The 113,374-nt window shown below is 66.9% G+C and carries 96 protein-coding genes, 1 tRNA gene, 1 pseudogene and 1 riboswitch (1 of these 99 cut by a window edge); of the genes and pseudogenes, 51 read left to right on the top strand and 47 right to left on the bottom strand.

What is annotated here, in order from left to right; all coding sequences use genetic code 11:
- Nucleotides 1–255 precede the first annotated feature (255 nt).
- The 3 genes from C0R46_RS05570 (at nt 256) to C0R46_RS05580 (ending at nt 3,249) form a co-directional block, all read left to right on the top strand.
- Nucleotides 256–1,938: an AMP-binding protein gene (locus C0R46_RS05570; RefSeq protein ID WP_102958633.1), complete on the top strand. Its 1,683-nt coding sequence runs from the start codon at nt 256–258 to the stop codon at nt 1,936–1,938.
- A gap of 137 nt (nt 1,939–2,075) precedes the next feature.
- A complete protein-coding gene (locus C0R46_RS05575; protein ID WP_102959214.1) occupies nt 2,076–2,675 on the top strand; it encodes a DUF2585 domain-containing protein in 600 nt (199 codons plus the stop codon).
- A 497-nt stretch (nt 2,676–3,172) separates the two neighbouring features.
- Nucleotides 3,173–3,249: transfer RNA gene (locus tag C0R46_RS05580), tRNA-Met, on the top strand.
- Nucleotides 3,250–3,493: 244 nt separating this feature from the next.
- Here C0R46_RS05580 and C0R46_RS05585 read toward each other — a convergent pair.
- From C0R46_RS05585 to C0R46_RS05640, 12 genes are all read right to left on the bottom strand, one after another.
- Nucleotides 3,494–4,483 (bottom strand): alpha/beta hydrolase, encoded by a 990-nt coding sequence (locus tag C0R46_RS05585; RefSeq protein WP_245413441.1) that lies wholly within the window; start codon nt 4,481–4,483, stop codon nt 3,494–3,496.
- Nucleotides 4,484–4,763: 280 nt separating this feature from the next.
- The gene (locus C0R46_RS05590; protein ID WP_102958634.1) at nt 4,764–5,414 is read right to left on the bottom strand and encodes a hypothetical protein; all 651 of its coding nucleotides are present in this window, start codon (nt 5,412–5,414) and stop codon (nt 4,764–4,766) included.
- Nucleotides 5,411–5,779, bottom strand: a complete 369-nt coding sequence (locus C0R46_RS05595) for a hypothetical protein (protein WP_102958635.1) — start codon at nt 5,777–5,779, stop codon at nt 5,411–5,413. Before C0R46_RS05595 ends, C0R46_RS05590 begins: the two co-directional genes overlap by 4 nt.
- Nucleotides 5,776–6,222 (bottom strand): hypothetical protein, encoded by a 447-nt coding sequence (locus C0R46_RS05600; protein ID WP_157944563.1) that lies wholly within the window; start codon nt 6,220–6,222, stop codon nt 5,776–5,778. Before C0R46_RS05600 ends, C0R46_RS05595 begins: the two co-directional genes overlap by 4 nt.
- On the bottom strand, nt 6,215–7,732 hold the full coding sequence (locus tag C0R46_RS05605) for a glycosyltransferase family 2 protein (RefSeq protein WP_102958637.1): 1,518 nt from the start codon (nt 7,730–7,732) through the stop codon (nt 6,215–6,217). The genes C0R46_RS05600 and C0R46_RS05605 overlap by 8 nt, the downstream gene beginning before the upstream one ends.
- Nucleotides 7,729–11,169, bottom strand: coding sequence for a class I SAM-dependent methyltransferase (locus C0R46_RS20925; RefSeq protein ID WP_198598252.1), 3,441 nt, complete (start codon nt 11,167–11,169; stop codon nt 7,729–7,731). The genes C0R46_RS05605 and C0R46_RS20925 overlap by 4 nt, the downstream gene beginning before the upstream one ends.
- A complete protein-coding gene (locus tag C0R46_RS05615; protein ID WP_102958638.1) occupies nt 11,169–18,269 on the bottom strand; it encodes a hypothetical protein in 7,101 nt (2,366 codons plus the stop codon). The genes C0R46_RS20925 and C0R46_RS05615 overlap by 1 nt, the downstream gene beginning before the upstream one ends.
- A gap of 73 nt (nt 18,270–18,342) precedes the next feature.
- Nucleotides 18,343–18,819 (bottom strand): hypothetical protein, encoded by a 477-nt coding sequence (locus C0R46_RS05620; RefSeq protein ID WP_102958639.1) that lies wholly within the window; start codon nt 18,817–18,819, stop codon nt 18,343–18,345.
- A 176-nt stretch (nt 18,820–18,995) separates the two neighbouring features.
- Nucleotides 18,996–19,271 (bottom strand): hypothetical protein, encoded by a 276-nt coding sequence (locus C0R46_RS05625; protein WP_102958640.1) that lies wholly within the window; start codon nt 19,269–19,271, stop codon nt 18,996–18,998.
- Complete coding sequence (locus C0R46_RS05630) at nt 19,268–22,870, bottom strand: hypothetical protein (RefSeq protein ID WP_102958641.1); 3,603 nt, start codon at nt 22,868–22,870, stop codon at nt 19,268–19,270. The genes C0R46_RS05625 and C0R46_RS05630 overlap by 4 nt, the downstream gene beginning before the upstream one ends.
- Before the next feature lie 9 nt (nt 22,871–22,879).
- A complete protein-coding gene (locus C0R46_RS05635; protein ID WP_102958642.1) occupies nt 22,880–23,278 on the bottom strand; it encodes a hypothetical protein in 399 nt (132 codons plus the stop codon).
- Nucleotides 23,279–23,566: 288 nt separating this feature from the next.
- Complete coding sequence (locus tag C0R46_RS05640) at nt 23,567–24,286, bottom strand: GntR family transcriptional regulator (protein ID WP_198598253.1); 720 nt, start codon at nt 24,284–24,286, stop codon at nt 23,567–23,569.
- Between the two features lie 295 nt (nt 24,287–24,581).
- Between C0R46_RS05640 and C0R46_RS05645 the strand changes: the two genes are divergently transcribed.
- Complete coding sequence (locus C0R46_RS05645; RefSeq protein WP_102958644.1) at nt 24,582–25,475, top strand: aldose epimerase family protein; 894 nt, start codon at nt 24,582–24,584, stop codon at nt 25,473–25,475.
- Between the two features lie 189 nt (nt 25,476–25,664).
- On the opposite strand, the gene C0R46_RS05650 is transcribed toward C0R46_RS05645, so the two are convergent.
- From C0R46_RS05650 to exbB, 4 genes are read right to left on the bottom strand one after another with little or no spacing between them, the layout of a single operon-like run.
- Nucleotides 25,665–26,507, bottom strand: a complete 843-nt coding sequence (locus tag C0R46_RS05650) for an ATP-binding cassette domain-containing protein (RefSeq protein WP_102958645.1) — start codon at nt 26,505–26,507, stop codon at nt 25,665–25,667.
- Between the two features lie 6 nt (nt 26,508–26,513).
- Complete coding sequence (locus tag C0R46_RS05655) at nt 26,514–27,575, bottom strand: energy transducer TonB family protein (protein WP_102958646.1); 1,062 nt, start codon at nt 27,573–27,575, stop codon at nt 26,514–26,516.
- Entirely contained in the window at nt 27,572–28,120 is a 549-nt protein-coding gene (exbD, locus tag C0R46_RS05660; RefSeq protein ID WP_102958647.1) for a TonB system transport protein ExbD, read from the bottom strand. Before exbD ends, C0R46_RS05655 begins: the two co-directional genes overlap by 4 nt.
- A 4-nt stretch (nt 28,121–28,124) precedes the next feature.
- A complete protein-coding gene (exbB, locus tag C0R46_RS05665) occupies nt 28,125–28,901 on the bottom strand; it encodes a tonB-system energizer ExbB (RefSeq protein WP_342586493.1) in 777 nt (258 codons plus the stop codon).
- 1,286 nt (nt 28,902–30,187) lie between these two features.
- On the opposite strand from exbB, the gene betC reads away from it, so the two are divergent.
- The 6 genes from betC (at nt 30,188) to C0R46_RS05700 (ending at nt 37,732) form a co-directional block, all read left to right on the top strand.
- Complete coding sequence (betC, locus tag C0R46_RS05675) at nt 30,188–31,702, top strand: choline-sulfatase (protein ID WP_102958650.1); 1,515 nt, start codon at nt 30,188–30,190, stop codon at nt 31,700–31,702.
- A gap of 251 nt (nt 31,703–31,953) precedes the next feature.
- Nucleotides 31,954–33,276, top strand: a complete 1,323-nt coding sequence (gene ugpB / locus C0R46_RS05680; RefSeq protein WP_102958651.1) for a sn-glycerol-3-phosphate ABC transporter substrate-binding protein UgpB — start codon at nt 31,954–31,956, stop codon at nt 33,274–33,276.
- Nucleotides 33,277–33,354: 78 nt separating this feature from the next.
- A complete protein-coding gene (gene ugpA, locus C0R46_RS05685; RefSeq protein WP_102958652.1) occupies nt 33,355–34,239 on the top strand; it encodes a sn-glycerol-3-phosphate ABC transporter permease UgpA in 885 nt (294 codons plus the stop codon).
- Between the two features lie 7 nt (nt 34,240–34,246).
- Nucleotides 34,247–35,095 carry a sn-glycerol-3-phosphate ABC transporter permease UgpE gene (gene ugpE, locus C0R46_RS05690; RefSeq protein ID WP_102958653.1) on the top strand — a complete coding sequence of 283 codons (849 nt, stop codon included), beginning with the start codon at nt 34,247–34,249 and terminating at the stop codon, nt 35,093–35,095.
- Nucleotide 35,096: 1 nt separating this feature from the next.
- The gene (locus C0R46_RS05695) at nt 35,097–36,164 is read left to right on the top strand and encodes a sn-glycerol-3-phosphate import ATP-binding protein UgpC (RefSeq protein WP_102958654.1); all 1,068 of its coding nucleotides are present in this window, start codon (nt 35,097–35,099) and stop codon (nt 36,162–36,164) included.
- Between the two features lie 62 nt (nt 36,165–36,226).
- A riboswitch (glycine riboswitch) is annotated at nt 36,227–36,313 on the top strand.
- 147 nt (nt 36,314–36,460) lie between these two features.
- Nucleotides 36,461–37,732, top strand: a complete 1,272-nt coding sequence (locus C0R46_RS05700) for a D-amino acid dehydrogenase (protein WP_102958655.1) — start codon at nt 36,461–36,463, stop codon at nt 37,730–37,732.
- A gap of 117 nt (nt 37,733–37,849) precedes the next feature.
- Here C0R46_RS05700 and C0R46_RS05705 read toward each other — a convergent pair whose 3' ends face one another.
- Nucleotides 37,850–38,551 carry an NlpC/P60 family protein gene (locus tag C0R46_RS05705; RefSeq protein WP_102958656.1) on the bottom strand — a complete coding sequence of 234 codons (702 nt, stop codon included), beginning with the start codon at nt 38,549–38,551 and terminating at the stop codon, nt 37,850–37,852.
- A 191-nt stretch (nt 38,552–38,742) separates the two neighbouring features.
- On the opposite strand from C0R46_RS05705, the gene otsB reads away from it, so the two are divergent.
- The 5 genes from otsB (at nt 38,743) to C0R46_RS05730 (ending at nt 43,351) form a co-directional block, all read left to right on the top strand.
- Entirely contained in the window at nt 38,743–39,492 is a 750-nt protein-coding gene (gene otsB / locus C0R46_RS05710) for a trehalose-phosphatase (protein ID WP_102958657.1), read from the top strand.
- Nucleotides 39,479–40,954 (top strand): alpha,alpha-trehalose-phosphate synthase (UDP-forming), encoded by a 1,476-nt coding sequence (locus C0R46_RS05715; protein ID WP_102958658.1) that lies wholly within the window; start codon nt 39,479–39,481, stop codon nt 40,952–40,954. Before otsB ends, C0R46_RS05715 begins: the two co-directional genes overlap by 14 nt.
- Before the next feature lie 126 nt (nt 40,955–41,080).
- Entirely contained in the window at nt 41,081–41,728 is a 648-nt protein-coding gene (locus tag C0R46_RS05720; RefSeq protein ID WP_102958659.1) for a 2-dehydro-3-deoxy-phosphogluconate aldolase, read from the top strand.
- Between the two features lie 82 nt (nt 41,729–41,810).
- Nucleotides 41,811–42,674 carry an alpha/beta hydrolase gene (locus C0R46_RS05725; RefSeq protein WP_102958660.1) on the top strand — a complete coding sequence of 288 codons (864 nt, stop codon included), beginning with the start codon at nt 41,811–41,813 and terminating at the stop codon, nt 42,672–42,674.
- Complete coding sequence (locus tag C0R46_RS05730; RefSeq protein ID WP_102958661.1) at nt 42,671–43,351, top strand: GNAT family N-acetyltransferase; 681 nt, start codon at nt 42,671–42,673, stop codon at nt 43,349–43,351. The genes C0R46_RS05725 and C0R46_RS05730 overlap by 4 nt, the downstream gene beginning before the upstream one ends.
- A 119-nt stretch (nt 43,352–43,470) precedes the next feature.
- Here the strand turns inward: C0R46_RS05730 and C0R46_RS05735 are convergent, their stop codons facing one another.
- The 4 genes from C0R46_RS05735 to C0R46_RS05750 form a co-directional block, all read right to left on the bottom strand.
- Nucleotides 43,471–43,920, bottom strand: a complete 450-nt coding sequence (locus tag C0R46_RS05735; RefSeq protein ID WP_102958662.1) for a hypothetical protein — start codon at nt 43,918–43,920, stop codon at nt 43,471–43,473.
- A 106-nt stretch (nt 43,921–44,026) separates the two neighbouring features.
- A complete protein-coding gene (locus C0R46_RS05740) occupies nt 44,027–45,013 on the bottom strand; it encodes a 2-hydroxyacid dehydrogenase (RefSeq protein WP_102958663.1) in 987 nt (328 codons plus the stop codon).
- The gene (locus tag C0R46_RS05745) at nt 45,010–46,062 is read right to left on the bottom strand and encodes a LacI family DNA-binding transcriptional regulator (protein WP_102958664.1); all 1,053 of its coding nucleotides are present in this window, start codon (nt 46,060–46,062) and stop codon (nt 45,010–45,012) included. The genes C0R46_RS05740 and C0R46_RS05745 overlap by 4 nt, the downstream gene beginning before the upstream one ends.
- A 118-nt stretch (nt 46,063–46,180) precedes the next feature.
- The gene (locus C0R46_RS05750; protein ID WP_102958665.1) at nt 46,181–46,663 is read right to left on the bottom strand and encodes a MarR family winged helix-turn-helix transcriptional regulator; all 483 of its coding nucleotides are present in this window, start codon (nt 46,661–46,663) and stop codon (nt 46,181–46,183) included.
- 147 nt (nt 46,664–46,810) lie between these two features.
- Here C0R46_RS05750 and C0R46_RS05755 point away from each other — a divergent pair, with 147 nt between their 5' ends.
- The 3 genes from C0R46_RS05755 to C0R46_RS05765 all read left to right on the top strand — a co-directional run bounded on the left by C0R46_RS05755 (nt 46,811) and on the right by C0R46_RS05765 (nt 49,804).
- The gene (locus C0R46_RS05755; RefSeq protein WP_102958666.1) at nt 46,811–47,602 is read left to right on the top strand and encodes a creatininase family protein; all 792 of its coding nucleotides are present in this window, start codon (nt 46,811–46,813) and stop codon (nt 47,600–47,602) included.
- A gap of 97 nt (nt 47,603–47,699) precedes the next feature.
- Nucleotides 47,700–48,827, top strand: coding sequence for a CobW family GTP-binding protein (locus C0R46_RS05760; RefSeq protein WP_102958667.1), 1,128 nt, complete (start codon nt 47,700–47,702; stop codon nt 48,825–48,827).
- Complete coding sequence (locus C0R46_RS05765; protein ID WP_102958668.1) at nt 48,827–49,804, top strand: WD40 repeat domain-containing protein; 978 nt, start codon at nt 48,827–48,829, stop codon at nt 49,802–49,804. The genes C0R46_RS05760 and C0R46_RS05765 overlap by 1 nt, the downstream gene beginning before the upstream one ends.
- Before the next feature lie 68 nt (nt 49,805–49,872).
- Here C0R46_RS05765 and C0R46_RS05770 read toward each other — a convergent pair whose 3' ends face one another.
- The 4 genes from C0R46_RS05770 to odc2 all read right to left on the bottom strand — a co-directional run bounded on the left by C0R46_RS05770 (nt 49,873) and on the right by odc2 (nt 53,638).
- Nucleotides 49,873–50,706, bottom strand: a complete 834-nt coding sequence (locus C0R46_RS05770; RefSeq protein ID WP_102958669.1) for an inositol monophosphatase family protein — start codon at nt 50,704–50,706, stop codon at nt 49,873–49,875.
- On the bottom strand, nt 50,703–51,662 hold the full coding sequence (locus C0R46_RS05775) for a 1-phosphofructokinase family hexose kinase (protein ID WP_102958670.1): 960 nt from the start codon (nt 51,660–51,662) through the stop codon (nt 50,703–50,705). Before C0R46_RS05775 ends, C0R46_RS05770 begins: the two co-directional genes overlap by 4 nt.
- A 74-nt stretch (nt 51,663–51,736) precedes the next feature.
- Nucleotides 51,737–52,351 carry a GNAT family N-acetyltransferase gene (locus tag C0R46_RS05780; protein ID WP_425349862.1) on the bottom strand — a complete coding sequence of 205 codons (615 nt, stop codon included), beginning with the start codon at nt 52,349–52,351 and terminating at the stop codon, nt 51,737–51,739.
- A 153-nt stretch (nt 52,352–52,504) separates the two neighbouring features.
- Entirely contained in the window at nt 52,505–53,638 is a 1,134-nt protein-coding gene (gene odc2 / locus C0R46_RS05785; RefSeq protein ID WP_102958671.1) for an ornithine/lysine decarboxylase, read from the bottom strand.
- Nucleotides 53,639–54,157: 519 nt separating this feature from the next.
- On the opposite strand from odc2, the gene C0R46_RS05790 reads away from it, so the two are divergent.
- The 6 genes from C0R46_RS05790 (at nt 54,158) to C0R46_RS05815 (ending at nt 60,618) form a co-directional block, all read left to right on the top strand.
- Complete coding sequence (locus tag C0R46_RS05790; RefSeq protein WP_102958672.1) at nt 54,158–55,078, top strand: LysR family transcriptional regulator; 921 nt, start codon at nt 54,158–54,160, stop codon at nt 55,076–55,078.
- Nucleotides 55,079–55,176: 98 nt separating this feature from the next.
- Nucleotides 55,177–55,842 carry a DUF1007 family protein gene (locus C0R46_RS05795; protein ID WP_102958673.1) on the top strand — a complete coding sequence of 222 codons (666 nt, stop codon included), beginning with the start codon at nt 55,177–55,179 and terminating at the stop codon, nt 55,840–55,842.
- Nucleotides 55,839–56,918 carry a nickel/cobalt transporter gene (locus tag C0R46_RS05800; protein ID WP_245413442.1) on the top strand — a complete coding sequence of 360 codons (1,080 nt, stop codon included), beginning with the start codon at nt 55,839–55,841 and terminating at the stop codon, nt 56,916–56,918. Before C0R46_RS05795 ends, C0R46_RS05800 begins: the two co-directional genes overlap by 4 nt.
- A 224-nt stretch (nt 56,919–57,142) precedes the next feature.
- Nucleotides 57,143–58,249, top strand: a complete 1,107-nt coding sequence (locus C0R46_RS05805) for a TRAP transporter substrate-binding protein (protein ID WP_102958675.1) — start codon at nt 57,143–57,145, stop codon at nt 58,247–58,249.
- A gap of 171 nt (nt 58,250–58,420) precedes the next feature.
- Nucleotides 58,421–59,542, top strand: coding sequence for a TRAP transporter substrate-binding protein (locus C0R46_RS05810; RefSeq protein ID WP_102958676.1), 1,122 nt, complete (start codon nt 58,421–58,423; stop codon nt 59,540–59,542).
- Between the two features lie 371 nt (nt 59,543–59,913).
- Nucleotides 59,914–60,618, top strand: a complete 705-nt coding sequence (locus C0R46_RS05815) for a chromosome partitioning protein ParA (RefSeq protein WP_102958677.1) — start codon at nt 59,914–59,916, stop codon at nt 60,616–60,618.
- Nucleotides 60,619–60,771: 153 nt separating this feature from the next.
- Here C0R46_RS05815 and C0R46_RS05820 read toward each other — a convergent pair whose 3' ends face one another.
- From C0R46_RS05820 to C0R46_RS05830, 3 genes are all read right to left on the bottom strand, one after another.
- Complete coding sequence (locus C0R46_RS05820) at nt 60,772–61,443, bottom strand: carbonic anhydrase (protein WP_102958678.1); 672 nt, start codon at nt 61,441–61,443, stop codon at nt 60,772–60,774.
- A gap of 109 nt (nt 61,444–61,552) precedes the next feature.
- Complete coding sequence (locus C0R46_RS05825; RefSeq protein ID WP_102958679.1) at nt 61,553–63,643, bottom strand: TRAP transporter large permease; 2,091 nt, start codon at nt 63,641–63,643, stop codon at nt 61,553–61,555.
- Nucleotides 63,640–64,254 (bottom strand): TRAP transporter small permease subunit, encoded by a 615-nt coding sequence (locus C0R46_RS05830; RefSeq protein WP_102958680.1) that lies wholly within the window; start codon nt 64,252–64,254, stop codon nt 63,640–63,642. Before C0R46_RS05830 ends, C0R46_RS05825 begins: the two co-directional genes overlap by 4 nt.
- 242 nt (nt 64,255–64,496) lie before the next feature.
- On the opposite strand from C0R46_RS05830, the gene C0R46_RS05835 reads away from it, so the two are divergent.
- The 3 genes from C0R46_RS05835 to C0R46_RS05845 all read left to right on the top strand — a co-directional run bounded on the left by C0R46_RS05835 (nt 64,497) and on the right by C0R46_RS05845 (nt 66,085).
- Entirely contained in the window at nt 64,497–65,042 is a 546-nt protein-coding gene (locus tag C0R46_RS05835; RefSeq protein ID WP_102958681.1) for a regulatory protein RecX, read from the top strand.
- Between the two features lie 168 nt (nt 65,043–65,210).
- Nucleotides 65,211–65,774 (top strand): type 1 glutamine amidotransferase domain-containing protein, encoded by a 564-nt coding sequence (locus C0R46_RS05840; protein ID WP_102958682.1) that lies wholly within the window; start codon nt 65,211–65,213, stop codon nt 65,772–65,774.
- A gap of 158 nt (nt 65,775–65,932) precedes the next feature.
- Nucleotides 65,933–66,085 (top strand): aa3-type cytochrome c oxidase subunit IV, encoded by a 153-nt coding sequence (locus C0R46_RS05845; protein ID WP_342586494.1) that lies wholly within the window; start codon nt 65,933–65,935, stop codon nt 66,083–66,085.
- Nucleotides 66,086–66,283: 198 nt separating this feature from the next.
- On the opposite strand, the gene C0R46_RS05850 is transcribed toward C0R46_RS05845, so the two are convergent.
- Nucleotides 66,284–66,799 (bottom strand): DUF992 domain-containing protein, encoded by a 516-nt coding sequence (locus tag C0R46_RS05850; RefSeq protein WP_102958683.1) that lies wholly within the window; start codon nt 66,797–66,799, stop codon nt 66,284–66,286.
- Between the two features lie 331 nt (nt 66,800–67,130).
- Here C0R46_RS05850 and C0R46_RS05855 point away from each other — a divergent pair, with 331 nt between their 5' ends.
- Nucleotides 67,131–67,385 (top strand): DUF1344 domain-containing protein, encoded by a 255-nt coding sequence (locus C0R46_RS05855; protein ID WP_157944564.1) that lies wholly within the window; start codon nt 67,131–67,133, stop codon nt 67,383–67,385.
- Nucleotides 67,386–67,451: 66 nt separating this feature from the next.
- Here the strand turns inward: C0R46_RS05855 and C0R46_RS05860 are convergent, their stop codons facing one another.
- The 3 genes from C0R46_RS05860 to C0R46_RS05870 all read right to left on the bottom strand — a co-directional run bounded on the left by C0R46_RS05860 (nt 67,452) and on the right by C0R46_RS05870 (nt 71,237).
- On the bottom strand, nt 67,452–68,315 hold the full coding sequence (locus C0R46_RS05860; RefSeq protein ID WP_425349863.1) for a tetratricopeptide repeat protein: 864 nt from the start codon (nt 68,313–68,315) through the stop codon (nt 67,452–67,454).
- Between the two features lie 337 nt (nt 68,316–68,652).
- Entirely contained in the window at nt 68,653–69,150 is a 498-nt protein-coding gene (locus tag C0R46_RS05865; protein WP_102958685.1) for a DUF2380 domain-containing protein, read from the bottom strand.
- A 149-nt stretch (nt 69,151–69,299) separates the two neighbouring features.
- Entirely contained in the window at nt 69,300–71,237 is a 1,938-nt protein-coding gene (locus tag C0R46_RS05870; protein ID WP_157944565.1) for an FUSC family protein, read from the bottom strand.
- Between the two features lie 322 nt (nt 71,238–71,559).
- Here C0R46_RS05870 and C0R46_RS05875 point away from each other — a divergent pair, with 322 nt between their 5' ends.
- Genes C0R46_RS05875 through C0R46_RS05895 form a run of 5 tightly spaced genes read left to right on the top strand, consistent with a single transcriptional unit; the run spans nt 71,560 to nt 77,180 of the window.
- A complete protein-coding gene (locus C0R46_RS05875) occupies nt 71,560–72,813 on the top strand; it encodes a sarcosine oxidase subunit beta family protein (protein WP_102958687.1) in 1,254 nt (417 codons plus the stop codon).
- An 8-nt stretch (nt 72,814–72,821) separates the two neighbouring features.
- Complete coding sequence (locus tag C0R46_RS05880; protein ID WP_102958688.1) at nt 72,822–73,178, top strand: cupin domain-containing protein; 357 nt, start codon at nt 72,822–72,824, stop codon at nt 73,176–73,178.
- 9 nt (nt 73,179–73,187) lie between these two features.
- Entirely contained in the window at nt 73,188–73,574 is a 387-nt protein-coding gene (locus tag C0R46_RS05885; protein WP_102958689.1) for a sarcosine oxidase subunit delta, read from the top strand.
- Nucleotides 73,571–76,549 (top strand): sarcosine oxidase subunit alpha family protein, encoded by a 2,979-nt coding sequence (locus C0R46_RS05890; RefSeq protein ID WP_102958690.1) that lies wholly within the window; start codon nt 73,571–73,573, stop codon nt 76,547–76,549. The genes C0R46_RS05885 and C0R46_RS05890 overlap by 4 nt, the downstream gene beginning before the upstream one ends.
- Entirely contained in the window at nt 76,542–77,180 is a 639-nt protein-coding gene (locus tag C0R46_RS05895) for a sarcosine oxidase subunit gamma (protein ID WP_102958691.1), read from the top strand. The genes C0R46_RS05890 and C0R46_RS05895 overlap by 8 nt, the downstream gene beginning before the upstream one ends.
- Before the next feature lie 51 nt (nt 77,181–77,231).
- On the opposite strand, the gene C0R46_RS05900 is transcribed toward C0R46_RS05895, so the two are convergent.
- The 4 genes from C0R46_RS05900 to C0R46_RS05915 form a co-directional block, all read right to left on the bottom strand.
- Nucleotides 77,232–77,843 carry a glutathione S-transferase family protein gene (locus C0R46_RS05900; protein ID WP_102958692.1) on the bottom strand — a complete coding sequence of 204 codons (612 nt, stop codon included), beginning with the start codon at nt 77,841–77,843 and terminating at the stop codon, nt 77,232–77,234.
- Between the two features lie 119 nt (nt 77,844–77,962).
- On the bottom strand, nt 77,963–78,904 hold the full coding sequence (locus tag C0R46_RS05905; RefSeq protein WP_102958693.1) for a cyclase family protein: 942 nt from the start codon (nt 78,902–78,904) through the stop codon (nt 77,963–77,965).
- Nucleotides 78,905–79,095: 191 nt separating this feature from the next.
- Nucleotides 79,096–80,667: an ABC transporter substrate-binding protein gene (locus tag C0R46_RS05910; protein WP_102958694.1), complete on the bottom strand. Its 1,572-nt coding sequence runs from the start codon at nt 80,665–80,667 to the stop codon at nt 79,096–79,098.
- Nucleotides 80,668–80,878: 211 nt separating this feature from the next.
- Nucleotides 80,879–81,241: a hypothetical protein gene (locus C0R46_RS05915; RefSeq protein WP_102958695.1), complete on the bottom strand. Its 363-nt coding sequence runs from the start codon at nt 81,239–81,241 to the stop codon at nt 80,879–80,881.
- 256 nt (nt 81,242–81,497) lie between these two features.
- Between C0R46_RS05915 and C0R46_RS05920 the strand changes: the two genes are divergently transcribed.
- Both C0R46_RS05920 and C0R46_RS05925 read left to right on the top strand, forming a co-directional pair.
- A complete protein-coding gene (locus tag C0R46_RS05920) occupies nt 81,498–82,412 on the top strand; it encodes a class I fructose-bisphosphate aldolase (RefSeq protein WP_102958696.1) in 915 nt (304 codons plus the stop codon).
- Nucleotides 82,413–82,588: 176 nt separating this feature from the next.
- A complete protein-coding gene (locus C0R46_RS05925) occupies nt 82,589–83,017 on the top strand; it encodes a thioredoxin domain-containing protein (RefSeq protein ID WP_245413443.1) in 429 nt (142 codons plus the stop codon).
- A 65-nt stretch (nt 83,018–83,082) separates the two neighbouring features.
- On the opposite strand, the gene C0R46_RS05930 is transcribed toward C0R46_RS05925, so the two are convergent.
- Nucleotides 83,083–83,523, bottom strand: coding sequence for a c-type cytochrome (locus C0R46_RS05930; protein ID WP_102958697.1), 441 nt, complete (start codon nt 83,521–83,523; stop codon nt 83,083–83,085).
- A 584-nt stretch (nt 83,524–84,107) separates the two neighbouring features.
- On the opposite strand from C0R46_RS05930, the gene C0R46_RS05940 reads away from it, so the two are divergent.
- The gene (locus tag C0R46_RS05940) at nt 84,108–84,860 is read left to right on the top strand and encodes an outer membrane protein (RefSeq protein WP_102958699.1); all 753 of its coding nucleotides are present in this window, start codon (nt 84,108–84,110) and stop codon (nt 84,858–84,860) included.
- A gap of 196 nt (nt 84,861–85,056) precedes the next feature.
- On the opposite strand, the gene C0R46_RS05945 is transcribed toward C0R46_RS05940, so the two are convergent.
- On the bottom strand, nt 85,057–86,007 hold the full coding sequence (locus C0R46_RS05945; protein ID WP_102958700.1) for a carbohydrate kinase family protein: 951 nt from the start codon (nt 86,005–86,007) through the stop codon (nt 85,057–85,059).
- 139 nt (nt 86,008–86,146) lie between these two features.
- Nucleotides 86,147–86,890: a DUF3750 domain-containing protein gene (locus tag C0R46_RS05950; protein ID WP_102958701.1), complete on the bottom strand. Its 744-nt coding sequence runs from the start codon at nt 86,888–86,890 to the stop codon at nt 86,147–86,149.
- A 161-nt stretch (nt 86,891–87,051) separates the two neighbouring features.
- Here C0R46_RS05950 and C0R46_RS05955 point away from each other — a divergent pair, with 161 nt between their 5' ends.
- Nucleotides 87,052–88,053 carry an asparaginase gene (locus C0R46_RS05955; protein ID WP_102958702.1) on the top strand — a complete coding sequence of 334 codons (1,002 nt, stop codon included), beginning with the start codon at nt 87,052–87,054 and terminating at the stop codon, nt 88,051–88,053.
- Nucleotides 88,054–88,185: 132 nt separating this feature from the next.
- Here C0R46_RS05955 and C0R46_RS05960 read toward each other — a convergent pair whose 3' ends face one another.
- From C0R46_RS05960 to C0R46_RS05970, 3 genes are all read right to left on the bottom strand, one after another.
- Complete coding sequence (locus C0R46_RS05960) at nt 88,186–88,944, bottom strand: N-acyl amino acid synthase FeeM domain-containing protein (protein WP_102958703.1); 759 nt, start codon at nt 88,942–88,944, stop codon at nt 88,186–88,188.
- A 164-nt stretch (nt 88,945–89,108) separates the two neighbouring features.
- Entirely contained in the window at nt 89,109–91,043 is a 1,935-nt protein-coding gene (locus C0R46_RS05965) for a putative bifunctional diguanylate cyclase/phosphodiesterase (RefSeq protein WP_198598254.1), read from the bottom strand.
- 105 nt (nt 91,044–91,148) lie between these two features.
- Nucleotides 91,149–92,189: a magnesium transporter CorA family protein gene (locus C0R46_RS05970; protein WP_102958705.1), complete on the bottom strand. Its 1,041-nt coding sequence runs from the start codon at nt 92,187–92,189 to the stop codon at nt 91,149–91,151.
- 236 nt (nt 92,190–92,425) lie between these two features.
- On the opposite strand from C0R46_RS05970, the gene pqqA reads away from it, so the two are divergent.
- The 4 genes and pseudogenes from pqqA to pqqE all read left to right on the top strand — a co-directional run bounded on the left by pqqA (nt 92,426) and on the right by pqqE (nt 95,671).
- Complete coding sequence (gene pqqA, locus C0R46_RS21335; protein WP_102959221.1) at nt 92,426–92,503, top strand: pyrroloquinoline quinone precursor peptide PqqA; 78 nt, start codon at nt 92,426–92,428, stop codon at nt 92,501–92,503.
- Between the two features lie 42 nt (nt 92,504–92,545).
- The gene (gene pqqB, locus C0R46_RS05980) at nt 92,546–93,460 is read left to right on the top strand and encodes a pyrroloquinoline quinone biosynthesis protein PqqB (RefSeq protein ID WP_102959222.1); all 915 of its coding nucleotides are present in this window, start codon (nt 92,546–92,548) and stop codon (nt 93,458–93,460) included.
- Nucleotides 93,457–94,472: pseudogene (pqqC, locus tag C0R46_RS05985) on the top strand (pyrroloquinoline-quinone synthase PqqC). Before pqqB ends, pqqC begins: the two are co-directional and overlap by 4 nt.
- Nucleotides 94,473–94,477: 5 nt before the next feature.
- Nucleotides 94,478–95,671 carry a pyrroloquinoline quinone biosynthesis protein PqqE gene (pqqE, locus tag C0R46_RS05995; RefSeq protein ID WP_102958708.1) on the top strand — a complete coding sequence of 398 codons (1,194 nt, stop codon included), beginning with the start codon at nt 94,478–94,480 and terminating at the stop codon, nt 95,669–95,671.
- Between the two features lie 3 nt (nt 95,672–95,674).
- On the opposite strand, the gene C0R46_RS06000 is transcribed toward pqqE, so the two are convergent.
- Complete coding sequence (locus tag C0R46_RS06000; protein WP_102958709.1) at nt 95,675–97,360, bottom strand: sensor histidine kinase; 1,686 nt, start codon at nt 97,358–97,360, stop codon at nt 95,675–95,677.
- A 239-nt stretch (nt 97,361–97,599) separates the two neighbouring features.
- Here C0R46_RS06000 and C0R46_RS06005 point away from each other — a divergent pair, with 239 nt between their 5' ends.
- Nucleotides 97,600–99,294 carry a helicase HerA-like domain-containing protein gene (locus C0R46_RS06005; protein WP_102958710.1) on the top strand — a complete coding sequence of 565 codons (1,695 nt, stop codon included), beginning with the start codon at nt 97,600–97,602 and terminating at the stop codon, nt 99,292–99,294.
- A 65-nt stretch (nt 99,295–99,359) separates the two neighbouring features.
- Here the strand turns inward: C0R46_RS06005 and C0R46_RS06010 are convergent, their stop codons facing one another.
- On the bottom strand, nt 99,360–100,061 hold the full coding sequence (locus C0R46_RS06010) for a L,D-transpeptidase (RefSeq protein WP_102958711.1): 702 nt from the start codon (nt 100,059–100,061) through the stop codon (nt 99,360–99,362).
- Between the two features lie 333 nt (nt 100,062–100,394).
- Between C0R46_RS06010 and C0R46_RS06015 the strand changes: the two genes are divergently transcribed.
- Nucleotides 100,395–101,279 (top strand): branched-chain amino acid aminotransferase, encoded by an 885-nt coding sequence (locus C0R46_RS06015; RefSeq protein ID WP_102958712.1) that lies wholly within the window; start codon nt 100,395–100,397, stop codon nt 101,277–101,279.
- 89 nt (nt 101,280–101,368) lie between these two features.
- Here C0R46_RS06015 and C0R46_RS06020 read toward each other — a convergent pair whose 3' ends face one another.
- Both C0R46_RS06020 and C0R46_RS06025 read right to left on the bottom strand, forming a co-directional pair.
- Complete coding sequence (locus C0R46_RS06020; protein ID WP_102958713.1) at nt 101,369–101,833, bottom strand: HEPN domain-containing protein; 465 nt, start codon at nt 101,831–101,833, stop codon at nt 101,369–101,371.
- Nucleotides 101,808–102,167 (bottom strand): nucleotidyltransferase domain-containing protein, encoded by a 360-nt coding sequence (locus C0R46_RS06025; RefSeq protein WP_198598256.1) that lies wholly within the window; start codon nt 102,165–102,167, stop codon nt 101,808–101,810. Before C0R46_RS06025 ends, C0R46_RS06020 begins: the two co-directional genes overlap by 26 nt.
- Before the next feature lie 310 nt (nt 102,168–102,477).
- Here C0R46_RS06025 and C0R46_RS06030 point away from each other — a divergent pair, with 310 nt between their 5' ends.
- The 4 genes from C0R46_RS06030 (at nt 102,478) to C0R46_RS06045 (ending at nt 106,033) form a co-directional block, all read left to right on the top strand.
- On the top strand, nt 102,478–103,080 hold the full coding sequence (locus C0R46_RS06030) for a superoxide dismutase (RefSeq protein ID WP_102958714.1): 603 nt from the start codon (nt 102,478–102,480) through the stop codon (nt 103,078–103,080).
- 212 nt (nt 103,081–103,292) lie between these two features.
- The gene (locus C0R46_RS06035; protein WP_102958715.1) at nt 103,293–103,751 is read left to right on the top strand and encodes a c-type cytochrome; all 459 of its coding nucleotides are present in this window, start codon (nt 103,293–103,295) and stop codon (nt 103,749–103,751) included.
- Nucleotides 103,752–103,842: 91 nt separating this feature from the next.
- Complete coding sequence (locus tag C0R46_RS06040) at nt 103,843–104,766, top strand: cytochrome c (protein ID WP_102958716.1); 924 nt, start codon at nt 103,843–103,845, stop codon at nt 104,764–104,766.
- Between the two features lie 211 nt (nt 104,767–104,977).
- The gene (locus C0R46_RS06045; protein ID WP_198598257.1) at nt 104,978–106,033 is read left to right on the top strand and encodes an N-acetylmuramoyl-L-alanine amidase; all 1,056 of its coding nucleotides are present in this window, start codon (nt 104,978–104,980) and stop codon (nt 106,031–106,033) included.
- Between the two features lie 117 nt (nt 106,034–106,150).
- On the opposite strand, the gene C0R46_RS06050 is transcribed toward C0R46_RS06045, so the two are convergent.
- Nucleotides 106,151–108,259 carry a S9 family peptidase gene (locus C0R46_RS06050; RefSeq protein ID WP_102959224.1) on the bottom strand — a complete coding sequence of 703 codons (2,109 nt, stop codon included), beginning with the start codon at nt 108,257–108,259 and terminating at the stop codon, nt 106,151–106,153.
- Nucleotides 108,260–108,565: 306 nt separating this feature from the next.
- Here C0R46_RS06050 and C0R46_RS06055 point away from each other — a divergent pair, with 306 nt between their 5' ends.
- The 4 genes in view from C0R46_RS06055 to C0R46_RS06070 are tightly spaced (at most 1 nt apart) and all read left to right on the top strand, a layout consistent with a single transcriptional unit that may run on beyond the window.
- Nucleotides 108,566–110,941: a putative monovalent cation/H+ antiporter subunit A gene (locus C0R46_RS06055; protein WP_425349864.1), complete on the top strand. Its 2,376-nt coding sequence runs from the start codon at nt 108,566–108,568 to the stop codon at nt 110,939–110,941.
- Nucleotides 110,938–111,354, top strand: a complete 417-nt coding sequence (locus C0R46_RS06060) for a Na+/H+ antiporter subunit B (protein ID WP_102958718.1) — start codon at nt 110,938–110,940, stop codon at nt 111,352–111,354. The genes C0R46_RS06055 and C0R46_RS06060 overlap by 4 nt, the downstream gene beginning before the upstream one ends.
- Complete coding sequence (locus C0R46_RS06065) at nt 111,354–111,731, top strand: Na+/H+ antiporter subunit C (RefSeq protein WP_102958719.1); 378 nt, start codon at nt 111,354–111,356, stop codon at nt 111,729–111,731. Before C0R46_RS06060 ends, C0R46_RS06065 begins: the two co-directional genes overlap by 1 nt.
- 1 nt (nt 111,732) lies before the next feature.
- Nucleotides 111,733–113,374, top strand: partial view of a Na+/H+ antiporter subunit D gene (locus tag C0R46_RS06070; RefSeq protein ID WP_102958720.1) — the 5' portion only. 14 nt of this gene lie beyond the right edge of the window; only the first 1,642 of its 1,656 coding nucleotides appear in the window; its start codon is at nt 111,733–111,735; its stop codon lies off the right edge, out of view.

Raw genomic sequence — 113,374 nt, forward strand, 5'->3', positions numbered from 1 at the left:
ACACCGCCCGCCAGCCCTTCGAGTGATCCCGGTGATCATTCGCGCCCATCCGAATGGGCCGGCGGTGACACGGAGGATAGGGCCGGGCGACCAGGGCGGGGATAAGGTTTTCGGCCGCGGCGCAATCGAGAGAACCGCCATATGTGCCAAGCATCGCGTCCAGCAGGATTGACGAGGAGGCGGTCACCCCTCATCCGGCGGCACTGCATTCCGTTTGTCCCTGGCCTCATATAGCGTGGCACCGGGAGGATCTTCATGCAACGACCCTGGCTGCAACATTACCCGGATGGCATTCCCGCCGAGCTTCCGGCGCATTCCTACACCTCGCTCGCCGCTCTGCTCGACGAAGCCTTCGCGCAGCATGCGACGCTGCCGGCCTTCCACTTCCTCGGCTCGACCATGCGCTTTGCCGAGATCGATGCCGCCTCCCGCAGATTCGCGGCCTATCTTCAGTCGCTCGGCCTTGCCAAAGGCGACCGTGTCGCACTGATGATGCCGAACAGTTTCCAGTATCCGGTGGCTGTCGCCGCGGTCGTGCGCGCCGGCCTCGTGGTGGTCAACGTCAACCCGCTCTACACGCCGCGGGAGCTCGAGCATCAGCTGGCCGATTCGGGCGCACGCGTGCTGATCGTCCTGGAGAACATGGCAAAGACCGTCGCGGCCTGTATCGACCGCACGCCGGTCGAGCATGTCGTCGTAACCCGCATGGGCGACATGCTGCCGCCGCTGAAAGGCGCCGTCGTCAATTTCGTGCTGCGCTACGTCAAGAAGCTGGTGCCCGCCTACAGCCTTCCGAAGGCGACCAGCTTCAAGGCGGCGATGAAGATCGGCAAGAGGCGGGTGTTCCAGCCGGTCTCGATCACCCTCGATGACGTGGCGCTGCTGCAATATACCGGCGGCACGACGGGTGTCGCCAAGGGCGCCACGCTGACCCATCGCAATATCGTCGCCAACGTCCTGCAGTCGCAGCTCTGGTACTCGCCGGCGACGCGGCTGATCCCGGCAAACGAGCAGCAGCTGATGGTCTGCGCGCTGCCGCTCTACCACATCTTCGGTTTCACCGTGAACATGATGATGGCGATGCGCGCCGGGAGCTGCAACATCCTGATTCCCAATCCGCGCGACATCCCGGCCGTGCTGAAGGAGCTGGCGAAGCATCGCTTCCACTCCTTCCCGGCGGTCGCGACCCTGTTTGCCGCAATCGCGCGCCATCCGGACGCCGACAAGATCGACTGGTCGTCGCTGAAGCTCTCCGTCGGCGGCGGCATGCCGGTGCAGCCGGCAGTCGCCGAGCTCTGGAAGCGGGTGACCGGCAGCACGATCGTCGAAGGCTACGGCCTGTCGGAGACCTCGCCCTCGGCGAGCTGCAACCCCTGCGCCGGCGAGGGCCGGATCGGAACGATCGGGCTGCCGCTGACCTCGACGGAGCTGCGCATCATCGACGGGTATGGCCGCGACCTCGGCACCGGTGCCGAAGGCGAGATCGCGATCCGCGGGCCGCAGGTCATGCGCGGCTACTGGAACCGCCCCGATGAGACCGCCGCGGCGATGACGGCGGACGGGTTCCTGCGCACCGGCGACATCGGCATCATGGACGCGGACGGCTTCACCCGCATCGTCGACCGCAAGAAGGACATGATCAACGTCTCCGGCTTCAACGTCTATCCCAACGAGATCGAGGCGGTGGTGACGGCGATGCCCGGCATCGTCGACGCGGCCGCCATCGGGGTGCCGAACGCCGAATGCGGCGAGATGGTCAAGCTGTTCGTGGTGGCGAAGGACGCATCCATCACCGCCGACGACGTGAAGGCTTACTGCCGCGAGCGGCTGACCGGCTACAAGCGCCCGCGCGAGATCGAGTTCCGCAAGGAGCTTCCCAAGAGCGCCGTCGGCAAGGTGCTCCGCCGCGAGTTGCGGGAGGGTGCCGACACGGCCTGAGTGCGACAGGTGTTTCCGCGGCCTGCCTTGATGCCTGTCAACGCCGCTTCGTCTGGCGCCGCCACGCCGGGCAGGCTACGAGCCGACCGGACCGGTCCGGCGCGATGCCGGCGCGGAACCAGCCGAAGGGGCGCCTCATGACAGTTTCACCAGCCGCGCCGACACGCTCCTCATCGCGCCGCATCAGTGCGGCGGCTGCGCTGGCCACGCTCGCCATCATTGCGGCGGCGGCCATCATCCTGCTCTCCATGGGCCGCGAGCCCATCTGCAAATGCGGCACGATCAAGCTGTGGCATGGCGTCGTCGTCAGCTCCGAGAACTCGCAGCACTTGAGCGACTGGTACACGCCCTCGCATCTGATCCACGGCTTCCTGTTCTTCGGCGCGCTCTGGCTGGTGCTGCGGCGCTCGTCACTCGGCCTGAGGCTGATTCTCGCGACGATCGTCGAAGTCGCCTGGGAGATCGTCGAGAACAGCGACTTCGTCATCCAGCGCTACCGCGAGACGACGATCTCGCTCGACTATTACGGCGACAGCGTCATCAACTCGGTCAGCGACATCACCATGATGGTGATCGGCTTCCTGTTGGCGTCGCGGCTGCCGGTCTGGCTGACGGTGGCGATCGCCCTGTTCTTCGAAGTTCTCACCGCCGTCCTGATCCGGGATAATCTCACGCTCAACGTCCTGATGCTGCTGTGGCCGCTGCAGGCGGTGCGCGACTGGCAGGGCGGAGCGTGATCGAAGGCGCGTGAGGGGCGGGGTTGCAAGGCGCCGAGGAGGCGCCTGCCGTCATCCTTGTGCCGGATCATCGCGACGGCGTGACAGCGCGGCGATGCAATTGGCAGTGCCGGGGCAGGAGCGGCCGCGGCGCGCAATCCGGTCGAGTGCGAATCAGATTTCAAGACGCTGGGCGAGTATTCTCGATGTCGCGGGCCGCGCCGTGGTCTTAGTCCATACCAAACAGGGCGTTTGGCGTGACGACGGCTGCCGCGCAGCGCCGCGCCTGCCTCGCCGTACAGGCCGCCTGGCTGAGCCGAACTGCCCGCGAAACACGCTATTGCGGCGTATGATGATGCCGCTATGTTGGTTTTCAGCCATGCCTTGCCGGCCGTGACGCACACATCGCGCGCCGCAGGGAAATTCGTTCGGCTTTTCCGCCGCTTCCCTCTTCACATCTCTGTCGCCTTCGACTATATCGACCTCACCAGCGGCGCAGCGAAGCGCTCTGGCGGTGGCGCGGGGTGGAGCAGCCCGGTAGCTCGTCAGGCTCATAACCTGAAGGTCACAGGTTCAAATCCTGTCCCCGCAACCAACCGCCCTTTTCTGGTAAAATCCCCTCGTGAAGTCACTATCGTGATATCCGGCCAAGTGCCTGGCGTCGTTCGCCGGCGTTCGTGTCGAAGGTCATGCTTTGCCGGTCCGCTCGTTCGAAGCGCATCCAGCGCCGGGTTCGGCCCTCTCCGGCGGTCTGCAAGCTTTCCTCGCAGCCAAGCGCGGACAAATCGCTGGACTGGGCTCGAGGAGAGGGGCGTTGCCGGCCCTCTCCTCGGCGCGTGCTACTTGTAGAGCTTCTTGTCCGCCAGCCATTCCTGGATCAGGCCAGCGACCTGATCGCTGTTCTTGTCCATCATGATCATGTGGCTGTTGCCCTTGATCCCCTTCTCCGGAAGGTTGACGACGTCGACCGTGCCGCCGGCGTCGCGGATCGCCTGCGCGAAGTCGGTGCCTCGCTGGCGCATGGTCGGCCAGCGCTTGTCGCCTTCGATATAGTCGCCATAGATCATCAGCACCGGCGTGTTGGCCAGCTTGTCAGGCGCCTGCACCTTGGGAACCGCGGCCGGCTCGACGGCGATCAGCGCCTTCACCAGATCGGGATGCTTCTGCGCCATCTCGAAGCCGAACTCACCAGCCTGGCTGTGCACCATGATCACGCAGGGGCAGACCTTCTCGATCTCGGCGCTGTAGGCGCCGAGCGTCGCCTCGTTGTTGGTCGTCCAGCGCGGGACGTTCTGCTTGAAGAACTGGTCATAGGCCTCGGCCGGGAACTGGCTGCCGGGGAGAAGCTTGCGCTTGGCCGGATCGGCGGAGAAGGAGCCTGCGCCATCGCCGATGCGGAAGCGCTCCCACGGGTTGGCGTTGGTCAGGAAGACCGGCTCGCTCTTGTAGATGTCGGGATATTGCGACCAGCCGGCGCGCCCGCGCTCGACGGCGTCAGAGTTGTAGACGGCCCAGCCGCGATGAAGGAAGTAGTTCAGCCAGCCCTCACGGCCGTCGGGCGTCGTCTCGTAGGTGACGCCGGTCAGACCGCCGCCGTGCCACATCAGCAGGGGATAGGCACCGTGCTGATCCTGCGGGATGAAGTACTGCACGTACATCTGACCCGTCTGGTAGGTGCCGTTCGGGTCGATCTTCGCCGGCACGCCGCCCGGCGTCAGTGCCACCTCTTTCACCGGCTTGCCGCTGATCTCGACCAGCTTTCCGCCGACATGAAAGGAGCCCATCTCCTTCAGCGTGATCGGCTCCGCCGCCTGCGCTGCGGATATCAAGGTGGCTCCACCTAAGCCTGCGGCCAGTCCGGCCGCCACGATCCAATGTCTCAAACGATCCTCCTGAAGTCATCGGCCGCCTCCACGGCCGCCTTGCCGCGTCTGTGTCGCAGCCGCACATCCTTTAGAGAAATGCAAATTTCCGTCCGTTTATTGCGCGTTGTGCATCAGTCGTGCGTCTCACGCCCGATGTTGTGCCGTTGCGTCCGGCAGCAAACGGGCTGCGTCACGACCCGTCTGACGAGGGGGCAGAGCTGCGACGTCGGCCGGCCGATGCGTTTCAATGCGGCTGAGCGGCGAAGTCCGACAGGCATAGGCTATCGAAACGCATCGACCGTTTGCTGTTGCGGGCCGTCACGGCCTGCAGGGTCGAGACTGGCTTGCGGGAGAGGCCGTTGGTCAGGACCTTGCCTTCGCTGAAGCTGCGGAGCCCTGCCGCGTCCTGCATCAGCCGCAGCGATATCCGGCCGCCGAAGGCCGGCAGAACCTCATATTTCAGGATGTCATGGTCGAGATCGATCGTCTCGCCATCGATGCGCATCTGGCACAGCGCGGCCCAGGCCCCGACAAAGGCGAGGCTGCGCGAATTGAAGGCCAAGCCGAGCGGCGAGGCCTTGATGCCGGTGAGATCGCCGGAGTGGCTGGCGGCCATGATATCCGCATCGAGCCGCTGGAAGGCGGGATGATCGCCGTGGAGGTCCGTGTCCGCGTCGATCCAGATGAGATCGCACTGCCGGGCCTTCATCGTCTCGAGGATGATGCCCGGCTTCATCAGCGTGTTGCGCCAGTAGGCGCCGCTATCCGGCCGCTGCAGCATGAGAAGGGGCAAGCCGAGCGCGGCGCAGCGCCTCTCCAGCGCCGCCGCGGCAGGGCCGTAGTAGCTGCCGCCGGTGTGGAAGCTGACGAAGAGCGGACGCCCGGTCGCGGTCACGCGCTGAGGCTGCCGGTGACATACTGGCCGTCGTTCAGCATCACGCACTGTGCCGTGCTCAGCGTGCCGTAGAAGACGTAGAGCTGGGCTGTGATCCATTGGACGTTGCCCGGGATGTCCAGCGGGATCGCCGTCGGTGTGATGACGCCGTCGGGCGTGACGGTCAGCGTGTTCGGGCCGACGGCGAGGATGCCGGGGCCTGGCGGCCCAGCCAGGTTCAGCTGAACCATGCCGATGACGGTCTGCGGCTGCCAGCTAAGGGCCGCGTTGGTGCCGCCGATCCAGATCGAGGGCGAGGCCGCCTCGTTCACCACCACCGTGACGTTGAGGATGTTCGCGTTGAAGAGCGTCACGGCGATCATCATGGTGCGTCCTCCTCATCACTGCCCCTGATGAGGGCCAGGCTGCGGGTGAAGGTGATGCTGGTGGCGGAACCGTCGGGCTTGGCCACGACGAGGCCGTTGAGAAAGGCGGTGATGTAGATCGCCGGCGTCGCCGTGCTGGTGGTGCCGACGGTGGCCGTGACGGAGTCGCCGCTGTCGAAGTCGACCGTGACGGTGAAGGTGCCCCCGGCGGGCAGGGGAAAGCTGCAGCCGCTCATCGGCGATGTGCCGCTTGGCTGCGTGGCGGGAAACAGCGTCATCGGCGAGATCGGCCCGGCCGTCACACTGGTTGGAGCCACTCCGACGCTGGTGATCGTGCTCGCCGTCGCGTTGAAGAGGAGCACCCGTCCGCCGGCGGTTGTGCCGAGGCGGGCGGCTCCGGGCCCGCTCGCAGAGACCGGCGGGGGTAGCGTCGGTTCACCCATCCCAGGGCACCAGAACAGGGGGGCCCGGCGCATGGCGGGCGCCGGGGATGGCGATGAGATGGCGATACTCGTCCTCGGCGCGGTTGCCGGGATCGACCCTGTTGTACCACTCGTATTTGCGCTGCCGCTGCTCGGCCGTGAGATAGCCGTAATGCTTCAGCCGGACGGGTGCTGCGGCGCTCGCCCCGATGATCCCGCGCGGGACATTGCCGCAATGGAGATTGCCGGGGCCCGTGCGCGGAAAGCGCAGGCGGCGCGGGTCCTGTCCCCGCAGGCGGAACAGCGACGGACGGTGGAAGCGGCCGAACAAGCCGTCGATCCGGATCTGCGCCGGGTCGTCCCAGACATAAGCGATCTGCAGCGAATAGACGGCCGGGCCGCGGGGCGCCGACAGCAACGGACGCAGGCGCGCCGGCCCCTGCCGCTCCAGCACCTCGTCGCCGTCGATCCACAGCACCCAGTCGGGCGCCGCCGCCGTGATGGCGGCAAGAAGGTGGTTCTTGTCGCGAGCCTCGTCGAGACCCTCGAAGGGCGAGGGGATGACCGTCACCGCGTCACCGAAGCCCGCCGCGATCGAGATCGTCGCATCGTCGGAATGGTCGTCGAAGAGCAAGACGCGCCGGCAGAGCGGCAGCACGCTTTCGATGACCTCGCCGATATGGGCGGCCTCGTTGCGCACGCGCAGGGCGCAGAGGACATCCGGCTGCGGCATGAGGCGCGGCGCCGGATCGGCTGCACCGCCCGCTTCGACCGGTGCTGTCGGCCGTGCCTGCTTGTCCCGGTAGAGCCGCTGGTTGCGCGCCGTCAGGACGGCGAAGTCGCGCCGCGTCCGGAAGCTGGAGGCCTGGCGGCGGGAATGATCGACGATGCAGGCATCCGAGATGGCGAGGCTGAGGCCTGCGGCACGGATGCGGTCGCAGTAATCGTCGTCCTCGAAGCCGTAGCCGGCGAAGCGCTCGTCGAGCGGGCCGACCGCGTCGAGCGTCTCTCGCGGGAGGTAGACGCAGACGAAGCAGAGCTGACGCGGCTCGGCGCGCAGGCCGCCGCCCGGCAGAGGGCGCTGGCGCGGATTGCCGACATGGCCGCTGACGGCGCTCGCGACGGCGCCGAGCGGTTGTGAGGGGCCGGAGATTTCAGAACGCGCGGCCCGTGCCAGTGCTGCGAACCCGCCGATTGTCTGGAGAAGCGCGTCATCGTTGAGGAGGATGACGTCTCGCGTCGAGGCGGCGATGCCGCGATTGGCGTTGCGCGCGAAGATGAAGGGCTTTGCCCCATCCACCCATCGCACGGCCGGCAGATGCGGCTCCGCGCCGGTTCGTGCGCCGTCGTCGACGACGATGATGTGGGACGGGTCGAGATCCGGTTCGGCGCGCAATACCGCCGCGACGCAGGCGACGAGATTGGCCGGGTCCGCGGAGAGGATGACCACGTCGTAGGGTGCTGCGTTGGCCGATGGTGCGGCATCGCCGGAGAGATCGGCATCCATCGGCCGGAGCGCCAGCTCGCTCATGGCTTCACCGCCTCGAGCGCGATGGTGAGCTTCGGGCCGTCCATCGTCGCGGTCACCGACTCGCGCACGATCCGGAAGGCGGCGCGGATGCCGTAGCTCGCGGCAAAGCGTTCCCGGTACGGATTGCCGGCCTCGTAATAGAGAAAGCTCCGCCGGTGCCAGAAGGAGACATGCGTCGGGTCCTGGAAGGCGCCGGGGCCGTCCGTGGTCGGCACCACGATCTCGGCCCGGCCGCCCGGCCGCAGCACCCGCCACATCTCGTTCATGGTGTGGATCTTGTCCGGAAGGTGCTCGATGATGTCGTGGGCGCGGATCGCCTCGACGCTGCCGTCGTCCCAGGGCCAGGGCTGCGACAGGTCCGCCAAGAAGTCGACATTCGGCAGTTCGACGCGGTCGACATTGAGGAAACCGGGGACTGACGCATCGCTGCAGCCGAGATTGAGCCGCAGCGGCGCGGCTGGGCGTGGTGGTGCGGCGCGGGCATCCAGCGGTTCCGCGCGCGGCGTCCCGATGATATCCGGCTCTGCCGCGCGTGGCGCTGGCGGAGCAACGGGTCTAGGCGGCGTCCCGGCGTCCGGCTGCGGCTCCGGCAGCGTCAGGCTGATGGCGAGAGCCACAACCGCGGCGGGCGTGACCAGACCGGCGGATGTCGCGCCGGATTTGCCGAGACTGGCCTGGGCCGGCAGCACCCGGTCCGGCGCCTCGTCGATCCCGCAGAGAATGACGGCCGGGCCATAGCGCTCCGCCAGCGCGCGGCCCAGCATCTCGGTGCCGGGCGGACAGGCGAGGCGCAGCGTGCCGGGCCAAGGCGCGGCCGGGTGGGTCGGCGCCGGGAAGCGCTGGAGGAAGCGGGTGCGCGCGCCGATCGATCGGACCTCGCGCAGGAGCGCACCATCGGCATTCGCATAGGTGCCGGCAACGGCGTCCTCTCCGGCCACGGCGTCCTCCCCGGCAGCGTCGCGCCTCGGTTTAGCAAGGCGGTAGACGAGCTGCCCGCTCCGGTTGGTGACGGCGGCCCGGCCGAACAGCGTCGCCTTGTGGAAGAAGGCTGAGTCCGCGGCACTGCCGTGGAAGGCGTGCGCCAGGCCGCCGTGACGTTCGACGAAGGCACGCCGCACGAGGCCGATGCCCTCATGCGCACTGTGGCGCGAGAAGACCGTGCGGACCGGCGGACAGGCCGCCGGATCGCCACGGCCCTCGATCACAGCGCGGCTGTCGGCCTCGCCGAGCTGGCGCATGGCGGCCCAGGGCACGAGATAATCGAGCCGCCGTGCCTCCATCTCGGCCATTGCGGCGGCGACGAAGCCAGGTGGCAGCAGGATGTCCGGATCGCACCAGAGGATGACGTCGGTGAGGGCACAGCCGATGCCGACGGTGATCGCCCGGTTGCGACCCGAGACGTCCGCATCGTTCGTCGGCGCAAACACGTGGCGGCCGCCCGCATTCGTCGCGGCGTCCTTCAGCGCCGGCGCGTGCCCACTCTCCGACACCAGCACATCCGCGCAGCCCTGAGCCCGCAACGATGCCACCACGGCTGCAACGGCCTCGGGGTCCGTCGTCGGACTGACAGGGACGACCGCGGTCACGGTGGCTGCTGCGGCAGCAACCGTAGCCTCGGCCTGCAGGTGGTCGGCCGGCCCCACAGCGGCGGGCGTCGCGGCGGGCGTCGCGGGACCGGCTTCCGAGCGCCTCGCACCGCTGTCGAGCGAGCCGCTGTATTCGGGCGGACGTGCCCTGAGAACCTCGTCCGCTCCGCCTCGCCCACTCCGTGCGCCGCGACGCTCGTCGTGCACCGCCATCGCTCGCCTGATCGCCGGCATCCAGAAGGCCGGCCACTGTCGGCCGAAATCCCAATGCTGCTCCATCCAGAGACGGTTCTGCCGGCCATCCTCGGCCAGCGCCTGCGGGCCGCGTTCGATCAGCCCAACAAGCACGTCGTGCAGCGTGTCGAGTCCGGCGGAGACGAAAGGCATCCGCTCGGCGCCGCCGGCGCAGCGCTTCAGCAGTTCCGAAACGCCGGGCAGGCGGCCTATGCCGTTGACGACGACCGCGCCCGCTGCAAGGCCTTCGAGGCTGGTGCGGTGGTAGGAGCCCGTCACGCACTCGTCGATGACGATGTGGGCGCGGCGCTTCATCGCCAGAGATTGCCGATGCGAGACCTGGCCGCTGCGCACGACCTCCAGGCGGATGCCGTGGCTTTCGGCCAGCGCGTCCAGCACCGCCATGGTCGAACGATAGCCCTTGGCGTGCCAGAACAGGCGGTGGCCGGCGGGATAGCTCTCATGCCGGCCGGAGGGCAGGTAGGCAATCGTCACCAGGCCGGCGCCTGGTGCCAGGCCCTCGGCAGTCCCGTCTTCCGCGTCGAGGAGCATCGGGTTCGGCACCGGCGCCCAGCCGGCGAACTCCGGCAGCGTCGCCTGGTACTGGCCGACGACGAGACCGGGGAAGCCTTGCGCGACGAAGCGCCGGTCGACGTTCCAGATGTAGTTGTGCGCCAGGGTAACGACCGGCTTCTCGTCGATCAGCCTGATATGGCGCGGATCGACCTTGCCGTTGTGGACGACGACAACGTCGGCAGCCTCGATGAGATCGGCCGCTTGCCGTGGATCGCGTTCGTATTCGACGTCGCCGTCGAAGACGACACCATTGCCGTAGCCGTTGCGCGCCCAGACGGCGCGGCCCGCATGGCTGGCCTTCTCAGCGATAGCGCGGCCGAGGATCGCCGGCACGCCGGCAATCGGTGTCGTGGCATAGGAGACGATGCGCAGAGACGACGCCGGCCGGCGCGACGCGGCATCGAAGGCCTCCAGCGAGAGCTTCGGAAAGGCGGTGAGGCGGCTGCGCGCGCTCAAGTTGACGATCTCGACGCCGAGCCGGGCACAGGCTTCGCCGAGCCGGCGGTACTCGGCGTCGATCTGCGGCAGTTCGCGGGAGAGCGGATGCGGACCGGTGGCGCCGAAGAAATGATCATTGGCAAAGTCGACGCCGATGAGGCCGATCCTTGCCGCGCCCATGTGGATGGCGAGGCACACGGCCGGATAGGGCGAGTTGCGCGTGTAGTTGAGCGCCGCGGGATTGCCGAATTCGGTGCCGCCGCGCTTGCCGAGCGCGAAGCGCACGACATTGGGATGCCCGATGCCGAGATCGAGCTGTGTGAACACCGCTCTGGCGCGGCTCGCCTCGACGGCAGCGAAGCGGCCGGCCGCGAACTGGTGGCGCGTGTTGATGACGAGGAGGTAGTCCGGGGTGAACTGCCGGCCGACATCGTTGACGCCGATGGTGACGAAACGCTCCGGCTGCCGGAAATCGCGCAAGGAGGCGCCGCAGCCGCAGACGATGATCGTCTCGCCGCGATGGACATCCTTGAAGCCGGCGAGATTGCGCGGCAGCCGTGCAGCCTCGGTCAGCGCTCGATCATCGTGGTGGACAGCGCTCATCACAGTCCACCCCACCACCAGCTGTCCGGCAGGTCTCCCACCGGAATGACGATCGCGTCGAACTGGACGAGCGGCAGTGAATCGCCGTCGACGGTGCCGAAGAGGGTAATCGTCAGCGTCAGAGTCGCCGCACGGGTCGAGCGTGGTTCCGCGCTGAACCAGGTCGCCAGCGTCCGCGCCGTCGCCTCGCCAAGGCCGCCCGGGCTCGTCACGGCAATGCCCTTCACCAGCGTTACCGCCGTTTGCGCCATCAACGGGACGCTGCCGGCCGGCGTCACGGCGTAGCCATAGGTGGCGGACAGGCTGATCGTCGGGGCAAGCCCGCCGCCGACGGACTCGATCGGCGTCAGGATGGCGGCAAGCGTCGCGGCAAGGCTTGCAGCCGGTGTCACCGGTGGCAGCGTGCGCCGATGGACCAGCGGGATGATGGCGGAGGCAAAGCTCACCTCCTGCGTGCGGTAGATGAAGGCATCGCTCGTCGTGAAGTCTTCGACGAGGCCCGCATTGCGCACGATGCGGGCGGCGCTCGTCGCGCTCTGCCGCTCCATGATGTCGAGCGGGCCGAACTCGAAGCTCACCTGCGAGAGGTTGGGCTGGACGGTGAAGAGGTGCGTGACCTCGAACCAGGCATCCGGCGATCCGCCGCCCATCGGGCTACCTGTGGGTGTCCAGACCTGACCGTCGGCGGTGACGATCGTCGGCCAGATGGAGGGCGGCCCGCCGGCGTCGCTGCGGCCCGACAGCGTCACCAGCGTCCCCGTTGTACCGCTCGTGGACGGCTGCTGCGTGAAGCGGAAGTGGTCGACGAAGGGATCGGCGGTGACGGTGCGCAGCATCAGACGCTGCGCATGAAAATCCTCCCAGGCCTCCGCGACTGCCAGTGCGTGCTCCTGGAACGCTTCGATTAGGTCGCCCGGCGTGTCGGGAGAAGTCGCGGCCGGCGAAGCGCTTCGTACTGGGAAGACCGCGGCCGGGATGCTGCCGAGGCTGGCCGATGCGGCTGCGTACCAAAGGCGGAAGGCAGCAAGGGCTTCGAACAAGGATTGAAGCGGATCGCCGCCATCGCGCAGCAGGCGAGCCTTCGGCGTGCCCGGCGCATTGTAGGTGACGTCGAGATAGAGCGTGTCCTGCGCCGCCAGCGAAAGCGCCAGCTCGGCCGTGTAGATCCAGCGCATCGCCGCAGCGATCTCGGCTTCGGCATTGCCGCCGCCGGACGGCGAGGTGAGCGGCGCGGCGGTCGCGGCCTGCAGCGACAGGATCGGCGTCGTCGGCTCGAAGATCAGCGGCACCGGCAGGCTGGCGGCCGGCGTGATCGGCATCTGCAGCGGCGCCGTGCCGGGCAGGGCGAATTTCAGCCAGGCCGAGGGCGTGTAGCCGAGATAGGCCTCGTCCGGCTCGAAGTCGTGTTGGAGGTAGCTGGCGGTGTAGTCGAGCGGCAGCGTCACCTCGCTCTGCATCTGCGCCTGGGCGACGGTGAGCAGCGTCGTCATCCATCCCTCGCCCGCGACGAGGTCGAGATTGCCGGCGGACAAGGAATAGGGGCTGGAGCGTCCAGCGAGAGGCGACGCATCCGCCGAACCGATGCCGCCATAAAGGCGCGGCGCGGTACCCGGACTTGCCGCCGGGGAGCCCCCGGCCGTCGTGACGGAGGCGGGGATCTGGATGATCGTGGTGACGGTGAAGGCGCTGGCGAGCGCCGTCAGCATCGCCTGCTCGAAGCGATCCTGTGCGGCGTCGAGATCGCCGAGGCCGGCCTGTTCGACGAAGAGGGGTGCCAGGCCGAGGCTGATCGCCTTCGCCAGCCGCTGCTTGACCGCGACGAGCTGCTCGAACAGGCCCGTGCCGTTCTGAAGGTCGAGGGTGCCGATGGCGACGGCGAAGGACGGGGCGAGGAACGCATCGAAAGCGGTCAGGAAGTCGCGGGCCCAGCCGTCGAGATCGACATTCGACCAGGTCTGGCCGGCGGCTTCGCCGCTGACCGGCTTGGTGCTGAGCGGCTCCAGCGCGAAAAAGACGAGCTGGCCGCCAAACGCGACAGCGACGCCGCTCTGCGCGCTCCAGCGCAGGCACCAGAGTGGCTGGACGGCGCCGGCTGCTGCCGTTGCGACGCCGGCCCGCTGCGCCAGCTTCAGGCAGCCGCCGGCACCGTCGAAATCCTGAAAGGCGCTTTCGAGCAGCTCGGCGAACGCCATGATGTTGCCGGCCGAACCGGGCGAGGCACCGGCGCCCGTGAGATCCGGATGCACGGCGTAGGTGACCGACGTCGCGGCCGGGATGGTTTCCTGCGCTGCCGGATCGACCAGATCCGAGGGGCGGCTGAAGGCGACGGTGACGGTGAGCGGCACGACCAGCTCGTCGAGCGCGGCGACGGCCGAGAAGGGGACAGGCGCTGTGACCGTCCGCGTCACCGGCTCAACCACCGGCACGTCCGGCGATGCCGGCGGCGAGGACCCCACCGGCGGCAGCGCCGCGTCGATCGCCGCAGTGATGGCCTCTGCCGCTTCGATGATCGCCGCCGCCGCTCCGTCGAGAGGGGCCTCGCCGGCAAGGCTGCAGGTCACCGCGATGGAGAGGTTCGGATCGGTAAGCTGATCGAGGATCAGGCGGTAGCGGTCCGCCGCCGTCTGCCAGGCATCCAGCGCCTTCGCCGGCGGGATGCCGCTGCCGGGCGATCCCGAAGGCGGCACGATCGTGTCCGGATCGAATTGCAGCTCGACGGCCAGCTGCGCTGCCGCACCGTCGCCTTCCACGATGCGATAGCCGACGATCAGCCCCGGCCATTCACCCAGCGACACCAGCGGATCCTGGTAGAGCGGCGTACGGGTCGCCGAATGGGTGTCCGGCAGGGCGTTGCCGTAGATGTCGAGGATGCGCAGCGCCACCGTCAGCGGTGCGTCGACAATGCCGTAGCGGTTGGCGGGGCCGGAGGGGCTACGCAGGAAGCCGGCCGCCGGCACGGACTGGACGTAATGGTCGATCTCGCCGCCGCTCGCGCGCAGCAGCGAGGCCGGCACGGCGTTCTGAACAGGACCGATCGGCAGGCTCCAGTCCGAGCCCTCATAGGCGCCCGTCGCGTCGATCGAATATTGCAGCAGGTGGTAGAGCTCGCCGACCGGCACCGGATCATCGTCGCCGGGCCGGTTCCAGGTGACGGCGAAGGCGAGCGCGCCGGCCGGGGTGGTCGGGGCGTAGACGTCGACCGGCGCGCCCGAGGCGGGATCGCCAATCCCCGCATAGAGCGTGCCGCCCGCGGCGGGATCGCCGGCGACGACCACCGCATTTGCCGCTCGGGGGATCGCCGTCGGCGCCGCCGCGGCCTTCCACTCGATGAGGATGTCGAGCTCGGCCGTCTGACCGCCGGCGACGCCGGCAGAGGCGAAGAGCGCAGCCGGCAGGTCGGAGCCGTCGGCGGCCCGGTAATAAAGGAAGTAGCCGGGCGCGTTGACGACGCTGAGCTCCCAGATCAGCCGCAGGAAGCCCGGCGCGTCTGTCACCGGAGCCATGTCGGTTTCGGTGAAGGCGCTGGCGAGCGCCTGTGCTATGAACAGCCGCCCGGCCTCCGGGACCTGGTTCAGCGTCGACAGGTTGGTCTTCACCAGCAGGGTGTCCGGCGAGAGCGCGACGGAGCGCATGATCGTCTGCGGGCGTGCCGGCGAGGCACTGGTGCCGCCGGGCGAGGTGTCGACCGTAGCCGGGTAGAGCAGCGAGATGCCGGCGCCGGAGAGGTCGCCCAGGAGCGCGGCATGGATGAGGTCGCGCGTCGCCTCGTCGGTGCCGCCGAGCTGGTAGACATGCGGCAGGTAGGATTTCGCCGCCGCATTGGCGCCGGGAGAGCCGACGACCGGCGAGCCGGAGGCCGTGACGCCAACGCTGCCCTGCGCCGGCACCTGCGACAGCGACAGGCGGATCTGCAGCGCGGCCGAAGCCAGGATGGGCGGAGCAGGGGGCGAGGACGCCGCCGCTGCGCCGTTGCCGTCCGGCGGCGCTTGCGTCGACACGCTAATCGACAGGCCGCCGCGTGCCGCCAGCATCGTCTGCAGCGCCTCCGGCAGCGGCAGCAGCGTCGCCGGGCCGTCGGGAGTGTCCCAGCCGAGCTGGCTCTTCAGCGCGATGAAGAGCGGCTGCGCCGTCACCGCCGGCAGCCAGGCCATGTCGAGGACGCCGCTGATGCCGGTGGCGGGCGAGACGGCGCCGGCCCAGGTCGGGGAGGGACTGGGCGGCACGGTCGGGGGCAGCGGGATGCTGGCGGTGGCGCTGTCCCCCGGCGAGCCGTCGAAGGTGATCGGGATGGCCGGCAGGCTGGTATCGGGGTTGACGGACAGCACCGCGGCGGCCGTCGAGCCCGCCGCGGCGGCATATTGCTGGCCGCTGAGGGTGAAGAGCGGCGCCGTCGGCACGCCGGCCATGGTGGCGGGGCTCAAGGTCGCCGGCAGGTCGGCGGGGATCGGCAACTGCAGCCCGCCAAGCAGGAACCGCGATCCGATGCCGGCCGCCGAGGCGTAATCGAATGTATCGAGCAGGGCATCGAGTTCGTCATCGCCGGTCAGCCGGTCGACGAAGCCGGTGACGAGATCGGCGACGCGGAGCGGATCGGCGCCGGCATGATCGGCGGCATCGACCGCCCCCAGCAGCGCGTCCCGGTGCTGCCTCTCGTAGTCGATCGCCGCCTTCAGCAGGGCGTTGGCCGCGTTGCGCGCCTGCATCAGGAAATAGTCGAGGAACAGGAAGGTCGCGACGCTGCGTGCGCCCGGCGAGCCGCCGTCGGCCGTCGACGCGCGTCGGCCGGCGACACTGGGCGGCGCCAGTGCCAGGAGATCCTGGAAGTAGAGGGTCAGCGCCTCTGGATAATCGGCCGGCGCGGGATTGAAGCTGTCGAAGTCGACGATCGTGCCGTCCGGCGCCTTCATGCGCAGGGTGTCGAACATCGGCAGCACCGCGACGGCGCCGCCGTCGCTCCCTGCGGTGGAGTCGATGCCCGTCATGGTGAAGCTGCAGGCGTTGGCGAGGAAATCGCGCAGCTCGGCCTCGAAGGCGGGCCAGTCGCCGAGCGGCGCCGCACCGCCACTGCCGAGCGCCGCGACGATTGTGGCGAAGCGGTCGGACAGCTTGCCGTTCGGCGCGAGGTCGAGCAGCCAGGCCACCATGGCGCGGATCAGCCGTTCGAAGGAGGTGTCGGCGGGCGAGGCCGGTGAGCTTCCGGCCGGGCCGGGGCAGTCGGTGACCAGCGAGGCGATCACCGCAAAGGCCGCCGTGCCGTCCGCGGCGTAGGTCGCTGTTGGCTGCAGCAGGAAGCTCAGCTCGACCAGGGCCGGCGGCTCGCCCACCAGAATCACGGCCGGTGTGCCGCCGCCGAGACCACTCGCCCGCAATGGTACGCCAGGCCGGATCGCGGTCGTTGTGGAGGACCCTGTGCGCAGGCGCGGCCGTTGCAGGCGCGAGCGGGCGGCGGGCCGCCGCGCGATCAGCCGCTCAGCGAGGTCGAGCGCGCCTTGCTGTGCGGGTGTCGGAAGGCCGAAGCCGCCGACGATGGCAAGGCCCGGCGCCAGCGGTCCGGCGATGGACGCCTGCGGGCCACTGCCGATGGTGAACTGGCTCGAGACCGAGGTGTGGAAGCTTAGGTGGATGGTGAAGAACAGCACCTTCACGCTGACGCGCACGCTGACATCGGCATTGACGGCGACCAGCGTCGCATAGCCGGTCTCGAAGGCGACGCCGACATTGGCGGTGAAGCTGATCGTGACGGAGGCGCGGATGACGGTGAAGTCGACCGAACCCTGGATCAGCACGGACAGGCTGGCGGTGGCGGCGAACCAGTAATGATCCGGCGGGGCATAGACCTGACTGCCCGCCTTCCAGGCGAGCAGGCCCTGGAACGTCGCCGACAGGGAGAGGCTGATCGAGGCGCTGAAGATGCTGGCGTTGAACGCATAGCCTGCCGACAGCGAGACGCCCATGCCGAAGGCGAGGATCGGATTGTAGTCGACGCTCGCCTGGGCGCCCGGATTGTCGCCGCTGCGCAGCTTGGCGAAATAGAAGCCGGCGCGGCCGATCAGGATGTCGAAGGAGATGCCGATCGAGTTGTCGCCGAGCGGCCAGCCGACATTGATGCGAAAATCGCCGTTCGTGTAGACCCAGATCTGGAAGCCCGGCAGGATGAGGATGAAGCCTTCCAGCGGGATGCGACGCATCAGCGTCGGCAGCGTCAGGGCGCCGTAGTAGAGGCCGAGATCCGGGCTCAGCTTCTGGTAGAGGATCTCGAAGAGCAGTCCGGTAAAGGGCGTCGGCGAGTTCGCGGCGACGGTGATCTCAAGGCCGTACATGGCCGGATCGTTGAAGAGCACCCGGATGCGGAAGCCCTTCATCTCGACGTCGGCGGCGATGAACCAGCCGCGGTCGGGCTGGTAGAAATTCTGTGCCAGCGTCGTCAGCACGGTGCGAGGATCGTCGCCCTTCAGCTCGCTTTCCAGCTGATCAAAGATCGCCGTCATCGGGTCATTGGCCGAGACCGCGACGGTCGGCCCGACCCGCTGGCCGAGGCCGAGATAGTGGATCTGGAAGGTGCCGCTCGAATCCTGCGCCGGCACGGGGAAGGGATAGGTGACGAGCTGGCTCTTCGGCGCGCCAGGCCCGCCGTCGGGCGTGACGGTCGGCGTCGTGACCTTGGCGCGCAGATCAAGGCCGCCGGCCGCCGCGTCGTAGCCGATATAGAGGGACTGGACGGAGAAGTCCGGCGTGACCGAAACGGTGACGCCGCCGCCAAGATCGATCTCGCCGCCGATCTTTATGGGCTCGAGGAGATCGAGCGCGAGATACACCGACGTCGCGTTCGGGTTCGAGCCGGATGGCCCGAGCCACAGGCTCGGCTGGATCTCGGTATCGGCGCCGGCGATCTTGGCCCAGGCGCCAAGGTCCGGCAGCCCGAAGCCGGCGATATCCTCGATGGCGTTGCTGAGGTCCTGCCAGATGTCTGCAAGGCTGACAGGCTTGCCGGCGGCGACCCTGATCGAGAAAGGGCCGCCGGCGAGCGTCAGGTCGACCGTCGCCTCGAACCCGAAGACGGTGACGCTCGCCTGCAGCACTACATCGATATCGTCTGCCATTCCGCCAGCCCCTGACGCGTCCCTCCAGCCGCAGTCCTTTCAGGGACGTGCGGCCTCGCCTCGCTGCGAGCGTTCAGGGGCTCGTCGTGGTGCCGGGCTTGTTCACGAGCACGCCGATCGAGTTGATCGTCAGGAAGCTCGTCAGCTGCAGGTCGATCGGGAAGGAGACACCCAGCGTGAAGGTGCCGGCCGCGACATTGATGTTGAGGACGGTGATGATCAGGTCGGTGGTCGCGATCTGCTCGATGGCATTCTTGAAGTCACCCAGGAACGCCGGATCGTCCGGGATCTGCTGGATATAGCCATCCAGTTCGGGCCAGCTGAGCGGCAGGCCGAGGTTCGTGTTGAGATAGTTGAGGAAGTTCGCGATCGAGCCGATGTCGACGGGGCTCGACAGCGAGAAAACAAGGTTCTTGATACCATTGCTGATGTCGCCGGTGTTGATCGGGACGGTCTGGCCGTTGAAGTCGATGCTGGCGAGAAACGAGACGCTGGTGCCGCTCGGCGGCGAAGCGGTGGCGGCGTAGGTGGCGACGGGCTGCAGGGCCATGGACGTTCTCCTTCGATGCGCTTCGGGGACTGATGGCTGAGGGGGCAGTCAGAACCGGCGGAACAGGCTGGCGAGGCCGCGGGACCGTGGCGCGTGCCGGTGGGTGCGACGCGGCGGTCCGGTGAGAGGCTGCGTTGGCGGAGCTGGCGATACGCCAGTCGAGGCGAATCGCGGGCTCATCGGCGGCGAACCGGGCGTGCGTTCCGCAACTCGATGCTGATCGCCTCGATGGAGACCGCGATGCCCGGGATCGGCAGGATCCAGCTTTCCGCCAGCGGAATCGTCCAGGGCAGCGGATCGCCCGGCGATGGCAGCGGCTCGCTGACCGTCAGGTCGAAGAGGCCGGCGAGCCTGCTGTAGACGCCGGCGAAGGGCAGTTGCGGCAGGACGATCCCGAAGAGGCCGCCGAGCCAGCTCATCACCGCGTTCACCGTCTCCGCAGGCGAGCTCATGACGCACCCGACGGGCTTGCGCCGGCGCCGACCGCGCCGAGAAACCAGGCGAGATTGTTGTCGTTGCCGGCGGCGGTCTGACCTTGCGCGCCGGCGAAGATGAGGAAGTCGACCACGAGGCCGCTCGGAAAGCTCTTGCCGAGGATGCTGAGCTGCACGTTGTTGAAGAGGACGGCATAGACGGGCGAGCCGTCCTCCAGCTCCACCATCAGAAGGTTGGCGTCGCCGAACACCGTCTTCAGGATGCCCTGCAGCTGGAAGCCGCCATAGCCGGCAAAGACCTGCGGCAGCTGGACGAGCACCGCGGCGGCGTCGGTCTCCGGCACGAGCCGCGAGGCGCCCCAGCCGATCACCAGCTTGGCCATCAGCCCGACCGTCGCGCTGGAGAGAAGCCCGAGCGAGCCGAGCGGCATATCGAATTCGAGTCCGAACTGGGGGGCGACCGTCACATTGGGCGGCGGTGGCGCAGGGCCGGTGACAGGCGAGACGACCGGCTGCGAACCGGCCTGTGACGATGGCTCGAGCTGCAGGACGTGAACCGGCGAAGCGCCGATCGAAACGGCAGTGAAGCCGCCCTGCGGCGCGGCGAGCTTCGACAGCTGCAGCGGCAGGCTGGCGAGCAGACTGTTCGGCCGGATCGCAGCGGCCGAGGGGGCGACGCTGATGGCGGAAAGGTCCCCGCTGACGCTTCGCTTGCCGATGATGCCGCCATCGGGACCGAGGGTGAAGGCGATGTCGACGGCGAGCCCGGAGAAGGCGAGCCCGTTCGTCACGGCGCTTGCGGGCTCAACGCCGAAGGAGAAGAGGTCGAGCTTTGGCGCCTGCTCGAAGGGGGCCGGCGAGAACCAGATCGCGCCATCCAGCGTGAACCGCGCCTTGACGTCGGTCGGTTCTGGACTGCCGGCGACAGGACTTGCGACAGGACCTGATGCGACGGGTACCAGCGCCGCCCGGTCGAAAACCACACGCCGCAGCACACGGGAAGTGCCGTCCGGTACCGGCACATCGTAGACGAAGGCTTCGTCGCTGGTGAAGGTGACCACGGCGATGCCGTCCTGAAGCTGGTAGCGGCCGGCGATGGAGAGGGTGTTCTGCGGCGAGGCCACCGGGCTCGCCGGCCCACCGGTCAGTTGAACAGCGCGCCCGAACAGCGCGTTGACCGTGAGCCCGACGCGCGTCTTCAGATCCTGCAGGATCGAGTTGAAGAACACCGCCGTCAGCAGTTCCAGCTCGTAGGCGAAGGCGTCCGTCGCATCGTATGGCGGTGCCGGCTGGGTGCTCGAGGGATAGGCGATGACGCCGAAGAGCGAGCTGCGGGCGATCGCGGCAGCGCCATCCACCACCTCGACGCGGTTGCCCGAGATGCCGAAATGGTGGGCGCGCAGTGTGCCGTCGATGCCGCCGAGCAGCATTTGCAGGTCGGACGGCATGGCGTTGCCGTCAATGGCGCAGTTGAGCGCGATCAGTCCCGTCCAGCCCGCGTCGTCCAGGATGGCGCGGAAGTTGGCGAAGGGGTCGTCGGCCGGCGGGCTATCGACGCCAAAACTGTTGGCGGATGTGGCCGGATGCGAGCCTGCATCCGCCGTTGCGATGGCGACGGCGATCTGCGCACGCGTGCCGGCGAGGTCGCGAACGAAGACGTCCCTGGCGGCCCAGAGGCCCGACGATGTCGCAAGCTGCCGAAGCGTGTCCTTGGTGTTGTATTTGAAGATCAGGATGGTCGCATTCTCGTCGACCGGCCCAATCGTGCCGACGTCGAGACGAAAGGTGAAGCCGGCAAGGGCGATCTCGTTCGCGAAAGGCCCGAGCGCGCTCGCATCGCTCACCACCAGGAACAGCTCGTCGCGCAGGAGCTCGCCGGCGATCGCCTTCGGCACGATCGACGGCGATCCGGCGCCGGTGAGGCCGAGGATCTGCTGCGGGTTCTCCGGCGAGAGCGCCAAGGCGACGGAAGCCCAGCTGCCGTCATCATTGAGCGTGACGACGAAGCCCTGCTTGGTCTCGGCTGTGGCTGGCTTTGCCGCCGCTGTCGCCCTGAGGGCTCGTGCCGAGGGCAGGAACAGCGGGCCGGGCGAGCCGGCGGTGAGGCTGGCATGGCGGGTGCCTGCCAGCGCACGGGCCTCGAAGGCGGCATAGAGGTCGCCCGCCGGACTGCTGTCAGTGGCGGCAAGACCGCCATAGGGTGCGAGCGGAAACAGGCAGGGCTCGGCAGGCATTGCCAGGAGCGAATCGACCGGTGCGGCATAGTCGCCACTGGCGACCGAGCCGAAATAGACCGAGGCGCTGGGCTGGCCGAAATAGCAACGTCCCCCGGGTGCGACGGGAAAGCTGAACCAGGCCGTCGTGCAGCCGTCGTCGAGCGCGGCGGTGCCGGCTGGATCATCCACCAGGCGGGCGGGAAAGGGCGATTGCAGCGCCACGAGGTCGCCGGGCTCGATCTCCAGATATTCGAGCCCGGTCAGCCCGCACATCCAGCGCGCCGGGCCGGCTGGCGCGGGCGAGCCGGCCGGCTGGTCGATGGCTTCGACCCGGTAGGTGCCGACCGGCGCGAGATAGAGCTGCGTCGCGCCCGGCGAGCTGCCAAGATCCGGCGTTGTGCAGAAGGCAAAACCGGGGGCTGCAAGCGCTGGGCTGCCGGCAAGGCTGCCTGGGAGGCCCAAGCCTTGCACCGGGGCCAGCGTGATGGTGCCGCCGGTGGTCGTCAGAAGGAAACCGGCGCTGAGGGTGGCGGCGGCGGTCTGATACGGGTTCGGCGGCGAGGCGCCGCCGAAGTCGAACGCCATTCCCGTTCGTGCCGCATCGGTCGGAAAGAGCGGGTGCAGCGCAATCAGAAAGCCAGCGACCGTCTGGCCGGGCTGCTGCGGCGCGTAGAAGGGGTAGTCGAGGATGTTCGTGGCGCCGCCGCCTTCCTGAGCGAACCGAATGCTGCAGCCAAAGCCGGCGAGGAGGGTGCCGAAATCGAGGCCGAGCCGGGTCTGGAAGGCGCCTGACGAGGCGCCGCCGAGCGGCAGCGTCACCGCCCAGGCAAAATCGTCTTCCGGGTACCAGGCATACCAGTTCGACGGGGTGCCTGGGGGGAAGAGCTGGATGGTGCCGTTGGTGGCGGTCTTGGTCGTCAGGACGAGGGTGGAACTGGCCGCATCGAAGACGACGGCGGTGCCGGTTGCGATCGTCAGCGACAGCGGCGCCCAGCTGAACGGGTAGGCCCCGGCGCGCCGGTTGATCGGCGTCCGTGGTCCGCCGGCGCTCAGCTGGTAGAGCGGTAAAAAGGCGACGACCGCCGCCGGGTCGGGCTGATCCAGCCAGACAAGCGTGCGCGGGCTGGGCACGCTGGTGCTCAGCGGCGGCAGACTCCTGCGGCTTGCCGCCACGAATGCGGGCGCCGAAGCTGCCGCAACAGGGCAGTTCAGAAACAGGTACCAGCCGGCGAGTGCCGGATCGTCCCAGATCGACTGCAGCGTGATGGTGTCGGAGGGCGAGGCATCGGCCGCGGTCAGATAGTAGGCATAGGCAGGCGAGGCCTCGCCTGCCGCGTCAGAGGCGGGCGCGATCGCATAGAGGCCGGGCACGATCGCCGGCAGGGGTGCGGCCGCGTCCACGCTGCGTCCTCATGCGTCCGGCGACGCGATCTGGTGGCTCGAACCCAGCTTCAGGTTGCCGGTGACATACTCGCCGTTGTTGAGGGCGATCCAGCTGACATCGGAGTAGCTGTTGAAGAAGATGTAGATCTGCAGCGATGACCACTGCATGCTGCCGGGCAGCGACATCACCGTGTTGAACGGTTTCAGACCACCGGTTGGGATGATGTTGAGGTAGTTGTCGCCAGGGGCGATGACGTTCTGTCCCGGTGTCTGGTTGTTCCATGTCGGCCCGCCGGAGGTCGGGGTCTGCGGCGTCCAGTTTGGCCCGGCTGCAGGATTGATGGAAAATTGCTGGCCGCTGTTCACCGACATCTGCACGCCGAGATAGGACGCGTTGAAGATGGTGACGGTGGGGGTGTTGCTCATCGTGATCCTCGCTGGTGGGGACGGTTCGCCTGGTGTGTGGCCGGGTGGTTCACTCAATCTTAGGTTGCATAATCACGCGAGCGATGCAACTGCGTTGGGCGCGCTCGTTCGGGGCTGGCTCGATGGCGGAGACAGGGATCGCGCGGTGCTCGGCGACTTTGCCGGCGGCTGTCGGGCAAACAGACCAAGCGCTCAGGTCAGAGATAAGGGCGCTGCTAAACGTAGCGCATTCCGACGCGCGCGGCTTCGGGTGCCGTTCTGCCAGGGCCGTGCGCGGTTAAGGGTGCTTCAGTGGCGCGGGTCGTTGCGTGGCCGCTGACCGGAGCCTTCGGTCACGCTGCCGGATGGCGCTGCGTCAGGAGCCGCGGCCGGTGCGAAGATCGAGCGGACATGGTTGCGGGAGCGGCCGATATGCTCGACCAGCAGACGGTCGACCGTTTCGGCATCCCGCGCACGCGCGGCCCTGGCGATCTCCAGATGCTGCGCCTCCAGTTCATGGAGCTCCAGCACCTTGAACTGCGCGAGGGCCAGAATGACGAACCGGTCGAACTGGCCGATGATGCGGCTTGCGGTGGCGCCGAGCTGGCTCTGGCCCGATGCACCGCTCAGAGCAATGTGGAAGCGCCGGTTGTAGCCGATGACGTCCCTGATATCGGCATGGGACATGCGCGCGGCCTCAACGACAGCATCGAGCTCAGCGTCGCTCGACCGCTCGACGGCAAGGCGCGCGCCCTCGCGCTCCAGCAGCAGGCGCAACTCGTAGATCTCGTCGGCCTCCCGCGCATCGACATCCTTGACCCGGTAGCCGCGGCGGGAGTGGATCTCGATCAGCCCCTCCGACTCCAGCCGCAACAACGCATCGCGGATCGGCGACTTGCTCACGGCAAAGCGCTGTGCCAGCTCGTTCTCACGAAGATCCTGGCCAGGACGCAGAATGCAGGAGATGATCTCCTCATGGAGCTGACGATAGACTTCGTGCCGCAGCAGTCGTTCTTCCCGCTGGGTCAAAGCGTCATCTACTCCGTCACAGCCTGCCGGCAATCGCATACGGGCCATGCTGCCTGTGGTTGCGATTCCCTCCCGCCCCGACTGTAGCGGCCGTACTCCTCTTGTCCATGCGCAACGTACCTCAACCTTCGTCTAACAGTGAACGGTGCGGCTACCGGATCGAGTGTGAGTGCATGATGCAGAGGACGAGCGCCCGCCGCATGGCGGCTGGAAGCGCCACCGACGCTTGCGATCGAGCGGCATCGGACATGTCGCCTCCAATGCGGGAGCGGCCGATCCACTTCATGGAAGCGGAATGACCGTGGAGCCTGACGAGGCGATCGGCCTGGCTAGCGAAGGCTGGTGCGCATTCGTTTCGGCCAGAGGGGCGGAACTGCGCGCACTCATCGCCCCGGACGGACGGTCCTTCCTCTGGAACGGCGACCCCGCCTGGTGGGACGGGCGGGCGCCGCTGCTGTTTCCGGTGATCGGGCGAAGCGTGAACGACGCCGTGAACGTCGGCGGCACGGCTTACGCGATGCCGCTGCATGGCTTTGCCCGCACAATGCTGTTCGAGCGCGCCGCCGTCTCGCCATCCGCCGCAACCTTTCTCCTGCGCGACAGCGAGGAAACGCGGCGAAGCTTCCCCTTCGCCTTCGAACTGGACGTGACCTACCGGATCGCCCCGGGCGCCCTGGCCCTGGAGGCGGCCATGCGCAACCGCGGCTGCGTGCCGATGCCAGCCTCGCTCGGCTTTCATCCGGGCTTTCCGTGGCCGCTGCCGGGCGGCGAGGGCTTGCCGCACCGGATCAGGATGATCGACGCAGCGCTGGCGCCGGTCCGTATGGGCGTCGATGCGAACGGACTGCTCACGGGTGCGGAACAGCCGTCGCCGTTCCGGTGCGGCCGGCTGCAGCTGGAACCGCAGCTGTTTGCCGAGCGGGCTCTGGTGTTTCCGGGCGGCGTCGGATCCCGGCTGGTCTATGAGACCAGCGATGGCAGCAGCTTCGTCGAGATGATTGTCGACGGCTTCCCGCACCTTGCCATCTGGTCGCGCCCGGATGCGCCTTTCGTCTGCATCGAGCCGTGGCTCGGCCTGCCGGCTTTCGCTGGCGACGACGGCGCTCTGGAAGGGCGGCGCAGTGGCGCGATCATCCCACCGAGCGACAGCGTCCGCTGCGCCTGCACCATCCGCTTCGGGCGAAGGTAAGTCGAGGGAATGCTCCTGGTTGCGCGATAGCCTGAAACGAAAGAGCCGCGCTGACGTGCCCGGTCCGCGCGGCTCAGGTCGCCCCGCCTTTGGGAGCATCAGGGCGACGGGGCTAGAGGTAGCACCGCCGCAGGTGCGGTTCTGTGGGAGATTTGCCCGATCGAAAGGCAGGCGCTGGCTGTCGCGCCGTTACCGCAGATAGGCGATCGGGCTGCCATCGTCGGGATGCGCCATGATCCCCATGCGCACGCCATAGATCGCGTCGAGCCGCTCCGGCGTCATCAGGGCGGCGGCGCTGCCGCGGTCGGCCAGCCTACCGCCCTTCAAGGCGATCAGCTCGTCGCAGAAGCGCGCGGCCATGTTGATGTCGTGCAGCACGACGACGACGCTGACGCCGCGGTCGCGCGCCAGCCGCTGCACCAGCGACAGCACCTCCAGCTGGTGCGCGACATCGAGCGCCGAGATCGGCTCGTCGAGAAGCAGGCAGTCGGCGTTCTGCGCCACCAGCATGGCGATCCAGGCGCGCTGGCGCTCGCCGCCGGACAGAGTGTCGACTTCGCGATCGGCGAAGAGGTCGGTGCCGGTCAGCGCCATCGCGTCCGCCACCGCGCGGCGGTCCTCGTCACCAAAGCGCCCGAGCGCGCCATGCCAGGGATAGCGGCCGAGCGCCACCAGCTCCCGCACCAGCATGCCGGCGGCAGATGGTGGCTGCTGCGGCAGATACGCGACCTTGCGGGCGAAGGCGCGGCTGCTCCACGCGTCGAGCGGCTTGCCGGCAAAGGCGAGGCTGCCGCCGGAGGGAAGCTGCTGGCGGGCCAGCAGCTTGATGAGGGTCGATTTGCCCGAGCCGTTATGCCCGATGAGGCCGGTGACGCGGCCGGCGCCGATCTCCATCGACAGCGGCGCCAGGATCTCGCGGCTGCCTACGGCGAAGCGGGCGCCGTTCAGGGTGAACAGGGCTGAGGTCGGACCGTCGACGGCCGTGCCGTGCCGCAGCGTGGCTCGAGGCTCGCCTTCCAAGATTGCCGACATGGCCGGTCAGCCTCCGAACGCGATGGGAACGCTGATGCTCTTGCTCTCGCCCGGCGCCGGGAAGGGGCTGGCTTGCCGCACGAGCCGCAAAGCGTTGGCATCCAGCTTGGCATTGCCCGAAGAGACTTTGATACTGGCGCTCGTCACGCGGCCATTGGCATCGACGGTGAAGGACAGGACCACGCGCCCGGCGGTGCGACTCCTGATGCGCCGTGCGTAACGCCTGATGTGGGACTGGGCCATACTATCGTAGTTCGTCGGTGCCCGCGCGGCCGCCGTCGAACGCGACGACGCCTTCGAATCGGAGGCCGGCTGCTGCGACGATCGACGCTGCACCTTGCGCGGCGTCTCCTTGGCGGTCTCGGTCTTCTTCTCCGCACGGCGCGTTTCGGTGCGCTGACGCTTCGGCGGCGTTTTCTCGCGCTTCGGCTCCACCTTCTCGACGCGCGGCCGCGGCGGCGGGTTCGGCCGTGCGCGCGGCACGGGCACGTTCAGCACCGCGGCGGCCTCCTCGACCGGCGGGGTGGGCGGCAGCTCGACAGGCACCTCGGGCTCCGGCACCGGGATCACCGGTGGCGGCAGCTGGTCGGGCAGCGGCGGCAGATCGGGCTCGATCTGCTCCACGGGCTCGGGCTCCGGCTCAGGGAGGATCGGCGGCGGCAACTGGTCCGGCAGCGCCGGCAGCACCGGATCGGGCGGCAGCGGTTCGGGTTCCGGCTCCGGCTCGGGAAGCGGCTCCGGTTCCGGCTCGGGCGGGGTTTCGGCGACCTCCTCGGGCGGGGGCGGCTCCTCGGCTGCCGGCGGTTCGGGCGTCGGCGGCTCCTCGGCTGCCGGCTCGGGGGTCGGTTCGGGCGCCGGCGGCGGGGCCTCTTCCGACTCCGTCATGGGCTCAAGCTCGATCATCACCGCTTCGGCGAGCTCGGCTTCCGCGCCGTCCGCCTGCGGGGCGCGCATGACATACCAGGCGGCCCCGGCATGGGCCGCGACGATCAGGAGGCCGGCGATGCCCCAGCGCAGCGCGGTCGCGCGCCGGGAGCCGCCTTCGAGCTGGCGCGGATCGGCGATCATGGCGCTGCGGGTGCACCCGCTCCGGGGGTGGCAGGAGCCGGCGCGGCCGGGGCTGCAGCAGAGGCTGCAGCAGAGGCTGCAGCAGGGGCTGCGGGCGCGCCGGGTACCGCTGCTGCGGATGCCGCACCGGTGTCTTCGAGGCCGACCAGACCGATCTTCAGGTAACCGGCGGCGCGCAGGAGGTTCATCACCGTCATCAGTTCGCGATAGGCGACGGCGCCGTCCGCGCGCAGGAAGATGCGCTGCTCGCGGTCGCCTTCGGTGCGCCCGTCGAGCGCGGTGGCGAGCGCGGCGCGGTCGATCGGGTTGTTGCCGAGCGAGAGGGTCAGGTCCTCCTTGACGGTCAGGAACAGCGGCTCGTCCGGGCGCTGCTGCGGTGCGGCGTTCGAGACGGGCAGGTCGACCGGTACGTCGACGGTCGAGAGGGGCGCGGCCACCATGAAGATGATGAGCAGCACCAGAACGACGTCGATGAAGGGCGTAACGTTGATGTCGGAGACTTCGCCCACGTCGTCGTCGCCGTGATCTTTCAGGCTGATGGCCATGAGACTACTCCGCCGCCGCGCTGGCGAGATAGGCGTCGTGGTCCGCGCGCGCCTCGCCGGTCCGCAGGGCGCGCCTGTCGAGATCGCGCGAGAGGTGGCGCAGCACCTCGGCCGAGGCGTCGGCGAGGACGGCACGGTAGCCGGCGATCGCCCGCGAGAAGACGTTGTAGATGATGACGGCGGGAATAGCCGCGACGAGGCCGATGGCGGTCGCCAGCAGCGCCTCGGCGATGCCGGGCGCGACGACGGCAAGGTTGGTGGTGTTGGCCTGACTGATGCCGATGAAGGCGTTCATGATGCCCCAGACGGTGCCGAAGAGGCCGACAAAGGGCGCCGTCGAGCCGATGGTGGCGAGAAGGCCGGTGCCGCGCGCCATGCGCCGGCCCGCCCGGGCCTCGATGCGCTGCAGGGCGACCTGCGTGCGCTCCTTCACGCCGTCCGACGACAGGCTTGCCGAGCGCTCCACCTCCAGACGCGCGGCGGCGACGAAGGCGGCAACAGGCCCGCGTTTGGGCCAGCGTCCGCCGGAGCTTGCGACCGAATCGAGGCTCTCGGCGCGCTCCAGCCGCCGCACGGCGTTCTTGGCGCGTGTCTTGGCGTAGGCGAGCTCCAGCACCTTGGCGAGCCAGACGGTCCAGGTGACCAGCGAGGCGAAGGCGAGGCCGATCATCACGGATTTCACGATCCAGTCGGCCGCCATGAACATGCCCCATGGGGACAGGTCGTGCGGCAGTGCGGCATTGCGGGTAGGGGCGGTCTCATCGCCGCCCTCGTCCAGCATGATTCCGTCCTGCTGATCCGCCGGCGCGTCAGCCTCGGGCGTATCAGCCGAGCCTTCAGCGGTAGGCGCTGCAGAGGTCGCGTCCGGGCCGTCTGCGGATGTGGCAGACGGCGAGGTCGCCGTCGAAGGGGTCGCCTCGGAAGGAATTGCGGCCGGAGAGTCGGATGCCGGTGTCGAGCTGCCTGTCGCAGTGGCGTTCGGCTCCGATGTAGCCGGTGCTACGGTCTGCGGCGCAGCCGGAGCCGAGGGGGATACGACGCGGGCACCGGTGCCTTCGGAGGCAGCGGATGGCATCGGCGCTGCAGGCGTTGCCGGCTGGACAGCGGGTGCCTGCGCTGGCACTGCCGGCGTGGCTGTGCCGGACGGCTGCTGATCCTGCGGCTGGGTGGGCGTCACGGGCGTTGCTGGCGCCGAGGGAGCCGCAGAGGGAGCTGCCGGCGGGGGCGCCACCTCCTGCGCACGGGCCTGCGGCACGGCAACCAGGGTCGCGATGGCGATCGCGGCCGTCACGCAGGCGCGGCGCCGCAGCTGCGGACGACGGAAAGTGCGGTGAGAGGAAGCGCTCATCGGGTGGTTCTTTCGTGCGGAATGGCATGTCGCGCCGCCGGGCCGACGCTTGGCGCAAGGCCGCAGGCTCGGCTGATAGCGGGCGCCGGCATGTCGATGCTGATGATCGGCGCCGCCGCCGAGAGGCTGCCGTGCTTGGCGAGGCGGGGGTGGCGGCGTGTCATGATCGAGGCTGACCGGTTCCTGGCGGTCGCCAGCCACGCTGGCGGCGAGACGATGCCGAGCGCGGCGGCGTTCAGATGATGGCGCGTTGGAAAACCATAATGCGACGCGAGTCAACATCAATACTGTCGGCTCGAACAGTGACTTAGAATACTTCTAGGTTAGCTGTGGAGGGTTTCAGGCTGCTCGCGTCATATCGGGCCCTCATGCGACCGATCGATAACAAAAATACTGAAGTCATTATTGAGCGGTGTTCCACCTTCGGGATTGTAGAGGTTGTGTTTATCTGGATTATGCTTCTGCAATGATGCGGGGTGCAGTCTGTAACACTGCCGCGGAGAGGGAGTCTCTGCCTGACCTATCCTTCGAAGATATTGTTGAATGGAGTAATCATCTTTCCAGATGCAGTCCTGCATCGTGAGTGGCAGGACGAAATTTCACCGGGCTCGGCCGACGCGACATTCCACGGCGCATCGGCGCCTCTGCCGGTGCGCTTGCCGCGCTACGCCGGGTGGGGCAGATCAACCACCGCCGTTTCAGCCTGGAGAGTCGCAACGATGCGCCGACCAAACATTCTCGTCATCATGGTCGACCAGCTGAACGGGACACTGTTTCCGGACGGGCCGGCCGATTTCCTGCACGCGCCGAACCTGAAGGCTCTGGCAGCGCGCTCCAAGCGCTTCGTCAACAGCTATACGGCGAGCCCGCTCTGTGCGCCGGCGCGCGCAGCGTTCATGTCGGGGCAGCTGCCCGGGCGAACCGGCGTGTACGACAACGCCGCGGAGTTCGCCTCCTCGATCCCGACCTTTGCCCATCATCTGCGCCGCGCCGGCTACCAGACGGCGCTGTCCGGCAAGATGCACTTCGTGGGGCCGGACCAACTGCACGGCTTCGAGGAGCGGCTGACCACGGACGTCTACCCCGCCGACTTCGGCTGGACGCCGGACTATCGCAAGCCCGGCGAGCGGATCGACTGGTGGTACCACAATATGGGCTCGGTCACGGGTGCGGGGGTCGCCGAGATCACCAACCAGCTCGAATATGACGACGAGGTCGCGTACCACGCCTGCCGCAAGCTCTATGATCTCGGCCGCGGCCACGACCAGCGTCCGTTCTGCCTGACGGTGAGCTTCACCCACCCGCACGACCCCTATGTCGCGCGCCGCAAGTACTGGGACCTCTACGAGGAATGCGAGCACCTCGCGCCGCGCGTGCCGCCGATCCCGTTCGACGAGCAGGACCCGCACTCCCAGCGGCTGATGCTGGCGAGCGACGTCGACAAGTTCAGCATCACCGACGAGGACGTCCGGCGCTCGCGCCGCGCCTATTTCGCCAACATTTCCTATGTCGATGCCAAGATCGGCGAGATCCTCGACGTGCTTGCCGCCTGCCGGCTCGCCGAGGACACGGCGATCCTGTTCCTGTCGGACCATGGCGACATGCTGGGCGAGCGCGGCATGTGGTTCAAGATGAGCTTCTTCGAGGGCTCGGCCCGGGTGCCGCTGATGGTCGCGGCGCCGGGCATGAGCCCTGAGCGGGTGGATGCGCCGGTCTCGACCCTCGACGTCCTGCCGACGCTGGCGGAACTCGCCGGCATCGACATCTCCGAGATCGCGCCCTGGACCGACGGGATCTCGCTGACCGAAACCGTTGCGAATGGGCGGCGCCGCGAACCGGTGCCGATGGAGTATGCGGCGGAGGGCTCCTATGCGCCGATGGTCTCGCTGCGCGGCGAGCGCTTCAAGCTGAACCTCTGCGACCTCGATCCGCCGCAGCTCTTCGACCTCGTCGCCGATCCTGACGAGCTGACGAACCTGGCTGGCGATCCGGCCTATGCCGAGCCCGAGACGATGCTTGGCGAGGCAGCCGCGGCGCGGTGGGACCTGACGGCCTATGACGCGGCCGTGCGCGAGAGCCAGGCGCGCCGGCACATCACCTACGAGGCGCTGCGCAACGGTGCCTATTACCCATGGGACTACCAGCCGCTGCAGAAGGCCTCCGAGCGCTACATGCGCAACCACATGGACCTGAACATTCTCGAGGAGGCGCAGCGTTTTCCGCGCGGCGAGTAGGGCTGGCGCCGCGTCAGCCGCGGCCGAGCAAGGCTGCACCTCGGCGCTGAGGCGCTACCCGTCTGCCGGGTGCCTGGTTGCGCGGTTGCACCCACTGCACCCTGTGGGCCGCGCCGATTTCCATGTCGAAACGGCCCCCTGGTCTGTCACCAAACCTTCACCACTCTGTCGCGCAACCGACTTGGCGCGCGCTTAGCAAGCGGGGCGCGCGGCTGCCGCGCTCTGTGCCAACGATGGTGAGGACACCGGCAATGAAAAAGACGTGGCTCTCCGCCGCCATGGCCGCGACCGCTCTGGTCGCTGCGAGCGGCGACGCGTTCGCGGTCACCCAGATCCAGTGGTGGCACTCCATGGGCGGCGCCAACGGCAAGAAGCTCGAAGAGATTGCCGACAAGTTCAATAAGTCGCAGGGCGACTACGAGATCGTCGCCGTCAACAAGGGCGCCTACCCCGAGTCGATGACGGCGGCCATCGCAGCGTTCCGCGCGGGCCAGCAGCCGGACATCCTGCAGGTCTTCGAGGTCGGGACCGGCACCTTCATGGCCGCCAAGCAGGCGATCTATCCGGTGCAGGAGCTGATGAAGGACCAGGGCGAGAGCTTCAACGCCGAGGACTATCTCCCGACCGTCACTGGCTACTACCAGACCGGCGACGGCGAACTGCTGAGCTTTCCGTTCAACTCCTCGACGCCGATCCTCTATTACAACAAGGACGCCTTCAAGAAGGCCGGCCTCGACCCTGAGACGGCGCCGAAGACCTGGGACGAACTGGCGGCCGACGCCAAGAAGATCGTCGACAGCGGTGCGGCGAAGTGCGGCCTGACGAGCACGTGGCCCTCCTGGATGCATGTCGAGAACCTGTCGGCGTGGAACGGCAAGAAGCTCGCCACCCAGCAGAACGGCATGGCCGGCACCGATGCGCAGTTCGTCTTCGCGGACGAAGGTCTCGTCCCCCGCCACTGGGCGAACCTCGTGGAGTGGCAGAAGACCGGTGCGTACCAGTATCGCGGCCGTGGCTCCGATTCGACGCCGAGCTTCACATCCGGCGACTGCGCGATGACGATCGAATCCTCGGCCGGCCGCGCCAACATCCTCAACACCTCCAAGTTCGGTGTCGGCTTCGGCATGATGCCCTATTACGACGACGTGGAGGGCGCGCCGCAGAACTCGATCATCGGCGGCGCCTCGCTGTGGGTGATGCGCGGCAAGCCGGACGACCACTACAAGGGCGTCGCCAAGTTCTTCTCCTTCCTGTCGCAGCCGGAGATCCAGGCCGAGTGGCATCAGTTCACCGGCTACCTGCCGATCACCAAGGCGGCCTATGAGCTGTCGAAGAGCCAGGGCTACTACGAGAAGAACCCAGGCTCTGAGATCGCCATCAAGGAGATCAACCTGAACGCGCCGACCGACTATTCGAAGGGCCTGCGCTTCGGCAATTTCGTGCAGATCCGCCAGATGTTCGAGGAGCAGCTGGAAGCGGCACTCGGTGGCAAGAAGTCGGCCGAGCAGGCGGCGAAGGACGCACAGGACACCGGCAATCAGATGCTGCGCGAGTTCGAGGCGCAGCAGCAGTAAGCCCAGCGCCCACCGCTCCTGCGGCCTCGCGCCTGATCGCGCGGGGCCGTTCCACATCCTCGCGGACAGTCGATCACAATGGCGGAAAAGCGCGTCGTCTTCAGCGGCTGGGGCTTCCCGGCGCTGCTGCTCCTGCCGCAGCTCGCGATCACCTTTATCTTCTTCATATTGCCGGCGGCGCAAGCGGTGCGCCAGTCGTTCTTCCGCGCCGATGCCTTCGGGTTCGGCGAGCGCTTCGTCGGGCTCGCCAACTACACCAGCCTTCTTGCGTCCGCCGACTACCTCCAGTCCTTCGTCACCACCCTGATCTTCTCTCTCGCGGTCACCGTGCTGACGCTGGTAATCTCGCTGGCCTTCGCCGCCGCGGTCGATCGGCTGATCCGCACCTCCGGCCTCTACACCGCGCTGATGATCTGGCCCTATGCGATTGCCCCAGCGATCGCGGGCGTGCTGTGGTGGTTCATGTTCGATCCCTCGATCGGGATCGTGGCCTACTGGCTGCGCGTTGGCGGCCTATCCTGGAACCATCTCCTTGACGGAACGGATGCGCTGATCCTGGTGATCGTCGCCTCCGCATGGCGGCAGGTCTCCTACAACTTCATCTTCTTCCTCGCCGGTCTGCAGTCGATCCCCCGCTCGCTGCACGAGGCGGCGGCCATCGACGGGGCAGGGCCGGTGAAGCGCTTCTTCACGATCGTGCTGCCGCTACTCTCGCCGACGCTGTTCTTCCTGATCGTGATCGACGTCGTCTACGCCTTCTTCGATACGTTCGGCGTCATCGATGCCACCACGGCGGGCGGACCCGGACAGGCCACGACGACGCTCGTCTACAAGGCCTATGCCGACGGTTTCCTCAGCCAGAACTTCGGCTCGTCGGCCGCGCAGTCGGTGATTCTCACACTCGTCGTCGTCGCGCTGACGGTCGTCCAGTTCCGCTTCATCGAGCGGCGCGTGCATTACTGAGGCGGTGATGGTCGAAAATCGTCCCTGGCTAAGCGTGGCGACGCATGTCGTCCTCATCATCGGCCTCGTCATCGTGCTCTTCCCCATCTGGGTCGCCTTCGTGGCCTCGACGCACCCGGCGGACCGGTTCGTGTCCGGCGTCGTTCCGCTGCTGCCCGGCACGCATCTCATCGGCAATTATGCGGCCGTCCTCGGCGAGGGCGCCCGGCAGAACGGTCTGCCGCCGGTCGGCCCGATGCTGGTCAATAGCCTGGTCATGGCGCTCGGCATCGCGCTGGGAAAGATCGCGATCTCGCTGATCTCGGCCTTTGCGATCGTCTACTTCCGGTTTCCGTTCCGAAAGATCGCCTTCTGGATCATCTTCCTGACGCTGATGCTGCCGGTGGAAGTGCGCATCGTGCCGACCTATCAGGTGATCGCCAATCTCGGCATGCTGAACTCCTATGTCGGCCTGACCGTGCCGCTGATCGCCAGCGCGACGGCGACCTTCCTTTACCGCCAGTTCTTCCTGACCATTCCGGACGAACTGGCGGAGGCGGCGCGCATCGACGGCGCGGGACCCTGGAAGTTCCTGAAGGACATCGTCATTCCGCTGTCGCGCACGTCGACCGCCGCGCTGTTCGTGATCCTCTTCATCTATGGCTGGAACCAGTATCTGTGGCCGCTGCTGGTGACCACCGACCCCGACTACTACACCGTCGTCATGGGCATTCAGCGCGCCGCCCGTGCGACGGATCAGGAGCCGTTGTGGAACCTCGTCATGGCGGTCGCCATGCTGGCCCTGCTGCCGCCCGTCATCGTGGTGCTCGCCATGCAGAAGCTGTTCGTGCGCGGCCTCGTCGAGACGGAGAAGTGAGATGGCGGCGATCGAGCTGAGAGACGTCCGTAAGGTGTATCCCGGCGGCGTCGAGGCGGTGAAGGGCGTGTCGCTCGACATCGCCGATGGGGAGTTCCTGGTTCTGGTCGGCCCGTCCGGCTGCGGCAAGTCCACCCTGCTGCGCATGGTGGCGGGGCTCGAGACGATCAGCGCCGGCATGGCGTCGATCGGCGGGCGGGTGGTCAACACGCTGGAGCCGGCTGACCGCGACATCGCCATGGTGTTTCAGAACTACGCGCTCTACCCTCACATGTCGGTGCGCCAGAACCTCCAATACGGTCTGAAGAACCGGAAGATGGAGAAGGCGGAGATCGCCCGCCGCGTCGCCGAGGCGGCGGAGATCCTGCAGATCGCGCCGTTCCTGGACCGCAAGCCCAGGCAGTTGTCCGGCGGGCAGCGTCAGCGCGTCGCGATGGGTCGGGCGATCGTGCGCGAGCCCTCCGCCTTTCTGTTCGACGAGCCGCTGTCGAACCTCGATGCCAAGCTGCGCGTCCAGATGCGCGGCGAGATCCGCCGCCTGCAGCGCACGCTCGGCACCACCAGCCTGTACGTGACGCACGATCAGCTGGAGGCGATGACGCTGGCGGACCGGCTTGTGGTCCTGAATGGCGGACTGGTCGAGCAGGTGGGCACGCCGATGGAGCTCTACGAGCGGCCGGCCAGCGTCTTCGTCGCGAGCTTCATCGGCTCTCCGTCCATGAACCTCATCGGCATCGGGAGCGGTGCCATCGAGGGGCTGACGGGTCTTGGAACAATGCCGGGCGTGCCTGCCGGGCGGCCATTCACGCTTGGCGTGCGGCCGGAGCATCTCGACGTGACCGAGGGCGAATCGACCGCCGGCGAGGTGACCCTCCTGCTGACCGTCACCAATGTGGAGGTCGTCGGTGCCGAGAGCTTCGTCTACGGCCGCCTTGGCGGCACTGGCCCGGACGTCGCCGTGCGCGTGTCCGGCTATAGCCGGCTCGAACCGGGCGTGACGCTGCGGGCGCGGGCGCGGCCAGGGGCGCTGCACGCCTTCGACGCCTCCACGGGGCGTCGCTTGACCTGACGTTTACGATCACGCGCTGCGCAGCTTGCCGCGGCATCAAGCGCCGCATATTATCTTCGGATAAGACGCATGCGGGAGAGACCGGCTTTGCCGGCGCCGAAGGAGCAACCGCCCCGGAAACTCTCAGGCAAAAGGACCGCAGCGTTCAAGCGATTCCGGAGAGTGGCGGCCGGTGGCCACCCGCCGAAGGAGAAAGCGTGACGGGAATTCATCCCGGCTCGTGAAGCTCTCAGGCTCATGACGGAAGGGGCACAAGCGACAGGCCTGCCGCGAGCGGCACGCCGGAAGGATGCTTTGTGACCTCGATTGCCGTCATCGGCGCCGGTATCACCGGCGTGACCACTGCCTATAAACTGCTGCTCCGAGGCTTCGACGTGACGGTCTTCGACCGCCAGTCCTATGCCGGCATGGAAACCTCCTACGCCAATGGCGGCCAGCTCTCGGCCTCCAACGCCGAGGTGTGGAACCACCCGAGCACGTTCCTGAAGGGCATCAAGTGGATGTTCAAGAAGGACGCGCCGCTGCTCGTCCACCCCGCCCCAACCTGGCACAAGCTGTCCTGGATGGCCGAATTCGTTCTCGCGGCGCGGCACTACGAAGAGAACACCATCGCGACGACGCAGCTTGCGATCGCCGCGCGCCGTCACCTCCTGGAGATGGCCGAGACGGAAGGCTTCGACTTCGACGCCGAGCAGCGGGGCATCCTGCATGTCTACGAGACCGAGCATGACTTCGCCCATGCCCGGAAGGTCAACGCGCTGCTCGCTCGCGGCGGTCTCCACCGCGAGACGCTGACGCCGGCCGACATCGCGCGCGTCGAGCCGGCCGTGAAGGGCGACTTCGTCGGCGGCTTCCTGACGCCCTCCGACTTCACCGGCGACATCCACAAATACACCCGCAAGCTCGCCGAGGCCTGCATCCGCCGCGGCGCCAGCTTCCGGCAGGATGCGGATGTGCGCCGTCTCACCAGTCGCGATGGCGGCGTCGATGTCACCTGGCGCGACCTGCAGGGCGACGACGAGAAGCGCGAGGAGCATTTCGACGGCGTCGTCGTCTGCGCCGGCGTCGGCAGCCGGCGCTTTGCCGCTGAACTCGGCGATCGCGTCAATATCTATCCGGTGAAGGGCTATTCGGTGACGATCCAGCTCGAGGACGAGGACAGCCGGGCCGCGGCGCCCTGGGTCAGCCTTCTCGACGACAGGGCCAAGATCGTGACGAGCCGCCTTGGCGCCAACCGCATGCGGATTGCCGGCACGGCGGAGTTTGCGGGCGAGAACCGCGACATCCGGATGGACCGCATCGCGCCGCTGATCCAGTGGTGCCGCATCCGCTTCCCCGGCATGTCGACCGCCGCGTCAAATCCGTGGGCGGGCCTCAGGCCGATGATGCCGAACATGATGCCGCGCGTCGGCCGCGGCGCCCAAGCCGGCGTCTTCTACAACACCGGGCACGGCCATCTCGGCTGGACGCTCAGCGCCGCGACCGCCGACATCGTCGCGGGCGAGGTCGCCGGTGCCTTCACCCGGCCGGCGGTGGCGGGACAAACAATGACGGCTCTTGCTGCCTGACGGGTGCGCCGACAGCTCGTCCAGGCTATTCGGCAGCCAGGCTCGAAGAGCAGAACCGGCGCCGCTCCGATCAAGGGGCGCCGGCGCGATGGCGAGTTCTGGACAGACGTCGAGGCTTCAGGCCTCGTCCGTCGAGAGAGGGTTGGAGTCGGGGGTCAGCTCGACCACCTGCTGCTCGCCATAAACGGCCGTTGTCGGCCATCGCGCATCCAGAAGCCGGGTGCGGCTGATCCGGGTGATGCTGACGGAGTCTGACTGATTGCCGCCGAGCACATAATAGGCGGCGTCGTCCTGGCCCGCATAGAAGCCGACATGCCCCTTGTAGCTTGTCAGGCTCTCGCGCCAGAAGACCAGGATGCATCCCTTCGTCGGCTCGCAGGGCCGACCGAACTTGCGCCAGCTTCGAGCCCCGAGCGGGTTGGCGGGCAACTCCTCCTCCGGCAGGGTGCTGCCGATGCAGTGCGCCACGAAGAGGCCGCACCAGGGAACGTCATCGCCGGAGTAGGCGATGTCGAGATCGCGCGCCCAGTCCATGATCGTCCTGTTGTCGCCGCCGCCGGAAACCTCCTTCAGCCCAAGGAAGCGCCTGGCTTCTTCATACCATGGCAGATCCGGCTGCAGTCCCATGGAGGCCGAGCCGCCACCGAACAGCTTGCTGCGTGTCACCGGACCGACGATGCCATCCACGGCGAGGCCGTGATCGGCCTGGAACTGCTTGATGGCCTGGACTGTCCGGCGCCCGCGAATGCCGTCGAGAGGGCCGGGATCGTAACCGATGTCTGCCAAGCGTTTCTGGATTTCCCGCGTCGTGACGATCATCTCCGCTCTCCCACTTGCCGGAGTTCGAAGAATTGCATTTATATTACGTAAGGTAAACAGACGGGTTTCATCAGCAAACATCCCTCGGAGCCGCTCGGTTACTCAGCGCGAGCGCGGTGGCTGCGCGATCTTGCATGATTATGTTCTCAGGGGTGGAGCCAGCACGTGAACGCGCTATGTAAACGCTCGTCATGAATGCTCCGCCTCCGATCGATCCCGCCAGCCACGCGCTGTTTCTCGACTTCGACGGCACTCTCGCCGAGCTTGTGGATGATCCCGACGCCGTCCACGTGACGGATGGGATGGTTCGCAGTCTTCAGGCGCTGCAAGCCAGGCTTGGCGGCGCGCTCGCTATCGTCAGCGGCCGCACCGTTGCCTCCATCGACGGCTTCCTGTCGCCGGCTGTTTTCGCTGCGGTCGGCGTTCATGGACTGGAGCGGCGTATCACGCCAAGCGACACGGTCCAGCGGCTGGCCGGAGCGGAAGCGCTCGACGATGTGCGCAGAGCATTGAACGCGAGCCTCGGGGCCCAGCCGGGTATCAAGCTCGAGGACAAAGGCACGGCGCTGGTGCTGCATACGCGCACGGCACCGCAGCTTTCGGGCGAGGCGGCACGGCTGATGCAAGCTGCCGCCGGTGCCCGTGCCGATCTCACCATCATGCACGGCAAGGACATCGTCGAGGTGCACCCGGCCGGCATGGACAAGGGCCGGGCCGTTACCGCACTGTTGAGCGAGCCGCCATTTCGCGGCCGTGTGCCCGTCTATGCCGGCGACGACACGACCGACGAGTTTGCGCTCCAGGTCGTGAAGGATGCTGGCGGGGTCGCGGTGAAGGTCGGGCCGGGCGACAGCGTCGCGTCCTTCCGCCTGCCGGATGTCGCGGCCGTGCACGGATGGATCGCGGCGGGTGCAGGGGAGGGCACGCATGCTGACCGGTGAGGACGATAACGAACCCGGCAACGAGCCGGACGCCAAATCGGACGATGCATCATCCAGTAGCGGCGCCGCGCAGCCGGCGCGACTGGTGGTGGTCTCCAACCGTGTCGGGCCGCTGAAGGACGAAGGACGCGCCGGCGGCCTTGCCGTCGGGCTTGCCGATGCGCTGCGCCGACGCGGCGGCCTCTGGTTCGGCTGGAGCGGCGAGACCTCGCCGGAAGGCACGTCGGGACCCGAGAAGACGGAAATCCACGGCCAGACGGCGCTCACCACGATCGACCTCAGCGAGGAGGATCTGGAGGGCTTCTACTACGGCTATGCCAATCGGTCGCTCTGGCCGCTGCTGCATTACCGGCTGGATCTCGCGACCTTCGACCGCCAGTCGGACCGAATCTATCGCTCCGTCAATCAGCGCTTCGCGGCGCGGCTTTCGCCGCTGATCGACGACGGCGACATCGTGTGGGTGCACGACTACCACTTCTTCTATCTCGGCTCCGAGCTGCGGCAATGCGGCTTCAAGGGCCGGCTCGGCTTCTTCCTCCACATCCCGTTCTGTCCGCCGGACATCCTCACGGCGCTGCCGTCGAGCCATGACCTCGTGCGGGCGATGCTCGCCTATGATCTCGTCGGCTTCCAGACCGAGAGCGACCGCAGAAATTTCGTTGCCTTCTGTGTGCAGGAACTGGATGGGGTGGAGGGCGCCGACGGCACGGTCAGCGTCGCTGGCCGCTCTGTCCGGGCGGCTGTCTTCCCGATCGGGATCGACGCGGAGAGCTTCCGCCGCTTTGCCGTCTCGCCGGAGGCCGGCGAGCACGAAGAGATGCTGCGCAACATCGCCCGCGACCGTCTGCAGATCGTCGGCGTCGACCGGATGGACTACTCCAAGGGCCTCGTGCAGCGGCTGCAGGGCTTCGAACGGCTGCTGGAGGACTATCCCGAAAACCGCGGCGCGGTGCAACTCCTGCAGATCGCGCCGCTGTCGCGCGCCGAGCTTGGCCCCTATGTGGATCTCCGCGAAGAGCTAGAGGGTCTGGCCGGACGTCTGAACGGGCGCTTTGCAATGCTCGACTGGACGCCGGTGCAGATCATGACCCGCGGCTTCTCGCGCCGGGCGCTCGCCGGCATCTACCGGGCTGCCCGTGTCTGCATGGTGACGCCGCTGCGCGACGGGATGAATCTCGTCGCCAAGGAATACGTGGCGGCTCAGGATCCGGACGATCCGGGCGTGCTCATACTGTCGCGGTTCGCCGGCGCCCGGGCCGAACTCGGAGACGCCCTGATCGTCAATCCCTATGCCATCGACGACATCGCACGGGCGCTGCAGCGGGCGCTCACGATGCCGCTGGAGGAGCGCCAGCGCCGCTATGAGTCGATGCAGGCGGCGGTGTTCACCGGAACCGCGGCGCGCTGGTGCGACAGCTTCCTGGCCAAGCTGGACGAGAGCGCTCCCCAAGCCGTTGTTTGACGAAGCCGATCTCGCATCCTAGAGCACCGTGCGACCGCCGGTCCCGGACCGGCCGCCGGGCTCGAACCCTGCGGCGCGCCGCCCGGTCGGGGCTTTCCGCCACTCTTCCTCATTCGAGGTGATGCCATGTCGAAGACCCAGAAGATCGAGCCACTCCGCGCGGTGCTGACCGGCCAGCCGGTAATCCCGGTGGTTGCGGTCGACAGTGCCGCCCAGGCCGTGGGTCTTGCCCGGGCGCTTGCGAAGGGCGGCCTTCCTGCGATCGAGATCACGCTGCGCACGCCAGCTGCGCTTGATGCCATCCGCGCCGTGCGGCAGGAGGTGCCGGAGGCGATCTGCGGGGCCGGTACGATCCTTTCGCCGAAGCAGTTCGAGCAGGCAGCCGAGGCGGGCGCCACCTTCATCGTTTCGCCGGGCGCGACGATGGAGATCCTCGACACGGCCGCGCAGTCCGACGTGCCGCTGCTGCCTGGGGCTGCCACCCCCAGCGAGATGATGGCGATGCTGCAGGAAGGCTATCGCCTCCTGAAGTTCTTCCCCGCCGAGCAGGCAGGCGGGGCCGCTTATCTGAAGGCACTGGCGCCGGTCTTCCAGGACCTGAAATTCTGCCCGACCGGCGGCGTTTCGACCGCCAATGTCGCGACTTATCTGGCGCTGCCGAACGTCGTCTGCGTCGGCGGCTCGTGGGTTGCGCCGAAGGCTGCGCTCGATGCCGGCGACTTTGATGAGATCACCCGCCTTGCCGCCGAGGCTGCAAAGCTTTCGCGGCACTGAATTCACGACGCTCCGTCAACTTGTTCGCGTCTGTCCCCGGTTCTAAAGGACAGACGTTTAGTCACCGATTCGGCCTTCCCCCATGCAGATTCGCGCCCTTCTGGTTCTGTGCGGCCTTCTTGCGGCACTGAGTGGCCTTCCCGGCTGTGCCAATGTCCTCAACGCGACGACCAGCCAGGCGGGCTATACGGTCCAGAGCGACCTTCGCTACGGCGAGGGACGGCGGAACGACTACGATCTCTACATCCCCAACAATGCCGGTCCGAAGACGCCGGTGGTGGTGTTCTTCCATGGCGGCGGCTGGGATACGGGCAACAAGGACCAGTATCTCTTCGTCGGTCAGTCTCTGGCGAGTGCGGGCGTTATCGTCGCCGTGCCGAACTACCGGCTTTATCCGAGCGTGAAGTTCCCCGATTTCGTCGAGGACGGCGCCAAGGCAGTCGCAGCGATCACCCGCACGGTGACGAACGGGCAGGCCGGCGTGCCGGCCGGGCGTCATCCGATCTTCCTGATGGGCCATTCGGCCGGCGCTCACATCGCGGCGCTCCTGAACTATGACGAGCGCTACCTGAAGGCGGTCGGCACCTCGAACCGCCGCATCTCTGGCTTTATCGGCCTTGCCGGGCCCTATGACTTCCTGCCGATCACCTATCCGCGCTTCCGCCAGATCTTCCCGGTGCCGCTGTGGGAGCAGAGCCAGCCGATCAACTTCGTCGGTGGCGGCGAGCCGGCGGCGCTGATCATCAATGGCGACGCCGACACCACCGTGGTGCCGCGAAACGCCCAGTCGCTGGCCGATACGGTGAAGCGCAAGGGCGGCCGCGCCGAGCTGAAGATCTATCCGGGCTTCGGCCATCTGAAGGTGCTGAGCGCATTGTCGACGCGGCTATCCGGCGACAGCGACATCCGGGAGACGATCCTCGCCTTCATCCGGCACCACTCGTGAGTGACAGCGACCTCTCCGGCTGGTCGGAGCGTCCGCTGCCCGGTCCTGCGGTGATCGAGGGGCGGACGGTCCGCCTTGAGCCGATCACCGACGAGAGCCGCTTTCGCGAGCTCTACGAGGCCTTCAAGGCGGGCGGCGATACATCCCTTTGGGCTTACCTGCCCTATGGTCCCTTCGACGATTTTTCGAGCTTCGAAAGCTTCGCAAAGCGGACCTACTTCGCTGACGGCTTCGTCTTCCACGCCATCATCCCGCACCGGACGGGCAGGGCTGGCGGCGTCGCGGCGCTGATGCGCACGGACGCGGCCAACGGCGTGACGGAAGTCGGGCACATCTGCTTCTCGCCCGCGCTGAAGGCGAGCACGGAAGCCAGCGAAGCGATCTTCCGCCTGATGGTGCGGGTCTTCGACGAACTCGGCTATCGCCGCTTCGAATGGAAGTGCGACGACGGCAATGCGCCCTCCAAGCGCGCTGCCGAACGCTTCGGCTTCGTGTTCGAGGGCCTGTTCCGCCAGCACATGGTGGTGAGGGGCCGGAACCGCGATACGGCGTGGTACTCGATCATCGACAAGGAATGGCCGGCGCTGAAGGCCGCCTTCGAGGCCTGGCTGGACCCAGCCAACTTCGACGCCGAGGGCCGGCAGATCCGTGCCTTGCGCGAATTGCGCGCGGCTTAGGATAGACGCTCAGAGTTCAACGCTTGAAGGCCGATGGGAGCGGGCGGACCCGCTACCCTTCGGTCGCTCGTCGAATGCTGGCTGGATGCCGACGTGGAGAGGCCGGCGACCCGCCTGCCTCAGCTCTTGGCTGGAACGATGGTGATCAGCGCGGTGGGCGGATAGACCGACTCGTAGAGGACGCCGTCGCCGGGCGCAAAGCGCAGCACCGTGTCGCCGCTGCTATCGGCCATGATCAGCGTGCCGTCGTCCGACGCGCGCCAGTAGGCGATCTTCGACAGCTCCGGCGATCCCGCGCAGTCGGCTCCGATCGGCGCGTAGCGGAAGGTCTTGGCGCTGGCGTCCGGCTTGGCAGCCTTACAGGTCGTGCCGCTGCGCAGATCGATCATGCGGATCGCGTTTGCTTCGGCGGGCGTGGTGGCGGGCTGGACCGAGTTGGTGATGACGGGGTCGACCAGGACCGTGGCTGCCAGCCCATCATTCGCCGGCAGTATCGTGGCGCCCTGCAAATTCGAGACGAGCAGCGTTCCGGCGATGCCGACGGAGAAGGCGATCGTGTCGAATCTCATGACGACTCCTGCGAAGTTTCCTCCGTTATGAAGCCCTTAGTATTAATGAAGGGTTGCGCGAGGCTGGCGTAATCGACGGTTTAGACGGCGACATCCGGGCCGCGGCTCAATCTTGCCGCCGACGCACCAGACCGGCCTTGCGGCTTTCCGGGACCGGCGTCTCCAGGGGCTCGCCGGAAAACCAGCGCTTGAGGTTCGCGATGACGAGGTCGCCCATCGCCTTGCGGGTGTGACGCGAGGCGGAGGCGACATGCGGCAGGAGCACGGCGTTCGGCAGGCCCAGGAGGCGTTCAGGCACCTGTGGCTCGTTCGGGAAGACGTCGAGACCGGCGGCCTGGATGGTGCCACTCTCCAGCGCATCGGCGAGCGCCTCGGTATCGACGATCGAGCCGCGGCCGATATTGACGAGGATGCCGGTCCGCCCGAGCGCAGATAGCACTTCGGCATTCACGGCCTTTTCCGTGCCGGCACCGCCGGGCGCTGCGATGATCAGCGTGTCGACGGTAGCGGCAAGGCCGGTCAGCGTCTCGTGATAGGCATAGGGAACGTCATCGCGGCGGCTGCGATTGTGGTAGGCGATCGTCAGGCCGAAGGCTTCCAGTCGCCTGGCGATGGCGAGACCAATGCGCCCGAGGCCCATGATCCCGACGCTGCGGCCGCGTAAGGTGGCGCCGCTCAAGGGATAAGGTCCTTCGCCGGCCCAGCGCCCCTCGCGCAGGTAGCGCTCGGCGCGCGGCAGCTCGCGCACGGTGTTGAGGAGGAGGCCGACCGCCGTATCAGCCACTTCTTCGGTGAGGACGTCCGGCGTGTGCGTGACGGCAACGCCCTTTTCGGTCGCATGGGCCGTGTCGACGACATCGTAGCCGACACCGAAGTTGGCGATGATCTCCAGCTTCTCCAGCGCGTCGATCATGTCGGCGGTGACGCCGCCCATCTCGGCGATGCCGCGAATGCGCGCGCGGTCTCGCGCGGACAGATCGGACACGTTCCGGGCCGGCGAGCGTACTACGTCGAAGGTGGCCTCGAGCTCTGTCAGCGTATCGGGGTTGAGGCGCCCCGGCACGAGGATCGCGATCGTCTTGAAGTCGGTCATGCCAGGCCCTGGGATTGTTCACGCTGTCGGCTGTTGTGCCAAACGAAGCCGCTGGATTCGCGGATCTTCAGTTCGGGCTTGATGAGGTGCGTTCCGTCCACCGTGTCGTCACCGCGCAGGCGCGCCACGAGCGCATCGGCCGCCCGACGGCCGACCTCGCTCTGGCCGTTGGCGACCGTCGTCAGCGAGGGCATGGAGATCGCCGCCTCGTCGATGTCATCATAGCCCGTCACCGCGATGTCGATGCCGGGGCGCAAGCCAGCGCGGCTGAGGCCGTACATGAAGCCGAGCGCGACGAGATCGGAGAAGCAGACAACGGCGGTCGGGCGCTCGGCCAGATCCAGGAAGCGCAAGGTCGCGTCGAAGCCGGAATGGCGGTCGCGCGGTCCGGCGATCCGCCACTCGGGGCGCCAGGTGAGGCCGGCGCGCTCCAGCGCCTCGCGGTAGCCGGCTTCGCGATCGCGCCCGGTCGAGGTCATCTCGTCGCCACCGATCATGGCGATCCGTTGATGGCCGAGTGAAACGAGATGGTCGACGGCCAGGCTCATGCCCAGCCGGTCGTCGCCGCGGAAGCCGGGCACGCCGACGCCTTCGATGGTGCGCGCGATCAGCGTCACCGGCAGGTCGTTCTCCTCGGCCAGGCGGATGTCGGCGGCCGGCGTTCCGACCGCCGGCGAAAGGATCAGACCATCGGCGCCGAGCTGCAGCATGGTGTCGACAAAGGCCCGCTGCTTGGCGAGGTCGTCATGATGGTTGCAGAGCACGAAGGTATGGCGCTGGCGGTCGAGCTCCTCCTCGATCGAGCGCAGGATCTCCCCGAAGAAGGGATTCATGATGCTCTGCACGCAGACGCCGACAATGCCGGACTTCGACGTGCGCAGGCTCGCGGCGCGGCGATTGTAGATATAGCCCGAGGTCCGCGCCTCCTCCTTAATCCGCTCGCGCGTCGCCTCGGCCACGAGCGGGCTGTCGCGCAGCGCCAGCGACACCGTCGCCGTGGACAGGCCGAGCGCATCCGCGATCGTGGAGAGTTTGACCTTCTGCGCCACCTATGCCCGACCCGCTCCCGTCGATCGCCGCCCGGGCGATCTATGACAAAGACGAGGCGCGGGCGAAAGCCTCCGGTCGATCGCCCCAGTGGCTGGCTGAACGGACTGCAGTTGCGACTCAGTCATCGATCTCGATGACGCTCTCGGCCTCGCTTGCGGGCGCTTCGGTGCGCTCGGCGAGGTTGCGCGTCACCTTCAGAAGCAGCTTCTTCAGCGCCTTGCGCTCCTTGTCGGTGAGGCCGCGCAAGGCGGCACGCTCGGTGCTGCGCTGGGCGTCGCGCACCTGCTGCACCAGGGTGCGGCCGCGTTCGGTCAGGAAGGCATGGCTCTGCCGCGCGTCGGTTGCGGAAGCGCGCTTCTCCAGGAGCTCCTGGGCGGTCAGCCGCGCCACCATCTTGGTGATGGTGGGCGGGCGCACGGACAGGCGCACGGACAGTTCGCGCAGGCTCAAGCCATCCTCCTCGCCCAGTGAAAGCAGGACGGCATCCTGGCCGGGATAGAGGTCGAGCTCGGCCAGGCGCTGCGACAGGGCGGTGCGCCCGGCACGCGCAGCCAAACCCAGCTGCGTCAGCGCTGATCGCTTCTTTTTCTTCCCCGCCATGGCAGTCCGGTCCCTCGCGCCATGGCCGACCAGCCTTCCGCGCGCGCAAGATGACGAAGCGGCACCGCGATGTCCAGCGCAGGCGGCTTTGCCGCGAAGAGGCCGACATGCTTTACGCTGCCGGTGCCATCAACGAAGGATCACGCGATGCGCCGGCGCTACGAAGAGATGACGACGCAGGAACTCGCCCTTGCGGCGGACAGCCTGCCGGATGCCGTGGCAGTCCTCCCCATCGCGGCGATCGAGCAGCACGGGCCACATCTGCCGCTCGGCACCGACGCGATCATCGCCGATCACATGGCCGAGGCGGTGATGGCGCTGCTCCCCGAAGGCGATGCCGTGACCTTCCTGCCGACGCTGCGGATCGGCAAGTCGATCGAGCACTCGTCCTTTCCGGGCACGATCGACTATGGCTGGCAGACCTCGACCAGCGCGCTGATCGACGTCGGCGAGAGCCTGGCGGAAGCCGGCTTCCGGCGCCTCGTCATCGTCAGCGCGCATGGCGGCAACACGCCGGTGATGGACACGGCTGCGCTGGAGCTGCGTCGCATGCGGGCGATGCTGTGCGTCACCGCGTCCTGGCTGCGCTTCGGCTATCCCGCCGGTCGGCTGCCGGAGACGGAGATCGCCACCGGCATCCATGGCGGCGCCGTCGAGACCTCGCTGATGCTGCACTTTCGCCCCGACCTCGTGCGGCAGGAGGCGATCGACGACTTCCCGTCGCTGCAGAGCCGTCTGGCCGAGGAGGCGACGCATCTCAGAGCCCATGGCCGGCTCGGCTTCGGCTGGCTGGCGGAAGACCTCAACCTGTCAGGCGCGGTCGGCAACGCAAGGCTCGCCAGCGCCGCGATCGGCCAAGAGATCGCCGATCATCAGGCGGCGCGCTTCGTCGAGCTTCTGCACGACGTCCTCGCCTTCGACCTGGCGCGGCTGATCTAACTTTACCCGCCATCGGAGGACGGCTCGTCAATCGCAACCCCCGTGCAATCTCGATCGGCCGGGCTTATATCGTGGCCTTCCACGAGGGAGACCTTCCATGTCAGACGCTGCTACGACCGCTGCGAACCCGATCCCGGTTACGGTGCTGACCGGCTATCTCGGCTCCGGCAAGACGACGCTCCTCAACCGCATCCTCTCGGAGGATCACGGCAAGCGCTACGCCGTCATCGTCAACGAGTTCGGCGAGATCGGCATCGACAACGACCTCATCGTCGAATCCGACGAGGAGATCTACGAGATGAACAATGGCTGCGTCTGCTGCACCGTGCGCGGCGATCTCGTCCGCGTGGTAGAGGGGCTGACGCGCCGCAAGGGCCGATTCGACGCCATCATCGTCGAGACCACCGGCCTCGCCGACCCGGTGCCGGTGGCGCAGACCTTCTTCATGGACGACGATGTGCGCTCCAAGACACAGCTCGACGCCGTGGTGGCACTCGTCGACGCTAAGCACCTGCCGCTGCGCCTGAAGGACAGCCGCGAGGCCGAGGACCAGATCGCCTTTGCCGACGTCGTGGTGATCAACAAGGCCGACCTCGTGTCGCCGGAGGAGATCGCCGTCATCGAGGCAACGGTGCGCCGGATCAATCCACACGCCGTGATCCACCGCACCGAACGCGCCAAGGTGCCGCTCGCCAAGGTTCTGGGGCAGGGCGCCTTCGACCTGAAGCGCGTGCTCGACCAGGATCCGGCCTTCCTCGAAGAGGCGGCGCATGCCCATGACGAGCATGTCTGCGGCCCCGACTGCGACCACGATCACCACCATCATGACCACGACCACCATGGCCATGATCACCACGGCCACGACCACCATGGCCATGATCATCACCATGGCGAGGCATCGCCGATCCACGACGTGACAGTGACGTCCGTCTCACTGCGCGGCGGCGAGCTCGACCCGAAGAAGTTCTTCCCCTGGATCCAGGCGCTGACGCAGGAGCAGGGGCCGAACATCCTGCGCCTGAAGGGCATCATCGCCTTCGAGAACGATCCCGAGCGCTATGTCATCCAGGGCGTCCACATGATCATCGAGGGCGACCACCAGCGCGCCTGGCGCGACGACGAGAAGCGCGAAAGCCGGCTCGTCTTCATCGGCCGCGAGCTCGACGCCGACGCGCTGTCGGCCGAGTTCGCTGCCAGCGCTGCCCATCAGCGGGCCGATGCCTGATGCCGTCAGTCGCGGCCTATGACTTCCCGGACTTCGTTGAGACGGCGCTGTTCCTGAAGGGTGAGCCCGTCTTCGCACTGGCGGACGGGACGGCGCGCTTCACGGCCGGCGGCGAGCGAACCGTCGAGCTGCATGCCGGCGGCCTTCTCACGGCGCGGCTCGACCCGTTCTCGGACCGTCTCCTGTCGGGCGGCGAGGACGGCCGCGTGGTGGCGCTGAGTTCAAGCGGCGGGGCAGTCGAGCTCGCCTCCATCGGGCGCAAGTGGGTCGCCTCCGTCGCCGGCGGGCCGAAGGGCGTCGTCGGCTTCGCCTCCGGTCGCACCGCCTATGTCCGTATGAGCGATGGCACGCTGCGCGAGATTCCGCATGGGCGGACCGTCGAGGACATCGCCTTCGCGCCGAAGGGCCTCCGCGCCGCGACGGCCCGCTATGACGGGGCGTCGCTGTTCTTCCCGGCAACGGAAGCGGAGCCGGTCTCGCTGGACTGGAAGGGCGCGCATCTCGCCGTCTTCTTTTCCCCGGACGGGCGCTTCCTCGTCACCGCCATGCAGGAGAACGCCCTGCACGGTTGGCGCATCGAGGACAACAAGCACATGAAGATGACCGGCTATCCCGCCAAGGTGAAGAGCTGGTCCTGGTCCGCAAAGGGCAAGTTCCTGGCGACGGCCGGCGCGCCGGCGGCGATCCTCTGGCCGTTCGGCTCCAAGGACGGGCCGATGGGCAAGCAGCCGCTGGAACTCGGCACGCGCGGCAACACGATGGTCACAGCCGTCGCCTGCCACCCGACCGACGACATGATGGCGATCGGCTATGCCGACGGCATGATCCTCGCCGCACGCTTTGCCGATGGACGCGAGGCGCTGCTGCGCCGCGACGGCCGCGGGCCGGTGCGCAGCATGGGCTGGGATGCCAAGGGCCGCTTCCTCGCCTTCGGGACGGAAGCGGGCGAGGGCGGCGTCGTCGACATCGCCGGCTGAGCCGGCGCGTCGCCATCGCCTAACCGCCGCCTGTCCGGCGGCGGAGGCGGCAGCGACGATCGGGCCGCTCAGCCCTCCTTGGCCAGAGCCCCCACCGCATCGGCATTGCCGATCAGCATCGGCTGCTTCCAGCCATAGGGATCGCCGTCGCCGTTGATGCCGGAAAAGCGCTCGAAGGGCGCCCAGGCTTCGGCCTCGGATCGGCGCGTCAGCACGACGCCGCCGCCGGCCTTGATCAGCGGCACGCCGCCCGCCGCGTCCCAGAGATTGGGCCGGTCGAACTTGGCCGCGGCCATCAGTCCCGCCGCGACGAAGGCGCATTCAATCGCCGCCGATCCCGTTTGCCGAATGTCGTAGCCGTGGCTGCTCGACGCCTGAAGGCGCGGCATGCCGACAATGCGGCGCATGACGGCCGGATTGCGCTCGACGTTCAGCGTCGTGCCGTCGAAGCAGAGCGACCCGCCGTCGCGGGCATGGTAGACGCCGGCGCGCAGGGCATGGCTGGTCGAGCACCAGATGGCGCCGGCGACGGGGCGCCCCTCGTCGAGAACGCCGATTATGGCGCCGAAGAGCGGGAAGCCGTTGACGAAGTTGGCGGTGCCGTCGACGGGATCCACGGCCCAGACGATGCGGCCGCGCTTCTCCGGCTGCTCGTCAATTTCCTCGCCGATGATGTCATGGTCCGGGAAGCGGTCGGCGAGGCGCGCCCGCAGCGTCACCTCGACGGCGTGATCGACGTCGGAGACGGGGTCGCGATAGATGTCGGCGGCCGCGCGCTCCTCGGCGCCCTTGTAGCGCACGGTCAGCGTGCGCCCGAGCGAAGCGACGATCTGCGCCCCTGCGACCTGTGCCAGCTCGACGGCCAGCGTCTCGAACTCGGCGGCCTCTGCGGATGTCGTCATCGGCGGATCTCCTCGATGGTCACGTGGCGGGCGATTTCCTGGATGTCGTGAAAATTGCCGGTGCCGCGCCCGTGCCGGGTGACGTTGAGCGCCCCTGCAGCGGTGGCGAGCCGCAGCGTCTCCTGCGGGTTGAGCTTGCCAGCCTTGGCGACGGCGAGGGCGGCGGTCATGGAATCGCCGGCGCCGGTATGATCCAGTGCGTTGAGAGAGGGTGCCTTGGCGTGGAAGAGGGTGCCGCCGATAAGGGCAAGGCTGCCTTCGCCGGCACAGGAGACGACGATGTCCTCGCTCTTCTCCCGCAGGCGCTCCATGCCGGCGACCAGCTCGTCCCGGTCGTCGCCTTCGGCGACGCCGGCGGCGATCAGCTCCTCATGGCTGATCTTGAGGACCGAAAGGCCACGCTCCACCGCCTTCAGGACCTCGCCGGCGATATCGGCGATGATGGCAACGCCGTTGCCCGACAGATCGGATGTCAGACGACCGAACACCCCGAGCGGTATCACCGGATCCTCCGGCAGGCCGGTGAGCACGACGGTGCCGCAGCGCAGGCTCTCCGACAGGACGGCATTGTAGAGGTCGTCGGTCTCGTGGCGGTCGAGATGCGGCGGCTTGACGGTCGCGATCTCCTCACGCTTGCCGCCGCGCCGATCGTTGATGTAGCCGCCGTTCGGCAGCTTGATCGGAACGGAGCGAAGACCGAGGCCCTCCATCTTGACGAGAGTCTCGATGACGTGGCGCGCTTCGCCGCCGAACGGGCCTACCAGCGTCGCGCGCTGGCCGAGATTGGCGATCATCCGCGCCACCCAGACGGCCTGTCCGCCGGCATGGAAATAGACGTCGTCGCCGCCCTCCACCCGCTTCTCGATGGTGATGGTGAAGAGCGGCCAGGGCGCGAAGACGCAGATCTCGCCGCGTTCCGGCGCTCGTGTTTCGCTTAAGTGCTCTCCCGCCGCCATGCATGCTCCCGATCAGGTCTTCGGACGGAAAGTCGTCAGCGCCTGATCGGTTGCATGTGAAACGCCTTGGGCGTTCAGGCCGCCTTTATGACATTTGCTGCCGGGCGGGCGACGCGGATCAACTGGCCTGTCGGGACGATCAGGCCCTCGGCGCCGGAGAGGGCGCCGTCCGTCAGCTCAGCCGCCAGGAGCCGGTGCCGCTCGAACGGACCGGGCATGGACAGGCCTGCGGTCGACGCGGCGGAGAAGCCGAAGCGCTCGTAATATTCGGGATCGCCGACGAGGAGAATCGCGTCGTGGCCGAGCCGGGCCGCCTCGGCAACCGCATGGCGCATCAGCGCCGAGCCGATGCCGGCACCCTTGAGCGCCGGATCGACGGCCAGGGGGCCCAGCAGCAGCGCGGCGATCGGCGCGCCGTCGCGGGTTCCGGCGGCGATGTGCCAGAGCCGCACGGTGCCGACGAGCGTTCCCGCCTCGTCGCAGGCTGCAAAGGACAGACCAGCGGCCGGACGGCGGTTGCGGCGGATCGTTTCCGACGACTTGCGGCGGCGCTTGGTTCCCATCGCGGCATCGAGCAGCGCCTCCCGACGCGGCGCGTCGCCGGAGCGCTCGGCACGGATGGCGACGGCGCGAGTCGGCATCACGGCGTCGGCAGGGGCGGCAGGGAGATGGGAGGCGAAGTCAACCATGGGACGACCTCAAGCGAGATGGGGGCAGGCAGGTGCCGACGCGCGCGGACGAGCGATCCGCGCGGGCAGCCGCGAACCGGAGCTTGGTTCAAGCTCCGGCATAGCAGGGGATCATGACAGGGACGCAGCGGCCGGGAGCCGCTGCGGCTGGGATCAGATCACGTAGGCCTTCAGCGGCTCGAAGCCGTTGAACGCGACCGCCGAATAGGTGGTCGTGTAGGCACCCGTTCCCTCGATCAGGATCTCGTCGCCGACGGTCAGCGAGATCGGCAGCGGATACGGCTTCTTCTCGTAGAGAACATCGGCCGAATCACAGGTCGGCCCGGCGAGGACGCAGGGCTCCATCCGGTCGCCATCACGCGGGGTGACGATCGGGTAGCGGATCGCCTCGTCCATCGTCTCGGCGAGACCGCCGAACTTGCCGATGTCGAGGAAGACCCAGCGGTTCTCGTCGGTGGCCGACTTCCGGGACACCAGGACCACCTCAGCCTTGATGACGCCAGCGTCGCCCACCATGCCGCGGCCCGGCTCGATGATCGTCTCGGGAATGCGGTTGCCGAAATGTCGTCGCAATGCCTCGAAGATGGAGCGGCCATAGGCCTCCGCCGACGGCACGTCCTTCAGGTAGCGGGTCGGGAAGCCGCCGCCCATGTTGACGAGCGTCAGGGTGATGCCGCGCTCGGCGAGCGTGCCGAACACCTGCGCCGCATCGGCGAGCGCGCCGTCCCAGGCCTCCGTGTCGGTCTGCTGCGAGCCGACATGGAAGGAGATGCCGGTGGCGACGAGACCGAGGCTGTGGGCGTGGGTCAGCACGTCGACCGCCATGGCCGGCACGCAGCCGAACTTGCGCGACAGCGGCCACTCGGCGCCCTCGCCGGAGGTCAGGACGCGGCAGAAGACGCGGGCGCCTGGCGCCGCACGAGCCACCTTCTCGACCTCCTCGACGCAGTCCACTGCGAAGAGCGAAATGCCGAGCTCATGGGCGCGCGCGATGTCGCGCTCCTTCTTGATGGTGTTGCCGAAGGAGATGCGGCGCGGCGTTGCGCCAGCGTCGAGCGCCATCTCGATCTCGGCGACCGAGGCGCAATCGAAGGAGGAGCCGAGGCCGGCGAGAAGACGCAGGATCTCCGGTGCCGGATTGGCCTTCACGGCATAGAAGATCGCCGAATCCGGCAGCGCCTTGCGGAAGGCGTTGAAGTTCGTCTCGACGACGTCGAGATCGACGACGAGGCAAGGGCCATTCGGCCGGCGCGTGGCGATGAAGTCCAGAATCCGCTGCGTTGCCATTAGGGGGCTCTCCCATGAACCATGTGGTCGACGAGGAGCGCACGCACCCGATCTCACGAGCAGCCGGTGGAGACCCCGCTCGTCAAGCGAATGCGAAACGCGACATGACCGAAGACGAGCGGCCGGATGGGCCGTGCGGCATCGTATGTGTCTGCCATGGCTTGGAGGGCTTGAACCCGCCGCACTTCAGGCAAGGATGGTGTGCCTCTTCAGAATTCCCGGCTATGGAGACCGGGAGAGACCAGAAAGGCCCGCACCGTCGTTGCTTCAAGGCGTCCACGATTTCGCCAGCAGCGAAACCGACTGGAGGATCATCCTCCAGGTACCGTCCCGGCTTGCCTCGCATTCGAGGACCGGGGGACGCCCACAGGCACGTGCGACTTTGGGCGAGGGCGGATATATGGAAACCGGCTGTCATGCACAAGCGGCAATTTGGGGCAGCCGCCGGTATTCGGGTCTTGACGCAGGCCGAGAGTCGAATTTCGGCAACATCGCCAAGTTTGGCGCAAGGAACGAGCCATGGATACGCTGACACGCATGCGCGCCTTCATCGCGGTGGTCGAGAACGGAGGCTTCTCCTCCGCCGCCCGCAAGACCGGTCGCTCCAAGGCGCTCCTGTCGAAATATGTCCGCGAGCTGGAGGATGAACTCGGTGTTCTCCTGATCAACCGCACGACGCGACAGGTGGCGCTGACCGCCGCCGGCGAGGTCTATCTCGCCCGGGCGACCGCACTGATCTCAGAGCTTGAAACGCTGAACGAGGAGGTGAGGGGCGCCACCGGCGAAGCCAAGGGCAAGATCCGCGTCAGTGCGGCGCGCACCTTCGGCGACGCCGAGCTCGGCCTGTCGCTCATCGACTTCGCCAAGGCGCATCCGGAAATCTCGCTCGACATCCATCTCGACGACAACTTCGTCAACCTAGTCGACGAGGGCTTTGACGTGGCGATCCGGATGACTCGGCTCGCCGACTCCTCGATGATCGCGCGGCGGCTTGCCTCGCTCGACTTCGCCATCTGCGCCAGCCCGGAATTCCTGCAGCTGCACGGGCGACCGACTCATCCGAGCCAGGTGTCGCGCTACCCGGCGGTGATCGATTCCAACTCGCGGATGTTCTCCAACTGGACGTTCCGCGACCCGAAGACCAACGAGACGATCCCCGTGGCGGTCTCGGGTCAGTTCACCGCCAACAGCCCGGTGACGGTGCGCGCCGCCGCGATCGCCGGACTCGGGCTTGCGCTCAGCCCGACCTTCGTCATCCGCAACGACCTCGCCGCCGGGCGGCTCGTCACCGTGCTCGACGAATATATGCCGAGCGAAGCCGGCATCTACGCCGTCTTCCCGCACCGCCGGCACCTGCCGGCCCGCGTGCGCGTCTTCGTCGACTACCTCGCCAACTGGTTCCGCAAGTGCGACGGCTCTCATAAGGATGTCGCGGCCTGACGCTATCGCTGCGACGTGCTTCCAACTTCGGCCATTCTCTCCTGATCTGGAGAGACTGCGACGGTGGGGCCGCCGTGACGCGGCAAGGGGAATTCGACATGAGCCTGATCAGGCGGCGCATGGCCGGCGGATTGGCGTTCGCCGCAATGCTCTGCGCGGCAGCACCGGCGCTGGCGCATCCGCACGTCTTTGCCGAATCACACATGGAGATCGTCGGATCGCCCGATGGCAAACTCCATTCGGTTCGCAATGTCTGGCGGATGGACGAGCTGTTCTCCTCGACCGTCCTCGTGGACTTCGACAAGAACAAGAACGGCTCGCTCGACGACGACGAGCTGACCGACGTCGGCAAGACCATCCGCGAGTCGATCGCCGAATGGTCCTTCTACACCTTCGTACGCAGCGGCGGCCGGACCTTGAAGATGAAGGCGCCCGACGAGATCCGCACCCTCTATCGCGACGGCCAGCTTCTGATCTTTTTCGAGATGCTGGCCGACGAGCCGATCGACCTGAAGACGCCGCTGACCGTCTCCAACTTCGACGACACCTTCTATGTCGCCTTCGACTTCGCCGATGCCAACGCCTTCCAGCTCGTCGACATGCCGCAGGGCTGCTCCAAGCAGCTCGTCGTGCCCGACGAGGACGAAGCCGCGCAGGAGTGGGTGAACTCGATCGCGGGGCTGGGGCCGGACGAGAAGGTTCCCGACGACGGCGTCGACTACTCGCAGATTCTGGCAACCCGCGCAGAGGTGAAATGCGGATGAGGCGCCCAGAGCTTCTCATGGTCGGCGCCGTGGCCGCCGCGGTTATGGCCTTGCTCCTTGTCGATCCGGCAATGGCCAAGTCGTCCATCGGAATTGGCAGCGCCGAGGTGACGGCACAGCCGAGCGGGCCGCTGGCCGGCTTGTTCATCGAGATCGCCGTGTATCAGCGGCAGTTCTTCACCGCCCTTCGCCATGCGCTGGTCGGGCTGAAAAGCTCGCCGGCGGCGACGCCGCTCCTGGTCGGCCTTTCGTTCGCCTATGGCATCTTCCACGCAGCAGGTCCCGGCCACGGCAAAGCTGTGATCTCGGCCTATATCCTCGCCAACGAAGTGCAGCTGCGGCGCGGCATTCTTCTTTCCTTCGTCTCGGCACTCCTCCAGGCCTTGACGGCCCTCATCGTCGTCGGCGCCGGATGGTTCGTGCTGCGCGGCACGACCGTCACCATGACGCAGGCGACCGATCTTTTGGAACTAGCCTCCTATGCGGCGATCGCGGCCTTCGGCGGCTGGCTGCTCGTGCGCAAGCTGGTGCGGCTGGTGCGTGCCATGCGCCCGGCCTACGGGCTGCAGTTCGCCATGGCGGGCGAAGCCTCCGGCTATGGGACGAGCGGTGCCAGCTTCGGCGCGTCGGCGCCGCGTTCGACCATGCCGCGTGCGTCGGGGCCGCTCGCCGCCGATATCTGCACCGACGACGAAGCCGACTGCGACTGCGGGCGTGCCCATATGCCATCGCCGCAGGCCCTCGGCGGCCAGCGGCTGCGCTTCGGTCCGGCGGCATCCGCCGTCGTTGCGGTCGGGCTGCGGCCCTGTTCGGGCGCCATCGTGGTGCTGACCTTTGCGCTGGCGAACGGCCTCTATGCCGGCGGCATCCTGTCGGTTCTCGCCATGGCGATCGGCACGGCCGTCACCGTTTCCGCCATCGCCGCGGTCGCCGTCTTTGCCAAGGGCTGGGCTCTGCGGCTCGGGCAAAGGGGCTCGGGCGCGGCGATGCTCGGGACGATCCTCGAGATTGCCGGCGCCGCGCTGCTCCTCGTCATCGGCCTGCTGATGCTCGGGGCAGCACTGCAGCCGGTCTAGACGGCCGGCACCCCGGTCTCCGACCACTCCCACGGCCTCGATCGATCCAGGGGCAGACGGCGGTCCGGCCGTGTGATCCTCCCTGCCGTTCACCGACACGGGCGGAAACGCTTTACCGAGCCGCGGGGCCCGACTATCAAGGTCTTAGGGCCGTCCGGCGGCGTGGAGCCGGCGGTCATCTCCGGCGCCGCAGCTGCCGGCAATAACAGAGGGGGAGGGCCGTTTTGGACCGTCGTTCATTCATTCGCACCGCCGGCACGGCGGGTCTCGGCGCTGCCGCCGCCACGACGCTCGCTGCACCGGCGATCGCGCAGAGCAGCCCGAAGATCGTCTGGCGCTGCACCTCGTCCTTCCCGAAGTCGGTCGACACCATCTTCGGCGCTTCGGAGCTGCTGGCGCGCTACATCAAGGAGGCCTCGGACGGCCAGTTCGAGATCCAGCTCTTCGCCGCCGGCGAGATCGTCCCCGGCGGCCAGGTGCTCGACGCCGTGGCGGGTGGCACGGTCGAGATGGGCCATACCGCATCCTATTACTACTGGGGCAAGGATCCGGCCTTCGCGCTCGGTACCGCCGTGCCCTTCGGCCTCAATGCCCGCCAGATCAACGCCTGGTTCTATGAGGGCGGCGGCAACGACCTGATGAACGAGTTCTTCGGCCAGCACGGCGTCCACGCCTTTCCGGCCGGCAATACCGGTGCGCAGATGGGCGGCTGGTATCGCAAGGAGATCAACACGGTCGACGACCTGAAGGGCCTCAAGCTGCGCATCGCCGGGCTTGCCGGCCGCGTCGTCGAGCGCCTCGGCGTCGTGCCGCAGCAGATCCCGGCCGGCGACATCTATGCCGCGCTGGAGCGGGGCACGCTGGACGCGACCGAGTTCGTCGGCCCGTATGACGACGAGAAGCTCGGCTTCTACAAGGTGGCCAAGTACTACTACTACCCCGCCTGGTGGGAGGGCGGCGCGGCGCTGCACATGATGTTCAACGCCGACAAGTGGAACGGCCTGCCGCAGAACTACAAGGCGATGCTGGAATCCGCCTGCCAGGCGATCAACTGCTCGATGCTGGCAAGCTACGACTACCGCAATCCCGGCGCGCTGAAGCGGCTCGCCCAGAACGGCGCACAGCTGCGCCCGTTCAGCCAGGACATCCTGAAGGCCAGCTTCGATGCGGCCAAGGCCGTGCATGCCGAGATCTCGGAGCAGAACCCCAGCTTCAAGAAGATCCTCGACAGCCAGACGGCCTTCAAGAAGGATGCCTATCTCTGGCAGCAGATCGCCGAATACACCAACGACACGTTCATGATGGTCCAGCAGCGCAACAACGCGCTCTGAGACCGATGTGATCGGGGGCGACTGCGGCAAGCGGTCGCCACGACCATCAGCTGCGGCGAGAGAGTGTCGGCGCGGTTGCAACTCGAGGGGGTTCTCTGCATCCTCTCGCAAAACGGCAACGGCCGGGACCGCCGCTGCGCCGCGGCCGGCCTCAAGGGAGGAGTGCTGCGCATGGACCGTCGGAAATTCATCAGGAACTCGACGATCGGGGCGCTCGGCGCCGGCGTCGGATCGACACTGGCCGCCCCCGCCATCGCGCAGTCGATGCCGAAGATCTCGTGGCGCTGCACCTCGTCCTTCCCGAAGTCGCTCGACACGATCTTCGGCGGTGCGCAGGATCTCGCCACCTATGTGCGCGAGGCAACCGACGGCAATTTCGACATCCAGGTCTTCGCCGCCGGCGAGATCGTGCCCGGCCTGCAGGCGGCCGATGCCGTCACCAACGGCACCGTCCAGATGTGCCACACGGCGTCCTATTACTATGTCGGCAAGGATCCGACCTACGCGCTCGGCGCGACGGTGCCCTTCACGCTGAACGCGCGCGGGCTGCATGCCTGGCTGTATTACGGCGGCGGCGTCGGCCTGCTGAACGAGTACTTCAACGGCCAGGGCATCCACTACCTGCCGGGCGGCAACACCGGCACGCAGATGGGCGGCTGGTTCCGCAAGGAGATCAATACCGTCGAGGACCTCAAGGGCCTGAAGATGCGCATCGCGGGCCTTGCCGGTCAGGCGCTGGGCAAGCTCGGCGTCGTGCCGCAGCAGATCGCTGGCGGCGACATCTATCCTTCGCTGGAGCGCGGCACGATCGACGCGGCGGAGTGGATCGGTCCCTATGACGACGAGAAGCTCGGCTTCTACAAGGTCGCGCCCTTCTACTATTACCCCGGCTGGTGGGAGGGCAGCCTGGCGCTGTGCTTCTTCATCAACAACGAGCAGTTCAACAGCCTTCCCGCGAGCTACAAGAGCCTGCTGGCGACGGCTGCCCGCGCATCGACGATCGAGATGCTGGCGGAATACGACTACAAGAACCCGATCGCGCTGAAGCAGCTTGTCGCCGCGGGCGCCAAGCTGCGGCCGTTCAGCCAGGAGATCATGAGCGCCTCCTTCAACGCGACCCAGGAGGTCTACAAGGAGATCAACGCCAGCAATCCGGCGTTCAAGAAGATCTACGACTCGATGGTCGCCTTCCGCGCCGAGACATATCTGTGGCAGCAGGTCGCGGAATACACCTTCGACACCTTCATGATGATCAAGCAGCGAGAGGGCGCGCTGAACGTCCAGGGCGGCTGAGCCCTTCTTCCCGTTCGGGAAGGTTCAATCCGACAGGGCTTCGGAGCACCGCTCCGGGGCCCTTTTTGCTGTGCATCGAAGATCAGGCGCTCGTTAGCCGGCGCCGAAACCGGAGCGAAGCTTTCCTGTCGCAGGCAGAAGCGCTGCCGATGCTGGCCTGAGGCTCGGCCGTTAACCAGTCGTTAACCACGATTGCCGAAAAGTGAAAGCGTTGGACAAGAGAGCACGGGGAGGCTGCCGCGGCGTAAGCGGGCAGGTTCGCTCAAGGATCGCGCTTCAGTGTCCGGACACCGCATTCCACAACCGACTTCACCGGACCGGGCCGTCAGCCGGTCTCGACCCAGACCATGCGCGCACAGGGAAATGCATCAATGACCTCCGTCCTCTCGATCGGCTCTCTCAAGACGTCCGGCACCACCACTCTCGCTCTGACCCTCGCCAGTGTCGCGGCGGCCGCCGACATCCCGGTGGTGCTCGTGGACGCGTCCCGCGACAAGGATCTGGTCTCCTGGCAGGGCAAGGCCTCGACGCCCCGCAGCCTCGTCGTCGAGGCCGCCGATGACGAAGCCGGCCTGGAGCGCCTGGTGCGTGCCGCCCGTCGCCGTGGCGACCTCGCCATCATCGACGCCGGCGACGATGCCGCGACCATCCGCGCCGCCGCCCGCCTGTCCGACCGTTCGCTGATCCCGGTCCGCTTCTCGCCGCTCTCGGCCTATGCCGCGATCGCCACCGATCACCTTCTCACGGCCGATGCCGGCAAGGGCCGCCGCGGCCGCGACTGGTGCTTCGCCGCCAGCTCCGTCACCGCGATCCCGAGCCGCATCGCCCGCATGGTGGAGTCCTATATCGAGCAGAGCGAGACCAAGCGCCTGGAGATCGGTCTCGTGCTCCGTGCCGCCTATGAGGCGCCGTTCGTTCACGGCGGCACGATCTTCAGCCTGACCGACGAGGTCGCTCCGGGCCTCGACCGTGCCCGTGCCGAAGCGGCGACGCTCGCTTACGAAGTCGGCATTCTCGGCCGCATCGCCGCACCGGTTCCGTCCTACGACGTCGTCGAGGTCGCGCAGGCCGCCTGATAGGCATAAGGTTCGGTCGAGGCGTTATCGCGTCGGCAGCGCGCATGCATTCTCTACGGAAAAGGCTCCGGACAGTGATGTCCGGAGCCTTTTGCATCTAACCTTCCTGCGGCCCGTGCAGCCGCTACAAGAGAGCTGAAAGACGGGTCGACCTCAGTCGCAGCGGATGGTCGGCAGGGCGCGCTGCGAGCCATCGCCCTTCACCGGCTGAAAGACGCCAGTCTCTGGATCGCGGACCAGAAGCTTGCCGGTGGCAACGCCGAAATAGGCGCCATGCAGCTGCAGCAAGCCGGCCTCGACCTTGTTGCGCACATAGGGGAAGGTCATCAGGTTGCGCAGGCTGAGCTCCACCGAGGCAAACTCCAGCCGGCGCAGATAGGCATCCCCGTCGGCACCACGCGGCCCGAGCGTCTCGGCGGCCGGCGCGATCTGCGACATCCAGCGCCCGATGAAATCGCCCGACGACAGCGGCTCCTGCTCATCGGCAAAGGCGCGGATGCCGCCGCAGTATTCGTGGCCGAGAACGACGATGTGCTTCACCTTCAGCGCCTGCACGCCGAACTCCACGGCGGCGCTGGTGCCGTGCTGCGAATCCCGGTTGGATTCGTAGGTCGGGACGAGATTGGCGACGTTGCGCACGACGAGAAGTTCGCCCGGCGCGGCGTCGAAGATCACCTCCGGCGACACGCGCGAGTCGACGCAGCCGAAGACCATGATCTCCGGCCGCTGGCCGGTTTCGGCCAGCGTCTCGTAGCGCGTCCGCTCATTGACGAAGCGGCCACCGAGAAAGGCGCGGTAACCGTCGGTCAGTCGTCCAGGAAACATCGGATCACCTTGCATGGAAACGGCGGGCGCATCGGATCGCGCCCCACCCGGGTGCGGCGGGCATCGCTCCTAACATAGGGCGCTCGGCCGTTGGAGGCGCGGCAACGGCTCAGGGTGTTTGCGGAGCCGGTGCGGCGGGTGCCGCCGGCGGAGCCGGCTGGCTTCCTGGCGCCGGTGCTGGAGCAGCCGGACCGCCGAGGCCCGGCGGCGGCTGGGTGAGGTCGATCGCACCGCCGGAGCCCGCAGGCTGCGGCGCCGCGGGTGCCGATGCAGCCGGAGCTGCAGGCGAGGCCGGCTGAGTATCGAATTGCAGCGGTGGCAGGCCGAGCGCTGGCGCGCCGGCACCGGATGGGGCTTCGCCCGAGGCCGGCCCGGCGGGCGCTGGGGCCGGCGGTGTGGCCGTTCCGCCATTGCCGAAGTCCAGCGGGGGCAGCCCAAGCTGCGGCTGCGCCGGTGCGGGCGCAGCTGGCGACGCGGCGCCCGGCGTGGTGCTGGTCCCGCCAGAGGGCAGCCCAAGCGGAGGCAGGCCGAAGGGATTGCTGCCAGCATCTCCACCACCACCGAGCGGCGGCAGCGTCATGCCGCCCGGCGCCTGCGGCACGATGATCGTGTCCGTGGATACCGGCGGCGCTTCCGACTTGTAGCGCATCACCATGCCGGGGAAGAGGATCGTCAGCGCCACCATCAGGATCTGGATGCAGACGAAAGGAATGGCGCCGCGATAGATCTGCCCGGTGGTGACCCCATCCAGAGTGCGGCCGGTGACCTTGTCGAGGAACGGCATGCGCGGCGCCACCGAGCGCAGGTAGAACAGCGCGAAACCGAAGGGCGGATGCATGAAGCTGGTCTGCATGTTCACACCGAGCAGGACGCCAAACCAGATGAGGTCAATCCCCTGCTTTTCAGCGATGGGGCCGAGCAGCGGCACGATGATGAAGGCGAGCTCGAAGAAGTCCAGGAAGAAGGCCAGGATGAAGACGAGGATGTTGACGACGATCAGGAAGCCGACCTCGCCGCCCGGCACGGAGGTCAGCAGCTCCTCGACCCAGATGTGACCGTTGACGCCATAGAAGGTCAGCGAGAAGACCCGGGCGCCGACGAGGATGAAGATCACGAAGGCCGACAGGGTCGTAGTCGACTCCATCGCCTGTACCAGCAGCTTCGTCGAGAAGCGGCGCTTGGCGAGGGCAAGCACCAGTGCGCCCACGGCGCCCATCGCGCCGCCCTCCGTCGGCGTCGCGACGCCGAGAAAGATCGTGCCGAGCACCAGGAAGATCAGCGCCAGCGGCGGGATCATCACGATGATCACCTGCTGGGCGAGGTAGGACAGGACGCTCAGCTTGAACGCCTTATTGGCGACGGCGACGAAGTAGACGAGCAGCGTGCCGACGACAGCGCCCCAGATCGCCGCGCCCTGCTCCACGTGAGGAGCGAGATATTCGGTCGCGCCGTAGCTGACGAGAACGGCCCCTGCCAGCGCGACCGAGAGCGAGGTGACGCCGCGCCCGAGGGTGCGCGCCTCCGGCGGCAGCGCCGGCGCCGCCTTTGGATTGATCATCGTGACGATGAAGATGTAGCCGACATAGAGGCCTGTCAGCACGAGGCCCGGGACCAGCGCGCCGGAATACATGTCGCCGACGGAGCGGCCGAGCTGGTCGGCCAGCACGATCAGCACCAGCGAGGGCGGGATGATCTGCGCCAGCGTGCCGGACGCGACGATGACGCCGCTCGCCAGCTTCCGGTCATAGCCGTAGCGCAGCATGATCGGCAGCGAGATCAGGCCCATGGCAATAACAGAGGCGGCTACCACGCCTGTGGTGGCCGCGAGCAGTGCGCCGACGAAGATCACGGCATAGGCGAGGCCGCCCCGCAGCGGGCCGAAGAGCTGGCCGATCGTGTCGAGCAGATCCTCCGCCATGCCGGAACGCTCGAGGATCAGTCCCATGAAGGTGAAGAAGGGGATGGCCAGCAGCGTGTCGTTCGACATGATGCCGCCGAAGAAGCGGTCAGGGAGCGCGCCCAGAAGCGGCCAGAAAAGGTTGATCTCGCCGGAGGAGATCGGCGCCAGCTCGACGCCGATCACAAAGAACAGGAGGCCGTTGGCTGCAAGTGCAAAGGCGACGGGGTAGCCGAGCAGCAGGAACACCACCAGGCTGATGAACATGATCGGCGCGAGATTGTGCGCGATGAACTCGATCATCGGCCGATCTCCCCGCGCGATGCGCTCGCGTCGGCCGGCCCCGCCGGCGCGGTGGTCTCCATTTCCTCTGCCGTCGGGTGGCTTTGGTGCTGAGGCGTCGGATCGTCCATCCCGGCGAAGAGGACGCCGGCGCGCTTGATTAGCTCGGACAGGGCCTGCGCCAGCAGCAGCGCGAAGCCGGCCAGCAGCAGCGCCTTGGCCGGCCAGACGAGCAGGCCGCCGGCATTCGGCGAATGCTCGCCGCTGCGGTAGGACAGCGAGACATAGGGGATCAGCAGCCAGATCATCAGCAGCGTGAAGGGAATGAGCACGACGAGGTGGCCGATGAAGTCGATCCAGTCGCGTGTGCGCTTCGACAACATGGATGAGATGATGTCGACGCGGATGTGCTCGTTCTTCAGCAGGGTCCAGGCGGCCGCCAGCATGAACACGGCCCCGAAGAGGTACCACTGCAGTTCGAGCCAAGCGTTCGACGACATGTCGAAGATCTTGCGGATCACCGCATTGCCGGCGCTGACTAGAACGGCGACGAGCACGAGCCATGACACGGCACGGCCGACGAAGGTCGTGACGCTGTCGATGACGCGCGACAGCGATAGAAGGGCGCTCATGCGATCCGGATCCTCCTCGTCCTGCCCCGCGACCGGGACGACTGCCGGGTACAGCCCAGCTCTTGTTGGATGGCGTGACGGGATCGAGATGGATGCAGGCAGGAGCGCCATATCCCGATCGAAGCCGTGGATCGGTCGTTAAGGACTTTTACTGGCTGTCGCAAGTAATCGCCGCAGTCCGTTTGGCAGCCGGGCTTGCGCAGAGGCTTGGCGGCCTCATCCCCCTCCGCTACGACCGGGCGATGGAAGCGACGCCGCCGCAACGCCGGAAGGTGCCCGGTCCGGTGACGGCCGAATGGCTGTTCCGGGCGGGCATGCACTATCTCGAACGATATGCCTCTTCGACGGAGAACCTGCGCAGCGTCCTCCGACGCAAGCTGATGCGCCGCTGCCTCGCGCGCGGCGAGGATGCGGAGGCCTTCGCTCCGCTTGTCGAGGAGGCGATGGGGCGCTTCGCCGATCTGAAGCTGATCGACGATCGTGCCTATGCCGAGGCCCGGGCTGCCAGCCTCCGGCGCCGGGGAACGTCGCATCGGCAGGCGAGTGCCAAGCTTCTCGCCAAGGGCGTCGAACCCGATCTCGTCGCGGCCGCGCTTGCGGTCGAAGGAGGCGATGAGCGAGCATCAGCCTGGCGATATGCCGAGCGGCGGCGGCTTGGCCCGTTCCGCCTGCGGGATCGCGCCGAGCGGCGCGACCGCGACGTCGCCGCGATGATCCGCGCCGGCTTCGCCTTTGCGGATGCCGCGGCCGTCATCGACGGGAATGCCGACGAGCGGAGCTGCTCATGAGACGGCGCCACCAGGCATGGAAGTGAAGCGTAGCTGGCGGCGAATCGGCCCGCCGCGGCCCGGAACTATCGCGGCACCAGAGGGGTTAGCCTGTCATCCATAGCAACGATGCAGCCAATGTGCCCGCCTCACGGTGGCGCAGGGCTGCGCTTCGACAGGAGAAGTTCGATGCCAAGCATCAAGGACGCCAAGATCGCCATTCTCTCGACCGACGGGTTCGAGCAGGACGAACTGATCAAGCCGCTGGAGCAGCTGAAGGCTGCCGGCGCACAGGTTCACGTCGTCTCGCTAAAGGACGGGACGATCACCGGCTGGGACCAGGATCACTGGGACAAGAAGGTGCCGGTCGATCGCACGCTCGATGCGGTTTCCGTCGGCGATTACGATGCGCTCGTCCTGCCGGGCGGCCAGATCAATCCGGACAAGCTGCGCGCGGAACCGCAGGTCGTCGAGTTCGTCCGCGCCTTCTACCAGTCCAAGAAGCCGCTGGCGGCGATCTGCCATGCGCCGTGGCTCCTGATCGAGGCCGGCGTGGTGAAGGATCGACAGCTGACCTCATTCAACTCGATCAAGACGGACGTCATCAATGCCGGCGGCAACTGGGTCGACCGCGAGGTCGTCGTCGACGAGGGGCTGATCACCTCGCGCAACCCGGGTGATATTCCGGCCTTCGTCGCCAAGATCATCGAGGAAGTGGAAGAGGGGCGCCATCAGGACCGACAGGCGGCTTGAGCAACCCAGTCGCTGAAGTCGAACCCGGCCGGCGCTCAAGGGCGCCGGCCTTTTTCCATGCTGCTGCATCGAGCGCCGCAGCACGCCGCGGCATTGCCAGTTTGTGGCGGAATCGTGTATGTGCGCGGCACGCATTTGGCATCAGATGGAGGATCGGCGTGGCCACTCTGCCAACCTACGACACCAAGAATCCCGCCGCGATGGACTATCCCGAGCACGAGCGGACCTATTCCGGCTTCCTCGCCCTCTTCAAGTGGGGCACGGTGGCCGTCGTGATCCTGCTCATCCTGATGGCCTTCTTCCTGCTCTAGTTCTGCACGCCGCGTCGCCGACCGGCGGGTCACCGCAGCCCACCAAGGCTGCTCATCCGCCAGCCGAAGCGATGAAGCGGCGTTTTTGGAGGGCGCGTTCGATCCTCCGGGCGTCGTCGGCGACACTCCAGCTCTCGACATGAGAAAGGCCCGCAGGGTTGTCCCGGCGGGCCTTCTTCGTTCCAGTCGGGCTGATGCTTACTTGGTGATGACCACGGTCTCGCTGCCCGGCGCGACCGCCACGGCCGGCGCCAGCGTGAACTTGGTGACGCCGATCGCGGCATTGACGCCTTCCTGAGCCTGCACGCTCAGCGGCTGCAGCGTGAAGCCGCCATTCGGGCCGCCGACGAGGACCTTGACGCCGGCACCAGCCGCAAAGGAGGCATCGGCACTGGCGCCGACATAGCTGCCGGCGAGCGAGGCCGGGCTGTACTTGTCAGGCGTCGCGGCCAGGACGACCCACTTCATCACCGTCTCGCCGGTCACGCCGACATCGAGGCCGAGCGAGCTCAGCGTGCCCGTATAGACTTCCTTCGGCAGAGCGTTGTTGGCGGGCGTGAACTCGCAGAGGACGTTCTCGGACGAGCCGATGATGAAGCCGGTCGAGCCTTCGCTGTGGCAGGTGAGGGAGCCGAGCTCGGCATCGGCTCGGGCCGCGGCGGAGCCGGCGAGAAGAGCACCGGCGAGGGCGGCGGAGAAGAGAATGGCCTTCATGGCTTATGCCTCCTGAAGAATGACGTTCGGCCGGGAAATCCTCTCGAGGCGCAACGGTTCCGCCAAATCTCAGCCCGCAGTGTCGCGCTGTTGCGGCAGCGCAACAGGCTCGGTCGTGCCCCGACGGTTCTCGTCCGCCCGGATCCGCCGATCCGGCTGCTGCTTCGCGCGCGCCGCTGACCGCGACTGAGGCAAATTGCCGGACGGGCAGAATTATCTTTTTGTAACGGGCGGTTGTTTTCAGACGCGCCTAGCTTCCGACCCGCGCCGATGAGCGGCGCAGGATCTTACCGCGTCGATGACCGACGCAGGATCTCAGAAGGAGGTTGTCATGAAGCGTCTTGTTGTTTCGGCCACTGTGCTTTCGGCTCTTCTCGTCTCGGGTGGCGCCTTCGCCGCAACGGCGACCGGCACCGTCAAAGCGATGGACGTGTCCAAGCACACCGTCACTCTCAAGAACGGCGAAACCTTCACGGTCGCGCCGAGCGTGAAGCTGTCGACGCTGAAGGCTGGGGAGAAGGTGTCGATCACCTATACCAAGAGCGGCACGGCGATGAGCGCCAGCAAGATCATGGCGGCGAAGTAGAGCCAGCGGCCCTACCGGACCGCGGACCGCCGTCGAGCCCCCCGACGGCGGTCTGCATCCGTTGCGTCAGACGCCGGTGGTGCGCGCCATCCCATCCTTGGCCGGCCGATAGCGCGGGTCGAGCTGTGCGGCGCGCGAATAGGAGCGGAAGGCCTTCTGCTTCTCGCCGCGGCGCTCGTAGACGATGGCCTGGTTCGTCCAGTACTCCGCCTTGCGGTCGTCGAGCTTGAGCGCGGCGTTGAAGTCGTTGAAGGCGTTTTCCTCATCGCCGAGCGCGAGATAGGAGACGCCGCGGCCGGAATAGGGCTCCGGCGCATCCGCCTTCAGCGAGATCGCCGTCGAGAAGTCCTCGATCGCCTGCTTGTGCTGGCCGTCGATCTGATAAAGCAGACCGCGATTATGGTAGGCGCGCGGATCGGTCGTGTTGAGATCGATCGCCTTCTGGAAGTCCGCCAGAGCCTCGCGGTTGCGGCCGGCGATGCGGTAGACGTTACCGCGGCCGATATAGGCAGCGTCATAGTCGGGCTTGATCTTCAGCGCCGCGTTGTAGTCGGCGACGGCCTTGCCCTGCTCGTTGGTCTGCCGGAAGACCAGCGCCCGATTGGCATAGGCCTGGTAGAAGTTCGGGTCGAGCTGGATGGCGGTGGTGAAGTCCTCGATCGCCCGGTTGTAGTCGCCCGCCCGCCCATAGGCGGTGCCGCGGACATTGTAGGCTTCCGGGTTGCGCGGATCGGCATTCACGGTCGCGGTCAGCGACGAGATGTTCTCCGAGGATCCCTGGCTCTGGTCGAGCGAGATGGCCTGCACCGTCGGCTCGGCCGTCTGACAGCCGGCCAGCGCCAGGCCGGCGAAGATCGCAAGGAGGGCGGCCGGCTTCGTCGCGGCGACGGTCCGGTTCGGCGCGAGGCGGCTTTCGGAATGCGAGATCAAACTGCTGTCCCCGTGAAACGAGCTTTGACGGTCGGCCTCGTGGCGTCACCAGGCACGCCCCTTGCCCCTTAAGCGTCCGGGCCGGATGAAGCTCGGGCGGCGCAGCATCCCCCGCCGCGTCAGCGCCTGATCATCCATCTGCCAAAATGCCGCGAAAGGCGCTGACCATTCAGGTGCATACGCCGCCTTCCGCATAGCCGTCGATACAGGCTCTAGGAATCGAAATCGACCAAAAAGTGGCGCAGTGGAGCCTTCGCTCACCCGCCGTCAAGGATGCGGCAAGGTCGAGACAGCCGAGGCCGACCAGCCGCCCTGTCCCTCCATGCCTTCGGGCCGTCTAACGAACCCCATCCGCAATCTTGGCCGCGGTGAACTTCGCCGCGCGCTCGAACGCCTCGTCGGTATCGCCGCGGAAGGACAGGATGCGGTCGAGAACGACGTTCCCGCTGGCGACGTCGATGACGTCGACATGGCCGGAACCGATCAGCGTCGAGACCTTCTGGATGACGCCGAGGACGAGGAAGTCCGCTCCGGCCGCCTTGGCCATGGATGTCAGTTCCGCAGGGCTCAGCGTGCCGCTGCCGCAGCTCGGCTTGCCACACTCCAGCGTTACCAGAGCAAACGCGCCCTCGGCTGCCAGCGTCTCGCGCAGCAGGGCGTTGAAGCTCTGAACGCGCTTTTCATGCGCCTTCGTCTGATCGCCGGGCTCGCCGGACGTGTCGAGATAGTCGAAGTCAGCAACGGCGATCCGCATTGCCGGTTCGGCAGTTGCTGGCAGGGTGGCGGCGATCAGGCCGACCAGGACTGCGAGGATGGCGGTTCTGTTTGGGGACACGGGGTTCCAACGGGCGGCGCGCCCGCTCCTTCGCCGCACCGGCGTGCGGTCGCTCGCGGATGTTCGTCCCGCCGACGCCGGTCGAGGCGAAACGGGTGCCCGGCCTCTGCAGATAGGCGCGAGCCCCGCGGCTGGAAGGTCTGCGATGGTCAGCTGGCAGGGGGAGCCGGCTGCGAGGCCTGTCGTCCGCTGCGCACCGTCCGCGCAACGATGTGTGAGAGCAGTTCGAGGCAGAACAGCGGATCATCGGTGCGCTCGTGAAAATCCGCACGCCGCGCCTCCGGCAGCCGCTCTTTGCCGCGCCTGGCGGGGCCCTCGACGAACAAGCCCGTTGCCTTGCCCGCGTCGTCGACCTGCCGGCGAAGCTCGGCGATTGCGGCTCGCAGCGCCGCCGTCGAGGCCTCATCCCCGCGGTGCTCGCTCATGCGCCGTGCGAAGATCCGCGACCAGTGGGCACAGGCCAGGAAACGCGTCAGGGTCTGGCGCACGGGACCTGGCTTGCGCACGACCTGCCAATTGCTGCCGAGCGGACGCGCTGCGGCTGCGAGATCGCCGTAGCGGCGGTCGATCTGCCGCGACAGGCGCAGGAGCTCCCCGCGTCTGACATGGCCGTCGAGACTGTCCTCGGCCGCCGCCAGAAGCTCGTCGACCGCCGCAAAGAACCGCGACGCCGCTTCGTCGGCGAGCCGGGTCGTCGACTGCGGGAAGATCAAAAAGGCGATGAAGACGCCAGCGGCGGCGCCCACCAGCGTCTCTTCCAGACGCAGCAGCAAGAGGTCGGGCGTGAACTGCCCGATCAGGCCGTAGACCAGCGAGATGGCGAGCGTGATGAAAAAGGTCATCGCGCCATAGGAGAGCTGCAGGAGATAGAAGCCGGTGAAGACGAAGACGGCAACGAGCGGCAGCGCCACCGCCAGCTCGTTGCCGATCAGGGTCGCGACACCGATGCCCGCGATGACGCCAAGGAGCGTGCCAAGGGCGCGGTTGATGGCGCGCAGCGCGGTGTCGCCGCGCGACTGCGTGTTGGTGAAGACGAGGAAGGCGGTCAGGATCGCCCAGAACCAGCGCGTCGGCGAGAGGTAGAGGCCGCCGGCCATGGCGACGGCCGCGGCAAGCGTCACCTGGATCGCCAGCCGCAGCGCCGGATCGCCAAAGGTGGACGAGCCCGCGAGCGATGCGGCAAACCGCGCAGGTGGTGGGGCGCCGGAGCTGGTGAAGGCCTCCGGCGGCAGCCGATCGACAACCTGCGTCACCACTTGGCGAGCGCGCTGCAAGCGCTGCTCCGCCTGCCGATAGCTCTGCTGAAGAGCCCTGTTGTCCTTCTCCGGCGTTCCGGGATCGAAGCTGGCGAGCAGCACGCTCTCGGTGGCGAGATGCAGGTCGAGCAACGCCGTCGATGCATCCGGCAGATCAGCAGGCCGATCCGGGTCATCGCTCGCGTAGACGCTGCTCTCGCCCGGTGCGGGAACAAGGCCTTCGGCAACGAGGATGGCGTCCTTGACCCCGTTTTCGGCCTGCACCGCGCGGCGGCGCAGCGTGCCGACCCATCCAGCCTCCATGCCGAGCCGGGTGAGGGTCAGCAGTTCCGCGATCCGGCGGTCTACGGCGAGTAGCGTTCGTGCCAGATCCCGCTGCCCGTCTTCCGCAAGAAGGGTGTTGCGGGTGACATGGGCGATGACGCCGGACAGGGCGATGGCGATCGCGATGCCGAGGAGGTCTGCGGGCGCCGGATGCAGGTACGAGCCGATGAAGTAGCTCATGAAGGCGAACATGCCGACGGCGTTCCACCGGGGTCCGAAGCGCCTGATATAGACGGCGGCAAAGATCAGCAGCAGAAGAAGGACATGCCCCGCCCAGGGATGGGCGGAGACGGCGCTCGCCAGCGCAACAGCATACCAGCCGGCGAATCCCGACAGGGTGCGCGTCACCGTCTGGCCTCGCATCGAGGCTTCCCTGACCTGCAGCGCGCCCTGCATCGCCGTGATCATCGCGACACCGTAGGCGGCCGGAGGCAGGGCATAGACGAGGTGGATGCCGGCAAGCCCCGTGACGACGGCGACGAGCGTCACTGTGACGCGCAGAGCCATGCGCAGCCGCATCAAGGCGGGATCGGTTGCGGCCAGCACCGTCGAAAGGCGGTCGAAAGGGTTGCGGATGTCAGGCTCCCGCTCTGCTTCAACGCGAGTAGATACCTCAGTTTACGCCGACTTTCGCCGTCGACCGATTGTCAGGAGCCGCGGTCTGTGGTCGCCTGCAGCGGGAGCCAGGCGGCGTAAGGATGTCCGCCGGCGCGTCATGCTGCGTCGCAAAGCGAGCAGGGCGAGCAGCGTGGTCGGCTAGCCTTGCGAGACGATGCCGCTTGGACGATACGTGCCCGGCACGAACGCCGGGAACTGGTAGGGAGCGCCCATGCGCCGATTTTCACTCTTTGCCCTGGCACGCGAGTCGATGCGCGGCCACAAGGGCTGGGGCGAGCAGTGGACGAGCCCGGAGCCGCGCCATCACTACGACGTCGTGATCATCGGCGCCGGCGGCCACGGTCTTGCCACCGCCTACTATCTGGCCAAGGAGCACGGCATCACCGACGTCGCGGTGATCGAGAAGGGTTGGCTCGGCGGCGGCAATACCGGCCGCAACACGACCATCATCCGCTCCAACTACCTCTATGACGAATCCGCCGCGCTCTACGACCATGCGGTGAAGCTGTGGGAGGGCCTGTCCCAGGACCTCAACTACAACGTCATGTTCTCGCCGCGCGGGGTCCTGATGCTGGCGCACAACGTTCACGACGTGCAGTCGGCGCAGCGCCACATCCACGCCAACCGGCTGAACGGCATCGACAACGAGTGGCTGTCGGCGGAGGCGTGCAAGGCCTATGTGCCGGCGCTGAACATCTCCAAGGACATCCGCTATCCCGTCGTCGGCGGCGCGCTGCAGCGGCGCGGGGGCACGGCGCGGCATGACGCGGTCGCCTGGGGCTATGCCCGCGCGGCCTCGGCACGCGGCGTCCACATCCTCCAGAACACCACCGTCACCGGCATCCGCCGCGGCAGCGACGGGTCGGTGAAGGGCGTCGAGACGACCAGAGGCTATATCGGCGCGCGCAAGATCGGGGTCGTTGCGGCCGGCAACACGTCGGTCGTCATGGACATGGCTGGCGTCAGGATGCCGCTCGAGAGCTTCCCGCTGCAGGCGCTGGTGTCGGAACCGGTGAAGCCCTGCTTCCCCTGCGTCGTCATGTCGAACACGGTGCACGCCTATATCTCGCAGTCCGACAAGGGCGAGCTCGTGATCGGCGCGGGCACCGACCAGTACCCGTCCTATTCGCAGACGGGCAGCCTCCACATCCTCAACCACACGCTCGACGCCATCACCGAGATGTTCCCGATGTTCCGGCGCATGCGGATGCTGCGCTCCTGGGGCGGCATCGTCGACGTCACGGCGGATCGCTCGCCGATCCTCTCGAAGACGCCGGTGAAGGGCCTCTACGTCAATTGCGGCTGGGGCACCGGTGGTTTCAAGGCGACGCCTGGCTCCGGCCATGTCTTCGCCCATACCATCGCGCGTGACGAGCCGCATCCGATCAACGCCGCCTTCGGCCTCGACCGCTTCGAGACCGGACGCTTCATCGACGAGGCGGCCGCCGCCGCCGTCGCGCATTGAGGGCAGCGATGGAGCGCAAAGCGATCAGTCTTCACGACAAGCTGTCGTCCTTCACCGAGCATTGGGCACCCAAGGTCGTCGCCGACTACAACGGCAACGACGTCATCGTGGTGAAGGTGAAGGGAGAGTTCGTCTGGCACTCGCATCCCGAGACGGACGACTTCTTTCTCGTCCTGAAGGGGCGCCTGACGATCCAGATGCGCGACGGCGACGTCACCCTCGGCGCGGGCGAGCTCTTCGTCGTGCCGAAGGGTGTGGAGCACCGGCCGGTGGCCGAGGAAGAAACGCACCTCCTGCTGATCGAGCCGGCCGGCACGCCGAACACCGGCGACCCGGCGACAGCCGTCGCCAAGCCAAGGATTTGAGAGACAGCAATGCTGCTGATCCACTGCCCCTATTGCGAGGAAGACCGGCCTGAGCTGGAGTTCCGCCATGCCGGCGAGGCGCATATCGCGCGCCCCGTTCTGAATGGTCCCGATGCCGGCAAGGCGGTCGCGGAGTCCTTGTACCTTCGCACCAATAATCGCGGCATCGTCTTCGAGCGCTGGCGGCACATCCATGGCTGCGGTCGCTTCTTCAACGCCGTTCGCCATTCGGTGACCGACAAGTTCCTCGCCTTCTACAAGGCCGGCGAGCCGCGCCCGGAGATCGAGGGCGCGGACAGGCACGACCTCGGCCTGCAGCTGTTCGGCGCCGGCGCCAACAAGGCGACCGCGCCGCTCGAAGGCGCCAAGTCGGGCGGGGAGGTCTCGGGCCTATGACGAGCTTCCGCATCAAGGGGCAGGGGCGCCTTCGGGACGGCCGCCGCATCGCCTTCAGCTTCGACGGCAACCGCTATCATGGGGTCGAGGGCGATACGCTCGCCTCGGCGCTGCTTGCCAACGGCGTCCATCTGACCGGGCGTTCCTTCAAGTACCACCGGCCGCGCGGCATCCTCGGCGCGGGATCGGAGGAGCCGAACGCCCTCGTCGAGATCCGACGCGACGATGCACGGCGGCAGCCGAACATCCGCGCCACGATGCAACCCCTCTATGACGGGCTGGTTGCGGAGAGCCAGAACCGCTGGCCCTCTCTCGCCTTCGACATCGGATCGGTCAACGACCTGGCTGCCCGGCTGCTGCCGGCCGGCTTCTACTACAAGACCTTCATGTGGCCGAAGTCCTTCTGGCACAAGGTCTACGAGCCGCGCATCCGCGCCGCCGCCGGCCTCGGCCGTGCGCCGGAAGAGGCCGATCCCGACCGCTACGCCAACCGGTTCGAGCATGTCGACGTGCTCGTCGTCGGCGGCGGTCCGGCCGGCCTTGCCGCGGCGCTCACGGCAGCGGAAAACGGCGCCGGCGTGCTTCTCTGCGAGGAAAGCGCCTCCTTTGGTGGCTGGCTGAAGGCCGAGAGCCGCGCCATGATCGACGGCATTGCCGCGATAGACTGGGCGGAGCAGACGGTGGCACGCCTGCGCGCCATGCCGAACGTGCGGCTGATGCCGCGCACCACGGCCTTCGGCTATTACGCGCAGAACATGGTGGCGCTCGCCGAGCAGGTGACCGACCATCTGGCCGCGCCGGATGTGACGCTGCCGCGCGAGCGGCTGTGGCAGGTGCGGGCGAGCCGAGTCATCCTCGCAACCGGCTCGATCGAGCGGCCGATGGTGTTCCCCGACAACGACCGGCCGGGCATCATGCTCGCCGGCGCCGGCCGGACCTACCTCAACCATTACGGCGTCAAGCCGGGCGGCCGCGTCTGCGTCTTCACGGCGCACGACGCCGCTTATGAAGCCGCGATCGACCTGAAGCGCGCCGGCGTTGAGGTGCCGGCCATCATCGACACGCGCGAGGACCCGGGCGCTGTCGCTCGCACGGCACGTGCTGCCGGTATCGAGGTGCTCACCGGCTACGAAGTGTTCTCGGTGCGCGGCCACAAGCGCATTCGCGGCTTCCGGGTCCGAGAGATCTGCACCGGCCACGACCAGCGCGGGTTCGACTGCGACGCGCTGCTGATGTCGGCGGGCTTCACGCCTTCCGTCCACCTGTTCTCGCAGTCGCGCGGTAAGGTCGTGTTCGATCCGGCGCTGCAGGCCTATGTGCCCGGCGAAAGCGCGCAGGACTGTGTCAGCGTCGGCGCCTCGGCTGGTTGCTTCGATCTCGCCGAGACGCTCGCCAGCGCTGCGGCGGCGGGGCGCCAGGCGGCGGGCACTGACGCGGGCGAGGTCACGCGTCCCGCGGTCGCCGGCACCGCCGGCTGGAACGGCGGAATGGTCGGCGCGACCCCGGCCGCCGGGCCGGGCAAGTTCGTCAAAGCCTTCGTCGACTTCCAGAACGACGTGACCGCCAAGGACATCCGCCTTGCCGTGGCAGAGGGCTTCCGCTCGATCGAGCACATCAAGCGCTTCACCACCAACGGCATGGCGACGGACCAGGGCAAGACGTCGAACATCCACGGCCTCGGCATCGCCGCCGACACGCTGCAGCGTCCGATGCCGGAGGTCGGCCTGACGACCTTCCGAGCGCCGTTCACGCCCGTGACCTTCGGGACCATCGCCGGCTTTGCCAAGGGCGAGCTCTTCGATCCGACCCGCCGCACGGCGATCCACGACAGCGCCGCGGCCGAGGGTGCGGTGTTCGAGGATGTCGGCAACTGGAAACGCGCCTGGTACTTCCCGCGCGGCCGCTCCATGCACGAGGCCGTCCGGCAGGAATGCCGCACGGTGCGCGAAAAAGGCGGGCTGTTCGACGCCTCGACGCTCGGCAAGATCGAGGTCGTCGGACCGGATGCGGCGAAATTCCTCGACCTGATCTACGCGACGCCGCTGGCGAGCCTTGCCGTCGGCCGGGCGCGCTATGCACTGATGCTGAACGAGGCCGGCTTCATCATCGACGACGGCATCGTCGCAAGGGTCGGCGACAACCGCTACCACGTCACGACCACGACGGGCGGAGCGCCGCGCGTCCTCAACATGATGGAGGATTACCGCCAGACCGAGTTCCCGGAGCTTAAGGTCTGGCTCACCTCCGTCACCGAGCAGTGGGCGGTGATCGCGGTGCAGGGGCCGCAGGCGCGGGCGACCATCGCGCCCTTCATCGAAGGCGCCGATCTGGCCGACGAAGCCCTGCCGCACATGTCGGTGGTGGAATGCCGCTTCCTCGGCGTGCCCTGCCGGTTGTTCCGCGTCTCCTTCACCGGCGAAGCGGGCTACGAAGTCAACGTGCCGGCGGACTATGGTCGCGCCGTGTGGGATGCGCTGCGCGAGCATGGCCGAGGCCTGGGCGTCGAGCCCTATGGCACGGAGACGATGCACGTGCTGCGCGCCGAGAAGGGCTACATCATCGTCGGGCAGGAAACCGACGGCACGGTGACGCCGGGCGACGCCGGCCTGTCATGGGCGGTGTCCAAGAAGAAGGCCGACTTTGTCGGCAAGCGCGGGCTGGAACGCCCTGACCTCAACGCGCCAGGCCGCAAGCAGCTCGTCGGCCTCAAGCCGAAGAACCCCCTGACCGTTCTTGAGGAAGGCGCGCAGATCGTCGCCGATCCGAACCAGAGCGTGCCGATGACGATGATCGGTCATGTCACCTCGAGCTACATGTCGGACGCGCTCGGCCGCTCCTTCGCGATGGCGCTGGTGCGTGATGGCCGGGCGCTGAAGGGCTCGACGCTCTACGTGCCGATGCAGGACCAGACGATCGCGGTGGAGGTCACCGATCCCGTGTTCTTCGATCCGGAAGGAGAGCGGCTCCATGGCTGACATCGCGACCCCGCCCAACACTGGTCTGACGGCTGCCGATGGCACGGCAGGCCTCGGCGCCCGCAGTCCGTCGGCGCTGTCGCCGCTCACCGGGCGCTATGGCGGCGGTCCGGGCGTCACCCTCTCGCCGCTTGGGCCCCGCGTGCGGATCAGCCTGCGGGCCGGCGAGCCGCAGCTCGGAGCCATCGAGGATGCACTCGGGCTGGAACTGCCGATGCGGCCGAAGGGGGTGGCGCAGGCCGGCTCGCTCGCGGCGCTCTGGCTCGGGCCCGATGAATGGCTGCTGATCGACGAGAGCGGCGAGGACGCCCCGACCGACACGGGTGCGGCCCTGATGCAGCGGCTGTCGAGCCTGGAGGATCAGACCTTTTCGGCGGTCAACGTCTCCAACCGCAATGTCGGCTTTGCCGTGGACGGTCGCGCCGCCGAGGCAGTGCTGATGGCCGGATGCCCGCAGGATCTGCGTCTGGCGAGCTTCCCCACCGGCACCGCGAGCCGCACCGTTGTCGGCAAGGCCGAGATCGTGCTGTGGCGCCGCACGGAGACGCGCTTCGAGGTGGAGTGCTGGCGCTCCTTTGCGGACTACCTCTGGACCTTCATGTCCGAGGCTGCCCGCGCGCCGGCGGTCTGATGGGGCCGCGTCGGCCGATCGACCGGCGCGGCGGCTTCATCGCGATAAGCCCTACTGGCTCTGCGAGCGGCGGTAGGCGTCGCGATCGGTGACCCGCGCGACATAGTCCTGCAGCACCTTGTTCGCCTTGACCTGCGGCTCGCCGAACATGCCGGCAAAGCTCAGCCCGGCCCCGACATAGAGGTCGGCGGCGCTGAAGCGTTCACCCAGGAGGTAGGGGCTGGTGGACACAGCCTCCTCCACTGTCGCCAGGACGTCCTCATAGGTGCCCCAGCCGACGCTGGTCTTCGGCAGAGGCGGCGCGTCCTTGCGCATCATCGTCTCGGTCAGCGCCGGCTCGATGCAGGAGCCGCCGAAGAACAGCCAGCGATAATAAGGTCCACGCTCCGGCGTGCCGACGGCCGGCGCCAGCGCCGCCTCGGGATAGGCGTCGGCGAGCCAGGCGATGATCGCCGGCGTCTCCGATATCGCGGTGCCGTCCGACAGGACGAGGGTCGGGATCTTGCCCATGCGGTTCACCGCCCGCAGCGCCTGCTTGTTGGCGTCGTCGGCCTCGAAGCCGATCGGCACCAGCTCGTAGTCGGCGCCGACCTCCTCCAGCATCCAGCGTGCGGTGACGGCGCGGCTGCGCGGGTTGAAGTAGAGCTTCAGGCGCTCCGGCATGATGATCCTCCCAGATTTCCGTCAATGTGCGGCGTCGTAGACGCCAAGGGTAACGCCGGCATGGCCGGCGTAGTGAACGCCAAGAGTGACGCCGGAATGGCCGGCGTCCGGCGCTCCCTCTAGCGGATGCGCATGCCCGCCGCCTCGTCGTAGTGCAGCACCTTGTCGGATTTGGGCAGCGGCGCATCCGCTGCGCCGGGCGTCACACCATGCGGCCAGTCCGGCGGGCAGATCGCGACATAGCGCGCATAGCCGCCGAGGCCGCCCCCGAACTTCGGATAGCCGATCGCAACGAGCGCGCCCGTCTCCGGCACCTGGTCGAGATTGGCGACACCTTCCGCCTGCGCATAGCCGTTGTGCATCAGCCAGTGCTCGCCCTCGAGCGTCGGTGTCGAATCCGTATCGAGCGGCTCATGGCCGTGGAACAGGATATGGCGCTCGCCATGCAGGAACTTCAGGGCGTCCAGCGAGACGCCGGGAAATTCCTTCAGGGTCGCAAGCTTCGGGTCGGGCCAGGCCTTCGACCAGTCGGATCGCACGAAGACGACCGAGCCTTCGGGGATAGGGCCGTGCTGCTTTTCCCAAGCCTCGATATCGGCAACCTGCAGCGCATAGTTCGGGTTCGACTTCAGCTGCTCGACGATGGAGATGACGACGAGCGGGCGCAGCGTGTAGGTGGCGGGCAGCTCGTCGATCGCGGGGTATTCAGGCGCCCAGTGCGCCGGCGGGTCGAGCTGCGTGCCGAGCTGGTCGGTGTTCAGCTGGTAGGCCGTCGCTTCGAAGCCATGGGTGGCAAAGGAGAAGGTGTCGCCCTTCTTGGCGTAGCCCTCGAGGTCGCTGCCGGCCTTGGCAGGCGCGAAGGTCGGCGCGGCAAAGCCGGCCCAGACGGGGATCTTCGGCGTGATCGTATGGGTGAGGTCGACATATTTCGCCTTGGCGAAGGTCGACTGATACACCGCCCAGAGACCGTCGCCCTCGGCGGCTGAAGCGCCGACCGCGGTGCCGGCGACGAGCAGCGCCGGCAGCAGCAGCGCTCGCGAGATCTTCAACAGCATCGTCATTCGTCCCCTCTCGATTGGCGCGCCAGATGGCGGGCCCGGAGGGGGAGGCTAGAACCTTTCACGGTCAGCTGGAAGCATTCTGACGGGTTCTCCTGGCTGCCGTTTGCCAGAGGCAAACAGGCGGGCCGGGTTTCCCGCTGGCGGGCGCCCTTACCGCGAACGGAGAGCACCGTCGTCAGCGCTGCCGGACCTCAGGACTTTGAGACGTCCTTCAGCCGGAACAGGAAGGTCGGCTCGAGCCGAAGTCCCTCGACGCCAGGCGCCGTTGCCGCCTGCTGCTTCCAATGCGCGATGAAGGCCCAGGGGGCATCCTCATGGACGAGCTTCTGCACTTGCTTGTAGAGCTGTGCACGCTCCTCCTGCGACACGGCGCGATGGGCTGCGTCCAGCCGCTTGTCGACCTCCGGATTGGCGTAGCGCCCCGAGTTGAAGCCGCCGTCCTCCGGTGTCGCGCCGCTGCGCAGCGCCAGATAGGGCAGGGTGTCGGGATCGCTGGTCGTCCAAGCCATCTCGGCCATGTCGGCCTTGTCGCCGAGTCCCGGATTGACGTTGGAGAGGAATGTATTCCACTCATAGGTCTCGATCCGGACGTCGAGGTTCACAGCCTTGAGGTCTGCCTGAATCGCGCTGGCCATGGCAACGGGATCAAGCATGCCGGCGCCGCTCTCGGCGACATAGAAGGTCAGCGTCGCGCCCTCCGCGCCGGCTTCGCGGATGAGCTGACGGGCCTTCTCCGGGTCGTAGGGATAGGGCTTCACCGCGGGATCGCTGGCCCAGCCGAAGGCGGAGGGGATCGGTCCCGCAGCGATCTCCGCGCCCCCGCCGAGCACCGTTTCCACCAGCTTCTTCTTGTCGATGGCGTAATTGACGGCCTGCCGGACCCGCTTGTCCGAGAAGGGGCCGTGCCTGGTGTTGAGGATCAGGAACCAGAGATGCGGCGCGGTTGCCGATGCCGAGTCGATGCCGGCCGTGTCGGCGACCGGCTTGAGATCGGCCGGCGAGAGATCCGCCGCCACATCGAGCGCGCCTGAGCGCAGCGCCGAGACGCGGGCGGCCGCATCAGGGATGGGCTGGAACGCCGCCTTCGCGGTCTTGGCGCCGCCGTCCCAGTAGGTCTCGTTGCGCGTCAGAGAGACCGTTCCGTCAGCGCTCCAATCGGCGACGGCAAAGGCGCCCGTGCCGACGGGGTGGCGGCCGATGTCCTTGCCGTACTTCTTGACTGCCTCCGGCGAGACGATGAAGCCCGTCGGTGTCGCGAGATTGGAGAGGAGGGGAGCGAATGGCTCGCGAAGCCGGAACTCGACCTTGTCAGGACCAACCGCACGCACGCGCTCGACGGAAGCAAAGACGAAGGAGAGCGGGAAGGGGCCGGTCGAATGGAAGGGATGCTCCGGATCCAGCATGCGCTCGAAGGTGAAGACGACCGCATCGGCGTTGAACGGCGTGCCGTCCTGGAACTTCACGCCGCTGCGCAGGTCAAACGTGTAGGTCAGCCCGTCCGGCGCGATCGTCCAGGATTTTGCGAGCGCGGGCTCCACCTCCATCGTTTCGGATTTGAACCGCACCAGGCCGTCGAAGAGGTTCACCAGGATGCGGAAGTCGGCCGTCGTTGTCGCGGCCTGCGGGTCGAGCGAGACCGGTGCGCCGGCTTGCGCGACCACGACCGTGTCGTCGGGGGTCGTCGCGGCGGCTTCGGCGAAGCTCGGCAGAATGACGGCAAGGCTGCAGAGGAAGGCGGCAGCCCATGTCCTGAAGGTCGGCAAGCGGAACTCCTGATGCCCTGTCGGCGGCGGCAAGGCGATCGGAGCAGGCGCCGCCGATCAGAATCGGCAGCACGCCGCTGCCGCATGTGCCGGCCGCCGCGTCACGGTTGCGACGCCTCGGCGCCGTCGTGCAGGCGGCATGTCGCAGCAGAAGTTGCGCATGTTGTGGCGAGCTGGATCGGAACGCCGTTCGACCGGCGCCGATCGCGGTCTAGCTGAAGTCCAGGAAGTAGCCGAAGACGGCCAAGGCGATGCCGACAAGTGCGGTCGGGATGATCATGCTCTGCGGCTCGGGAACCGCCGGATCCGCGGCCTCGGCATCCGGCATGGGATCGAGATGGAAGCCGCGGCGGCTGAGCCGGACGGCGGAGCGCTTCGGGATGAACGCCCTGATCCCGTAATCGGCAGGACCCGCGCTGAAGCTGGACCGCTGCCCGGCAGCGGCCGATGCCGGATCGCCCTCAGGCTCCTGGCGCGCAGCCTGTCTCACGGCCTCGCGACGCGCGGGCGGCGATGCGCACATCATGGACGGATCGAAGCCGAAGCCCTCCGGGAATGCTTCGCCGCCGCGCATCGTCCTGCTCCTTCCGCACTGATGATCAGCCTTAACGTGCATATTAAGGATTCGTTCATCCGGCGTTCGTTGGCTGGCGCAGCGGGATTTTGGCGGTTCGGCAAGGCGCATCACCGTTCGCGCAAGTCACGGAAATCCTTAAACCGATTTTAATCCGGTGGCGGGCGCCGCCGCCTCTGGACGGGGCTTCCTCAGCTGCCCAGAAACACGATCACGACGCTGCGATATCGCCGGCGCGATCATCCTGGGGGGCCCGATGCTGAGAACCGACACCGTCCGCAAGATCCTATCCTGGTACGAAGGCGAGAGCCCCGGCCTGAAGAGCAACTTGTCGCGTCTCCTGATGCATGGGCGGCTCGCGGGAACCGGACGGCTGGTGATCCTGCCCGTCGATCAGGGCTTCGAACACGGCCCGGCCCGCTCCTTCGCGCCCAACCCGCCGGCCTATGATCCTCATTATCTCTATGAGCTGGCGATCGAGGCCGGCGTCTCCGGCTATGCCGCTCCGCTCGGACTGCTGGAGCAGGGCGCCGATACATTCGCCGGCGAGGTGCCGCTGATCCTGAAGCTGAACAGCGGCAACTCGCTTGCCTCCGGCGCCAACGACCAGGCGCTGACCGGCACCGTCGAAGACGCCATGCGCCTTGGCTGCGTCGGCGTCGGCTTCACCATCTATCCCGGCTCAGACCATGCCTATGACATGCTGGAGGAGCTGCGCGAGATCAGCCTGAAGGCGAAGTCGCGCGGCTTGATGACGGTGGTCTGGTCGTATCCACGCGGCGGCAAGGTGACCAAGGAGGGCGAGACCGGCCTCGACATCATCGCCTATGCCGCGCACATGGCCGCGCTGATGGGCGCGACCATCATCAAGGTGAAGCTGCCGACCGAGCATATCGACCTGAAGGAGGCGAAGTCCTCCTACGATCACCACAAGATCCGCGCCGCCGACGCAGCCGATCGCGTCCGTCACATCATGCAGGCGGCCTTCGCCGGCAAGCGGCTGGTGGTCTTCTCCGGCGGTGCGGCCAAGACGCGCGAGGAGCTGCTGGACGAGGTGCAGGGCATCCGCGACGGCGGCGGCAACGGCTCGATCATCGGCCGCAACTCCTTCCAGCGTCCGAAGGCCGAGGCGATCCAGCTCCTGAACGAGGTGATGGACGTCTACGCCTGAGGCGGCACGACGCGGCCGCCCGAGTTCGGCCGTTGACATCCTCTGGATGAGGCGGCGCCTGATACTCGCTGCCTCACAGGTCGGGTCGGCCAGATGCCGCCGATCCGCGCTCGAGCTTGTCTCACGGCCAATCCAACGCGATGGACGGGCGACAGGGTGAGGCGTAGGCTGGCGCCATGGCCGAGACGTTGTTCCGATGGTGCCGGTATGCCCTGCTGCCCCTCGTCCTCATCGGCGGGGCGTCCGGCGCAGCCTCGTCGGCCACGGCTGCGGAACTGCTGATGTTCGAGCAGCGCGGCTGCCCGTTCTGCGAAGCCTTCGACCGCGAGATCGCGCCGGATTATCCCGCCAGCCATGCGGGGAAGCTGGCGCCGCTGCGCCGCATCGACATCCACCAAGACCGGCGCGGCGGCATCGCCGACCTCGACCCGGCCGTGTTCACGCCGACCTTCGTCCTCGTGGATCAAGGGCGTGAGATCGGGCGCCTGACCGGCTATCCGGGCCGGCGCTGGTTCTATCCAGAGATCGATGCGCTGATCGATCGGCTGACCTCGGGCGGTCCCGTCTCGTCGGCCGGCACCGGCGGCCGCAGCCCGGTCCACTGAGGTCTGATCCAACGACGCCGCGACCGGCCCTGCCACCTTAGATGCGGCAGGGCCATGGCCTCCAATTACTGGCCGGCAGCCGCCAGCGCCGCGGCCGGATCCTGCGGCTTGCCGTTCTCGTCGAAGCTGGCGAGATAGGCGATGACGTTGGCGATCTCCTCCGGCTTCTTCAGGCCGGGGAAGGCCATCTTGGTGTCCGGCACCACGGCCTTCGGATTTTGCAGCCAGGGCGTCAGCTCGGCAGCAGTCCACTTGGGATGCGACTGCGCATAGGTCTTCAGGCCGTTGGAGAACTGATAATCCGGCACCGAAGCCGGAGCCTCGCCGACGATGCCGTTCAGCTCCGGGCCGATCTTGTTCTTGGCGCCTTCGCCGACGGCATGGCAGGCCTTGCACTTGTTGAAGACCTTCTTGCCGGCCTCTGCATCGCCAGCCTCCTGCGCCCTCGCATGAGGCGCTACCACAAGGGCCATCACAGTCGCTGCGATGAAAACTGCACTACGCATGCATCCTCCGACACCATGGGCACCCACCCTGGAACGGCTACAATATGAGCGGGTATCGCCGACTGGCAATGCCACTCGGAGGACGGGTCGATGGCTGGCGAGTAGCTGCCTTAATCCGGCTTGAGTCGCCGCTGCCGATCAGACCACGAAGCCAGTGACGATGCTGCCTTCCGCGAAATCCGCATGGCTCGGTCACGGCAAAGGGCTCGGTGAGGAAGCTGTTGCTGAACGGTCACAACTGCTTCGGCAAGCCTTGAGGGCCAAGGGTCATGACGCGCCAAACGGGCGCTAAGCGCCTGCTTTTAACGGATTTGGCGCCTTTCGACACCTGTCATTAACATTGCATTTTAAACAAGTCGCAAGGCTTCGGCTTTAGACCTCGTTCACGACGCTGCTGCCGCCCCACTTTTTCGAGTGGCCAATCGGCAACAGGGCGAAACGGATCCAAATCTTGCCATTGTTAGGGCACGACCCCGATCCATAAATCACCGCGAACCCGAGCAAACGGGTCCGCAAATCGGACGGGACGAGGAAACCTCTCGTTCGTACAAACATCGCCTCGGCGATCACATGGAGTATCAGTCATGACACGTCTTTCCCTTCTCCTGGCCTCGGTCGCCTTCGTCGCCACGCCGGCTCTCGCCGCCGACATCATCACCGAGGAGCCGCCGGCTCCGGCTCCGGTCGAGATCATGGCCCCGACCTACACCTGGTCCGGCCTCTACATCGGTGGCCAGGCTGGCGTTGCCTTCGGCAATGACGGCAGCTCGTTCTCGTCCGACGCCATCGACTTCGACGGCGACGACAGCAGCGACGATGCCGGCTTCGTCGGCGGTCTGCATGTCGGCTACGACTGGCAGGTCAACAACTGGGTGTTCGGTGCCGTTGCCGACATCAACTACATCGACGCCAGCAGCTCGACCGACTTCACGGCCGGCGGCGCCGACTTCAGCGTCGACAACGACATCGACTACTTCGGCACCGTCCGCGGTCGCCTCGGCTACGCCTTCGACCGCGTCCTGGTCTACGGCACGGGCGGTCTGGCCTATGCCGGCGTCGACAACGACGCGTCCACCCCGGCCACGCCTGGCGTGACCTACAACACCGACAACGACGAGGCCGACTTCGGCTACAGCGTCGGCGGCGGCGTCGAGGTTCTCGCGACCCAGAACATCTCGTTCGGCGTCGAGTACCTCTACACCAACCTCGGCAGCAACGACTCGTCGGTGACGGCGGTTGACGACGCGACGGGCGCTGAGCTCTTCACGGTCGACTCCGACAACGACGACCTCGACTTCCACACCGTGTGGGCCAAGGCTTCCTACCGCTTCAACTAAGCGGATCGGCCGGAGCGGCAACGCTCCGGCTCTTGCCTGAAGAAACCCGTCGGCTCTCGCGAGCCGACGGGTTTTTGCGTTTGAGGAGTCGCTGATCAGACGGTCAGCCGCCGCATTGAGGGATGAGGACAGTCGGCCATCCTTCGGGCCTGATGAACTGCGGCTGCCGGTGAACCGGTCAGGTGCAGGCCGCCCGTCAGCCGGCGAGGGGCGCCAGGCCGAGGTTGCTGCGGCGCGGCAGGTCCGCTCCGCGCCGCGAGCAGGTGACCGCCGCCGCCCGCGTTGCAAAGGCGATGAGCTCTCTCATGGCGTCGCGATCGAGATCGGCCACGGCCTGCCGGCTGAGGCGGCCGTCTTCGGCGAGCTTTGCCAGCAGCGCGGCCTGGAAGGTGTCGCCCGCGCCCACCGTGTCGACGACGTTGACGCGCACGCCCGGCGTTTCCGCTCCCTGGCCGGAGGCGGTCGCCGCGATCGCGCCATTCTCCCCGCGCGTCACGACGGCCATGGCCGCGCCGGCGCTCGTCCAGTCGGCCAATACGGCATCGATCGACCGTCCAGGATAGAGCTGCTGGAGATCCTCCTCGCTCGCCTTGACCAAGGTGGCGAGCGGCGCGAGCTCCGCGACCTTGGCGCGCCAGACGTCGAGGTCCGGCTCGATCGAGGCCCGGATGTTCGGATCATAGGAGATGAAGCAGCGCTCCCGCTCCTGGCGCGCCAGGGCGGCGAGGGCGGAGGCCGTCGGCTCCGTCACCGTCGAATAGGAGGCAAGATGAACGGCTTTGACGCCGTCGAACGTCTCCGGCACGTCGCTGACTTCAACCGAGCGATCGGCCGTCCCTTCGATATAGAAGCTGTAATGCGGCACGCCGGCGGGATCGAGCGAGACCATGGCGAGCGTGGTGTTGCGGGTCGTGGGCACGAGAAAGCGCTGGTCGATCGCCTCCATCTCCATGAAGGCGCGGATGCGGCGGCCGAACAGGTCGTCCGACATCTTGGTGAAGAAGCCGGCGGGGTGGCCGAGACGCGCGAGGCCGAGCGCGACGTTCAGCGGCGAGCCGCCGACACGGCCCGCCAGCGCAATGGACGAGACGTCGCCGCCATCCTGCGCAAAAAGATCGAACAGCGCGTCGCCGCAGCTCAGAAACATGGCGCATCTCCCACCGGCATCGTCGCTCCCGGCTAACAGGAAATGCGACGGCGGAAAACTGGCCATGCATGCTGCGGCGCAGAGTTCTCAGAGGCTGCGCGAGGAAGAGGGCGTCTCGATCGCCGGAGGACAGCGAGGGTCAGGTCAGCAGCCCGTAGGTGCCGAAGGCCGGCACTTTCACCGCAAGGCGCATCGGATCGATGCCGGCGACAAGGCCGAGGATGTTCACCTCCAGGCCCGACTTCAGCCCGACCGTGACGCCGGCATAGCCGAAAAGCGAAAGGCGCAGGTCGTGGCGATCCTCGTCGACGGAGATCAACTGCCCGTTGGCGGGATAGTCGCGGCCGACGGCGGCAGGCGGCAACGCTACGTCGAGGCCGGGGACCGCGCGCAGCACATAGGCCACGAAGGTATTGGAGTTCGGTCCGGGGAAGATCGTGTAGCCGCCACGCATCGCATATGGGTATTGGGCGATCGCCTGTCGCACCTTCGGGATCAGCGCCTCGGCCGCCGTACCGGTGAGGGCGAGCACCACGCGCGGTTCGTTGGAGTACCAGCGTCCATCGGCAGGATAGCCGTTGTGGCGGATCGGATTGCCCCAGCCGACCTTGTCCCAGCGCTCGTAGGAGCGGGCACCCTTCTCCTTCACGACGATCCAGGAATGCTCCGAGATCGCGCCCTTCAGGCCGCCGGTGCGGGCGGCAAGAATGTAGACGGCGGCATCTCCGGTTTCGGTGGCAGCCGGCAGCAGCCGCGCCGAGGCCCAGTCGGCGTCGTGCCAGGATTGCGGATGGCTGCCCACCCACCAGAGGACGGCGGCAAGGGCCGCCGGCAGCAGATAGATCAGCGCGAAGGCGAGGAGAAACAGCTTCAAGGCGCGCATTCGGTCCAGGTGGTTCGGTCATGAGGCCGGAGGATGGATGGAGGTGAAGGCTTGGCAGAATGGACGAGGGCAAAGCGAGCGAGACAAGGCTTCCACGTCGCCGTGAAAGCCTTTAGACGCAATGAGATAGGCAGCGGCGGCAGCGAAAACGAGGGCATGCATTGGCAAATCCGGTTCTGGTCCAGGTCACCCGTGGAAGCCGCGTCGAAAGTGCGCATCGCGGCTCCGTTGCCGTTGTCGATGCGAGCGGCGGCGTTCTCCGCGGCGACGGCGATGTCGAGACGCCGGTGTTTCCCCGCTCCGCAGTCAAGGTCTTCCAGGGCATTCCACTGATCGAGACCGGGGCTGCCGATGCCTTCGGCCTCAGCGTCGCCGAATTGTCGCTCGCCTGCGCCTCCCATTCGGGTGAACCCGGGCACGTCGCGGCCGCCGCCGGCGTGCTGGCGCGCGCCGGGCTCGGCGAGGGGGCGCTGGAATGCGGCTGCCACTGGCCCTTCGAGCAGGCGGTCGCGCTTGCCATGGCCAAGCGTGGCGAGGAGCCGGGCCAGCTGCACAACAACTGCTCGGGCAAACATGCCGGATTCCTCTGCACCGCGGTGCATCAGAAGGAAGAGACGAGCGGCTATGTCCGCTTCGACCACCCGGTACAGCTTCGGGCTCAGGACGTCATGGAGGAACTGACCGGCTGCCGCCTCGGCGAGGACGTGCGCGGGATCGACGGCTGCTCGATCCCGACCTATGCCGCGCCCTTGCGCGCCTTCGCGCATGGTTTTGCCAAGCTCGCCGGCGGCAACGGTGCCGATGCTGGCCGGCTTGCCGCGGGACGGCGTCTGATCGAAGCCTGCATGGCCGAGCCTTGGCACATGGCGGGCACGCACCGTGCCTGCGTGCAGCTGATGGAGGCGGCGCCGGGCCGCGTCTTCGCCAAGACTGGGGCGGAGGGCGTCTTCTGCGGCGCCGTGCCGGAACTCGGTCTCGGCTTTGCCCTCAAGATGGATGACGGGGCGACGCGAGCCTCCGAGGCGGCGGTCGCCAGTGTGCTGTCGGCGATCTTCAAGGGGCGCGACGAAACCCTCGCCGAGACCTATGCGGACATGGCGTGCCGGCCCCTGCGCAACTGGCAGGACACGCAGGTGGGCGCGGTATTCGCGCCGGTAAACTGAGCCCCGCTGATCTGGTGCCGCCCCATCGGCGGCAACGCCGCCGGGGCGCGGCTGCCGTGCTGGAGATCAATCCTGCCATGACGCCGTCGTGTCGACCGGCACGGCGCCTCATCGGATAGAGCGCCGCCTGCCTCAGCTGCCGACGAGGCTGGTGGTGTTGCGCTCGTATTTGCGGAAGATCCGGCCTTCATTGTCGTTGACCGAGGCGCGGCGCGACACGCCGAAGTCCTGAGACCGGGACGGGCCGAACAGCTCGAAACGCTCTTCCGGATCGGAGGAGAAGACGGGATAGCGCGTGTAGACCGCATCGCGGATGATGTCGGTGTAGTTCGACATCATCACGATCGGCTTTGTCAGCGATGGATAATGCCGCGGCTCCGACAGCGGCTCCAGCTGGAAGATGCGCCGGTAGAAGGGCGTGTGCTCGATCCGGACCGTCGCGAGGATCTGCTCGGTATCGAAGTGGTCGGCCGCCATGGCTGCCAGCCGCAGCGTCGCGAAGGGCATCAGCGAGGTGGCGCGCCGCACCCGCTCGTCGACGACGAAACGCGTCGGATCGACGAAGGACTCGCCCCGCTCGATCATCGGACCGAGGATTTCCGGGAAGACATCCATGCCCGGGCCGGTCGGCCAATAAGGCGAGCAGATGTGCATTCGAATGGAGCCCGCGAGCTGGCCATCGTAGCAGATGCCGAAGATGAAGACGTTCTCGTCCTCGTCGTGCCGGTCGAAATAGCGGCGGAGCGGGTTCTCGGTGATTGCCTTCTCGTTCAGGTAGCAATCATATCTGAGGCGGTAGATCAGTTCCCGGTCTTGCTCGGTCCGAACGGGGAAGTAGCTCACCCCGTGCATCAAGGCCTCAAGCCGTTCGGCGAAGCTCACACTCTGCATGGCCTACACACTCATCCACCAACGCAACACGGGGCAGAACTGCCCGTTGGAAGAGTGTCAAATTTTTAACAAATTTTAAAGAGCGGCTCTGGACATGATCAAGCTTTTGCGAGCGGTGGTTAATCCTCGCTCCAGTTTCAGTGATCGAGTGGACGTTTAAAGCCTCAGGTTGCCTGCTCGCGGCGCTGCACCGGGATATCGAGGCGACCGCGGCTGGCCACCGTGTGGAGCAGCTCGCTGACGTGCTTCTCGCTCAAGGGGTAGCCGAAGATGAAGCCCTGCATCTGGTCGACATCCGGCTCGGCCGCGAGGATGTCGAGCTGGGCGGGAGTCTCGACGCCCTCCACGAGGACGCAGAGATCGAGCTGTGCCACGAAGCGCAGGACGCCGCGCAGCAGCCCCATCCGCCGCGGATCGGTCTCGATGTCGCGCAGGAAGCTCTTGTCGATCTTGATCTTGTCGATCGGCAGGCGGGAGATGTAGCCGAGGTTGGAATAGCCGGTGCCGAAGTCGTCCAGTGACAGGCGGATGCCGAAGCGCTTCAACTCGGTCAGGCGGGCGAGGATCTTGTCCTCGAATTCCAGCGGCAGATTCTCGGTGATCTCGATCTCGAACCGGTTCGGCGAGAGGCCGTACTGCCTCACCGTGTCCTCGACGACGTCGACGAGGTCATCGCGGTGCAACTGGCTGGGCGAGATGTTGACTGCGACGGCGACGTGACCGGGCCACTGCGCTGCCGCACGGCAGGCGAGCCGGATCGTCGTATCCGTCACGCGGTCCATCAGCCCCGCATCCTCGGCGATCGGCAGGAACGTGGCGGGCGGCACGTTGCCGAGCACCGGATGCTGCCAGCGAACCAAAGCCTCGCACGATGCGATGTCGAAGCTGCCGCTGCGCACGATCGGCTGGAAGGCGAGGGTCAGCGCGTCGGCCGCCAGCGCCGTGCGCAGGTCACTTTCCATGGAGAGGCGCGCCTGCTCCTTCTCGCTCATCTCGACGCTGTAGAAGGCGCTGCGGCCGCGCCCGTCATTCTTGACGTGGTAGAGCGCCGTATCCGCCCGCTGCGTCAGTAGGTCGGCCGTCAGCGCATCCTGCGGGTAGAGGGCGGTACCGATGCTGCAGCCGATCTGCGCCTTGGTGGCGCCGAGATCGAACGGTTCGGCGGCGCTGGCGATCAGTCGATCCGTGAAGGCCGCGATTTCGCCCGGACGGCCGTCGAGGCGCTGCAGGATGACGAACTCGTCGCCCGCATAGCGCGAGATCATGTCATTCTCGCCGATCAGGCCGTGGAAGCGCCGCGCCGCCTGGACGAGGAGGCGGTCGCCCATCGCATGACCGAGCGTGTCGTTGATGCGCTTGAAACGGTCCAGATCGACGAAATGAAGCGCGAAGGGCAGGCGGTCGCGGGCGACCGCATCGGCGAGCAGACGCTGCATGGCCGCCCGGTTCGGCAGGCCCGTCAGCGGATCGCGATAGGCGAGGCTGGCATTGACCCGGGCCGTGCGCACCGCCTCGACGAAGGTGCCGCAGATCCGCGCCGAGGTGCGCAGAACCGACACCAGAAACAGCGTGAAGAAGACACCGCAGATAAAATACCAGATGTCGTTCTTGAGCAGGAAGGCGATGTTGACGGGCACGGCCGCCGCGACGATCTGCAGCCGGACGATGGTGGGGCTGGAGAAGTTGCGCCCCTGTATGCCGATCAGGAAGCCGACGCCGCAGGCAATCGACATCAATTCGCTCAGGGCATCGTTGCCGTAGTAGAAGACGGCCGTCGACCAGCAGCCGACACTGGCGACCTGCAGGGCGCCAAGGATGATGTAGAGGCGCTCCCAAGCATCGAGATTGATATCGTCGCTCTTGGAAACGGCCTTCGCGAAGAGGGCCATGCTGATCAGCCGCGCGATGGCGAGGAGCGCGATGACACCACAGACAGCGGCGATCTCGACCGAGCCGATGCGGTATGCCGTCAGGCCGCTGCCGACGATAGCGACGACGATGCCGAGGATGAAGGAAGGGACGTCGCCGTAGAGCGAGCGTACGACATGAAGCCGCTCGCCGCCCGTGATTGGCCGCTGGCCTGGTGTAGGGTCGGGCACCGGACGATCCCTGAGGAACATTCAGCCCGTATAGCGCGCAATTCCGAACACCCTGTTAAGGGTTGAGGAGATTCCTGAAATTTCAGGGGCTGCTAAGAGCTGCGGTCACAGCCAGTTCTTGTAGCGAAAGAACAGCATCGGCAGGACAGCGGAGACGACCATCAGTCCCAGCGCATAGGGGTAGCCGAGGGTCCAGCCGAGTTCGGGCATGTGCTCGAAGTTCATGCCGTAGACGGACGCAACCAGCGTCGGCGGCATGAAAGCGACGGATGCAACCGAGAAGATCTTGATGATGGCATTCTGCTCGATCGAGATCATGCCGACGGTGGTGTCGAGCAGGAAAGTCGTCTTGTTCGACAGGAAGTTCACGAAGTCGTTCAGCGACTGAACGTCGCGCGCCATCACCTTCACGCGGGGCCTGGCTTCCTTGCCCGGCTTGCGGCCATCGAGAACGAACTGGAGGAAGGGCAGCAGCCGGTCGAAGGTCGCGAGCGCCTCGCGCACGCGGGAGGCGAGATCGCCGGCAGCGCCAAGCCTGCGCAGCAGCTCCTTGAAGGCGGGCGTTCCCGTCGGCTTGCGGGCGGCCGAGGCGGCGAAGATGTCGTCGCCGATCCCGTCGAGATTGTTCGACAAGGTTTCCAGCATATCGGCGACCCGGTCGACGATCGTCTCCAGAAGGCCGATCAGGATCATGTCGGCCGTATGCGTCTTGTCCGCACCGTTGGGCGCACGCAGCGATGCGGGGTCGTCGAGATGCGTCGGACGCCCGCCATTCGACAGTTCGCGGCACTGCTTGGCGGCAAAGATCACGAACGACTTCGGCCGCGTGTAGCGCAGCGTCACGAGGCGCTTGCCGGCGAGGATGAAGGTTACCGGCGCAAAGCCGGGCGTGCCGTCGTCGAGGCCGAAGATCACCGACGCGGTCATGAAGTCGGCACCGTCCTCGGAATAAAGGCGGCTCGACACCTCGATCTCGCGCATCTCTTCGCGCGTCGGCACGGCGATGCCGCAGGCGCGCTCGACCATCTGCTCCTCTTCAAGCGTCGGGGAGATGAGGTCCAGCCAGACGGCGTCGTCCGAAATGATACCGGACTCCTGCTTCTGCAGATGACCGGTCGCCGGGCTGAGGCTGTAGATATCCAGCATGCGCTAAGACCTTCAGGAGAATGCCGGAGCCCGCGGCGCGGCTCCCGCTACTCCATGTCGCAGCGCGCCGCAATATGGCGCGCGGACATGCAGTGCGATCGATCCGACGCCGCCGGCTCGAAGTGTTTGCTTTCGGTTGCAGAGTGATTATCTTGGGGTGGGCACCATGAACGTCACCTTCGGAACTTGCACGAGAAGTGCGACGTTCCGACGATGGTCCTAATGGGAGAACGCACATGGCTTGGACGAAACCCGTTATTTCGGAAGTTTGCGTCGCGATGGAAATCAACGGCTACATGCCGATTGAATTCTGATTGACGTCGCATTCCTTCGGCCGCGGGCGGACGGATGTCCGCCTGCGGCTTCTCGTCCTCGGATCAGCCGCGGGCGGCGGCGTTCCGCAGTGGAACTGCCTGTGTGAGGTCTGCAGGCTGGCTTGGGCCGGCGATCCGCGCGTACAGCCTCGCACCCAGTCCTCCATCGCCGTCTCGGCCGATGGCGAACAATGGGTCCTGCTGAATGCCTCGCCGGATCTGCGCGCGCAACTCGATGCAGCCGCACCCCTGTCGCCGCTGACAAATGCCGCGCCCACCGACAAGCGTCGCTCTCCGATCGCGGCTGTGCTGCTGACGAATGGCGATGTCGATCACATTGCGGGCCTTCTGACGCTGCGCGAGCGGCAGGAGCTGACCGTGTATGCCACCGAGAGCGTGCTCGGCGTGCTCGCCGACAATTCGGTCTTTGCCGTGCTCGATCCGCGCCATGTCAGGCGCCAGCCCATCCGGCTGGAAGAGGCGGTGCAGCCGGTTGCCGGGCTCGAGCTTTCGATCTTCGCAGTGCCCGGCAAGGTGCCGCTCTATCTGGAAGGCGACAATGTGGAGATCGGCGGAGAAAGTGAGATGACCGTCGGGGTTCGGGTCAGCGCCAATGGCGCGAATGCCTATTACATACCCGGCTGCGCAAGCGTGACCGGCGACCTCAAGGAACGCGTGCGGGATGGCGACGTCATCCTCTTCGACGGCACCGTCTACCATGACGACGAGATGCAGCGTGCGGGCGTTGGCGAGAAGACCGGATCGCGGATGGGACATCTGTCGATGGCGGGCGAATCCGGCAGTCTTCAGGGCTGGGATGGTTACGCGCCGGTGCGCAAGATATTCATCCACATCAACAATACCAACCCGGTACTGGTCGAGGGATCGCCCGAGCGCGCGACCATCGAGGCGGCGGGCTGGGAACTCGCCTATGACGGCATGGAGATAGAGCTGTGAACGCGATTCTGCCGAGCAGCGATTTCGAGGCCGCGATCCGTCAGATCGGCGCGGAGCGCTACCACCATCTGCATCCGTTTCACCGGCTGCTGCACTCCGGTCAGCTCAATCGCGAGCAGGTCCAGGCCTGGGCGCTGAACCGCTATTATTACCAGTCACAAATCCCCGTGAAGGACTCGCTGATCCTGGCGCGCCTGCCGGACAGCGAGATGCGCCGCGAATGGCGCCGCCGCATCATCGATCATGACGGCGATGCCGATACGCCGGGCGGCATCCAGAAGTGGATCGCGCTCGCGACGGGCGTGGGGCTCGACCGCGACTACGTCATCGCCGGCACGGGCATCCTGCCGGCGACGCGCTTCGCCGTCGATGCCTATGTCCATTTCGTGCATGAACGCACGCTTCTGGAGGCGATCGCCTCGTCCCTGACCGAACTGTTCTCGCCGAACATCATCGGCGAGCGCGTGCGCGGCATGCTGGAGCACTACGACTTCATCTCGAAGGAGACGCTGGCCTATTTCGACAAGCGTCCCGTTCAGGCCAAGCAGGATTCGGACTTCGCGCTCGACTACTGCATCCGCAATGCCCGCCGGGCTGAGGAGCAGCAGGCGGTGCTGAACGCGCTGACCTTCAAATGCGACGTGCTGTGGGCGCAGCTCGACGCCCTCCACAATGCCTATGTGGATCCGGGCCACGTGCCGCCGGGCGCCTGGCGGCCGGGAGAGGGTTCCCGATGAGCGGGCTCGACGACGGGACAGTGCCGCGCTTTCCGCGCGGGGTGAAGTTTCGCGAGGACAAGGTCCGCGGCCAGCATATGCTGCTCGGACCCGAGCGGATCTTCAATGCCGACCCCGTCGCGACGCAAATCCTGTCGCTCTGCGACGGCAAGCGGACGATCGTCGAGATCGTCGATGCGCTGACGGAGGTCTTCGCCGCCGACGCCGCTACCATTCGGCCGGACGTCGAGAGTTTCCTCATCGACCTGCGGCAGAAGCAACTGGTGACGCTGTGAACGAGATGGTGCTCCCCCATGTGGCGGAAGCGGCGGCGCAGCCTGCCTCGCCACAGCCGCCGATTGGCCTTCTGGCCGAGCTGACGCATCGCTGTCCGCTGCGCTGCGCCTATTGCTCCAATCCGCTGGAGATGGAGACCCGCTCAGCCGAGCTCGACACTGAGACGTGGAAGCGCGTCTTCAGCGAGGCGGCCGATCTCGGCGTCATCCACCTGCATCTGTCCGGCGGCGAGCCGACCGCGCGGCGCGACATCGTCGAGCTGACGCGCCATGCGTCGCAGGTCGGCCTCTACACCAATCTGATCACCTCCGGCCTTGGCGTCACCGACGCGATGCTGGACGCGCTGCACGATGCCGGCCTCGACCATATCCAGCTGTCGATGCAAGGCGCCGATGGCGCCGTGACCGACGCGGTGGTGGGCACGCGCGGTGCATTTGAGCGCAAGGAGGCCTTTGCGCGCGCCGTCGTTGCACGCGGCTTCCCGCTGACGCTGAACGCCGTGATCCACCGGCTCAACATCGGCCAGGTGCCGCTGATGATCGAGAAGGCGGTCGCCTTCGGTGCCGGCCGCATCGAGATCGCCCATACGCAATACTATGGCTGGGCGCTGAAGAACCGGGCGCAGCTGATGCCGGCGCGAGCCGATGTCGACCGGACAATCGAGGAGGTGAAAGAGGCGCGCGAGCGTCTCGCCGGCATCCTCACCATCGATGCCGTCTTCCCCGACTACTACGCCAAATATCCCAAGCTCTGTAACGGCGGCTGGGGCGCCCGTACGCTGAGCGTGACGCCGAGCGGCCTGGCGCTGCCCTGCCACGCCGCGCAGACCATCAAGCATCTCGATTTCTGGTCGGTGCGGGACCACTCGATCGGAGAGATCTGGACGTCCTCGCCCGCCTTCGATGCCTATCGCGGCACCAGCTGGATGAAGGAGCCCTGCATCAGCTGCGAACGGCGGACGGTGGATCTCGGCGGTTGCCGCTGCCAGGCGCTGGCGCTGACCGGCGATCCGCGCAATGCCGATCCCGCCTGCATCAAGTCGACCTTCCACAGCGAACTCGGCGATATCGCCGTTGCCGAATCGTCGGCGGCGGTGAACCTTGCCGCCGTCGCCTATCGCGGCTTCAGCCGTCCCGGGGCGGAGCAGGCCGGAGTCGTCGTGGCGCCGCGGTCGCCATATACGGAGCGACCGGCTTGAGCGCTAATGCACCAGGATGGAGTCCATCGGCGTCTTCAGGTGCCAGACGACCCCCTCCGGCGCATAGTCCATGTCGACCGAGCCGCCGAGGCCACGCGCCGTCATCTTCTGCGTCACCAGCGTGCCGAAGCCCGAACGCTTCGGCTCCACCACGGGCGGTCCGCCGCTTTCGCGCCAGGTCAGATCGAAGCCGCTGCTGACCGACCAGGTGACGTGAACGACACCGGCCTCGGCTGAGAGCGCACCATATTTGGCCGCGTTGGTGGCAAGCTCGTGGAGGGCAAGGCCGATCGTCTGTGCCGCCGTCGGATTGAGCTTGATGTCGGGCCCGTCGATGACGATCTGCCCGCTGGCGCGGGCGCCGAAGGCGTCGAGCTGGGCCAGAACCAGGTCCTTCAAGGCAGCGCTGTCCCAGCCCTTGCTGGCCAGAAGGTCGGCCGAGCGCGCCAATGAAGCCAAGGCTTCCGACAGAGTGGCGAGGAACTGATTGGTGTCGGCGCTTTCTTTGGCGGCGCGTCGCGCAATGGCGGCGATCAGCGCGTACTGATTCTTGGCGCGGTGGGTCATCTCCCGCATCAGGAAGCGGTTCTGCTCCTCCGCCTCGCGCCGGTCGCGCGAAGCCTGCGCCAGGACCTTCGAGACCTCACCGATCTCGGCGATGTCGGTGCGGATCGGCAGTGCCAGCTCGCCCTTGCCGATGAGGTTTGCCTGGTGCGACAGCCGCAGGATCGGCGTCGCGATGCGACGGCCGAAATAAAACGCCAGCATGACGCAGAAGGCGAGCAGCAGAACGCCGGCTGCAATGAGAAGCAGCCAGGAGCGCGTCGCCGTCTTGTTGACGGCAGCCTCTGGCACGGCAACGATCGTCGTCCAGCCGGAGAGGGCCGACGAGTACGAAGCCTCGATGCGGTCCTCGGCCATCCGATCCCCCAGCGCCTCGGCGATGGAGGGATTGTCGTAGGATACCTCCTGCCGGGGCCGCATGCGGCCTTCGGTGGCAAGCGCAGCAAAGACGCGGTGACCTTCGCGATCCTTGACGATGGCCGACCATGTCGCCGGCAGGTTCACCGCCGCGATGGCGGGGCCGAGATCGTCCGTGTTCTTGGAAATGAGGAGCACGTAGATCGGCCGGTTGTCGCGCAGCACCGGCACCGCGACGTGAAACAGGAAAGAACCGGCCCGTTCGCTATAGAAGACGTCTGAAATCTGCGGCTTGCGCGTCGACAGTGCGCGCTCGATCGTCCCCTTCTGGGTCACCATCGTCGCCGGACCGGGGAAGGTGTCACGTGTCGTCAGAACCACGTTGAAGCTCGGATCGACAAGGGCTGCGCTGCCGCCGATCTCCTGCATGGCCGTGCCCGTGCGATCGTGGAAGAGCTTCAGGTCCGCCTCGCTCTCCAGCGGTGCGGACGCCAGGACGCGGGCCGTCGTGGTCATTGCCAGGATCTCGCGGTCGATCGCGTTGGTGATGATCTCGGCCGTACCGCTCGCACGGTCGACGGCGATCTCACCCTGCTGGCGCGAGAACTGCATGATCAGGAGGGCACTGAACAGGAGCGCCGGGATCAGCACGATCACCGCGAAGCCGACGAGATGAGCGATCAGAGGCGGCCGCCGCAGCCCTCTCGAAAGGCTGAACGGACGCGGATTGCTGAGCGTCCTCGGCGCTGTCTCGGCTCCGGCGGTCATCCCTCGTCTCCGACTTCCCTCGAGTGCGCGGGATGGCCCAATGCCGCTCCGGCCTCGGCGTCCGTTCGGTGATTAAGCTTACGGTAGGTGTCTGCGATATGCCACCTTACAGATCCCGGCAGGAATAGGGCAGTCGTGGCACAGCCAACGATCTCGTGATCAGGATCGGCGACCTGCCCTGCGGCTTGCTCCGCCGGCGTCCCGCTGTAGGTTGCGTGTCGCAACGGAGGTAAGGGCGCATGCTGGAACCTGACAAGATCTTCCTCGGGGCCGGCAAGGACGCCGCCGGGGGCGGGTCCTATCTCGACCTTCGCTATGCCAACCGTCACGGTCTGGTGACTGGGGCCACCGGGACGGGCAAGACGGTGACGCTGCAGATCCTCGCCGAGGGCTTTTCGGAAGCCGGCGTTCCGGTCTTCTGCGCCGACATCAAGGGTGACCTGTCCGGCATCGCCATGCGCGGCGAGACAAAGCCCTTCCTGGAGGAGCGCGCCGCCGAGATCGGCCTCACGCCCTATTATCATGATGCCTATCCGACCGTGTTCTTTGATCTCTTCGGCGAGAAGGGGCATCCGGTTCGCGCGACCGTCGCGGAGATGGGGCCGCTGCTCCTGTCGCGGCTGATGAACCTGACGGAAGCGCAGGAAGGCGTTCTCAACATCGTCTTCAAGATCGCCGACGAGGACGGCCTGCCGCTGCTCGACCTGAAGGACCTGCAGGCGATGCTCGCCCATGTGGCGGAGCGGGCCGACGAGATCAGCGCCCTCTACGGCAATGTGCCGAAAGCCTCGGTCGGCGCCATCCAGCGCTCGCTTCTGGTGCTGGAGCAGCAGGGCGCGGCGGAGTTCTTCGGCGAGCCGGCGCTGGCGATCGCCGACCTGATGCGGATGGACCGCGACGGGCGCGGCGTCGTCAACATGCTGGCGGCCGACAGGCTGATGATGAACCCGCGGCTCTACTCGACCTTCCTGCTCTGGCTCCTCTCCGAACTGTTCGAGGAACTGCCGGAGGTCGGCGACATCGAGAAGCCGAAGCTCGTCTTCTTCTTCGACGAGGCCCATCTCCTGTTCGAGGACGCGCCGAAGATCCTCATCGACCGGATCGTCCAGGTGGTGAAGCTGATCCGCTCGAAGGGCGTCGGCGTCTATTTCGTTACCCAGAACCCGCTCGACGTGCCGGAGGCGGTGCTGGCGCAGCTCGGCAACCGCGTGCAGCACGCGCTGCGCGCCTATACGCCGCGCGAGCAGCGCGCAGTGAAGAGCGCAGCGGAGACCTTCCGCCCGAACCCGGCCTTCGACACCTATGAGGCGATCACCCAGCTCGGCACCGGCGAGGCGCTGGTTTCCACCCTCGGCGACAAGGGCGTTCCGGGCGTGGTGGAGCGCATCCTGATCCGTCCGCCGGCGGGCCGCCTTGGCGCCGTCAACGATGCCGAGCGGGTGGAGATCGTCGGCAAGAGCCCGCTCGCCGGGCGCTATGATCATGCGGTCGACCGGGAGTCGGCTTACGAATTGCTGCGGGGACGCGCCGAAGAGGGCGCGCGGCAGGAAGAGGAGCAGCGCCGTATCGAGGCGGAGGAAGCATCACGTCGCCGGTCGCAAGAGGCTGAACGCCGCGCCGAAGGAGCACGGCGGCGTGCCGAGGAGGACGCTGACGCCGGCGCGAGCGAGCGGGGCCCATGGGGCGAGACGAGCGTGCCGCCGGTGCGGCGGACCCGAACCGGTTTCCAGCTGCCGGACTTCGGTCAGGGCGATGACGAGGGCGAAGAGGAGGAGGCGCCGCGCCGCCGCCGCGCTGAGCCGCGCCGCTCGTCCGGCTATCAGCGCCAGACCATCACGGAAACGGTGATGAAGCAGGTCGGCCGCACGGTGGCCGCAACGGTCACGTCAGCGATCCTGCGCGGCGTGCTCGGCGGTCTGAAGCGCGGCCGCTGAGGCCGCGCTCATCTGCTTGATGAAGGCCGTTGCCGGAGCGGCTTCGATCGGCCGCTCCGTTCCTGTCAGGCGACGCTTGCCATGCCCGGCTGGCGCACGATCACCGGCGTCCCGTTCGGCACGCGCTCGTAGAGATCGATGATGTCGTGGTTCATGAAGCGTACGCAGCCGGACGAGACCGCCTTGCCGATCGTCCAGTATTCGGGCGTGCCATGCAGACGGAACAGCGTGTCCTTGCCATTGTCGAAGAGGTAGAGGGCACGCGCGCCGAGTGGATTGTCGAGGCCGCCGGGCTTGCCATTGGCATATTCCGTCAGCTCCGGTTGGCGCGCCACCATCTCGGCCGGCGGCGTCCAGGTCGGCCAGATCTTCTTGTACTGGATCTTAGCGCGGCCGCCCCAGGCAAAGCCCTCACGCCCGATGCCGACGCCGTAGCGCATGGCGGTGCCGCCCGGCTGGACGAGGTAGGCGTAGCGGTTCGGCGTATCGATGACGATCGTGCCGGGAGCCTCGCCGGTCGGGTCGGCGACCTCCTGGCGGAAGAAGCGCGGGTCGACGCGGCGCGCATCGATGGCCGGGATCAGGAAGCCGTTGTCCTCGAGCGGACCGTAGGCGGCGACATAAGCGTCGTTCGACGCGGTCGGGTAAGGCATCGCACCAACGATGCGGGCGCGTGGGTCAGAGGCGCAGCCGGCGAGGAGCGAGGCCGCTCCCATGCCCAGCAGCATGCTTCGCCGCGACAGGCGGCTCGTATCGAACTCAGACATTGTCACTCCAGCCATGGTCTTCTGCGGCAGGAGATCTCACGCCTCCGTTTCGCCGTCGTTCAGTCGCTTCAACCGCCCCAGCCAGCATTGGTTCCGAGGCGGAAATCACAGGAAGATGAGGGAGTTGCGCGAATGCAACGTTAACCAATCTTAACTGCTGCGGCGCCGGCTCGGCGCCCGTGCGGCGGGCGTGCAACGCCGCCCACCCCGGCACAATTGCATCAGGATTGTGGCCGAGTGCCGGCCGTGACGCTGCCAGACACAATCTGCAGGGGTTTTACCCCTTGTCGCCATCGTCTACTCCTCGCCGCATCAATGCAGGGAGAGACAATCATGGCGCAGGACATGTCACGGACACGCACCTTCGTGGATGGCGAGTGGCTTGACGGCAATCCCGGCCTTCTCGGGCCGCGCAGTCATGCCATGTGGCTCGGCAGCTCGGTCTTCGATGGCGGACGCTGGTTTGAGGGCGTCGCGCCGGATCTCGACAGGCACGCGGCTCGCGTCAACCGTTCGGCCGAGGCGCTCGGCCTGAAGGCGACCGTTGCGGCGGAGGAGATCGTCCGGCTGACGCATGAAGGCCTGGCAGGCTTCGACGGCAAGACGGCGGTCTACATCCGGCCGATGTACTGGGCCGAGGATGGCGGCTACATGGGCGTGCCGGCGGAGCCCACCTCCACACGCTTCTGCCTGTGCCTCTACGAGTCGCCGATGATCCCTTCGTCCGGCTTCTCGCTGACGGTTTCGCCCTTCCGCCGGCCGACGCCGGAGACGGCACCGACGGCCGCCAAGGCCGGCTGCCTTTATCCGAACGGCGGCCGCGCCATCATGGAGGCGCGCTCGCGGGGCTTCGACAACGGCCTCCTGCGCGACACGGTCGGCAATGTCGCGGAGACGGCGACGTCGAACGTCTTCATCGCCAAGGACGGCGTCGTGTTCACGCCGGTCCCGAACGGCTCGTTCCTGGACGGGATCACCCGCCAGCGGGTCATCCAGCTGCTGCGGGACGACGGCATCGAAGTGGTGGAGAAGAGCCTGACCGTCGCTGACTTCACCGCCGCCGACGAGATCTTCTCGACAGGCAACCACTCCAAGGTCGTGCCGATCACCCGTTTCGAGGAGCGTGAGCTGAAGGCGGGCGAGTTCGCCGAGCGGGCACGCGAGCTCTACTGGCGCTTTGCCAAGTCGACACAGGCCGCAGCGGCTGCCGCGGCCTGAGACCGCGCGGCGGCCTTCAGCGGAAGCAGATGGGACGAAAATGCGCGGGAGAGTAGCTGGCTGCTCTCTCCTCCCGTGAAACTCAGACTTTAGAGCCGAGGCGGGTCGGTTCTGGCCGCGCCAAGTCGATCCGACGCGGCCAGATCGACACCGAAGTGAAGCGCGGCATCGTTGAGAATGCCGCCGAGCGCGTCCGCCCATTCCAGCATCCGAGCCTCATCCGGCATCGGGGGCAGGCGGCCGCCGTCCTTAGGATAACGGTACGTTGTCGCGAACATGGTCAGGATGGTCAGCGGTGCGAAACGCTGCCTGAACGGATTGTCGCTTGGTAACTTGTCCAGGAGAACGTCGAGCCTGTGGCTGTCCTTACGCTCGGCGTGCTGCCCTTCGGCCGTCAGAAGAGCGAGCAGCAACTTCTCCCCGCATTGCTGCAGGTGATAGGCGCCGAAGCGATTTCCAGCGGCCGTCAGGAGCTTGGCTGCGTCGAGGTCTTCTTTTGCGAGCCGGAGCGCATTTGCAATGTGCAGGTCAGCGGGTCTGGATGAGGATGCCATCGCGCATCACTTCCCGGGCCGCGGAGTTGGCAACCGTCAGGTCCGCCTCGAACTCCGACAGCCGGATATAGGAAACATCGGCATGAACGCCGCTATGCTCCTGGACGGACCACCACATGGTGGGCTCGAACAACTCCTCCGGTGCATCGTCGGCGACGACCACCTTCAGGTCCCAGTCGCTGTCGGGTCCGGCATCGCCGCGAGCGCGGCTGCCATAGAGGAGGATTGCGACTGGCGCATGGGCGCTCCGGATGCGGTCGAGGAGGCAACCGAGCTCCGGCACGTCTTCCGAGCTCATGGCGGGAAAGCTTGATGCCAAGGACGAGCCGCTCACCGAGATTCTCCGTTCGACCGATGATCAAGATAGCCGGTGGAAGCCGACGTTTCCACGTTCCTCTGCTGCGGTTTGCCCTTGCTGGAAGTCAGATCCTGAAGGATCGATGACTGCAGGTCCGGCTGAGTAGGCGATACGACCGCTTTGGACTACGTGATGACAAATTTCGCTACGTCACCTGCTTGCGTGCATTGGCATTTGCCGCCGGCCGACCTAGTTGCAGGCGCGACCGATCTCGTGCTTCCACACCGGCCGGCTTGCCGGCACCCGGCGGCTGTCCGGGCATCAGTTCAAGAGAAGGAGACCCCCAATGGCTTTCACGCTTCCGCCACTCCCCTACGATTACGACGCGCTTGCCCCCTATATGTCGCGCGAGACGCTCGAATATCACCACGACAAGCATCACCAGGCCTATGTCGACATGGGCAACAAGCTGGCGGGCGAAGCCGGCCTCGGCGACGCCTCGGTGGAAGAGGTGATCAAGCAGTCCTTCGGCAAGAACCAGCCGCTCTTCAACAATGCCGGCCAGCACTACAATCACATCCACTTCTGGAACTGGATGAAGAAGGGCGGCGGCGGCAAGAGCCTGCCGGGCAAGCTGCAGACGGCTGTCGATAGCGATCTTGGCGGTTACGATAAATTCCGCAACGACTTCATCGAGGCGGGCAAGGGCCAGTTCGGTTCGGGCTGGGCCTGGCTCGCCGTCAAGGACGGCAAGCTGCAGGTGATGAAGACGCCGAATGGCGAGAACCCGCTGGTGCACGGCGCGCAGCCGATCCTCGGCGTCGATGTCTGGGAGCACTCCTATTACATCGACTACCGCAACGCCCGGCCGAAGTATCTTGAGGCCTTCGTCGACAACCTGATCAACTGGGACTACGTGCTGGAGCGCTATGAGGCCGCCGGCGCCTGACGCCGTCGCTGTAGCTGCCAAGCCTCTGGAAGGGCCTGCGGCGATGCTGCCGCGGGCCCTTTTTCGTGTTCGCGGCTCAGGCGCGACCAGCCGACTGCCGGAGGCCCGGAACGCACGCAACGTCACGGCGATGTGAGGTCGTTCCAGTTGCAACGGAACGTGATCCGTTCTCAGCTATTCATCTGGAACGATTCCATTGTTCGGAGGACATCATGCGCCAGCACCTGACCCTTCTTACGGCCGCATCCGTTGCCGCAGCCGCCGTGCTCGCCACGCTGCCGGCCATCGCCCAGAACACCGACGTCATCGAAAAGCGCCAGCAGCTGATGAAGAACAACGGCCGCAGCGCCAAGGCCGCGAGCCAGATGCTGAAGGGCGAGGTCGCCTTTGATCCGGCGAAGGGCATGGAGATCTTCCGCACCATTCAGGCCGACAATCAGGAGTTCCGCACGCTCTTCCCCGACGATTCCAAGACCGGCAACGACACCGAGGCCTCGCCGGCGATCTGGGAAAAGAAGGACGCCTTCGCGCAGGCCAACGACAAGATCGAAGCCGATGCCGCCGCGGCGATCGCCGCCAATCCGCAGACGCTGGACGAATTCAAGGTCGCCTTCGGCAAGGTCGCGGCCAACTGCAAGGGCTGCCACGAGCAGTTCCGCGTCGACAAGTAAGGGCGCTGGCTGCTACGGCCGCGGGGCAGGCGTTCAGCCGTCTGCCTCGCGCGCCATGGTGCGGTGGCGATGATGATGGCAGATTGAGGCGATGCGGCTGCGAACCCTCTCCATCACCGGTCTTCTCCTGGTTCTCGCCGGCGCTGCCCTCTTCTACGTCCTGACAATGCCGCAGCGACTGGACGCTGCGGCGATCGCGCCGGAGGACTCCGGCGATGTCGCCCGTGGCGAGACGATGTTCTGGGCCGGCGGCTGCGTGTCCTGCCATGCGCCATCCAAGGCAACGGGGGAGGATCAGCTGAAGCTCGGCGGCGGCGATCCCCTCGTCACCGACTTCGGCACGTTCCATGCGCCGAACATCTCGCCCGATCCGACGGACGGAATTGGTGCTTGGTCGCTTGCCGACTTCGCCAACGCCATGCAGCGCGGCGTCGCGCCGGACGGCTCGCACCTCTATCCGGCCTTCCCCTATACGTCCTACGTGAAGATGAAGCCGCAGGACGTGGCCGATCTCTATGCTTTCATGAAGACGCTCCCGCCCGTGAGCGGCAAAGCGCCGGCGAACGAGCTGAGCTTCCCCTTCAACATCCGTCGCGGACTCGGGCTGTGGAAGCTCGCCTTCATGGATGACGGGGATCCGATCGTGCCACTGACGGCGGATACCAAGGATCCGGTCCATCGCGGGCGCTACCTCGTCGAAGGACCCGGCCACTGCGGCCAGTGCCATTCGCCGCGCACCTTGTTCGGCGCCGGCGGCATCGACACCTCGCGCTGGCTGGCTGGCGCGCCGAACCCTGAAGGGGAGGGGATGATCCCGAACATCACGCCAGGGAGTAAAGAGGTCGGAGCCTGGTCTGCGGACGAACTGGCGGAGTATTTCGCGACCGGCTTCACACCGGAGTTCGATTCCGTCGGCGGCCGCATGGTCGACGTGCAGGAGAACCTGGCGAAGCTCTCCGACGCCGACCGCCAGGCGATCGCCGCCTATCTCAAGGCCGTACCGCCGCAGCCGTAAACCATCAGCTGTCTCGGTGGCTTGCTGTGTGAATAAGACATCCGTCTCTCCATAATGAAGCACAAGGTAGTCAGCCTGTCATCAGAACATGACCTGCGTTAGCAGCAGGTGATAATATTCGATTAGCAGCAATATGACTGCCGGCGGAACTCCATTACCTTGCGTAAGCAGTAGGCTTGTGCTCTCTTATGCAGAGTGGAGGGAGGGACGTATGGCATACACCGAGAAGTTTGCGCAGCTCATCGAGATTTTCCTGCGTCACAAGAACGGGAAGCTCGGAATGAGGTCGGCAGCCATTGCTCAATTCATTCTTGAGAGCGGGCGGGGATCGTCAGAACTTGCTAGACTCCACAACAATTTCGCGGGCATCAAGTGGAGGCCCGAAATGTCGTCAGTGGCGACGAAGGTGACAGTCGATGCGCCGAGCGAGACTGCAGATTTCTGCCATTTCGACAGTATCGAGAATTTCGTCGAAGGTTACTGGCGGTTTCTAGGGCGTAAGCCGTACAAGGGCTGGAAAGATCATGCTGACGACTCGTATCGCTTCATTGATTTCATCGGGCCGATCTGGGCTTCAGACGAGAATTACCCGAAGAAGTTGAAGGCGTTGATAGGGGAGGCCGACGGGCTGATCTCAGCGCATGGAGTATCCCATCAGACTGACGGTGGCGATGATCATGGTAACGACGGTGCGCCGTGCTGCGAAGGGATGGTCAGCGACTATTTTTCATCGACGTTGGAATGGGAGAAGCCTACCGTTCAATGGGATCCGTCGCCCTTCAACTGGTCCCGTGGGGGCACCGAGATCGATACGATTGTCATGCACTACACGACGTCACGGAACCTGTCCGGGACGGTGAGCTGGTTCAAAGACAGCAAAAATGTGCACAAGACCGCAGCGCACTACGTCATCGGCCGCGACGGTACGATCGTTCAGATGGTCAAGGACGAGGACGCATGTACTCACGGCAACAGCCAGAATAAGCGCTCTATCGGGATTGAACATTCAGCGAAGACGGGTGACGCAATGACCGCCGAGCAGGAGGAGGCATCGGCTGCACTAGTTCGCTGGCTTGTTCAGGAATACGAGATCAAGCTGGAGCGGGTGATCGGGCACAAGTGCGCACCGCGTTCAACCAGTTGCCCGGGTGACCTCTTCAAGAAGTATGGTGCCACGTCGGCCTCGGACTGCAACGAGGTGACCACGGCTATCCAAAGGTGGCTGCGCGAGAAGGTGTTTGTGCAGGAAAACCTTCTGGTTGCTTAAAGCAATCTTGCGCCGCCGGTTCCCGCACAATCAGTCGGACCGAGAAGGTCGCGGCTGCATCCGCTGATGCGACGTCGTGACCCTCTCGGCTTATGCAGACGAGGTGAGCCCCTCGGATCAGGCCTTGCCCACCAGCTTCAGCGCGAAGGCGTAGATATAGGCGACCTCTTCGAGGCGGCTGAAGCGCCCCGACGCCCCGCCGTGCCCGGCCTCCATGTTGGTGCGCAGGAGCACCGGATTGGCGTCCGTCTTCATCTCGCGCAGGCGCGCGACCCATTTGGCCGGCTCCCAGTAGGTGACGCGCGGATCGGTGAGGCCGGCGAGCACGAGCATCGGCGGATAGGCCTGGCGCTTGACGTTGTCGTAGGGGGAGTAGCCGGCGATGACGGCGTAATCCTCGTCGGAAAGGATCGGGTTCCCCCATTCCGGCCATTCCGGCGGCGTCAGCGGCAGCGTGTCGTCGAGCATGGTGTTCAGCACGTCCACGAAGGGCACGACGGCGATGATGCCGCCGAATTTCTCCGGCGCCATATTGGCGATCGCGCCCATCAGCATGCCGCCGGCAGAGCCGCCATTGGCGATGATGCGGTCATGCGCGGTGAACTTCTCCGCCACCAGATGGTCGGCTACCGCGATGAAGTCGGTGAAGGTGTTGCCCTTGTTGCGGCGCCGGCCCGCCTCGTACCAGGCAAAGCCCTTGTCCTTGCCGCCGCGGATATGGGCGATCGCATAGACGAAGCCGCGATCGACCAGCGAGAGTGCATTGGTGTTGAACGACGCCGGGATGGTGATGCCGTACGAGCCGTAGCCATAGAGGAGGCACGGTGCCGTGCCGTCGAGCGGCACATCCTTGCGGTAGAGGAGCGAGACCGGCACCAGTTCGCCGTCGGCCGCGGTGGCGAAGATGCGCCGGGTGACGTAGCGCTCCGGATCGTGGCCCGACGGCACTTCCTGCGTCTTCAGGAGCCGGCGCAGCCGCGTCTCGACATCGTAGTCGAAGGTCTGCGATGGCGTCGTCATCGACGAGTAGGTGAAGCGGATCACCGTCGTGTCGAACTCGTAGGTGCCGCCGAGGCCGAGCGAATAGGTCTCCTCGTCGAAGGCGATGACGTGCTCTTCGCCATCCGAAAGGCGCTTCACCACGATGCGCGGCAGACCATCACGGCGCTCCAGCCAGATCAGATGGCGCTTCAGCACCATATGGCCGAGGATCAGCCGCCCGTCCTCGTGGGGTACATAGTCCTGCCACTCGCTGCGGCTGGGCGCCGCCGCCGGTGCGGTGACGATCTTGAAGTCACGGGCGTTGTCGGCATTGGTCAGGATGTAGAGGCGCCCGTCGGCCTCGTCGATCGAGTATTCGACGCCGGTCTCGCGCTCCGCGACGAGGCGCGGCTCGGCCGCCGGATTGTCAGCGGGGATCAGCCAGGCTTCGGAGGTCTCGTGATCGTGGATGTCGATGACGAGGAAATCGCCCGACTGCGTCTTGTCGACGCCCATGAAGAAGCCGGGCTCGGTCTCCTCGTAGATCAGGGCGTCGGTCTGCGGATCGGTGCCGAGCGTGTGGTAGTAGACGCGGCTCGGCCGGTGATTGGAATCGAGGCGCGTATAGAAGAAGCCGCGCGAGCGCGCCGACCAGGCGACGCCGCCGCTGGTGTCCTCGATACGCGGACCGATATCCTCACCGGTGGACAGATCGCGCACCGAGACGGCGTAGAACTCCGAGCCCTTGTCGTCATAAGCCCAGGCGACCCATTGATGGTCCGGCGAATGGGCAACGCCGCCGAGCGAGAAATAGGCGCGTTCGGCGGCCTCCTTCTGCCCGTCGAGAAGGACGGTTTCGCTATCCAGGCCGCCGTCGCGCGTCCGCCTGACGAAGCGGGGGTACTCGGCGCCCTGCAGATAGGAAATTCCGTAGGCAAAGGGCCCATCCGGCGCGGGCACAGAGGAATCGTCCTCCTTGATGCGGCCGCGCATCTCGGCGATGAGCTGCTCGCGCAGGCCCTCGGTCCCCGCCATCACGGCTTCCTGATAGGCATTCTCCGCCGTCAGGTGGTCGCGGATCGCCGGGTCGAGCAGCGCAGTGTCCTTGAAGACCTCCTGCCAGTTCGGCGCCCGCATCCAGCCATAGTCATCGGACCGCTCGCGCCCATGGCGGGTGTCGCTCTCTGGCCGGCGATCGGGGCGCGGCGGAGCGACAGTCGAGGCATTCGGGAACGGGGATGTCATGATCGGCAACGGCTATTCAGAAGGATCGGAAAGTGCGGCGGGATAGGCGCCCAAGAACGGCGCGTCTCAGGGTTGGCAGACTGTGCCCGCAGGACACGTTAAACCGGCGTGCTGCAATTTAGGCAAGCGACGTATCGTTTCTCGTCGAAGATCCACGCGTACCGTCTGCGAGCGAGACGCGTCCCCGCAGCGTTGAAAGGCCAGAAAACGGCCTGTTCGGGTTGCTCACACCAGACATGACCCGTAGATAGTCCTGACGACATCCGGCGCGAGGCGTCGTGGGCCAGCGAGGAGGACAAGCGCCGCATGATGGGAAGTGACACGCGATTTCTCCTGATCCTCGCGCTGCCATTCCTTGCTGCCGCTCTCGCCCCGATCCTGTTCCGCAGGCTTCCCGCGATCGCCGCTGCCGGTCTCGCGCTCTTTCCGGCCGCTGCCTTCGCCATTCTCCTGTCGGCGCTGGCCCCGGTCGCAGGCGGCACGGCCATCCTTGCCGGCTTTAACTGGATCCCCGAGCTCGGCATCCACTTTTCCGTCCGGCTCGACGGGCTGTCGCTGGTCTTCGCGCTTCTGATCACGGGCATCGGCACGCTGATCGTCCTCTATGCGGGTGCCTATCTCGGCCAGCACCGGGATCGCGGACGCTTCTTCGCCTTCATCCTCCTCTTCATGGGAGCCATGCTCGGGCTCGTGCTCGCCGACGACCTGGCGACGCTGTTCGTCTTCTGGGAAATGACCTCGGTCACCTCCTTTCTCCTGATCGGTTTCGACCATGAGCGCGAGGCGGCGCGGCGCGCGGCGATCCAGGCGCTGGCGATCACCGGCGGCGGCGGACTGGCGCTGCTGGCGGGCTTCCTGACGATCCGGGAAGTTGCGGGCCTCGGCTCCATGACGCAGATCCTGGCCTCCGGCGAGGCACTGCGGATGACCGCTGCCTATCCGGCGATCCTCATCCTCGTCCTGTGCGGCGCTTTCACCAAATCCGCGCAGATGCCCTTCCACGTCTGGCTGCCGAACGCGATGGAGGCGCCGACGCCGGTCTCGGCCTATCTCCATTCCGCCACCATGGTGAAGGCCGGCGTCTATCTCCTGCTGCGCCTGAATCCGGCGCTCGGCGGCACGGCGCTGTGGGAGACGATCCTGCCGGCCTTTGGCTCGGTGACGCTGGTCGGCGGTGCGCTGCTGGCCCTGCGTGCGAGCGACCTCAAGATGGTGCTCGCCTATACGACTGTCGCCTCGCTCGGGCTTCTGGTCATGCTGATCGGCGCCGGCTCCCAGGAGGCAGTCGCGGCCGCGGTGCTCTATCTGATCGCCCATTCGCTGTTCAAGGGCGGACTCTTCATGGTAGCCGGCTCGATCGACCACGGCGCCGGCACACGCGACATCGAGCGGCTCGGGGGCCTGCGCGCCGCCATGCCTCTGACCTTCGCGGCGGCACTGCTCTGCGCGTTGTCCATGGGCGGCGTGACGCCGCTCGTCGGGTTCCTCGCCAAGGAAACGATCTATCACGCGCTGGTGGAAGGAGATGCCGCCTCGGCGCTCCTGCTGATCGCGGCGGTCGCCGGCAATGCACTGATGTTCGCGGCAGCCTTCCTGGTGGCGCTGGCACCCTTCGTCGGTGACCGGCCCGGCGCCATCGCCCATCCTCACGAAGGGCCTCCCGCACTGTGGCTGGCGCCGCTCGTCCTCGGCGGCCTCGGGCTTGCGGCCGGCCTCTTCGCGCCTGCCTTCCATGCCGCGTTCTCGGTGCCAATGGCGTCCAGCGCGGCGGGCCGGCCGGTTGCGATCGACATCGGCATCGCACCGCATATCAACCTTCCCTTCGCGCTGTCGCTCGCCACCATTGCCATCGGTATCGTCCTGTACCTGACTGCGAGTCGGCTGCGTCGGGCGCTCGTTCGCGGGCTGGAGGCGATCGGCTGGGGGCCGGATCGTGGCTTCGATCAGATGATGCGCGGGCTCCTGCGCGGCGCTTTCGGCATTACGCGCATCCTCCAGAACGGCCGCCTCGACATCTATATAACCGTGACCTTCACGGTGATTGCGCTGGCCGTGTGGCTGCCGATGACGCTCACCGGCACGCTGCCGGCCGTACCCGTCATGCCGCACCTGCGCTTCTACGAATGGATGGTGCTGGCGCTGATCCTGATCGGCATCTTTGCCGTGGTGAGAGCCAAGAACCGGCTGACCGCCATTGTTTCACTCGGCATCCAGGGCTTCGCCGTCGCGCTGCTCTTCATGCTTCTAGGCGCGCCGGATCTGTCCTTCACCCAATTCATGGTCGAGACGCTGTCGGTCGTGGTGCTCGCGCTGGTGATGACGCGCCTGCGCCTCTCGCCCAGCGATCACCGCCCGTGGCGTGAGATGCTGCCGGACGTCGCACTGGCCGTCGCCGGCGGCGCCGGGATCGGCCTGTTCCTGCTGCGGCTGACGCAACGCCCGTTCGACAACGCCCTGTCGGATTTCTTCACGGCCTACAGCCGCACCATCGCGCATGGGCGCAACATCGTGAACGTCATCATCGTGGACTTCCGCGGGGTCGACACGATGGGGGAAATCGCGGTGGTGATGACCACAGGTCTCGCCATCCTCGCGCTGATCGGGATCCGCGTGATACGGCGGGACGGGGCGCCTGCCGCCGTCAGCCCGGCTGCCCCGGCGGCGGGGGAGGCGCGCCCATGAGAAGCGTCATCCTGCGAGCGACGGCCCCCTATCTGACCGCGCTGATGGTGCTGTTCTCGATCTTCGTGCTTCTGCGCGGGCACAACGAGCCGGGCGGCGGCTTCATCGGCGGTCTGATCGCCGCCTCGGCCTTTGCGATCTACGGCATCGCCTGCGGCGTCGCTTCGGTGCGCCAGGCGATGCACTTCCATCCCCTGGCGATCGCCGGCGCCGGCCTGATGCTGGCGGTCTTGTCCGGCTGCCTATCGATCCCGCTCGAGCGGCCGTTTCTGACGGGGCTCTGGGCCTTTCCGGCCGTCCTCGGCGGCGACGTCGGCCTGTCCACACCGATGTTCTTCGACATCGGCGTCTATCTTGTGGTGGTCGGCTCGATCTCGGCCATCGCCCTCGCGCTCGAGGAGGAAGACTCCTGATGGAAGCAGCGCTTGCCTTCGTCGTCGGCATGCTCTTCGCCGTCGCGATCTACCTCCTCCTGTCGGAGCACATCATCCGGATGCTGCTCGGGCTCGTGCTGCTCGGCAACGGCGTCAACCTGCTGATCTTCGCTGCCGGACGCGCCAGCGCGGTCGCGCCGCCGATCATTCCCGTCGACGCCGATGTTCCGTCTGCGGTCACCGCCAATCCGCTGCCGCAGGCGCTGATCCTGACGGCTATCGTGATTTCCTTCTCGTTCTTCGCGTTCCTGCTCGTCCTTGCCTACCGGGTCTACCAGGACCTCGGCACCGACGACACCGACCGCATGCGCCTCGCAGAGCCCGAGGACGACGACCTGCCGCCGTTGGGGTACTGACGTGGCCACGCCTGGACTCTCACCCGAACTGCTGACGGCTGCGACGCTCACGGCACCTGTAAGGCTGGCCAATTATCTCGTCGCGCTGCCCGTCGTGGTGCCGCTCCTGTTCGCCTCGGGTCTCCTGATGATGCGCGGCCGGCTGCGTTGGCAGCCTGCGGTGGCGATCGCCGGGATGACGGTGCTGCTCGTCATCAATCTCCTCCTGTTGCGTCGGGTGGCCTCGGAGGGGCCGCAGGTGATGATGATGGGCGCGTGGAAGCCGCCCTTCGGCATCGCCTTTACAGCCGATCGTCTCGGCGTCCTGTTCGCATGCGCTGCCGCCGTCGTCGCACTTGCCTGCACCATCCATGCGGCCGCGACGGTGAGCCTGCAGGAGCGACGCTACGGCTTCTTCCCCTTCCTGTTCGTCATGATCGGCGGTGTCTCCGGCGCATTTCTCACCGGCGACCTCTTCAACCTCTATGTCTGGTTCGAGGTGCTGCTGATCGGCTCCTTCGGCCTAATCGTGCTCGGCTCAGAGCACCGCCAACTCGACGGCGCCACGAAATACTGCTTCCTCAACCTCATCGCGACGACCTTCTTCCTGGTGGCCACCGGCCTCGTCTACGGCCTCTTCGGCACGCTCAACATGGCCGACATCGCGATGAAGGCGCGCTCGATGGAGCCGAACGGCGAGGTCGTGACCATCGCGACGCTGATGCTGGTGGCCTTCGGCATGAAGGCGGCGGCGTTTCCGCTGAACAACTGGCTGCCGGCCTCCTACCATACCCCTCGCTTCGTCGTGTCGGCGCTGTTTGCCGGCCTTCTCACCAAGGTGGGCGTCTATGCGTTGATCCGCGTCCTCCTGATGCTGTTCCCAGCCGAACGCGGCGGCCTCAGCATGGTCGTCGCCGGCGTTGCCGCTGCGACAATGATCGTGGGCGCCTTGGGCGCGCTGGCCCAGAGCGACCTGCGGCGCTTCTTGAACTACCTCGTGATCGCAGGCATCGGCACCATCCTGGCCGGGCTCGCGCTGCCGCTGCCTCTCAGCAGCGAACCGACCGCGGGTCCGCTTCAGGCGGGCCTCTCCGGCGCGATCTTCTATGCCGTTCATTCCATGGTGGTGATGACGGCGCTGTACCTTGCCGCGAGCCTGATGACTCGGCGGGCCGACAGCGCCTCGCTGCACGAGATCGGTGGCCTGTGGCGCAGTTCGCCCCTGCTGGCGGCGGTGACGCTGGTGCTGCTCATCGCCGTCTCCGGCCTGCCGCCCTTCTCCGGCTTTTGGCCGAAGCTGATGCTGGTGCAGGCCATGATCGGCGGCGGGATGGGCTGGCTGGCGGCGGTGATCCTCCTGTCCGGCTTCCTGCAGACGATCGCCTGCGCGCGGCTGTTCGCTCTGGCCTTCTGGCGGCCGGCTCCCGCGGTGGATCGTGGGACCGACGAGCCCGGGGCGATGGCGGCCGCGGGCGTCCGCGCAGCGGCTGTTTCGATCGCGCGTGTGATGGCGGAAGGGCGTTCGGAGCCGAGCATGCTGCCCCTGCTGGTGCTGGCGCTCCTCGCGGTAGCGATCGGCCTCTGGCCGCAGGGACTAGCCTCGCTGACAGGTGCCGCCGCTGGCGGCATCCTCGATCCGGCCGGCTACCATCTCTCCGTTTTCG

It is taken from the genome of Mangrovicella endophytica, assembly GCF_002893625.1.
Lineage (GTDB): Bacteria > Pseudomonadota > Alphaproteobacteria > Rhizobiales > Rhizobiaceae > Mangrovicella > Mangrovicella endophytica.

Excerpts from the sequence above, each read along its gene's own strand:
- C0R46_RS05570 (WP_102958633.1), top strand. The coding sequence starts at position 256 with ATGCAACGACCCTGGCTGCAACATTACCCGGATGGCATTCCCGCCGAG.
- C0R46_RS05800 (WP_245413442.1), top strand. The coding sequence starts at position 55,839 with ATGAGGCGCCCAGAGCTTCTCATGGTCGGCGCCGTGGCCGCCGCGGTT.
- pqqA (WP_102959221.1), top strand. The coding sequence starts at position 92,426 with ATGGCTTGGACGAAACCCGTTATTTCGGAAGTTTGCGTCGCGATGGAA.
- C0R46_RS05855 (WP_157944564.1), top strand. The coding sequence starts at position 67,131 with ATGAAGCGTCTTGTTGTTTCGGCCACTGTGCTTTCGGCTCTTCTCGTC.
- pqqE (WP_102958708.1), top strand. The coding sequence starts at position 94,478 with ATGGTGCTCCCCCATGTGGCGGAAGCGGCGGCGCAGCCTGCCTCGCCA.
- C0R46_RS05765 (WP_102958668.1), top strand. The coding sequence starts at position 48,827 with ATGCCGTCAGTCGCGGCCTATGACTTCCCGGACTTCGTTGAGACGGCG.
- C0R46_RS05790 (WP_102958672.1), top strand. The coding sequence starts at position 54,158 with ATGGATACGCTGACACGCATGCGCGCCTTCATCGCGGTGGTCGAGAAC.
- C0R46_RS05770 (WP_102958669.1), bottom strand. The coding sequence starts at position 50,706 with ATGACGACATCCGCAGAGGCCGCCGAGTTCGAGACGCTGGCCGTCGAG.
- C0R46_RS05960 (WP_102958703.1), bottom strand. The coding sequence starts at position 88,944 with ATGCAGAGTGTGAGCTTCGCCGAACGGCTTGAGGCCTTGATGCACGGG.
- C0R46_RS05735 (WP_102958662.1), bottom strand. The coding sequence starts at position 43,920 with ATGAGATTCGACACGATCGCCTTCTCCGTCGGCATCGCCGGAACGCTG.
- C0R46_RS05625 (WP_102958640.1), bottom strand. The coding sequence starts at position 19,271 with ATGAGCTCGCCTGCGGAGACGGTGAACGCGGTGATGAGCTGGCTCGGC.
- C0R46_RS05605 (WP_102958637.1), bottom strand. The coding sequence starts at position 7,732 with ATGAGCGAGCTGGCGCTCCGGCCGATGGATGCCGATCTCTCCGGCGAT.
- C0R46_RS06035 (WP_102958715.1), top strand. The coding sequence starts at position 103,293 with ATGCGCCAGCACCTGACCCTTCTTACGGCCGCATCCGTTGCCGCAGCC.
- C0R46_RS05920 (WP_102958696.1), top strand. The coding sequence starts at position 81,498 with ATGCTGAGAACCGACACCGTCCGCAAGATCCTATCCTGGTACGAAGGC.
- C0R46_RS05780 (WP_425349862.1), bottom strand. The coding sequence starts at position 52,351 with ATGGTTGACTTCGCCTCCCATCTCCCTGCCGCCCCTGCCGACGCCGTG.
- C0R46_RS05650 (WP_102958645.1), bottom strand. The coding sequence starts at position 26,507 with ATGTCGGCAATCTTGGAAGGCGAGCCTCGAGCCACGCTGCGGCACGGC.
- C0R46_RS06065 (WP_102958719.1), top strand. The coding sequence starts at position 111,354 with ATGGAAGCAGCGCTTGCCTTCGTCGTCGGCATGCTCTTCGCCGTCGCG.
- C0R46_RS05825 (WP_102958679.1), bottom strand. The coding sequence starts at position 63,643 with ATGATCGAGTTCATCGCGCACAATCTCGCGCCGATCATGTTCATCAGC.
- C0R46_RS20925 (WP_198598252.1), bottom strand. The coding sequence starts at position 11,169 with ATGAGCGCTGTCCACCACGATGATCGAGCGCTGACCGAGGCTGCACGG.
- betC (WP_102958650.1), top strand. The coding sequence starts at position 30,188 with ATGCGCCGACCAAACATTCTCGTCATCATGGTCGACCAGCTGAACGGG.
- C0R46_RS05755 (WP_102958666.1), top strand. The coding sequence starts at position 46,811 with ATGCGCCGGCGCTACGAAGAGATGACGACGCAGGAACTCGCCCTTGCG.
- C0R46_RS05885 (WP_102958689.1), top strand. The coding sequence starts at position 73,188 with ATGCTGCTGATCCACTGCCCCTATTGCGAGGAAGACCGGCCTGAGCTG.
- C0R46_RS05970 (WP_102958705.1), bottom strand. The coding sequence starts at position 92,189 with ATGCTGGATATCTACAGCCTCAGCCCGGCGACCGGTCATCTGCAGAAG.
- C0R46_RS05750 (WP_102958665.1), bottom strand. The coding sequence starts at position 46,663 with ATGGCGGGGAAGAAAAAGAAGCGATCAGCGCTGACGCAGCTGGGTTTG.
- C0R46_RS05595 (WP_102958635.1), bottom strand. The coding sequence starts at position 5,779 with ATGATGATCGCCGTGACGCTCTTCAACGCGAACATCCTCAACGTCACG.
- C0R46_RS05925 (WP_245413443.1), top strand. The coding sequence starts at position 82,589 with ATGGCCGAGACGTTGTTCCGATGGTGCCGGTATGCCCTGCTGCCCCTC.
- C0R46_RS05870 (WP_157944565.1), bottom strand. The coding sequence starts at position 71,237 with ATGGCTCTGCGCGTCACAGTGACGCTCGTCGCCGTCGTCACGGGGCTT.
- C0R46_RS06020 (WP_102958713.1), bottom strand. The coding sequence starts at position 101,833 with ATGGCATCCTCATCCAGACCCGCTGACCTGCACATTGCAAATGCGCTC.
- C0R46_RS05830 (WP_102958680.1), bottom strand. The coding sequence starts at position 64,254 with ATGAGCGCCCTTCTATCGCTGTCGCGCGTCATCGACAGCGTCACGACC.
- C0R46_RS06005 (WP_102958710.1), top strand. The coding sequence starts at position 97,600 with ATGCTGGAACCTGACAAGATCTTCCTCGGGGCCGGCAAGGACGCCGCC.
- C0R46_RS06030 (WP_102958714.1), top strand. The coding sequence starts at position 102,478 with ATGGCTTTCACGCTTCCGCCACTCCCCTACGATTACGACGCGCTTGCC.
- C0R46_RS06010 (WP_102958711.1), bottom strand. The coding sequence starts at position 100,061 with ATGTCTGAGTTCGATACGAGCCGCCTGTCGCGGCGAAGCATGCTGCTG.
- C0R46_RS05775 (WP_102958670.1), bottom strand. The coding sequence starts at position 51,662 with ATGGCGGCGGGAGAGCACTTAAGCGAAACACGAGCGCCGGAACGCGGC.
- C0R46_RS05760 (WP_102958667.1), top strand. The coding sequence starts at position 47,700 with ATGTCAGACGCTGCTACGACCGCTGCGAACCCGATCCCGGTTACGGTG.
- exbD (WP_102958647.1), bottom strand. The coding sequence starts at position 28,120 with ATGGCCATCAGCCTGAAAGATCACGGCGACGACGACGTGGGCGAAGTC.
- C0R46_RS05725 (WP_102958660.1), top strand. The coding sequence starts at position 41,811 with ATGCAGATTCGCGCCCTTCTGGTTCTGTGCGGCCTTCTTGCGGCACTG.
- C0R46_RS05740 (WP_102958663.1), bottom strand. The coding sequence starts at position 45,013 with ATGACCGACTTCAAGACGATCGCGATCCTCGTGCCGGGGCGCCTCAAC.
- otsB (WP_102958657.1), top strand. The coding sequence starts at position 38,743 with ATGAATGCTCCGCCTCCGATCGATCCCGCCAGCCACGCGCTGTTTCTC.
- C0R46_RS06000 (WP_102958709.1), bottom strand. The coding sequence starts at position 97,360 with ATGACCGCCGGAGCCGAGACAGCGCCGAGGACGCTCAGCAATCCGCGT.
- C0R46_RS05895 (WP_102958691.1), top strand. The coding sequence starts at position 76,542 with ATGGCTGACATCGCGACCCCGCCCAACACTGGTCTGACGGCTGCCGAT.
- odc2 (WP_102958671.1), bottom strand. The coding sequence starts at position 53,638 with ATGGCAACGCAGCGGATTCTGGACTTCATCGCCACGCGCCGGCCGAAT.
- C0R46_RS05840 (WP_102958682.1), top strand. The coding sequence starts at position 65,211 with ATGCCAAGCATCAAGGACGCCAAGATCGCCATTCTCTCGACCGACGGG.
- C0R46_RS05575 (WP_102959214.1), top strand. The coding sequence starts at position 2,076 with ATGACAGTTTCACCAGCCGCGCCGACACGCTCCTCATCGCGCCGCATC.
- ugpE (WP_102958653.1), top strand. The coding sequence starts at position 34,247 with ATGGTCGAAAATCGTCCCTGGCTAAGCGTGGCGACGCATGTCGTCCTC.
- C0R46_RS05915 (WP_102958695.1), bottom strand. The coding sequence starts at position 81,241 with ATGCGCGGCGGCGAAGCATTCCCGGAGGGCTTCGGCTTCGATCCGTCC.
- C0R46_RS06050 (WP_102959224.1), bottom strand. The coding sequence starts at position 108,259 with ATGACATCCCCGTTCCCGAATGCCTCGACTGTCGCTCCGCCGCGCCCC.
- ugpA (WP_102958652.1), top strand. The coding sequence starts at position 33,355 with ATGGCGGAAAAGCGCGTCGTCTTCAGCGGCTGGGGCTTCCCGGCGCTG.
- C0R46_RS05645 (WP_102958644.1), top strand. The coding sequence starts at position 24,582 with ATGACCGTGGAGCCTGACGAGGCGATCGGCCTGGCTAGCGAAGGCTGG.
- C0R46_RS05815 (WP_102958677.1), top strand. The coding sequence starts at position 59,914 with ATGACCTCCGTCCTCTCGATCGGCTCTCTCAAGACGTCCGGCACCACC.
- C0R46_RS06040 (WP_102958716.1), top strand. The coding sequence starts at position 103,843 with ATGCGGCTGCGAACCCTCTCCATCACCGGTCTTCTCCTGGTTCTCGCC.
- C0R46_RS05705 (WP_102958656.1), bottom strand. The coding sequence starts at position 38,551 with ATGATCGTCACGACGCGGGAAATCCAGAAACGCTTGGCAGACATCGGT.
- C0R46_RS05600 (WP_157944563.1), bottom strand. The coding sequence starts at position 6,222 with ATGGGTGAACCGACGCTACCCCCGCCGGTCTCTGCGAGCGGGCCCGGA.
- C0R46_RS06015 (WP_102958712.1), top strand. The coding sequence starts at position 100,395 with ATGGCGCAGGACATGTCACGGACACGCACCTTCGTGGATGGCGAGTGG.
- C0R46_RS05950 (WP_102958701.1), bottom strand. The coding sequence starts at position 86,890 with ATGCGCGCCTTGAAGCTGTTTCTCCTCGCCTTCGCGCTGATCTATCTG.
- C0R46_RS05945 (WP_102958700.1), bottom strand. The coding sequence starts at position 86,007 with ATGTTTCTGAGCTGCGGCGACGCGCTGTTCGATCTTTTTGCGCAGGAT.
- C0R46_RS05695 (WP_102958654.1), top strand. The coding sequence starts at position 35,097 with ATGGCGGCGATCGAGCTGAGAGACGTCCGTAAGGTGTATCCCGGCGGC.
- C0R46_RS05615 (WP_102958638.1), bottom strand. The coding sequence starts at position 18,269 with ATGGCAGACGATATCGATGTAGTGCTGCAGGCGAGCGTCACCGTCTTC.
- C0R46_RS05850 (WP_102958683.1), bottom strand. The coding sequence starts at position 66,799 with ATGAAGGCCATTCTCTTCTCCGCCGCCCTCGCCGGTGCTCTTCTCGCC.
- C0R46_RS06060 (WP_102958718.1), top strand. The coding sequence starts at position 110,938 with ATGAGAAGCGTCATCCTGCGAGCGACGGCCCCCTATCTGACCGCGCTG.
- C0R46_RS05930 (WP_102958697.1), bottom strand. The coding sequence starts at position 83,523 with ATGCGTAGTGCAGTTTTCATCGCAGCGACTGTGATGGCCCTTGTGGTA.
- C0R46_RS05905 (WP_102958693.1), bottom strand. The coding sequence starts at position 78,904 with ATGACGATGCTGTTGAAGATCTCGCGAGCGCTGCTGCTGCCGGCGCTG.
- C0R46_RS05835 (WP_102958681.1), top strand. The coding sequence starts at position 64,497 with ATGGAAGCGACGCCGCCGCAACGCCGGAAGGTGCCCGGTCCGGTGACG.
- C0R46_RS05810 (WP_102958676.1), top strand. The coding sequence starts at position 58,421 with ATGGACCGTCGGAAATTCATCAGGAACTCGACGATCGGGGCGCTCGGC.
- C0R46_RS05940 (WP_102958699.1), top strand. The coding sequence starts at position 84,108 with ATGACACGTCTTTCCCTTCTCCTGGCCTCGGTCGCCTTCGTCGCCACG.
- C0R46_RS06045 (WP_198598257.1), top strand. The coding sequence starts at position 104,978 with ATGGCATACACCGAGAAGTTTGCGCAGCTCATCGAGATTTTCCTGCGT.
- C0R46_RS05890 (WP_102958690.1), top strand. The coding sequence starts at position 73,571 with ATGACGAGCTTCCGCATCAAGGGGCAGGGGCGCCTTCGGGACGGCCGC.
- C0R46_RS05720 (WP_102958659.1), top strand. The coding sequence starts at position 41,081 with ATGTCGAAGACCCAGAAGATCGAGCCACTCCGCGCGGTGCTGACCGGC.
- exbB (WP_342586493.1), bottom strand. The coding sequence starts at position 28,901 with ATGCTGGACGAGGGCGGCGATGAGACCGCCCCTACCCGCAATGCCGCA.
- C0R46_RS05795 (WP_102958673.1), top strand. The coding sequence starts at position 55,177 with ATGAGCCTGATCAGGCGGCGCATGGCCGGCGGATTGGCGTTCGCCGCA.
- C0R46_RS05900 (WP_102958692.1), bottom strand. The coding sequence starts at position 77,843 with ATGCCGGAGCGCCTGAAGCTCTACTTCAACCCGCGCAGCCGCGCCGTC.
- C0R46_RS05635 (WP_102958642.1), bottom strand. The coding sequence starts at position 23,278 with ATGAGCAACACCCCCACCGTCACCATCTTCAACGCGTCCTATCTCGGC.
- C0R46_RS05620 (WP_102958639.1), bottom strand. The coding sequence starts at position 18,819 with ATGGCCCTGCAGCCCGTCGCCACCTACGCCGCCACCGCTTCGCCGCCG.
- C0R46_RS06055 (WP_425349864.1), top strand. The coding sequence starts at position 108,566 with ATGATGGGAAGTGACACGCGATTTCTCCTGATCCTCGCGCTGCCATTC.
- C0R46_RS05655 (WP_102958646.1), bottom strand. The coding sequence starts at position 27,575 with ATGATCGCCGATCCGCGCCAGCTCGAAGGCGGCTCCCGGCGCGCGACC.
- C0R46_RS05875 (WP_102958687.1), top strand. The coding sequence starts at position 71,560 with ATGCGCCGATTTTCACTCTTTGCCCTGGCACGCGAGTCGATGCGCGGC.
- C0R46_RS05715 (WP_102958658.1), top strand. The coding sequence starts at position 39,479 with ATGCTGACCGGTGAGGACGATAACGAACCCGGCAACGAGCCGGACGCC.
- ugpB (WP_102958651.1), top strand. The coding sequence starts at position 31,954 with ATGAAAAAGACGTGGCTCTCCGCCGCCATGGCCGCGACCGCTCTGGTC.
- C0R46_RS05880 (WP_102958688.1), top strand. The coding sequence starts at position 72,822 with ATGGAGCGCAAAGCGATCAGTCTTCACGACAAGCTGTCGTCCTTCACC.
- C0R46_RS05820 (WP_102958678.1), bottom strand. The coding sequence starts at position 61,443 with ATGTTTCCTGGACGACTGACCGACGGTTACCGCGCCTTTCTCGGTGGC.